Consider the following 110,938-nt stretch of genomic DNA (forward strand, 5'->3'; position numbering starts at 1 on the left):
CAGGCGCTGGCGCCGATCGTCATTGCGCTGTTGCTGGTGGGGTTCGGCATCGGCTTCGGCTGGCCGCACCTGCTGACGCGCATTTTGCAGGTGGCGCCCGAAGCGGACAAAGATATCGCCGGCGCTTCGATTACCACGGTGCAGCTGTTCGCCACCGCATTCGGTGCGGCGCTGGCCGGGATGATCGCCAATCTGGCGGGGCTGAACGATCCGGGCGGCGCGGCGGGCGCGGCGTCGGCGGCGCGCTGGCTGTTCCTGGCGTTCGCGCTGGCGCCGCTGCTGGCGGTATTCAGCGCCTGGCGCTGCGCGGCGATCGCGCCGCCGGGCGCCGAGACGGGCAATCTTGTACAAAACCCGCCCTCGCGCGAGTGCTAGAACGCTCCTCCTTCTTCGATGTGTTTGCGGTGATAGTGGCGTTCTTGCTGCGCAGTATGCTGGCGGTGGTGTTGCTGAGCATGCTGATATTCATCGCGCTGCGCGGCATTTTTTAAAATCCGCTTGCCATATCTCTAATTTGAGATTATTTCTCTTATATGGGATTTCAAGGCGGAGTGTGAGCGATGGATAACGGTTTGGAGACTGCCGACCTGAGGTTGGCGCAGCGGCTGGCGGATTTGCGCCAGCAGCAGGGGTGGTCGCTGGAGGAGCTGGCGCAGCGCACCGGTCTCAGCCGGGCGACGCTCTCGCGCGTGGAGCGCGCCGAAACCAGCCCGACGGCGTCGCTGCTGAACCGGCTGTGCGCCGCCTACGGGTTGACCATGTCGCGCCTGTTGAGCGAAATCGAAGACGAACCGCCGGAGCTGTTGCGGCCGCCGCAACAGCCGGTATGGGTCGATCGAGCCAGCGGTTTCCACCGTCGCTCCGTTTCTCCTCCCGCCGCGCTGTATAAGGCCGAGTTTATCGAAGCCCGGCTCGATGCCGGCGCGCAGATTGATTACGACCTGCCGTCGATTCCGGCGCTGGAGCATCACCTCTGGCTGCTGTCCGGGCAACTGGAGCTGACGTTGGAAGGGCGCGTTTTCCGGCTGTCGCCCGGCGATTGCCTGCGCTACCGCCTGTTCGGCGCGTCCCGTTTCCATGTCCCCGGCGATGAGCCGGCCCATTACACGCTCGTTATCTGCAGGCCATAGCCATGATTGAATTGCAACAGTGGGGCGCCGACGCGGCGCAAAACGCCATGGACGACTTGGCCGAGATGCTGCACGCCAGCGTGGCGCACGGCGCCAGCATCGGTTTTGTCATGCCGTTTACAGTGGAGCAGGCGCGGGCATTTTGGCAGGGGCTGCTGCCGGCCCTGGCGCGGGGAGAGCGTGCGATGCTGGTGGCGCTGGCGAACGGTCGGCCGGTCGGCACCGTGCAGCTGCTGTTGGCGATGCCGGACAACGGCCGCCACCGGGCGGAAGTGGCCAAGCTGATGGTGCACCCGCAGGCGCGGCGGCAGGGCGTCGCCCGGCAGTTGATGCAGGAAGTGCAGGCGCTGGCGGCGCGTCATCGCCGCAGCCTGTTGGTGCTGGACACCCTGAGCGGCAGCGCGGCGCAGGGGTTGTACCGCCAATTGGGGTTCGAGGCGGCGGGCGACATTCCGCATTACGCCCGCGCCAGCGACGGCGGGGCGTTGGAAGCCACCTGCTATATGTACAAACTGCTGTGAGGCTTAGCGCCCGCGCCAGGCTTTGATCGCCTGTTGGCGCACCTGCAGCTTCTGCTGCGGCGTCAGCTTGTTGTAGTCGCGGGCCAGCCCGCTTTCCCAATCGCCGTACAGCGGGTTGGGCAGCACGATGAATTCGGTGCCGAACTTGTTCTGGTTCTCGCTGACGAACGCCCGGCGCTGCGCGTTGTCCTGGTGGTAAGTCGCGGCGCCGAAGTCGTTCAGGTTGTCGCCCGCGTACACCACGATATCGTAGCCGGCTTGTTTGATGGCGTCGAAGCGCGCCTGCTTATTGGAGGTATCGGTGCTGAGCAGCACGGTCTTTTCCGACATGCCGGTGAAACCGAGCTTCTGCATGTTGGCCACCGTGGCGGCGTATTCACTCTGCTTGCGGTTCGACACGTAGAACATCGTGCCCTGATGGGCGTTGACGTAGCGGGCGAACGACACCGCGCCCGGCACCGCGCCGGCCTGTTCGGCCTGCGTCCATTTGGCCCAGGTGGCGCCGTCGTATGGCTGGCCCTGCTGCGCCTGCCAGCCGGAGTAGGCGCTGTTGTCCAGCATGGTTTCATCCAGATCGACCACCACCGCCTTTTTACGGCCCGGCGCGGCCCTGGCCTGATCGAAGGCGCGCTGCGCACTGTTGAACGCCTGATGCGCCAGCGCGCGGTATTCGCCGGACTGTTGGAACCAGTTCACCGCCAGCACCGACTGATCCGCCAGCCGCTGCTGGGCCTGCGCGTCGGTGTGCGGCGGCTGCGCGCAACCGGCCAGCGTCAGCAGCGCGACGCCAATCGCCGCGCCGAGGGTGAGTGTCCTTGCCTGTTTTCCTGCCATCGTTATCTCTCTCGGTTTTATTCTTGTGGGCTGTCCAGCAGCATATCCATCTCGAACTGGCGCAGGGGATCCTGCCGCCAGCCAAGATGCGTAAAGAAGGGGGCGGCCACCTCGGGCACAACGACGTTGGCAGTCAGCGGCAAAGGGGCGAACCGTGTTTGCAGGGCGGCCAGCAAGGCGCGCGCATGCCCCTGGCCGCGGTGCTGCGGCGGCACGTAGATCAGGCGCAGCCAGCAGTGCTCGGCGCCGGGCATCACCACGGCGTAGGCCTGGCGATTGAGCGTATAGGCTTGTGGTTTGCCCGGCAGCTTGAACAGCGATTCGGGGGCGATCAGCCAGGGCAGATCGGTGGCGCCTTCCGCCGTCAGGCGATGGCTGACGGTCAGCGGATCGACCGCCTGCAGTTCCGCCGTGCCTGGCGGCGCTTCCGCCGGCGCCTGATGGCCGGTCAGGGTGCGCACGATGCGCAGCCCGGCGCGGTGGTACAGCGCCAGCGCGGCGTCGTTGCCTTCGATCACTTCCAGCGACAGCCGCCGGTCGCCGCGGTGGCGGGCGTCTGCCACCAGCCGCTGCATCAGCGCCTTGCCCAGGCCCTGGCCGCGCATCTCCGGGCGCACGGAAAAGGCCGCGACCCGGCTGTGCCGGCCGCGGCGGGCGATCAGCGCCACCGCCACCGGTTCATGGCGGTGGGTGACGATCAGGCTGTCGTTCAGGCTGAGATCTTCGGCGCCGAAACGGGCGGCGAAGGTCGGCCCGTCGACAACGAAGCGCACGATGTAGTTTTCAAAGCAGTGGCTGAGGATGTTCGCCAGTTCGTCGCTGCTGTAGCGCAGGGCGTTGTGGAAGTCGAAGCGTCCGTCGTTATGCATGGCTGATTTCGCTCGGGGAGAAAGCTATACATGTAGACCCGTTTTTTTTGCAAGGCAAGCGGGGGGATTGGACAGGGGGAAAATAAAAACAAAAAAGCCGGACGCAGCCGCCCGGCGAAATAAAACTCTGGGTATCAAGTGACGCTAAAGTTTGCAGTGGTGGTTATTCATTCATCACATCAGAACTGGTAGGTCAGGGCGACAACAACCACGTCGTCGTTTTTCAGACCCAGCTTGTTGTCGTCATCGAGCTGGTTGATTTTATATTCGACATAAGTGGACATGTTTTTGTTGAAGTAATAGGTTGCCGCTACGTCGAAATATTTCACCAGATCGACGTCGCCGATGCCTTCAATATCTTTGCCTTTCTGCTGAACGTAACCCAGCGATGGGCGCAGACCGAAGTCGAACTGATATTGCGCGACCAATTCAATCCCTTCCGCTTTATTGGCGAAGCCGCTAACGGAAGTGGCATTGTTATTGATGGTGGCGGTGCCGGAAATAGGCGCGATATTGCGGCTCTGCGAATAAGTCGCGGCCAGGTAGACGTTGTTGTTGTCGTATTTCAGACCACCGGCCCAGATATCGGCCTTGTCGCCTTTACCGAAGGTGCCCGCTTTTTGCGTGGTGGTGCGGTTGGAAGAGGCATAGGCGGCGCCCACGCTCAGGCCGTCGATGATTTCGTAGCTGGAGGAGAGGCCCCAGCCGTCGCCGTTCGCCTTGCTGGCGGAGCGGCCGTCGTTTTCGTTCTTGCCCTGGTACTGCACGGCAAATTTCAGGCCGTCGACCAGTCCGAAGAAGTTGTTATTACGGTAGGTGGCGACGCCGTTGGTACGGCCGTTCATAAAGTTGTCGGTCTTGATATAAGCATCGTCGCCGAATTCAGGGATCATATCCGTCCAGGCGCCGACGTCGTAAATGATGCCGTAGTTGCGGCCGTAATCGAAGGAACCGAGATCCTTATATTTCAGACCGGCGAAGCCCAGACGCGTTTTGGTGTCTTTAGTGCCGTCGGATTCCGTGTGGTTGGCGGCGATCTGATATTCCCACTGGCCGTAGCCGGTCAGCATATCGTTAATCTGAGTCGCGCCTTTAAAGCCGATACGCACGTAGGTTTTATCACCGTCGTTGCCGGCATCATCGGAGAAATAATGCAGGGCCTTTACACGACCGTAAAAATCGAGTTTGTTGCCGTCTTTATTGTAGATTTCTGCTGCCTGTGCCGCTTGCGCAAGTAAAAGTGCCGGAATAATAACGGCCAGAAGATTACGTTTCATGGGTTACCCTGCTTTATTCGATTGAAAGACGCTTATCATCAGTTGCATTGCTGTTTTACTGTGCCGCCTGATTGTTGGCGGCGGAGAATTTTTACCGTAGTAATGTGATCTATTTATGACAAAAAATTCATTTTCATGTCGAACGATTAAAAAAGTCGCGTAAAGAGTGAATTTTTTCTTCGGCCGACGGTCGGCGGCTGGTCTACAGTTATCGATACCTTGTTCCGCTGCGGGAGGAATCATGCACGATACTTATACTTTGTTCGGCACGCAGGGCTGCGGCTCGACGATCGTGGCCGCCGCGTTGGTGTTGACCGCTTTCCCCTGGGGCTATGAGGAGGTGGACTACACGCAGGACGGCCCGGAGCGCGATCGCCTGCTGGCGCTGAACCCGTTGGGCCAGGTGCCCACCTTAGTGTTGCCCAATGACGAAGTGATGACGGAGAGTGCGGCGATCATTCTGTTGCTGCACGATCGCGCGCCGCACGCCGAACTGGCGCCGCCCGGCGGCTCGCCGCTGTTGCCGCGTTTTCTGCGCTGGCTGCTGTTCATCAACGCGGAGATTTACCCCACCTTCACCTATGCCGACCATCCGCAGCGCTGGCAGCCGCAGGCGGCGGGGGCGGAACAGCTGAAAAACGCGGTAATGGATTATCGCGAGCGCTTATTGCGGCAGCTGAACGCCGCCGCCGGCGCTGCGGGCCCGTGGTTTCTCGGCAAGAGCTTCAGCGCGTTGGATCTGTACGTGGCGGTGATGTGCAACTGGCGGCCGGGCCGCGCGTGGTTCCGGCAACACTGCCCGCGGCTGTACGCCATCGCAGAGCGGGTGGAACAGCGGCCGGAGCTGAATGCGTTGCTGAGCGCCCATTTCGACGGTGTTGCCCCGCTGGAATCGTGATGCCTCCCCGCCGCCCGGCGGGGAACCCTCCCGTTTTTCTGAACCGAGACTGCTGAAAATCCCGATTTTCACTCGCTGCGGCGGCGGGTAGCGTAAGGCTATCCGCAACTGACAGGAGAGTGTGATGCCATCAGAATCCCAGGCCGGGCAGCAGGCGTTCGGCGATATTGCCCCCAAGCTGGCGCAGCTCAGCGACAGCGTCTTGTTTGACGATATTTGGCAGCGGCCGGCGCTGAGCCCGCGCGAGCGCAGCCTGATTACCGTCGCCGCGCTGGTGGCGCTCAACCGCGTGGAACAGCTGCCGTTTCACCTGCAGCTGGCGCAGCGCAACGGCGTGACGCGCCAGCAGCTGGCCGAGCTCATCACCCATCTGGCGTTCTACGCCGGCTGGCCCGCGGCGGCGTCGGCCGTGGCGCGCCTGCGCGAACTGGAACAGGAGGACAACCATGCCGTTTAGCCGCATCGCCCTGCATCAGGGCAAGTCCGCCGACTATCTGCAAACCTTGTCCGACAGCCTGCATCAGGCGCTGGTGGAGGCCTTCGAGGTGCCGCCGACGGATAAATTTCAGGTGATCGATCAATACCGACCCGGTGAGCTTATCTACGATCGCGACTATCTCGGCGGGCCGCGCAGCGCGGATTTCGTGCTGTTTTACATCACCGCCGGGCGGCCGCGCGACACCGACACCAAGCGGCGCTTCTACGGGCGGCTGGCGGCGCTGCTGGCGGAAAACCTGCGGCTGCGCCCCGAGGATGTGATGGTGGTGATCACCACCACCCAGTTGGACGAGTGGTCGTTCAGCGCCGGGCGCGCCTCGATGATCGATCCGCAGGCGTAACTCGGGCTGACGCCGCGGGCGGTCTGTGGGACAATAGCGCCATCATTTCGTTTAGATAAGAGTTGAATGGCGCTCTCCTCCGCAGTTAAAGATCAGATTGGCCAGTGGTACAAAGCCCTGCAGCAGCAAATACCGGATTTCATTTCCCGTGCGCCCCAGCGCCAGATGATCGCCGAGGTGGCGAAGACGCTGGCCGGCGACTACCCGCGCCATCTGGCGATCGAGGCGCCGACCGGCGTCGGCAAAACGCTGTCTTACCTGATCCCGGGCATCGCCGTCGGGCGGGCGGAGAGCAAACCGCTGGTGGTCAGCACCGCCAACGTGGCGCTGCAGGACCAGATCTACAGCAAGGATTTGCCGCTGCTGAAGAAGATTATCCCCGATCTGAAATTTACCGGCGCCTTTGGCCGCGGGCGTTACGTGTGCCCGCGCAATCTGGCGGCGATGAGCACCGACGTTAGCCAACAGGGCGATCTGACGCTGTTCCTCGACGACGAGCTGGCGCCGTCCAGCGGCGAAGAGCAGGCGCTGTGCCAGAAGCTGACCAAGGCGCTGGCCCGCTTCGAGTGGGACGGGCTGCGCGATCACTATCAACAGAGCATCGACGATCCTTTGTGGGCCAAGCTGAGCACCGACAAGGCCAACTGCCTGGGGCGCAACTGCCACTATATTCGCGAATGCCCGTTCTATATCGCCCGCAAAGAGATCGAGAGCGCCGACGTGGTGGTGGCCAATCACGCGCTGGTGATGGCGGCGCTGGAGACGGAATCGGTGTTGCCGAACCCGAAAGAGCTGCTGCTGGTGCTGGACGAAGGCCACCATTTGCCGGAGGTGGCGCGCGACGCGCTGGAGATCGACGGGGAAATCACCGCGCTGTCGACCAACCTGCAGCTGGACATGATCGTGCGCCAGGTCGAGCAGTGCATGACGCAGTACCGGCCGAAGAATCCGCCGGGGCTGGCCAACAGCGAGCGGCTGAAAAACCATTGCGAGGAGCTGCGCGAGCTGGTGCAGATCTTCGAGCATCAGGTCAGCGCCTATCTGCCCGGCGACAGCGTGGCGGCCGAGCACCGTTTTGAAATGGGCGAGCTGCCGGCGGAGATGGTGGAGAGCTGCGCGCGGTTGTTCAAACTGACCGACGCGCTGCGCGGGCTGGCGGAGTTCGTGCTTAACGATCTCACCGAGCAGACCGGCAAGCATGACATCGTGCGCCTGCACCGGTCGATCATTCAGATGAGCCGCACGCTGGGTTATCTGGAGGCGATGAGCAAGCTGTGGCGGCTGGCGGCGCTCGACAAATCGTCCAACGCGCCGATCTCCAAATGGGTCACACGCGAGCTGCGCGATAACGTCACTCATCTTTACCTGCACTGCGTCGGCATCCGCGTCAGCGACCAGCTGGAGAAGCTGCTGTGGCGCAAGGTACCGCACGTGGTGGTCACCTCGGCCACGCTGCGTTCGCTGAACAGCTTCGCGCGTTTGCAGGAGATGAGCGGGTTGAGCGAGAAGGCCGGCGATCGTTTCGAAACGCTCTCTTCGCCGTTCAATCACGTCGAACAGGGCAAGATTGTCATTCCGCAGATGCGCTACGAACCGGCGCTCGCCAACGAGGCGGAACACCTCGAGGAGATGGCGCGATGTTTCCGCGCCGAGCAGGCGAGCGGCAAACACAAAGGCATGCTGATCCTGTTCAGCAGCCACCGGGCGATGCAGACTTTCCTCAGCTACGTGACCGATCTGCGGCTGATGCTGCTGGTGCAGGGCGACCAGCCGCGCTACCGGCTGGTGGAAGAGCACCGCAAGCGGGTGGAGAAGGGCGTCGCCAGCGTGCTGGTGGGGCTGCAATCGTTCGCCGAAGGGCTGGATCTGAAAGGCGAGCTGCTGACCCAGGTACACATTCACAAAATTGCGTTCCCGCCGATCGACAGCCCGGTGATCATTACCGAAGGCGAGTGGCTGAAATCGCTGAAGCGCTATCCGTTCGAAGTGCAGAGCCTGCCGAGCGCCTCGTTCAACCTGATCCAGCAGGTCGGCCGCCTGATCCGCAGCAACCAATGCTACGGCGAGATCGTGATCTACGATCGCCGGCTGTTGACCAAAAACTACGGTTCGCGGCTGTTGGCGTCGCTGCCGGTGTTCCCGATCGAACAGCGCGCGGTGCCGGAGGCCGACAAGGCGCATCTGGCGGCGCTGAAATCCGCCGCCGACGCGGCCAAAAAAGAGAAGAAGCGCGGCAACCCGTTCGCCCGCAAGCGGCGGCGTTAATCAGAGCAGCGGCGGCAGGCGGCGCTTGACCGGCGTGGTTTTCACGATCGAGGTGTTGCTCTGCGCCTGCTCGGCCAGCCGATCGAGGGTGTGGTCGAGCTGCGCCATCGAGTGCGCCACCAGCCGCACGATAAAGCAGTCTTCGCCGGTCACCTTATCGCATTCGACCACTTCCGGGATCGCCTGAATCAGCTGCTCGACCTTCTTCAGCATGCCCGGCAGCGGCTTGATGCGCACCAGCGACTCGAAGGCGTAGCCTACCGCCTGCAGATTGACGTTCAGGGTATAACCCTGGATCACGCCGCTTTCCTCCAGCCGCCGCAGCCTTTCCGACGTGCTCGGCGACGACAGCCCGACCTGCGCGCTCAGCGTCTTCAACGACGCGCGCGCGTCCTGTGCCAAAAGAGTCAGGATCTGGCGATCGATATCATCCATAACGCCTCCGTTAGGTATTTTCTTTATTATAGCTACGAGAAAAAGGCAGTTAAGCATATCTGCCTTTTTTATGCTATGGAAAGCCGCCCGGCGAAGCCGCAAGCTATGCCTCTGGGCAAGTTTGGAGGAACGCAGAATGAATGCAGAGATAAAACGCGGCTCGCTGGAGATGACGGCGGCGATGCTGATTTCCGGCTCCATCGGCTGGTTTGTGCTGATGTCCGGCCAGCCGGTGGTCAACGTGGTGTTTTGGCGCTGCGCGGTGGGGGCGCTGGTGCTGCTGGCGGTGTGCGGCGCGCTGGGGCAGCTGCGGCGCGATGTGCTGACGCGCGCCACGCTGCTGCTGGCGATCGCCGGTGGGGTGGCGCTGGTGATCAACTGGCTGCTGCTGTTTGCCGCCTATTCCTATGCCTCTATCTCCATCGCCACGGCGGTGTACAACACCCAGCCGTTTATGCTGGTGGGGCTGGGGGCGCTGTTTCTGGGGGAGCGGCTGACCGCCCGCAAGCTGCTGTGGCTGGGGCTGGCGTTCGGCGGCATGATGCTGGTGGTGCTGGCGCAGCCGCGGCGGGCGGGGGAACAGAGTCATTATTTGGCGGGCATTGCGCTGGCGCTCGGCGCGGCGTTTTTCTATGCCCTGATGGCGCTGGCGGCCAAGCGGCTGAAGGGCACGCCGCCGCATCTTATTGCGCTGATCCAGGTGGCGGTAGGGGCGGTGATGCTGTTGCCGCTGGTGGATTTCCACGTTTCGGCCAGCGCTGGGCAGTGGGGCATGCTGGCGACGCTCGGCGTGCTGCACACCGGCCTGATGTACGTGCTGATGTACGGCGCGCTGCAGAAGCTGCCGACCAACCTGATCGGCTCGCTGTCGTTCATCTACCCGATCGCCGCCATGCTGGTGGATCGCCTGGCGTTTGGCCACCGGCTGTCGGCCTGGCAGCTGTTGGGCGCGGCGATCATCCTGCTGGCGGCGGCAGGCATGAACTTGCTGGGCGAGCGGCGAGCGCGGCTGCTGCCGGCCTCGGACGGCCGGCGCGCCGGCTGATGCTCAGTTCGCTTTTTTCAGCCGGCGCCATAAGGTGGTGCGGCTGATCCCGAGCAACCGGGCGGCGGCGGCGTGGTCGCCCCCGCACCGCGCCAGCGCTTCGTGGGCGGAGACGGGCGCTGGTGGTGTCTCGGGGGGCGTGCCCGCCGCCAGCTCCGGCAGCAGCCAGCGCAGCGTCTCGCCGCTCGGCGCGGTGCCGGTGCTCAGCATCAGCGCCACCCGCTCCATCATGTTGCGCAGTTCGCGCAGGTTGCCGGGCCAGGCGTAATGACTCAGCGCGGCGTAACAGCCGGCCAGGGCGGCGCGCAGCGGCTCCGTCAGCGGCACGTCGAGCGCCGCCAGCGACCGCTTCAGAAAGTGTTCCGCCAGCATCGCGATATCGTCGCCGCGCGCCCGCAATGGCGGCAGCTGCAGCCGCAGGGCGCTCAGGCGGTAGAACAGATCGGCGCGAAAGCCGCCCCGTTGAATCGCCTGCTCCAGGTGGTTGTGGGTGGCGCTGATGACGCGAAAGTCGACCGCCACCGGCTGCTGCCCGCCGACCCGGGTGACGGCCTTCTCTTCCAGCGCGCGCAACAGCCGGGTTTGCAGGTGCAGCGGCATTTCGCCGATCTCATCCAGAAACAGAGTGCCGCCGTTGGCGGTTTCCAGCAGTCCGCGTCGGCCGCCGCGCCGTGAGCCGGTAAAGGCGCCTTCCTCATAGCCGAACAGCTCCGCCTCCAGCAGCGATTCGGCGATGGCGCCGCAGTTGATGGCGACGAACGGCGGCGTCGCGCCCCTGGCCGGTGCGCCGCGCCGGGAAAAGTATTCCCGGTGGATCGCCTGCGCCGCCAGCTCCTTGCCGGTGCCGGTTTCTCCTTCAATTAATACCGCCGCCGGCGAGCGGGCGTACAGCATGATGGTGCGCCGCGTCTGCTCCATCTGCGGAGAGTCGCCTTGCAAATCGCTCAGCCCGTAGCGCGGCTGCAGGGTATTGCGCGCGGCGTAATCGCCGCCGCGTTTGCCGCCGCCCAGCATCAGGCGCGTCACGTCCAGCGCATCGCTGAAGGCGGCGCGCAGGGTGGCGGCGGAATAGAGAAAAATGGCGGTGAGCCCGGCCTCTTCCGCCAACTCGCTGATGAGGCCCGCCCCAACCACGGCCTGAATGCCGGCGGCTTTCAGCTCGGCGATCTGGCCGCGCGCATCCTCTTCGGTGACGTAGCTGCGCTGCTCCAGCGGCAGATCGAAGGTCTGCTGGAACTCCAGCAGCGCGGGCAGAGGGGTTTTATAGGTGATGACGCCGATCCGATCGGCGGTCCTGCGCGCCTTGCTCAGCGCCTGCAGCAGATCGAATCCGCCGGGCTTGACCAGGATGACCGGCACCGACAGGCGGCTTTTCAGGTAGGCGCCGTTGGAGCCGGCGGCGATGATGGCGTCGCAAGGCTCGGTCGCCAGGCGGGCGCGGATGTGCTGCACCGCCTCCTCAAAGCCGAGGCGGATCGGGATGATGGTTGCCAGATGGTCGAACTCGAGGCTGATGTCTCGGAACAGATCGAACAGGCGGGTGATGGAGACGGTCCAGATCACCGGTTTGTCCGGCGTGACGTGATCGCTCATGGTGGGTTACCGAATGGAAGTGGCTGCATTAGGTGTAGCCCGGTTTCAGTTATGTTTCAAATTTTCTGCGTGAAACAGCGATTGAAACGTTATCTGAAACGTTTTTTACCTCTTTGTCTGGCCAATGGCGCTGCAGATGTTGTAACTCGCTTATTTTTATCGATTTTAATTTTTCCCCTCACCGAAGTGCAACCTGGCCCGCCCCTTGCTCTGTCTGTTTCATCTGGCTAATCGGAGAAAACGTCATGACGCTGCGCTCACCCGGGCTCGCCTTTCGTCAGGCCCTGAGTAAAGAAAAACCCCTGCAAATCGCCGGCGCGATCAACGCCAACCATGCGCTGCTGGCCCAGCGGGCCGGATTCCAGGCCATCTACCTTTCCGGCGGCGGCGTGGCGGCCGGTTCGCTGGGGCTGCCGGATCTGGGCATTTCGACCCTGGACGATGTGCTGACCGACATTCGGCGCATCACCGACGTTTGCCCGCTGCCGCTGCTGGTGGATGTCGACAGCGGTTTCGGCGCTTCGGCGTTCAACGTCGCCCGCACGGTGCGATCGGTGAGCAAGGCCGGGGCGGCGGCGCTGCATATCGAAGATCAGGTCGGCGCCAAGCGCTGCGGCCATCGCCCCAATAAGGCCATCGTCTCCACCGAAGAGATGGTGGATCGCATCAAGGCGGCGGTGGATGCGCGCAGCGATCCAGACTTCGTGATCATGGCGCGCACCGATGCGCTGGCGGTGGAGGGGCTGGAGGCGGCCATCGAACGCGCTCAGGCTTACGTGGCGGCCGGGGCCGACATGCTGTTTCCGGAAGCGATCACCGAGCTGGGCATGTACCGCCGCTTTGCTGAGGCGACGCAGGTGCCGATCCTGGCCAATATCACCGAGTTCGGCGCAACGCCGCTGTTTACCACCGACGAGCTGCGCAGCGCCCAGGTGGATATGGCGCTGTATCCGCTGTCGGCCTTCCGGGCGATGAACCGGGCGGCGGAGCGGGTGTACCGCGCTTTGCGCGAGGAGGGCACGCAGAAAAGCGTCATCGACACCATGCAGACCCGCAACGAGCTGTATGAAAGCATCAACTATTATTTGTTCGAAGAGAAACTCGACGCCCTGTTCGCTCGCCAGCGCGACGAATAGGCGCCATTCACGCACAAGCCAAACGAGGACGGTATGAGCCAAGCGATCCCCCCGCAAAGCCCGACTGGCGTTAAGCCGAAAAAATCCGTGGCGTTATCCGGCGTGCCCGCCGGGAATACCGCGCTGTGCTCCGTAGGGCGCAGCGGCAACGATCTGCACTATCGCGGTTACGACATTCTCGATCTCGCGCGCCACTGCGAGTTTGAAGAGGTCGCCCACCTGCTGATCCACGGCAAGTTGCCCAACCGCGATGAGCTACAGGCCTACAAACACCGTCTCAAAGCGCTGCGCGGCCTGCCCGCCAGCGTGCGCACGGTGCTCGAGGCGTTGCCTGCGGCGTCTCATCCGATGGACGTGATGCGTACCGGCGTCTCGGCCCTTGGCTGCACGCTGCCGGAAAAAGAGCAGCACGGCGCGGCCGGCGCGCGCGACATCGCCGACCGGCTGCTGGCGTCGCTGGGATCGATGCTGCTGTATTGGTATCACTACAGCCACAACGGCGAGCGCATTCAGCCGGAGACCGACGACGACTCCATCGGCGGCCACTTCCTGCACCTGCTGCACGGCGAAGCGCCTTCCGCCAGTTGGGAGCAGGCGATGCACGCGTCATTGATCCTGTACGCCGAGCATGAGTTCAACGCCTCGACCTTCGCCGGCCGGGTGATCGCCGGCACCGGATCCGACGTCTATTCGGCGATCGTCGGCGCCATTGGCGCGCTGCGTGGGCCGAAGCACGGCGGCGCCAACGAGGTGTCGCTGGAGATCCAGCAACGCTATGAAACGCCGGACGAAGCGGAGGCCGACATTCGCCGCCGCATCGACAACAAAGAGGTGGTGATTGGCTTCGGGCACCCGGTGTATACCGTCTCCGATCCGCGCCATCAGGTGATCAAAGAGATCGCGCTGCGCCTGTCGCGGGAGGCGGGGGCGATGAAGCTGTATGACATCGCCGATCGGCTGGAAAGCGTAATGCGCGACACCAAAAAGATGTTCCCCAACCTCGACTGGTTCTCGGCGGTGTCTTATCACCAGCTGGGGGTGCCCACCGAAATGTTCACGCCGCTGTTTGTCATGGCGCGGGTGAGCGGCTGGTCGGCGCACATCATCGAGCAACGGCAGGACAACAAAATCATTCGCCCGTCCGCCAACTATACCGGGCCGGAAGCGCGGGCGTTCGTACCGCTGGATCAGCGCTGAGCGCTGAGCGCCGATCGCTATCGTGTCGTTTTCACTATGGAGCCTTTGGGAATCATGATGCTTGAGTCTGCCAACACCCGCCGTCCGCCGTTCGATCGCGAAATGGTCGATATCGTCGATTATGTGATGAAAGAGGCCGTCGATACCCCGGCGGCGTACCGCACCGCCCACTATTGCCTGCTCGATACCCTCGGCTGCGGGCTGGAGGCGCTGAGCTATCCGGCCTGCAAGAAACTGATGGGGCCGGTGGTGCCGGGCGCCGAGGTGCTGAACGGCAGCCGGGTGCCGGGCACCCGCTTCCAGCTGGATCCGGTGCAGGCGGCGTTCAATATCGGCGCCATGATCCGCTGGCTCGACTTCAACGACACCTGGCTGGCGGCGGAGTGGGGGCACCCGTCGGACAACCTGGGCGGGATCCTGGCGGTGGCCGACTGGCTCTCGCGCCAGGCGGTGGCGGCGGGCAAAGCGCCGCTGACCATGCGGCAGGTGTTGATCGCCATGATCAAGGCGCATGAGATCCAGGGCTGTCTGGCGCTGGAAAACGCCTTTAACCGGGTGGGGTTGGATCACGTGCTGCTGGTGAAGGTGGCGTCCACCGCGGTGGTGGCGCAGCTGCTCGGCCTGAGCCGGGCGGAGATCCTGAACGCGGTGTCGCTGGCGTGGGTGGACGGGCAGTCGCTGCGTACCTATCGCCACGCGCCGAACGCCGGCACCCGCAAATCCTGGGCGGCGGGGGATGCGACCGCCCGCGCGGTGCGGCTGGCGCTGATGGCCGCCACCGGCGAGATGGGCTATCCCTCGGCGCTGACGGCGCCGACCTGGGGGTTCTACGACGTCTCTTTCAACGGCAAGCCTTTCCGCTTCCAGCGGCCGTACGGCGCGTACGTGATGGAGAACGTGCTGTTTAAAATTTCGTTCCCGGCGGAGTTCCATGCCCAGACCGCCGTGGAAGCGGCCATGACGCTGCACCGCCAGATGCAGGCCGCCGGTAAAACCGCCGCCGACATCGCCAGGGTGAGCATCCGCACCCACGAGGCCTGCCTGCGCATTATCGACAAGCAGGGGCCGCTGGATAACCCGGCGGATCGCGATCACTGCATTCAGTATATGGTGGCGATCCCGCTGCTGTTCGGCCGGCTGACGGCCGCGGACTACGAGGATCGGGTGGCCGAGGATCCGCGCATCGATGCGTTGCGCGGCAAGATCCGCTGCCATGAAGATCCCGCCTTCACCCGCGATTATCACGATCCGGAAAAACGATCGATCGCCAATGCGCTGACGGTGGAGTTTACCGACGGCAGCCGTCTGGATGAGGTGGCGGTGGAGTATCCTATCGGCCATGCGCGGCGGCGTGAAGAGGGCATCCCGCTGCTGGTCGAGAAGTTCAAAACCAACCTGGCGCGCCAGTTCCCGGCTCTGCAGCAGCAGCGCATTCTCGAGGTGTCGCTGGACCGGCAGCGGCTGGCGCAGATGCCGGTCAACGAGTATCTCGATCTGTGGGTGATCTGACGCGAGCGGCGCTGACAAGCCACGTCGGCGCCGCTATGATGGACGCTCCATTCCCGTCCGTCTTCTTATCAGGTGATTCATGATTGATGCCGCAACGCTGTTGTTGTTTTCCGGTGCCTGCGTGGCGCTGGCGCTGACCCCCGGCCCGGATATGCTGCTGATCGCTTCGCGCAGCGTCAGCCAGGGGCGGCGCGCCGGTTTCGCTTCGCTGGCGGGCATTCAGCTCGGCACGTATTGTCACGCGCTGGCGGCGGCGCTGGGGTTGTCGCAACTGTTCGTCGCGGTGCCGCTGGCTTACGACGCGGTGAGAATGCTGGGTGCCGCCTATCTGCTCTATCTGGCGTGGAAAACGCTGCGATCCGGCAGCAGTTTGCAGGCTTCCGCCGGGTTGCAGGCGGTGCCGACGGCGCGCATCTTCCGCCAGGGGCTGTTCACCAATATCCTCAACCCGAAAATGGCGCTGTTCGTGCTGGCGCTGTTTCCGCAGTTTATCGATCCGCGTTCAGGCTCGGTGGTGGTGCAGATGCTGGCGCTGGCGACGGTGCTGAATCTGGTGGGCTTGCTGATTAACGGCGGGGTGATCCTGGCGGTCAGCGGCATGAAAAGCCGCTTTGCCGGCCGCCGCTTCAGCGCCCGCTGGCCGAACTACCTGCTGAGCGGGGTGTTCGCCGGGCTGGCCTGCAAGCTCATTTTCGACAGCCGCCGCTAACCCTCACGCAGCAGCGCTTCAAACGCCGCGCTGGCCGGTTCGTCCGGCAGCGCGCTGTACATCACCAGCCGCAGGTGATTCTCTTCGTCGACGATGAAAGAGGCGTGGTCAAAGGTGACCGGGCCGATTTCCGGGATGGCGAAGCTGCGCCGTCCCTGGCAGCGCCCGTGAATGTCGTGCTGCCGCCAGAGCTGGCGGAACTGCGGCGACACCCGCTCCAGCGCCTGTACCCGTTGGCGCATCACCTCATCCTCCGGCGCGCGAGCGTAGTCGCGGCGGAAGCTGGCCAGGATTTGCGGCGCCTGCGCCCGCCACTCCAGCAGGCGCGCATTGAGCTGCGGATCGGCAAACAGCATCCACAACATGTTGCGCTCTTCCGGCGGGCGTTCGGCGATGGCGAACAGCCGCTGAGCCGCCGGGTTCCAGGCGATGATGTCCCAACTCAGGTTCATGACGTAGGCCGGCCGCAGCGCCAAATCGTCCAGCAGCCGCCGCACCAGCGGCGAGACCTGGCACCACTGATGGCCGACCGGCACCGGCGGCCGCTGATGCGCCAATAAAAACAGGTGGTAGCGGCCGGCGGCGTCGAGCTGCAGCACCCGCGCCAGGTTTTCCAAAAACGCCACCGACGCATTGATTTCCCTGCCTTGTTCCAGCCAGGTGTACCAGGTGAGGCCGACGCCGGCCAGCGCCGCGACCTCCTCGCGCCGCAATCCCGGCGTGCGGCGGCGGCTGCCGCTCGGCAAACCGACCGCCTGCGGCGACAGCTGTTCTCGCTTTTGACGCAGAAAATCCGCCAGTTCGTGGCGAGTGCGCTCGAGGGTGCGTGGGGGCATGGCGGTCGTCCTGTTGCTGTCAGTAATAGTATAAGTGGCTATATAGTAACAGTTTAAAACATGTTTCATACTGCGGCCATCATAATCTCTGGAGGTGGTATGGAACATTCATTATCTCGTGAACGGCGAGGGTTGGCCTGCCTGCCGGTGCTGCTGTTGGGCGGTTTTGTCACGGTGTTCGATCTGTTTGTGGTCAACGTGGCGGCGCCGGTGATCCAGCGAGAATTCGCCGCCGATTTTGCCGGCGTCGGGTTGATCGTCGCCGGTTATGAACTGGCGTTCGGGGTGCTGCTGATCGCCGGCGGGCGTCTGGGCGATCGCTTCGGACGTCGGCGTCTGTTCAGCCTCGGCATGCTGGGATTCACGCTGACTTCATTGCTGTGCGGGTTGGCGGGATCGCTCAGCCTGCTGATCGCCGCGCGTATTCTGCAGGGGGCGGCGGCGGCGCTGCTGTTTCCGCAAATTTACGCCTTGATGCGGGTGCTGTACGAGCCGCAACAGCGGCGGCGCGCCTTCGCCTGGCTGGGCATGACGCTGGGGCTGGCGGCAATCTTCGGCCAGATCCTCGGTGGTTTTATCATCGAGGCCAACCTGTTCGGCAGCGGCTGGCGCATGATCTTTCTGATTAATCTGCCGATCGGCGCGCTGGCGCTGTGGGTGGCGCGGCGCATTCCCGAATCGCGGGTGGCGCAGGCGCAGCGGCTGGATGGCGTTGGCCTGGGGCTTGCGGCGACCGGCCTGTCGCTGTTGCTGCTGCCGCTGCTGGAAGGGCCGGCGCGCGGCTGGCCGTGGTGGATCGCGCCGATGTTGGCGCTGGCAATGCTGACGCTGTGGGGCTTCCTGCGTTGGGAGCGCCGTCTGGCGCAGCGCGGCGACGATGCGGTGCTCGATCCGGCGTTGTTCCGCCAGGCGGGCTTCGCGCCGGGTATGGCGGTGGTGCTGGCGATTTATGCCACCGCTTCCTCGTTTTTTTTATGTTTCGCGCTGCTGCTGCAGGCGGGGGCGGGGCTGACGCCTTTTGAGGCGGGCAGCCTGTTCGCCCCGGCCAGCGCGGCCTTTATGCTGGCGTCGATGCTGGCGCCCCGGCTGGCGCTGCGTTGGGGCAACCGTGCGCTGAGCGCGGGCGTGGCGATTTACGCCGCCGGGCTGGCACTGCTGATGGCGCAGGCGCTGTGGGGCGCGGCGCTGGCGCATCCGCTGCGGCTGCTGCCGGGGTTGGTGGTGCTGGGATTCGGCCAGGCGCTGAGCATGACGCCGCTGCTGAATCTGGTGCTCGGTTTGGCGCACGAGCGGCAGGCGGGCATGGCGGCGGGGCTGGTTGCCACCGTGCAGCAGGTGGGGGGCGCGCTGGGCATCGTGGTCAGCGGCGTCGGTTTCGTGCCGCTGCTGGCGCACGGCGGCGTGGCGGAGCGCTATGCCGAGGCCTTTGCCGGCGCCATGGTATTTAATCTGTTGGCGATGGGCGTCGCCCTGATCTTGTTAAACCGGATCACGCGAAATAGTCAGAAAGCGGATCTTAAGTAGGCCGCCGGCGGGTGCTTTACTGTCGTCATGATGAGAGAGCGTAAGGAGCCACACTGATGTTTCAACCCGCCGCATTTCGTGAAGACGATCTGGATGCCCAACTGGCGCTGGTGCGCGCCCACCCGTTGGGGCTGCTGGTCAGCCACGGTGAGCAGGGATTGACGGCCGATCCGCTGCCGTTTTTGGCCGATGTCGAACAGGGGCAGATCCGGCTGCGGGCGCACCTGGCGCGCGCCAACGAGCACTGGCGGCGGCTGCAGCACGCGGCGGAATGCCTGGTGATTTTTCAGGGGTTGGAGGGCTATGTATCGCCCGGCTGGTATCCGAGCAAGCGCCAGACCGGCAAAGTGGTGCCGACCTGGAATTACAGCGTGGTGCAGCTGTATGGCGTACCGACGGTGACGGACGACCCGGCCTGGCTGCGGCGCCAACTGATCGATCTGACCGCGCAGCAGGAAGGAGGGCGCCCGGCGCCCTGGCGGCTCGACGACGCGCCGGCCAACTACATCACCGCGCAGCTTAAAGGCATCGTCGGTATCGAGATCGCCGTCACCCGGCGCGAAGGCAAATGGAAGATGAGCCAAAACCGCAGCGCCGACGATGCCGATGGGGTGATCGCCGGGCTGCGCGACGGCGATGAAACGCAGCGGCGGCTGGCGGAGGAGGTTGAGCGGCGGCGCGGATAGGGTATGCTAACCGAAGAGTGAGCAAGGGGAACCTTCGGATGGATTACACCAAAATTATCAAAGAAATAGGCCGCGGCAAAAACCATGCGCGCGACCTGGACCGGCAGACCGCCTTTGAGCTGTATCAGGCGATGCTGGCCGGGGCGGTCCCCGAGCTGGAGCTGGGCGGCATTCTGATCGCGCTGCGCATCAAGGGTGAGGCCGAAGAGGAGATGCTGGGCTTCTACCAGGCGATGCAGCAGCAGGTGTTGCCGCTGCAGGCGCCGCAGGGGCGGCCGCTGCCGGTGGTGCTGCCGAGCTACAACGGCGCGCGCAAGCAGGCCAACCTGACGCCGCTGCTGGCGCTGCTGCTCGCGAAAGTGGGCCTGCCGGTGGTGGTGCATGGCGTGCTGGACGACAGCACCCGCGTGACCAGCGCCGAGATTTTCCGCGCCCTGGGGCTGCCGTGGTCGGAACAGGCCGTTCACGCCCAGCAGCGTCTCGATAACGGCGAGGCAGTGTTCATGCCGGTTTCCACGCTGTCGGCGCCGCTGGCGCGGCAGCTCGGGCTGCGTTGGCGCATGGGGGTGCGCAACAGCGCGCATACGCTGGCCAAGCTGGCGACGCCGTTCGGCGAACAGGATGCGCTGCGCCTCGCCAGCGTCTCACACCCGGAGTATGTCGGCCGGGTGGCGTCGTTTTTCCGCCAGATCGGCGCCCGCGGGCTGTTGATGCACGGCACCGAAGGCGAAGCCTACGCCAACCCGCTGCGCTGCCCGCAGATTCACTATATTGCCGGCGGCGAACAGCGCGTGTTGCTGGAGCGCACCTTGCAGGATGAAACGCCGACGTTGCCGGCGGCGAAAGACGCGGAAACCACCGCGCGCTGGATCGAGCGCTGCCTGGCGGGCGAGGTGGCGATCCCGCAGGCCATCCAGCGGCAGGTCGCCTGTTGCCTGGTGGCCGCCGGCGAGAGCGAAACGCTGGAACAGGGGCTGCAGCGCCTGCGTCAGGCCTGAGCGCGACTATACTGGGATATTTCCTCATCGGCAGAGAAGGACGGTTATGCAACAGGCTCTCGATTACTTCAATCAATTGAACCAGGATTACCTCGACGTTCACCGCGCCAAAGAAGAGCTGTTCTGGCAAAACTACATGGGCACCGGCGGTGAAGAGGTGTCGGCGCGCTTTGCCGCCGCGGAAAGCGCCTATAAGCGCTTTATCGCCGAACCGCGCCGGCTGGCGGAGATCCGCAATCTGCTGGCCGGATTGGAAACGCTGCCGCAGACGGCGCAGCGCGAGGCGCTGATCCACGGCCTGCAAGGTTGGCTGCGCTTCTTCGACTGCAACGCCATTGAAGATCCGCAGGCGCAGGCGCTGTTGGATCGGATCATCCACGCCGAGTCCGATCTCTACGCGCGCCGCAAGGGTTATCAGGTGACGCACCTGAACGCCGAGGGCCAGCGGGTGGCGGCCTCGCTCGGCGAGCTGTTGACCAACCAGGCGACCAACCCGAACGAAGACTACCGCCGCAGCTCGCAGCAGGCGCTGCGCGATCTGGAGCAATGGCTGCTGCATAACGGCTTGCCGGAACTGATTGGCTTGCGCAACCGCTTTGCGCGCCAGATGGGCTATCGCAACTATTTCGACTACAAGGTGAACAAAACCGAGCGCATGACGCCGGAGCAGCTGTTCGCCATTCTGGATCGCTTCGAGCGGGAAACCCGCGAGGCCAACGCGCGCAGCCTGCAGCAACTGGCGGCCGACAAGGGCAGCCAGGCGCTGGAGCCGTGGAACGTGCGCTTCGCCAGCGCCGGCGACGTCACCCGCCAACTGGATCCTTACTTCCCGTTTTCTCGTTCGCTGGAGCGCTGGGTCGACAGCTTCAAACGCCTGCACATCGGCTTTGGCGGCGCCGAGATGAACCTCGATCTGCTGGTGCGCAAAGGCAAGTATGAGAACGGCTTTATGCACGGCCCGGTGCCGCCGTTTGTGCGCCAAGGGGAATGGGTGCCGGCGCGCATCAACTTCACCAGCCTGGCGCAGCCGGGGCAGGTGGGCAGCGGCGCTTACGGGCTCAACACCCTGTTCCACGAGGGCGGCCACGCGGCGCATTTCGCCAACATTCGCCAGAATGCGCCGTGCTTCTCGCAGGAATTCCCGCCGACCTCGATGGCCTATGCCGAAACCCAGTCGATGTTCTGCGACAGCCTGCTGGACGACGCCGACTGGTTGAAACGCTATGCGAAAAACGCCGCCGGCGAAGCGGTGCCCGATGCGCTGATCGAAGCCGGCATCGCGGCGCGCCAGCCGATGCGCGCGTTCAACGAACGCCATATCCTGCTGGTGCCGTACTTCGAGTGGGCGCTGTATCAGTGGGATGACGAGCAGCGCACGCCGGAAGCCATCACCGCGCTGGCGCGCGAGGTCGAGCAGAAGATCCTCGGCATCAGCGGCAGCCCGCGCCCGACGCTGGCGATCCCGCACCTGCTGTCGCTGGAGTCCGCCTGCTCTTATCAGGGTTATCTGCTGGCGATGATGGCGGTGGAACAAACCCGCCAGTTCTTCCTGCAGCGCGACGGTTACCTGACGGACAACCCGGCCATCGGCCCGGATCTGGCGCAACACTATTGGTTGCCGGGCAACAGCGTCAGCCATGATGACACGCTGCGCAGCCTGACCGGCGAAGGGTTCAACCCGGACTATCTGGCGCAGGCCTGTAACCAGACGGTGGCGCAGGCGTGGCGCGAGGCGCAGCAGACGATGGCCGCCGCCGCCGCGCGCCCGCAGCCGCCGGCGGATTTCGATTTGGAGGCGCATATTCGGGTGGTGGACGGCGAGACGGTATTGGCGGACAACGCCGACGGCGACGAACGGATGTGTCGCGATTTCGCCGCGGCGATAGAGGCGCGTTTGGTTTAAGGCTGACAATAAAAAAATCCACGCGGCAGCGTGGATTTTATTTAATGATAAAATCTGGGCGTTATTTTATTCGAAATAGACGTCGGGATTATCGGCCAGGGAAACGAAGCTCTTGGTGTTTCTGTCCAGCGTACGAATTTCGCCGCTTTCGATGTCGTACACCCAGCCGTGCAGGCGCAGCCCGCTGTTGCGCAGACCCACCGCAACGGAAGGGTGGGTTTTGATATTATTTAGCTGGGCGATAACGTTCTCTTCCACCATAGCGTTAACTTTGTCTGTTTCGCTATTCCAGGTTTTCTTCTCGACCACCGCTTTGGCCGCATCCGCGTAGTGCAGCCAGTGGGCTACCGCAGGCATGGGATCGAGGCACTGACAGGATGCGATAGCCTTCATGGCGCCGCAGTTCGAGTGGCCACAAATCACGATATCAGTGACGCCCAGCGCCACTACCGCGTATTCGATGGTCGCAGAAACCCCACCCGGCTCCGGGCCGAAGGAAGGGACGATGTTGCCGGCGTTGCGGATAACGAACAGTTGCCCAGGCTCTTGCTGCGTCACCAGCTCCGGCACCAGACGGCTGTCAGAACAGGAGATAAACAGCGCTTTGGGATTTTGGCTGGAGGCCAGGCTGCGAAAGAGTTCCTTACGCTGCGGGAAAATCTCTTTCTGGAAACTGAGGAAACCTTCAATGATATGTTGCATACAACGCTCTCTGCATCTGTAGTCTGCGTAATATGATAATCATCCTCTTCCGTTAGTCCAGCAATGGCACGGTAAAAAAATGTGTGTACATACCCCCCTGTAAACCCCATTAAATACGGGGTTTAAACCCGTTTCCGGCAGCATTGTCCGGTTCGTGTACGGGTGGGTTGCTGATAAAGCGGGCGGTAAAAAACTGGCTGTCGTGCCCATGCCGCGCTGACGCACGCGAAGATAAAAAAAGCCCGCCGGGGTGATATCCGGCGGGCTTTTTGACGTCTGGGGCGGTGATTATTTGTAGATAACCGCGGTGGCGTGCATCAGGTTGTTACCGCTGGTGGAAGTGATGGTGAAGGCCTTGGCGCCTGCGGCATCGGCTTTGGCGGCCAGTTGAGACTTCAGGCTGCTCAGGTCGGTTGCGCCGCTGGCGACGATCACGCCGGCTTTTTCGAATTGGGCGGCATCCTGGGCGCTGACGTGTTCAGCGGCGAAAGTGGTGAAAGAAACGGTGGCCAGGGCGATAGCGGCAGCAAAAGTTTTGATGGTTTTCATGTTCGTCATTCCTGTCAAAGTGAATTAGGGAGAAAGGGGTTTGCCTTTCGATGGGAAGATTATTGCGCAGTGACAGGTGGGATGAAATCGGAGAGTGTTGACGGTTTTATTCAGATTTTTTGATTATTAATCCCCCCCGTTTATCTTCTGCCTAAACGGGGGAGACGATCAGCGCGTCGGGCGCGCCAAATCGAAACGGTGCTGTTCGGAAATGCCGTAGTAGGCGGTCGGGCCGCCGGCGCGCAGGATAGGTTCGGCAGCGGCGGTCTGGTAGACGCCGTGTTCATCCAGCAGCGCCGGATCGAGGTGCACCGCCACCACCTCGCCCAATACCAGCCAGGTTTCCACCTGTTCGCCGGCGGCGGTTTGCAGCTGAATGCACTGGGTCAGCCGGCATTCGAAGTTCACCGGGCTTTCGGCCACGCGCTCGGCTTTGACCCGGCGCCCGGGCAGCGGCGTGACGCCGGCGAAGGCGAATTCATCCTCGCCGCGCGGCAGGGGGATGGAACTGTTGTTCATCGCTTCCGCCAGCGGGCGTGTCGCCAGGTTCCAGACGAATTCGCCGGTTTCTACGATATTCGCCACGCTGTCTTTCCAGCCGGTGCTGGCGAAACCGACGATCGGCGGACGGTAGTTGAAGCAGTTGAAAAAGCTGTAGGGCGCCAGATTGCGCAAGCCGGCGGCGCTGCGGGAAGAGATCCAGCCGATGGGGCGTGGGCCGACGATGGCGTTCAGCGGATCGTGCGGCAGGCCGTGGCCGGCGGCGGGTTCATAATAATAACGAGATTCACGGCTCATGGGGGATCCTGTGGTAATCGATGAGGTTTTCATTGTGCCGGGTTTCCCGCTGCTGCGCCATTGCGGGCGGGATGTGTTATCTTACGCGCCGGAAATACCTTCAAGAGAGCCCGTCACGGTGGAAAAAAAGAAAACCTTCCCGCAGCAGAAAAGCGGCCTGCATCCGCGCAACCGTCATCGTTCACGCTATGACTTCCCGGCGCTGATCGCCAGCTGCCCAGCGTTGGCGCCGTTCGTAAAACCGAACGCCTGGGGCGATGTTTCGGTGGACTTCGCCGATCCGGCGGCGGTGAAAATGCTCAACCGTGCGTTGCTGCAGCACTTTTACGGCATCGAACACTGGGATATTCCGGCGGACTACCTGTGCCCGCCGATCCCCGGCCGCGCCGATTATCTGCACCACCTGGCGGATCTGCTGGCGACCAGCAACGGTGGCGAGATCCCGCGCGGCAAGGGCGTGGCGATCCTCGACGTCGGCGTCGGCGCCAACTGCATTTACCCGATCGTCGGCCTGCGCGAATACGGCTGGCGTTTCACCGGGTCTGAAATCGATTCGGTGTCGCTCAACGCGGCCAAAATGATCGTTGAGATGAACCCGACGCTGCGTAACAGCGTGCGTCTGCGGTTGCAAAAACAGCCTGAGCTGATTTTTAGCGGCATCATCGGCGCGGCCGAGAAATTTGACGCCACCCTGTGCAACCCGCCGTTCCACGCATCCGAGCAGGAAGCGCGCGCCAGCACCCGCCGCAAGCTGCATAAATTGGGCAAAGGGGAAGTGGCCGACAAGCCGGTACAAAACTTCGGCGGCAAGAACAACGAGCTGTGGTGCGAAGGCGGCGAAGAGGCCTTCGTGAGCAAGATGGTGGAAGAGAGCGTCGGCAAGGCCAACAACTGCCTGTGGTTCACTTCGCTCATCTCGAAAAACACCACGCTGCCGGCCATTTACCATGCGCTGAAGGTGGCAGGCGCGGCCGAGGTGCGCACCATCGAGATGGCGCAAGGGCAGAAGATCAGCCGCTTTGTCGCCTGGACCTTCCACGACGCCGAGCAACAGGCCGCCTGGGCAGCCGAACGCTGGCGCTAATCCTTCCGGCGCTGGTTATCCTGCCGGCGCCGACAAAAATCTGCATTTTACCTTTCAATCTTCATCACTTACGTTATTCTCAATACGGAATTAATAATAAAAATCTTAGGCTGTTGGTTTATTTAAATTCGAATAATTACTTTACTGAATAAATAAATTTAATCCGGTTAATAGCAATAACCAGAAGGAACGGCGCTGCCCGTTCCTTCCGCGATGGCACGTCTGCGTGTGGGCGCGGCATGTGGCCAGGCAAAAATAAGAAAAGCGCCATCATCTGCCACAAGGACTACACCTTATGCTGTTACGATTCAGTCAGTTAACTACCCACAAAGGCGCCGAACTGAGCGCGATAGAACACGCCGTTCCGATGATCGTATTCTCGCCCGACGGCACGGTATTGCGCGCCAACGATCTTTTCCTCAGCACGCTGGGATTTCAACGCGATGACGTGATTGGCCGCCATCACCGTATTTTCTGCGATCCGAACTATGTCGCCAGCCCGCAGTACCGCAAACATTGGGAGACGCTGAATAAGGGCCAACCCATCACGGACACCATAAAACGCATCGCGAAAAACGGCGAGGCGGTATGGCTGCAGGGCACCTACGCGCCGGTGCTGAATAAACAGGGTAAGGTGGTGGAAATCGTCAAGATCGCCAGCGAAGTGACCGAGCGAGTGACCCAGGCGCAGGAGCATCGCAGCCTGCTGGCGGCGCTGAATCGATCGATGGCGATGATCGCTTTCACGCCGCAGGGCACCATCGTCAGCGCCAACGACAATATGCTGGCGCTGATGGGCTATCGGCTGGAAGAGGCGTGCGGGCAGTCGCATGCGGTGCTGTGCCCGCCGGAGTTCGCCAATTCCGACGATTATCGGCGGCATTGGCAGCGCCTGGCGCGCGGCGAGTTCATCACCGGGCGTTTTGAGCGCCTCAACCGGCGCGGCGAACGGGTATGGCTGGAGGCCAGTTACAACCCGATCCTCGACAACGAAGGCCAGGTGGTGAAGGTGGTGAAGATTGCCCAGGACATCACCCGGCTGATGCAACAGCAGCAGCATGAAGAAGAGATGGTGCGCAACGCGCATCATCTGTCGCTCGATACCGACCGGCAGGCGGCGCAGGGCGCGATCATCGTGCAGCAGGCGGTGAAAGGCATGCAGCAGGTCGAAGCGGCGGCGCGCGAAACCTCGGACGTGGTCACCGAGCTGGGCAAGTGTTCTCAGCAGATCGGCACCATTGTCGAAGCCATTCGTAAAATCGCTTCCCAAACCAACCTGCTGGCGATTAACGCCTCGATCGAAGCCGCCCACGCCGGCGAGCACGGGCGCGGTTTTGCGGTGGTGGCCAACGAAGTGCGCACGCTGGCGGAACAGTCGCGCAAGGCGGCGACCGAGATCGAACGCATGACCAAGTCTATCCAGCAAGGCGTGGCGGCGGCGATTGCCGGCATGGCAACCTGCGTGGAGCAGGCCGGCGGCGGCGTGGCGCTGACCCACGATGCCGGTGAAGTGATCAACCAGGTCAACATCGGCATGCACGACGTGGTGAAGCTGATGCAGGCGTTTGCATCGGTGAAGCAGAGCGACGCGCTGCACTGACTTTTCATCGCGCCGCCCGCCGAAAACGGGGGCGGCGTTTTTATCTTCCCGCCGATTCGCACGCCGTTGAGCCGTGGTTCAATTTTTCCGGCCTATGCTATCCTTAAATATGAACGAACGTTCGTTCATATTCACTCGATGGCGCCAGGCGCCCCCTTCACCGTTTCGGGAGCTGCCGATGGGAAACCGAGAAAAGATTGTCGAGGCCGCGCTGCACAGTTTTACCCATAGGGGATTTCACCAGACCAGCATGCGGGATATCGCGCAGGCGGCGGGCGTCAGCGTCGGCAACCTCTATAACCACTTTACCGGCAAGGAAGCGTTGATCGGCGAGATCGCGCTGCTGGAAAACGGCGTATTCGCCGAGTTTGCCGCCGGGCTGCGGGCCGACAGAACGCGGCCGAAGCAGGCGCTGTCGGCCTTTTTCACCGCCTATCACGCCTTTGTCGCCGAGCCGGCCAATGTGCAGCTGTCGGCTGAGATCGTGGCGGAGGTGGCGCGCAACCCGGCGTTGGCCGAGCCGTTCAGCGCCAACCAGCGGCAGCTGATTGAGGCGCTGGCGACGGTTATCGCCGAGGCTCAGCAAACCGGTGAGATCGCACCGGCGATAGCGCCGTTGCCGCTCGCGCAGCTGGTGCTGGACGCGATCGAAAGTCAGGCCTGGCGGCAGGCGATCTTTACGTCGCCTGCGCCGGAGGAGACCACGCCGGTGCGGCTGTTGGAACAGCTGCTCTACCGGCATCCCTAGTCGAGGTGGATATGCTGCACATTGAGCCGTACCGCGATGCTGACCGCCTGCAAACGGCGGCGCTGATCTACGCCGCGTTCTGCGACAAGTTTCAGCGCGCGCGCCGTCTGAGCGCCCGCCTTCAGTGGCGTTTGTTCTATCGGCTATGGAGTTGGAAGCAAGGCGGTAGCCGGGAGCGCAGCTTTGTGGTGAAGCAGGATGAACAGGTGGTGGCGGCCTTTGCCCTCAATGCGGCCGCTGGCGAGAACAGCGCCGGGCGGTGTCCGCGCACCTTGCCGATTTGGCGGCTGTGCCGCCGCTATGGCTGGCTGAACGTTTGGCGCATGTATCTGCAAATGGCGGTGTTGCGGCACACCCCGGCGGCCGATGAACTGTATCTCTCTTACCTGGCGGTGGCCGAGAGTCAGCGTGGCAAAGGGGTGGGCAAGCGGCTGCTGCAGTGGATGAACGACTACGCTGCCGGGCAAGGCGCGGGCCGACGCCTGAGCCTGCACGTCAGCCGGCGCAACGTGGATGCGCTGCGCCTGTATCGGCGCTGCGGTTTTCAGGTGCGGCGAGAAGAGCATTACGCTGCGTTGGGATGGCTGTTCGGCCAGGCCTACTGGGTGTTGATGGAGAGACGCTGCGGGGAGGCGACGTGCGCAAAATAGGATTGTGCAGCGTGGCGCTGCTCCTGCTGGCGCTCGGCTGGGTCATTTACGTCAACGACTTTCGTTTTGTCACTGAACCGGTCACGGTGACCGCCGGCGGCAACCGGCTGACCGGCACGCTGGTGTTGCCGCAGCATGCGCCGGTCAAGCCCGGCGTCGTGGTGTTCGTACACGGTGATGGGCCGGCTAACGCCAGCCGCGACGAAGGCTATTACGGCATTTGGGAGGCGATGGCGCAGCAGGGCTACGCGGTTTTATCCTTCGATAAGCCGGGCGTTGGCGGCTCCGGCGGCAACTGGCTGCATCAGACCATGGCGGATCGCGCGCGGGAAACCGCCGATATCATCGACTGGGCCCGGCGGGACGGGCGCTTCGATGCGCGCTGCGTGGGGCTGTGGGGCACCAGCCAGGCGGGGTGGGTGATGCCGGCGGTGGCGCGTTTGCGCCCCGACATCGCCTTCACGCTGGCGCTGGCGCCGGCGATCAACTGGCTGCGGCAAGGGCGTTATAACACCCGGGCGGCGATGGCGGCGGCAGGGGATGATGAAGCGCTGATCCAGGCGCGCGAGGCGCATTGGCGCCACATTCAGACGCTGCTCGAACAGCCGGACGGCTACGCGCAGTACCGCCGCGAGTATGGCGCCGCCGCTGCATTGAGCGCCGACCGCTGGCGCTTTATCCGCGCTAACATGGCCAGCGACGCGACGGCGGAATTGCGGCATTTCACCACGCCGGTGCACCTGATCCTGGGCGGGCGCGACGTCAACGTGGACGCGGACGAAACCGAGCGCGTGTATCGGCAAACGATCCCGGCCTCGCTGCTGACGGTGACGCGCATCGACGAGGCCGATCATGTGATGATCAAACCGCTGTTCGCCCGCCATCCATGGCTGATCAACGTGGTTGGCCTGTTTGCGCCGCGCTCGGTGCAATACGACGCCTACCGACAGGACGTGGCGGCCTTTCTGGCCGCTCAGCCCTGCGGGCGCTAACCGCCGGGGACCGAGGGCGGCGCCTGTTCTTCGTGCAGCTGCGGCGCGCGGGAGATCTGCATCGCCTGCTGCGGCATGCCGATGCCGGCCCGATCGAAATGGATTTTCACCAGCCGATCGAGGGCGTATTGCACCACCCACTGTTTCAGCGCCTGCGTGCGCACCGTTACGCGGGTGGTGAACGAGCGGTCGCCCAGCGCCACCACGCCGTTGAAGACCGGCTCGCCAATCAGGAAATGCTTCACCTGTTCATCCTGCTTCAGCGCCGCGACGGCCTGATGCAGCACCTCATTGACCCGATCGATGTCCTCGTCGCGGCTGACGGTGTAGTTGGCGCGGTATACCCCGAATTCGCGCGCATAGTTGGCCAGCGTGGTGATCGAGGAGTACGGCACGATGTGGTAGACGCCGTAGTCGTCGCGCAGGCCGATCGAGCGGATGGTCATGCGCTCCACGGTGCCGGTGATGCCGCTGACGGTGACATATTCGCCGGTGTTCATGCCGTTTTCGAACTGGATGAACACGCCGGTGATCACGTCTTTCACCAGCGTCTGGGCACCGAAGCTGATGGCCAGCCCCAGCGCGCCGGCGCCCGCCAGCAGCGGCGCGATGTTCAGCCCGACCTGCGACAGCACGATCATCACGGTAATGGTGCTGATAACGATGGCCAGCACGTTGCGAAACAGCGTCAGCAGCGTGCGTTCGCGCGCGCTCGGCCGCACGCCGTTGCTCAGTTCCAGCGCCAGGCGGTGCTCGATGATGCTGGCCATCAGCGTCCAGCTGAAGACGGCGATCAGCAGGATCAGCAGGATATGCACCAGCCCGCCGAGCGTTCGCTGGCCATTTTCGCTGCCCGCCCACTGGTACAGGTTGATCAGGTGCCAGGCATCGAGTAGGAACAGCGTCACTGCCAGCACCACCATCACCCGCAGTATCTTCAGCCCGTTGGGGATGTAGGAGTTGATGCGCCGCTCGAGCATCGGATAGCGCAGATTAACGTCGGTCGGCAGCGAAATGCGGCGGAAAATCCAGCGGGTCAGCATGCCGGACAGCAGAGCGCCGACGCCGACCACCAGCAGGCTTTTCACCGTGGCGCTCATCATAAAGCGCAGGCTGTTGCCGATGTCGAACTGGGACAGCACGAACAACACCAGAAAATAGGCGATCGCCAGCAGATGCCAGATATGCCCCAGGCCGCGCAGGATCGCGCTGAAAAACGCCATCGACCGTTCGGCCAGCAGGTTGATCTGTTGCTGTATCGGCTTGCGGTTGTGCAGGATCAGCCAGATGGCGTACAGCGTCAGCGCCAGCATCACCACCAGGTTGACGGCGGCGGCGGCCGGGTAGCTGATCTGCACCGCCACCACCGGCACCACCACCATCAGGCCGTAGCCGATCAGGCCGCTGAGCCAGGCGAGGCGCGTGTTCCAGTAGCGCGCGCTCTGGTCGCTGAAGGGGAAGGGGCGCAGGTAGTCGAAATTGGGGGCGAAAATCAGCCGCAGCACCGCTTTGAAAAATTCAATCACCGCGAAGGCGCTGAGAAACAGGGTCTGCAGCCGCAGAATGGTGGCGCTGTCGGCGTGGACGTGGCGGGCGAACAGGTTGCCCGCCGCCAGCGCCAGCAGCAGCACCAGCAGATCGACGGCGAAAGCGCCGAGAATGGCGGCGGGGCGCTTATACCACGGGCCGCGCTGTAGCCGCGCGTTGTGCCCCCAGCTGCCCATGCGTTTGTACAGCGGCGCGATCAGCCGCCGGATCAGGTGGAACAGCGCAAAGGTGACCGCCACCGTCAGCAGAAAGTAACCCAGCGCGCGGAAAAAGCCGGCGGGATTGAAAACGCGCTTCGGGCCGGAGTCGATCAGCTTTTGCAGCGCGCCGAGCTTCTGGTTAAAGGTGCCGATGCCTTCCTGCGCCAGCGAGTTCAGGCTGTCGCTCAGCGTGGCCGGCGTTGATTCCTCCGGCGTTGTTGGGGCGGTGGCGGGGGCGTCGCCGGCGGCCTGTTTCAGGTGGTTGATGAGTGCCGCGCGCGCTTTGTCGTCTTGCAGCAGATCGGCCAGCGCGGCGTAGGCGGCCTTCTGCTGCTCGCTCTTGTCGGCGGGCGCGGGCGGCGCGTTTTGCGCCAGCGCCGGTGGCGCGAAGACGTTCAGGGTCAGCAACAGCAGCAGGAAAAGCAGGTGTTCTCGCAGATGAGAACCTCGTCGGGAGTCTGCGTTTGGCGGCATTGTTCCTCTCTTAGCGTTCTGTGATCGGCGGATGTCAGAGCAATACGATGAAAAACAATGAATATAGTAGGAAAGGTGGCGCGATGTGGCGTGGGAACGCGTGCGGAATGAAAGCGGCGGGCGCGTGGCGCGCCCGCCGTGAAACCGCCAGGATCAGGATACGTGCTGCAGGAACTCCTGCAGACGCGGGCTTGGCGGATGGTTGATCAGGTCGTGCGGGTTGCCGTCTTCGGCAATCCGGCCCTTATCGATAAAGATCAGGCGCGACGCCACTTTTTCGGCAAAGCCGACTTCGTGGGTGACGATGACCATCGTCATGCCTTCCTCGGCCAGATCCTGCATCACCTTCAGCACTTCGTGGCGCAATTCCGGATCGAGCGCGGAGGTCGGCTCGTCGAACAGCATCATTTTCGGCTTCACCGCCAGCGCGCGCGCAATCGCCACGCGCTGCTGCTGCCCGCCCGACAGTTCGGACGGATAGTGGTGGGCACGCTCCGCCAGACCAACCTTGGCCAGCAGCTCGCGCGCCAGCTTTTCCGCATCGGACTTCTTCGCGCCGCGCACGCGGATCGGGCCGAAGGCGACGTTTTCCAGCGCCGTCAGGTGCGGGAACAGGTAGAACTGCTGGAACACCATGCCGGCTTCCTGGCGGATCAACCGATCGTCCACTTTCGGATCGTTGGCTTTCAGGCCGTCGACGATCAGATCGCCGCTGGTGACCTCTTCCAGCTTGTTGATGCAGCGCAGCAGGGTGGATTTGCCGGAGCCGGACGGCCCGATGATCACCACCACTTCGCCTTTGTCGATCTTCAAATCGATGTTATGCAGCACCTGGGTTTGGCCAAAATGCTTGGAGACGTTTTTAAATTCAATCACAGGATTTTCATCCTTCTTTCCAGACGACGCAGCACGAAGCTCAGCACCAGGGTAATAATCAGATAGATAACCGCCACGGCGCTCCAGATTTCCAGCGCGCGGAAGTTACCGGCAATAATTTCCTGACCCTGACGGGTCAGCTCCGCCACGCCGATCACGATGAACAGCGAGGTGTCTTTGATGCTGATGATCCACTGGTTGCCCAGCGGCGGCAGCATGCGGCGCAGCGCCAGCGGCATAATGACGTAGCGGATGGTTTCGCGGCGCGACAGGCCGAGCGCCAGGCCGGCCTCGCGGAAACCGTTATGAATCGACAGCACCGCGCCGCGGGTGATTTCCGCAATGTAGGCGCCGGAGTTGATCATGATGGTCACCACCGCCGCGGTGAACGGATCGATGCGCAAATCGGTGAACGCCATCGGCAGGGCGAAGTAGATGAACATCACCTGCACCACGATCGGCGTGCCGCGGATCACTTCGATAAACACCAACGCGATGTGGTTGGCGATCCAACCGCCGTAGGTGCGGGCAAAGCCGGCGACGAGGCCGATGATCAGGCCGCCAATCAGACCGAGGACCGAAATCCACAGGGTCATTTTGGCGCCCTCTAACAAGATAGGAATGGCGGGCCAGATGGCGCTCCAGTCGAACTGCATGATATTTCTCCCGGTGATCCCGAACGTGGGTATCAGATACAACGAAGCGCAGGGGGTAAGCGCCCCCTGTGCTTAAGTTAATAGCTTGCCAAATTCACAGCTTACTTAGGTTCGGTGCCGAACCACTTCTTGTAGATCTCGTTATAGGTGCCGTTCTCACGCAGGGTCTTCAGCGCGCCGTTCACCTTCTCGCGCAGCTCGTCGCTGCCTTTAGGGAAGGCGATGCCATACTGCTGTGCTTCCAGCGAATCGCCCACGGTTTTGAACTTGCCGGCGCCGGCCGTCTTGATGAAGTACAGGATGTTTGGCGTGTCGTGCAGCACCGCATCGGCGCGCTTGGTGCCCAGCTCCATGTAGGCGTTGTCAATGTTAGGGAACTGACGCAGATCCTTGGTTTTGATGTGCTGCTTGGCGTAATCCACCGAGCCGGTGCCGCTCTTCACCGCCACCACTTTGCCGTTCAGATCGTCGATGCTTTTCACGCTGTTGTTGTCGGCGTTGACCATCACCAGCAGGCCGCTCTTGTAGTAGCCGTCGGAGAAGTCGATGGCTTTTTTGCGCTCATCGGTGATGGTGATGCCGGCCAGCGCCAGGTCGACGTTTTTGGTCTGCAGCGCCGGAATGATGCCGCCGAAGTCCATCGGTTTCAGGGTGTAGTCCAGCTTCAGCTCTTTGGCGACGGCGGCCCACAGGTCGATGTCGAAGCCGACGTATTTGTCGCCTTGTTTGAACTCAAAAGGAACGAAAGCGGTGTCGGTGGCGACCACCAGTTTGTCTGCTGCGTAGGAACTTACGGCAAAGGCCAGAGAGAGTGCGGCCAGGGAGACTTTAAAAATCGACTTCATGAGAGGAATTCCTGTACAGGTTGCGGATTACCCATTTTTTATATTGCAGTTGGTGCCATGAAAAAATCGTGCCATGTTTTCAACTACTATAAAAACAAAGAGTTAGTGCGTGATGTTGTGCCGGAAAGGCGAATTGTTATGGTTGTGCACCAAGGTGAGGCACCAAAATGGTGCGTAAGAATTATCTTGGTGCACGGGGCTATCATTAACCAAACTTTGGCTGTGAAACAACCGTTCTTTAACGTTTTTGCTTCAATATTGATAACTAACTCTAACTTTCATGATGCACTGACGGTGCAAGCGGAGCCGCGAGCGGCGAAAAGGGGGGGGGCAGATAATGCTAGCGCAACTGGCTGTCTTTGCTGCCGCGCCGGTTATACAGGCTGGCGGCCGCGTGTTTTTTGTCTTGTTCGGTCTGGCAGGCGAGGCAAAAACGCACGCCGGTTAACGCCTTGCGGCGCGCCTCGGGGATCGGTTCTCCGCATTCCTGGCAATAGCGCTCGCTCTCGCCGTGCCCGAGCGCTTCACGCGCGCGCTGCACCGCATCGTCGACGGTGGAATCAATCTGATCTTGTACGGCGCCGTCCGCCGCCCAGCCGCTGGCCATCATTACCTCCTGACAAAGGAACCTTATCGTTTAATATGGGCCGTTTTTTGTACAATGCAACGGCCGCGCAAAAGAAAACAGGCCGGGCGAAGCCCAGCCTGTTCTGCCCGGAACGACGGGCGCTCTGCAACTTTTTAGCGTTATTCGATGTTGGATTCGATGAACCACAGGAACTTGTCCAGATCGCGCGAGGCGGCGGTGAACATGTCGGCGGTATCTTCGTCTTCCACTTCGGTAATGGCTTTACGGATGTCATTCGCGACCGCGCCGTAGCGATCGGCCAGCGCTTTCAGGTGCTCCTGCACGCTGTGGATATTGGTCGGATAGCTTTTCAGCGGCGTCCGATCGTTAACCACCTGTACGGTGCCCAGTGCCACGCCGCCCAGTTGCACCACGCGTTCGGCGAAGGTGTCCTGATGCTCGATGATGGCGGTGCGGAAGCCGTCCAGCATTTCATGAACCGCGATGAAGTTTGCGCCGCGCATGTTCCAGTGCGCCTGCTTGGTGATCAACGAAAGATCGATGAATTGCACGACCTGATGGTTCAGCGCCTTGATGGCGGCCAGTTTGACTTTTTCGTCCAGATCGTTACGGGTATACAGCAGATCAGAAGATTTCGTTTTCACCAGTTTAGCGGTACTCATATCAGATATCCTCTTGATTAGTCGTTGTCCTATTTCGTTACGGGATCAATTATAGCAGGGGTATTTATTTTTGCCGCACGAAAATGGCTATTGCACAAATAGGAATGGCCGAATGGCACTATTTTTATTTGTTTTTTGTTTTTATGTAACTTTATGAAAGTTATTGTTATTTCAATTTAAGGTATTATTTATGTCAGTGAAGATTTACCCCTGTTATTTTATTTTCTGCCGGCATGCGGGTTCGGCTAAATATCTGCTTTGTTATCGTGGTGTTAATTTCAAGCCTATTCAGATTGATAGCCGTAATTGATGCGGATAAAGTAAGGGAATTAACCCCGGACTTTATTGGCGAATGATGAAAATTAACGTCGTCGGCACCAGCGGCAGCGGTAAAAGCACCCTGGCGCGTCAACTGGCGGAACGGCTTGACGTTCCCTATATCGAGATGGACAGGCTCTATTGGCGGCCCGAATGGCAGGGGACGCCCGATGAGGCGTTCCTGGCGCGGCTTGAGCAGACGCTGGCCGAAGCGGGAGGAGGTTGGGTGCTGGACGGCAACTACAGCCGCACGCAGGCGATCAAGTGGCGCGAGGTCGATTATATCCTGTGGCTGGACTACGGCTTCTGCCGCACGCTGTGGCAGGCCGTGCGCCGCGCGTGCCAGCGCGCGGCCAGCAAACGCGAGCTGTGGCCGGGCACCGGCAATCGGGAAAGTTTCCGCCGTTCTTTCTTCAGCCGCGAGTCGATCGTGCTGTGGACGATCCGCACTTACTCGAAGAACCGGCGAAAATACCTGGCGGAGATGGCCCGTACCGATGCAGGGCGCCGTTTCAAGCGCTTGCGCTCTCCCCGCCAGGCCGCCGATTTTCTACGGACGCTGCCGCAGGTTCACAGCAGCAGGCGGTGATGGATCCTCACCACCGCTTTCTTGATGTGCTGCGGCCGCTGCCACAGGCAGCCGGTTTTGTGCGCTTCCATCTGGAAAAAGATCGCGAACATGCCGTGCGTCATGTGCAGCGTTTGCGGGTGGCGTTTGATGTCCAGCAGCAGAAGGTCGCTATTTTCCGCGTGGGGATGTTCGCGGTGCCAGTCGCCCGCCAGGCCGTATTCGATGCGTTCTTCGCCGCTGATCAGCAGATGCAGCGCGATGTACTCCTGATGCATTTCGGCGCGCTTTTCCGCCGCCGGCACGGTGGTCAGCGTCATCACGTCCATAAAGATGTTGTCGCCGTCGATCGGGTGATGGCCCAGCGCCAGTTCGGGCAGGTCGCATCGGCGTAACTCGGTCAGGGTTGAAACCAGCGCCGGCGCGAGTCCGCGGCCGAAGCGGGGGTTGAACAGGCTGTTGTGAATCACTGTTATTCTCCATGTGAGCGAAAGTCCAAAGAGCCTGCGATACAGGCTAAGGGGAAGTATGCCGATTTGTCACGAGGAAAACAGTTAACCCGCCTGCATTCCGACGTTGCGGTCGGCAGGCGAGTCAGGCGATCAGGAAAGGCTTTCGAGGCGCGGCTTGGGGCGAATGGTCAGGGCGGAGCCCATGGAGGCGGCGATAATCGCCGCCAGCGCCAGCCATTGCACGCCGCTCAGGTGTTCGCCGAGGAACAGCATGCCGGACAGCGCCGCCATCGCCGGTTCGAGGCTCATTAAGGTGCCGAAGGTGCGCGCCGGAATTTTGGGCAGCGCGATGATCTCCAGCGAATATGGCAGCGCGGTGGAGAGGATCGCCACCGCCAGCGCCACCGGCAGAATATCGAGATTGAACAGCACGCTGCCGGTTTGCCAGGCGCCGATCGGGCAGAACACCAGCGCGGCGATCAAGGAGCCGAGCGCCACCGTACCGGGGCCGTGATCGCCGCCGGCCTTCTGGCCGAAGATGATATAGACCGCCCAGCAGGCACCGGCGCCGAGCGCACAGGCGGCACCGAACGGATCGATCCCGCCCACGCCGTGGCCGAGCGGCAACAGGAACCACAACCCGGCGATCGCCAGCGCCACCCAAAGAAAGTCGATCGGCCGGCGCGACGAGAACATGGCCACCGCCAACGGGCCGGTAAACTCCAGCGCCACGGCGATGCCGAGCGGCACGGTGCGCAGCGACAGGTAGAACAGGTAGTTCATCGCGCCGAGCGACAGGCCGTAAATCAGCAGTGGCAAGCGGCTGCCGGCGACGATGCGCATACGCCACGGGCGGAAGATAATGAACAGAATCAGGGTGCCGATGAAAAGGCGCAGCGTCGTAATGCCTTCGGCGCCCACGATCGGGAACAGGCTTTTGGCCAACGAGGCGCCGCTCTGGATAGACACCATGGCGATGATTAACAGACAGATGGGCAGCAGCGCGGAGGGCGCTCTGCCGGAAGTAGATAACGACATCCTTAACGAGCCTTTTTTGCGCCGTTCCTCAGCCTTGAGAAAACGGTCGAAACGGGGATGCGAGCAGTGTAAATGAAATGGCGAAAATCTGTCTGAGAAAAGCGCGCATCGCGGTGAAATCCGCCGATCCTCGGATGAGATGTGGCGGATTTGGTCAAAAAGTGCGCTTTTTCTTAAGAATTATCTGGATATTAAATTGGTGATTTTTGTCACAGAAAGCCGTAGAATACGGCCGAAAATAGAGCGAAAAGAAGCAGATACACTGTTCTTGAAATCTTCTGTTACACGATATAAAGCTTTAGACACTCATTTCAAGGCAGAGTTTCACGCTAATTTTTGTTATATTTTCAAAGCATGAACAAATGGATGTACTTAATAATAAAACGCGTTTGAGGTGGTTATGAAAAAAATTGCATGTCTTTCCGCAGTAGCAGCTTGCGTATTAGCAGTTAGCGCAGGTACCGCATTCGCTGGTCAGAGCACCGTATCCGCTGGCTATGCGCAGGGTGATCTCCAAGGCGTTGCTAACAAGGCCGACGGTTTCAACCTGAAATACCGTTACGAGTTCGACAACAACCCACTGGGTGTGATCGGCTCCTTCACCCACCTGGAAAAAAATCGTTCTGAAAACGGTTTCTACAAGAAATCTCAGTACGATTCCATCACCGCAGGTCCAGCTTACCGCTTCAACGACTGGGCGAGCATCTACGGTGTGATCGGTGTTGGCTACGGCAAAAACATCGACAACGCCCAGGCTGGTGGTAACAAAGGTGGCAACAGCGACTACGGCTTCACCTACGGTGCCGGTCTGCAGTTCAACCCAATCGAAAACGTTGCCCTGGACGTTGGCTACGAGCAGAGCCGCATCCGCAGCGTGGACGTTGGCAGCTGGAACGTTGGCGTAGGCTACCGCTTCTAAGATTTCTTCATGCCTGCGGGCGTGAATGCGCGGCACTGGTTGCCGCGCGGATAAAAAATCCGCCTTCGGGCGGATTTTTTTTATCTGTCATTGGCCGCCGCGCCCCGTCGGCTGCGTCGAAAAGCGCGCGCTGCGGGCATCGCGCTCATAGCCTTGCGGTTCGGTCAGTAAACCGTACAGCTCGGGGCGGCGTCCGTAAATCCAGCGGCGGCCGGTGCTGAGCGGGATCAGCGTCAGATCGAGATCGGCGCTGACCATCCGGTCTTCCGCCGCCCAGGTCTCCGCCACGATGCGGCCGTAGGGATCGAGGATCATCGCATTGCCGGTGCGTACCTCATCGTCATCGCGGCCCACGCCGTTGCTGAACAGCAAAAACAGCCCGTTGTCGTGAGCGCGCGAGGGCAGCCAGCGCATCAGCCAGCCGCGGCCGTGTTCGCCGCGAAAGGCGGCTTCTATCGCCTGCGGATCTTCCGCCCGCCGCTGCCACAGCGCCTGTGGGATCGGCTTCATGCCGTGCGGGCTGCGCGAATGGGTGCCGCCGGTCTGGTGCGGGGCCATCAACACCTCCGCGCCCAGCAGCGCCGTTGCGCGCACATTCTCCACCAGATTATTGTCCCAGCAGATCAATACGCCCACGCGCACGCCCCAGGGGGTGTCGAATACGGTATAGCGATCGCCGCTGGCGATAGCCGGGTGTTCGAAGGCGTGCAGTTTACGGTGCACATGCAGCGCGCCGTCCGGCAGGCATACGGCGTAGGCGTTGTAGCAACGGCCGTCGTCGCCCAGCTCGATCAGCCCGACGCCGACCGCCATGTTGTATCGCTCCGCCAGCGGGCGAATGCGCGCCAGCGAAGGGCTGGCGGCGATCGGTTCCGCCAGCGCCCGCACTTCGACGTCGGACAGATGGCGCACGTGCCAATAGCCGGTGATGCACATTTCCGGGAAGGCCAGCAGCTGTACCTGCTGCTCGGCCGCCTGAGCGATAAAGTGCTCAATGATCGACAGGTTGTAATTCTTATCGTTGGCGCGATGCTGGAACTGCACCGTGGCGGCGCGCAATGAGATGGTCATGGTGTCTCTCCGGTTAGGGTCTGCGTTGATTACAGCAGGTAGATTGATTACTGTATAATCAATTAAATTCCCTATTTGATAACCTGATGGAATGGACATAAAACAACTGCGCGCCCTGGTGGCGCTGGCCGAGCAGGGCAACTATCGACAGGCGGCGAGCCGGCTGTGCATCAGCCAGCCGGCGCTGAGCAAGCAGATTCAGGCGCTGGAAACCCAGCTCGGCGTTCGATTGTTTGAGCGTGGCCGACAGGGCGCGGTGCTCACCGCCGGCGGGCAGCGGCTCTACCCGGAGGCGCAGGCGCTGGTGGAACAGTACCAGCAGTTTCAGCGGCGCGCCCGGCGGGTGGCGCTCGGGGAAGCGGGGCGGCTGGCGCTGGGATTTGGCCTCTCCAGCTTTCATCTGGCGCCGCAGCTGGTGGCGGCTTTTCGCCAACGGTTTCCCGAGGTGGCGATCGGCCTGGAGGACATCCCGTCGGAGCGGCAGTATCAGTTGCTGTTACAGGGGGAGTTGCAAGCGGGGTTCGTGCGTTTGCCGGTCAATACGCCGCTGTGCGGCGTGGCAATGCTGAGTGACCGGTTGGTGCTGGCCGCGCCGGGCGCGCTGGCGCTGCGCGCCGACGATCTGATGGCGCGTTTCAATCAGCTGCCGCTGTTGCAGTTGACTCCGAAGCGCGGGCGCGGGCTGAGCGATCAGTCGCTGCGGTTTATCGCCGCTCACCGCTTGACGCCTAACGTGGTGCAGCAGGCCGGCGATATTCAGACGCTGTTGGCGCTGGTCGCCGCCGGCGTCGGCGTTGCGCTGCTGCCGCACAGCATCACGCATATCGCGCCGGCCGGCATCGATATTTTACCGCTGGGCGGCGAGGAAACGGAGTGGCAGGTCGGTATCGCCTGGGACCCGCAGCGCGCCGACGCGCTGCGGGACAACTTTGTTCAGACGGCGTTGGCGATGCAACGCGGTTAGGTTTTAGAGCGGGCAATGCATCACGACGATCGGGCTTTGGTGATACTCGCTGCGGCGGCTTTCGCTAAAGCCGACTTTTTTCGCCAGCGCCAGCGAAGCCTGGTTTTCCGGCGAGATGATGCAGACGGTTTTCTCCCCCGGCAGGTGCGTTTTACCCCAGGCCAGCGCCGCCCGCAGTGCCTCGGTGGCGTAGCCTTTGCCGTGCGCCGAACTCACCAGCGTCCAGCCCATTTCCGGCGCGTCGAGCGCCGGGGTGATATCGCGCAGGCCGTCGAAGAAGCCGATGCTGCCGAGGTACTCGCCGCTCTGTTTGTCACGCACCGCCCAATTTCCATACCCCAACAGCGCCCAGTGGCCGGCGTAGCGCATCAGGCGCCCCCAGGAGTCTTCCCGATCGCGCGGCGTGCCGCCGATATAGCGTACCACCAGCGGATCGGCCCACAATGCGGCCAGCGATTCGAAGTCGTCCAGCCTGTGCGCGTCCAGCCGCAGGCGTTCGGTGACAAGCGTTGGCGCGGTGTTGATTACGGTCATGTTGCTGCTCCTGCACAGGGTGAAAGGCGATGAAAAACAACGGCGTTCAGTATGCCAGAGAAATCACACCGCCAGCCACAACAGCCAGGTGAACAGAAAGCCGCTCAGGCCGAGCAGGGTGGTCAGCACCGTCCAGGTTTTCAGGCCGTCGGCCACCGACAGCCCCAGATAGCGCGTGACGATCCAAAAACCGGAGTCGTTGACGTGGGAAAGCCCCAGCCCGCCGAAACAGGTCGCCAGCGTCACCAGCACCAGCTGCAGCTGATTCAAGCCGCTGACCGCCTCCGACAACAGGCCGCCGGTGGTCAGGATCGCCACGGTGGCGGATCCCTGCGAAGCGCGCAGCGCCAGCGAAATGATAAAGGCGGCGGGCACCAGCGGCAGGCCGATGGCCGTCAGCACCTCCGCCAGCGCCTTGCCGACGCCGGATTCCACCAGCACCTTGCCGAACACGCCGCCCGCGCCGGTCACCAGGATCACCACCGCGGCGGTCGGCAGCGCAGCGCCCATCACATCGCTGGCGTGTTGCAGGCTCCAGCCGCGGCGCAGCGCCAGGAAGTAGAAGGCCAGCAGCAGGGCGATCATCAGCGCCACCGCCGGCGAGCCCAGCAGCGACAGCGTATCGCGCAGCGCCGAGCCGGCAGGCAACAGCGTGGCGGAGACGGTGCCGAGCATGATGATGGCGATCGGGATGACGATCAGCGCTGCCACCAGCCCGGCGCCGGGCGGGTTGATGCGATCGCTGAGCGGCGCTTGCCCTTCCGGACGCGGTTCCGGCGCCGCCAGCTGCAGCTGTTCCAGCACCTCTATCGATAACGGATAGGTTTTGCGGTTGAGGTAGTTGGCGGCGAAATAGCCGATCGCGCCGACCGGAATACAGATCGCGAGGCCGATGATAGTCAGCCAACCGATGTCGGCGTTGAGCAAACCGGCGGCGGCCACCGGGCCGGGGTGCGGCGGCAGCGCGACGTGAACCGTCAACATCACGCCGGCCATCGGCAGGCCGAACTTCAGCGGCGACACTTTGGCGACCTTGGCGAAGCCGTAGATAATCGGCGCCAGAATGATAAAGCCGACGTCGAAGAACACCGGAATGCCGAGGATAAACGCGGCGAGGGTCAGCGCGGCGACGGTGCGTTTCGGCCCCAGCCCCTGGCTGAAGCGCTGCGCCAGCGACTCGGCGCCGCCCGAGTGTTCGATCATGCGGCCAAGCATCGCCCCCAGGCCGATGATGATGGTCACCGAGCCGAGCACGCCGCCCATCCCGGCGGTCATCACTTTCATCACTTCACCGGTCGGAATGCCGCTGGCCAACGCCACCAGCAGACTGACCACCAACAGCGCGACAAAGGGTTGCACCTTCGCCTTGATGACCATCAATAACAGCAGCACCACGCCGAGAACGGCAATCAGCAACAGCAGAGAGGTAGACATGAAAAAAGCCTTTCGTTGGGTAAGCGTTGGGCACCGCGATCGCCGCGTGGCGATACGGGTGCGTTTCATTGTTATAAAATCGATTTCCTGGTGTCGGCGGCGGCGTTAGCGGTAAGGTTTCAGCCAGCCGAGCCCGGCGGCGGTGTCGCCGCGCGGCCGGTATTCGCAACCTACCCAGCCCTGATAACCGAGCGCATCCAGCCTGTCGAACAGCCACGGGTAATTCAGTTCGCCGTCATCCGGCTCATGGCGATCCGGCACCGAGGCTATCTGGATATGTGCGTAGCGCCCGGCCAGTGTTTCCAGCAGCCCGCTGATATTGCCGTCCACTAACTGCGCGTGGAAAAAGTCGAACTGAATGAACACGTTCGGTCTCTCGATAGCCGCCACCGCCTCCGCCGCATGATGTTGACTGGCGAACAGGTAGTCGGGCTTGACCGGTGGGCTGAGCGCTTCGATCAGCACCTTGACGCCGTGCGGGGCGAAGGCGTCGGCGGCATAGCGCGCATTGGCGATAAAGGTGTCGAGATAACGCTGCCGGTCCGCGCCCGCGGGCACCACGCCGGCCATCAGGTGCACGCAGGGGCAGGCGAGGGCGATGGCGTAGGCCAGCGCGCGATCGATATCGGCGCGCGCATCCTGCTCGCGGCCCGGCAGCGCCGCCAGCCCCCATTCGCCGGCGGCGACATCGCCGGGCGCGGTGTTGAACAGCACCTGTTGCAGGCCGTGTTCGCGCAGTTTTTCCGCCAACAGCTCGGCGGGATGCTCGTAAGGAAACAGGAACTCCACCGCGTTGAAGCCTTGTTCGGCAGCGGCGGCGAAGCGCTCGAGGAACGGCACTTCGTTAAACATCATCGATAAATTGGCGGCAAATTTAGGCATGGGTCAGCTCCGTAATTCGGCAATTTCATCATCGGTCAAATAGCGGATCGGACGATCGCCGAGGGTGAAGATCAGCCGCGCCGCATCTTCCATCTCTTCGGTATTGTCCGCCGCCGCTCGCAGGTCTTTACCCGTCACCACCGGCCCGTGGTTGGCCAGCAAAAAGGCGCGGTGGGTGGGCGCCAGGCGGGCCAGATCCTGCGCCAGCCTTTCGTCGCCGGGGCGATAGTAGGGCACCACCGGCACCTTGCCGACGCGCATCACCACATAGGGGGTGAACGGTTTGATGGCGTTGTCGACGTCCAGCTCCTGCAGGCAAGAGAGCGCCGTGAGGTAGGTGCAATGCAGGTGCACCACCGCTTTGCATTCCGGGTTGTTCAGATACAGCGCGCGGTGAAAGCTGATCTCTTTCGACGGCTTGTCGCCGGACAGCCAGTCGCCGTTCAGGCTCACTTTAGACAGGCGATCGGCCTGCAGCTCGCCGAGACAGGAGCCGGTCGGCGTCGCCAGCAGCGCGCCGTCCGGCAGCAACAGCGAGAGGTTGCCGGCTGAGCCGGTGGCGTAACCGCGTTGGAAAAACGAGGCGCCCAGGCGCACCATCTCTTCTCGTGCCTGCTGTTCGATGGTCGTGGTCATACTGGAAACTCCGTTTGCGCGCGCGCGAAGAAGGCTTCATCGCCAAAATTGCCTGATTTCAATGCCAGGGAAATGGCCCGATCGCTGGCGCGCACCCAGGGAACGCCGGGGGAAATGCTGGGGCCGATATGGAAGCCGCGAATGCCCAGCGCCTGCGTGACCACGCCGGAGGTTTCGCCGCCGGCGACGATAAAGCGGCTGAATCCCAACTGGCGCAGTTGCACTACCAGCTCGGCGAACAACGCCTCCACCGCCTCGCTGGCGGCGCTACCGTACTGCCGTTGCGTTTGCTGCAGCGCTTCCGGCGCTGCGGTGGCGTAGATCAGCGGGGCAAGCGCCTCCCCGGCGTGACGCTGCGCCCAATGCGCCAGCTCGGCGGCGTAGGCGGCGCGCGCCTGCGGATCGAGACAGCGGCCGATATCGATGGCCTGCGCCGCCGCGCGTTCGCGGTAGTGCGCCACCTGCCGGTTAGTCATGACGGAGCAAGAACCGGACAGCACCGCCGCTTTCTCGCCCTGCGGCGCGCCGGCCGCCTCTGCCGAACGCTCGCCGTTCTGCGCCCACTGCCGCGCCAGGCCGATCGCCAGGCCCGAACCGCCGGTCACCAGCTTCATCGTTTTCAACGCTTCGCCCTGGCTGAGCAGATGCCGTTCGTTGAGCGTATCCAGCACCGCGTAGCGCACGCCTTCCTGCGCCAATTGCCGCAGTTTCTCGCTGACCGCCCCGGCGCCGCGATCCATTTCCGCCGCCGTCACCAGCCCGCAGCGCCCGGTGGCCTGGGATTCCATCAGGCGCAGCAGGTTGCTGTCGGTCATCGGCGTGACCGGGTGATGACGCATGCCGGATTCGGACAGCAACTGTTCCCCGACGAACAGGTGGCCCTGATAGACCGTGCGGCCGTTTATCGGCAACGCCGGAGATACCACAGTGAAACTTTCCCCCAGCGCGGCGAGCAGGGCGTCGGTCACCGGGCCGATATTGCCCTGCGCGGTGCTGTCGAAAGTGGAGCAGTATTTGAAGTAGAACTGGCGGCAGCCCTGTTTTTGCAGCCAGGCCAGCGCCTGCAACGACAGTTCGACCGCCTGCTCTGCCGGGCAGGAGCGCGATTTCAGGCTGATGACCGCCGCCTGCGCGCTGACCGGCGTTTCGTCTTGCGGCACGCCGTTCAACTGCACCGTCGGCAGGCCGTTTTGCACCAGAAAACTGGCGATATCGGTCGCGCCGGTAAAATCATCCGCGATTACGCCGAGCAGCATCAGATTGCCTCCTTTTTCTGCGGCAAATCGATGCCGGCAAAGATTTTGATTACCGCACTGTCGTCTTCTTTACCGTAACCGGCGTTGCTGGCGGCGGTAAACATGGTGAAGGCGGTGGAGGCCAGCGGCAGCGGGAAGTGCAGCGCCTTGGCGGTATCGGCCACCAGCCCCAGATCCTTGACGAAGATATCCACCGCAGATTTGGGCGCATAGTCGCCGTCGACCACGTGGCGCATGCGGTTTTCGAACATCCAGGAGTTGCCGGCGGCGTGGGTGACCACGTCGTACATCACGTCCAGCGGGATGCCGGCGCGGGCGGCCAGCGCCATGGCTTCCGCTCCGGCGGCGATGTGCACCCCGGCCAACAGCTGGTGGATGATTTTAACCGTCGCGCCCAGGCCGATCGCCTCGCCGATGCGGTAAACCTTGCCGGCGATGGCGTCCAGCACGGGTTGCAGGCGCTCGAAGGTGGCGTCGGCGCCGGCGGCCATCACCGTCATCTGGCCTTCCTCCGCCTTGGCCGCTCCGCCGGAAACCGGCGCATCCAGCATCGGCAGCCCGTAGTCCAGCAGCCGTTGCTCGATCTGTTTGGCGTCATCGGCGGAAATGGTCGAAGAGACCATCACCGCGGTGCCCGGCTTGAGCTTTGGCGCCAGGCCTTGTTCGCCGAACAGGATCTGCTTCACCTGGGCGGCGTTCACCACCAGCAGCAGCACGGCGTCCAGTTCGGCGGCGAAATCGCGCGCGCTGGTAGACGCGTGTTTTGCGCCTGCCTGTTGCAGCGCCGCCAGCGCCTGCGGATTCAGGTCCGCCCCGTAGGTGGTCAATCCGGCGCGGAGGCACGAGCGCGCCGCGCCCATGCCCATCGCGCCCAGCCCAATGACGCAGACGGCATAATTCCCTGGGTGTGTCATACTGCACTCCTGTTAATTTTAGTGATAATTTGTTTTGTTGTGTTAAATGTAAGCGCTTGACGGCCGTTTATCCGCGATCGATATCACAATAATTAACAATGTGTGAGACGAATTCTTCGTACGGTTTCTGGCCTGTATCAACATTATTGTTATGTTTTTAAATAAGTTTATGTTTTTCTGGCGTCACTGCGCGCGCCGTCACGCCGCGAAAAATTAGGGCTATCGGCGAACGAAAATTGACGTAAAATCACAATTATTATCACCGCAGCAACGAGAGGGAACCGTGATACCTGTAGAACGCCATCAACAAATTCTTGCGCTGGTATCCGAACGCGGCGTCGTCAGCATTGCCGAGCTGACCGAACGGCTGGGGGTGTCGCATATGACGATCCGCCGCGATTTGCAAAAGCTGGAGGAACAGGGCGCGGTGCAGTCGGTCTCGGGCGGCGTGCAGGCACCCGAGCGGGTGGCGAGCGAACCTTCGCACCAGGCCAAAGAGGGGATGTTCAGCCGGCAGAAAATCGCCATCGGCCGGCTGGCGGCGCGGCAAATTCCCGCCAATAGCTGTATTTATCTGGATGCCGGCACCACCACGCTGGCGCTGGCGAAGCAGATCGATGAGCGTGACGATTTGACGGTGGTGACCAACGACTTTGTCATCGCCGGCTTTCTGATCGAACACAGCCAATGCAGAATCATCCACACCGGCGGCACCGTGTGCCGGGAAAACCGCTCCTGCGTCGGCGAAGCGGCGGCGCAGGCGCTGCGCGGTCTGTTTATCGATCTGGCGTTTATCTCCGCCTCTTCGTGGAGCATGCGCGGTCTGTCGACGCCGAACGAAGACAAGGTGATGGTAAAGAAGGCCATCGTCGAGGCCAGCCGCCGCTGCATTCTGCTCAGCGACACCTCGAAATACGGCAAGATCGCGACCTACCTGGCGCTGCCGATCGCCGCCTTTGACGCCGTCATTACCGACGAGGGGCTACCCGCCGCCGCGCGGGAGGCAATCGAGCAAGCTGGGCTTGCGTTGCTGACGGCAGGGGAAGAAGAGTAAGAACGAACCGGAGTCAGGATGAAAGTTCGGTATCGATGCCACGTGCGGGCGGTTCACTTGCTTCAACGCCGCCGCGTTCACGCCATTCGCGGCGCCTTTGTTCCGCCCATTCTTCGTGGAAAGCTTGCATCTCTTTTTGGTGCCGTTCCTTCATGCTCATAGGGGTTGGGTGGGATTCTGCCGTTAACAGGCGGGATTTCGATGACATATAATCCGTCCTCAATAAGCTCCTGGTTGTACAAATAATGTACGCGATGCGCGTGTTTTTTCAAGAGCGAGTCATAAATTCTGGCTAATGCCGGCCTGAGCGGTACGCTGAAAACCAATCTCGCTTGGTATTGCGCAACAAAGGTGACGATCGCCAGACCAATGCCATTAATGAAGAGTTGTTCTCGTTCATATCGGCTGTACGCCATCCTGGTATAGGTATCAAATAAGGATCTGGCTACTTCGGCGCGGACTTCCAATGCTTTTACATCATACAGTTCCATGGCATACGCATTGTCCAATATTTCCGAGGTGGGATAAGCCCCAATAAGCCATTGACGCATCCTTAACGTCGCTTTTTTAAAATCAAGGTAATACGCAGCAGCAGCGCCTGCATTTTTATAAACCGTTATTCGGTATCTATACTCTGTGGCCGGTCGCGCATTGATCTCCCTCACATCAATCTCCATGATGAAATCCTTTTTACTATTATTTTTCCTATAGTTATCCCCTTTGTGACGAACCGATTATTAACTGCGGCGGAGAAGATCCTCCAGCCGCCGATGGAGCTTATGCGCAGCGCCGCGCAAAACTAAATGCCGCTGAACCAGTTGTAGCCCTGATCTTCCCAATAGCCGCCCGGATTGACGTCGCTGACGAAGATGGCGGCGATATGTTTGGCGTTTTTGAACCCCAGCTTGGTGGGCACCCGCAGCCGCAGCGGGTAGCCATAGTCCGCCGGCAGCGCCTTGCCGCCGAAATCCAGCGCCAGAATGGTCTGCGGATGCAGCGCGGTGGCCATGTCGAGGCTGGAGTAGTAGCGATCGGCGCATTTGAAGCCGACGTAACCGGCATTCAGGTCCGCCCCGACATGCTGCAGAAAGGTGCGCAGCGGCACGCCGCCCCATTGGCCGATGGCGCTCCAGCCCTCAATGCAGATCAGACGCGTGATCTGGCTTTGCTGCGGCAGCCGCTGCAGCTGTTCCAGCGTCCAGGGCGCTTTTTTTTCCACTTTCCCCGCGACCTCTAGCCGGTAGCCGGCTAGATCGATCTCGGGGACGTTGTATTCCGGGTAAAACGCGTTGAAGGGGAAAGGCTGGGTAATCTGATCGGGCCGGTAAGTTTGCGCCAGCCGCTGGCCGCTGAACAGCCAGGCCTGCACCCGGTCGTTCCAGCGCGACATGGCCCACAGCACCTTATCCACCCGATCGCCGTCTTGCAGGTTGCAACCGGTGAGCATGGCGATGCCGCCCAGCGTCAGGCCGGAGCGCAGCATCAGGCGGCGCTGCAGATTGACCAGCTGCTTTTTTTGGTCCGGTTCCAGTTTTGGCGCGGTTGCCCGCGGCTTTTTCTCATTCATGTTTGCCACCCGTTATCATCGCCCACAGCGTTTTGGGCACGACGATCACCATAAAGACGTGGATCGCCACGAACAGGCCAATGCCGACCATGGCGAAGAAATGCACGTAGCGCGCGAAATCGAAGCCGCCAAACAGGGCGACCAATCCCTGCAGCTGAACCGGCTTCCAAATCGCCAGGCCGGACAGCACCAGCAATAGGCCCAGCGCCAGCACGCCGAGATACATCAGCTTTTGAATGGCGTTGTAGTGGCCATGCCGGTGGCGCAGGCGCAGCGTCAACGCCAGCCAGATATCCTGCCGCAGCGCGCCGACGCGAAGCGGCAACAGATCGCGGCGAAAATGGCCGCTGAACAGGCTCCACAGCAGATAGCAGGCGGCGTTGAGCGCCATTAGCCACATCACCGCCAAATGCCAACCAATCGCGCCGCCCAGCCAACCGCCCAGCGTCATCTGCGGCGGAAAGCGGAAATCGAACAGCGGCGAGGCGTTATAGATCTCCCAGCCGCTCATAAACATGCACACCATGGCGAACAGGTTGATCCAATGAGTGATTCGAACCGGCCAGCGATGCAGCGGCCGCGACGCGTTGGTTTTCATGGCTTTCTCCGGTTACATCGGCGGTACGGTGCCGTCTTTGCCGGCGGATATGCGGGTGGCGACGCGCTCGCCCTTATCGTTGACGGCGGAGAACAGCACGATGTGCACGCCCGGCTTCAGCAGGCTCAGATCGCCCGGATCCAGCGTCACGATTGGCACGTCTTCCGGCACGACGACGGTTTTCTGCTGGTTGCCGTAGGTGACGGTCAGGGTGCGGCCGTTGGATTTCACCAGTTTGCCGACGGTGCCGTTGGTCATGGTGTCCACTTTGCCGTCGGCGGATTCCCAGGCCGAGTGCCCTTCGCCGGTGCCGCGCAGGCTGGCGGCGAACACGTGCACCTCCAGCGCTTTGAGCGTGCCGTCCGGCTGCGGCACGGCGGCGGTGCCGATAAAGCTGTCCGGTTTGATGTCGTCCAGCGTGGCCTTGGACACGCTGAGCACTTTGGTCTGATCGTTCAGCTTGACGCTGAGCGTCTCACCCTTGCGATCGGTCAGCTGCAGATTGCCGTCGGCCACCTGGCTGATGGTGCCGCGCAGCGGCGCGATAACCTTGCCCGGCGTTTGGGCGGCGGCGGCCAGGCCGCTGGACAGCAGCAAAGTGGACAACAGTAAACCGGCTATACGATGACGGGTAATCATAACGTTCTCCTGAAATGAGTTTGCCGGGTAAGCATGGTTGAGCCATTGGGTCAGCGCCATGGCCGTTTGATGACATTAATGTCATCAAGTTTGTCCGCTGAAGCTGCTAGTATTTTTGCAGACGTAACGAGGTGGCGAGCATGCGAATACTGGTAGTTGAAGACGATATCGGCACAGGGGATTACCTGAAGAAAGGGCTGAGCGAGGCGGGGTACGGCGTCGATTTGGCGCGCACCGGCACCGACGGGTTGTTTCGCGCGTTGGAGCAGGATTACGATGCGATCGTGCTCGACGTGATGCTGCCGGGGCTGGACGGTTGGCAGATCATCGAGGTGCTGCGCAAGAAAAGCGACGTGCCGATTCTGTTTCTCACCGCTCGCGACGGCGTGCAGGATCGCATCCACGGTCTGGAGCTGGGCGCGGACGATTATCTGATTAAACCGTTTTCGTTCACCGAACTGGTGCTGCGTTTACGCACCTTGCTGCGCCGTGGGCCGGCGCGCGAAGCCGATCATTATGCCATCGCCGATCTGCAGCTGGACGTGCTGCGCCGCCGGGCGGTGCGTCAGGAACAGGTGATCCCGTTGACCAACAAGGAGTTCATGCTGCTGCACCTGCTGGTGCGGCGCGAGGGCGAAGTGCTGTCGCGCACGCAGATCGCCTCTCAGGTGTGGGACATGAATTTTGACAGCGATACCAATGTGGTTGACGTGGCGATCAAACGCCTGCGCGCCAAAATAGACCGGCCGTTCGACGTCAAGCTGATCCACAGCGTGCGCGGCATCGGCTATGTCTGCGAGCCGCGCTCGTGAACGGGCGCACTTCACGTCGGCCGGTATCGCTGACGCTGCGCACCGCCACGCTGTTCGCGCTGGTGGCCGCTTTGGTGGTGAGCGGGACGGGCGGGTATCTGTACAGCGCCATGCGCCAGGAAATGACGCTGCGCAGCGATCTGCAGGTGACCGGGCGCGTAGAGTATTTCCGCCATTTGCTGGGACAGCGCTTTCCTTTGGCGCGCCTGACCGCCAATAACGGCCTGTTTGAAAACATGCTGGGCAATGAACAGGACGTGCTGATTTTCCAAATTCCGGGGCAAAAACCGCTCATCAACGTGAACCCGGCCGGGGTGGCATTGCCGCCGATCGCGCCGACGCCGGCCGGCCAGGCGCAGACGTTGGCCGCCGTGCGCGGCGGGGAAACGGCGCAGGGGGTGCCGCTGCGCGCGGCGTCGGCGATGGTGCGCCTGGAAGACGGCAGCCTGTTGCAGATCTCCGCCGCGCACGTGATGGTCAACGAACAGAAGATGCTGGCGCGTTACCTGTGGCGCATCGTCGCGGCGGTGGCGGTGGCTTTCCTGCTGATTGCGCTGCTGGGGTATGGGGTTATGCGCCGGGGATTGAAGCCGTTATGGCGCATGGCGGCGCAGGCGTCGCAGATTGCGCCCAATACGCTGTCGACGCGCCTCAGCGAGCAGGGAGCGCCGAAGGAGTTGCAGCAGTTGACCCGTTCGTTCAATGCGATGCTCGATCGGTTGAATGAAGGCTATCAGCGCCTGACGCAGTTTTCCGCCGATCTGGCCCATGAGATCCGCACCCCGATAGGGGCGCTGATGGGCCAGTGCCAGGTGGCGCTTTACCAGCCCCGCAGCGTGGAGGAGTACGAAACCCTGCTGTCGAACAATATGGATGAGCTGGAGCGCATTTCCCGCATGGTGGAAAACATCCTGTTCCTGGCGCGCGCCGGGGAGGCGCAGTCTGCGCTGAACTACGGCCGTCTGGATGTGGCGCTGGAACTGCGGCGGGTGGCGGATTACTTCGAAGGGCTGGCGGAAGAACGCGGCATCGCGCTGAGCTGCGAAGGGGAAGGCGAGTTGAAGGCGGACGCGATGTTGTTCCAGCGGGCGCTGAGCAACCTGGTGGCCAACGCGGTGCGCTATGCCGATGAAAACAGCCTGATCGCGTTGCGGGCTGAACGGCGCGCCGATGCCTGGTGGGTGCAGGTTATCAATCAGGGGCCGCCGATCGCGCCGGCACAGCTGGAAAAACTGTTCGATCGTTTCTACCGCGCCGATCCCGCGCGCAGCGCCGGCAATCATGCCAGTGGGCTGGGGCTGTCTATCGTGCGCGCCATCATGACGCTGCACGGCGGTGAGGTGCGCGCGCAGTGTTCCGCTGGCCAGGATGCTGCTTGCTTGACCTTTAGCCTGATATTCCCTTCATCAGTTCAATGAACTGCGCGAATGTTTTCGCCTGTTGCGAATAATGCGACAGGCGTCATTCGTAAGCTTTTCCTTTCATTATTATTTCCCCAGCGCCTTGGCTGAACCTAAATTTTAACATTTGCGTCGCGGCAAGCGTGTTAATTCATCAGGCTAATGCGTATGCTGGCTATATGTGATTGCACTCAACATTCACGTGTTATTATTTTTTTATTAAAATTTAGTTCTGCGACCATTTTTTGAGATGATTTTCCTTAAAGTTTGTAATTTGCGATATAAAAAACTAACTTTGTGGTTTTTGTCACGTCAATATATCAATGGGCGTGGTGATTGGTTAACCTTTGGTTATGGTTTGCAAGAAAAATCCTATATAACGGTGGTGAGGTGAAAAAGCGTATTTCGTGGCGTTGATTGCGTGGTTTTTCTTGCCTGCATTTGGATGTTTTTGCGAATTAACCCGATTTAATATTTCATTAACATTTGACGCCAAACTATAAATTATCGCTATAGTGAAAACATGTGAATAAAATGAAATATAGATTTAATGACCATATTCTCTTTGACGCAGACACCAGAACCCTTAGCCCAACTGATTTTTCTGACGATCCCATATCCATATCCAGTCCTTCCAAGCGGTTGTTGCTGCTGCTGATTGCCCACCATGGCGAGGCCGTGGGGCGTGAATTGATATTCAAGAAGGTCTGGGACGATTACGGCATGGTTTCCAGCAATAATAATCTTAATCAGTGCGTCAGCAAATTACGCCGGGTGATTAAAAATCTGGGCGTCGAAGAAGAGGTTATTGTCACTGTCCCTAAAGTGGGTTTTATGCTGCGTGATGAGATTACCATCGAGTCTTATGAGGAAGCGGAAGATAGACACGATGCAGAACCCGCCGCCTCTTTGCCGGAGCCTGCGCCCGAAGCGGCGATAAACCCGCCATCCGCAACCGTCATCAACCGGGCCACCTCTTTTTTCGGTGATTCCCGCCGCGGCTGGCTGATGATCTGTGCATTGGTCCTGGGGGGGATCCTCATGGCCATTGCTGTCACCGCCTATTTCAGCGGCTCGGAGGCCCGGCAGGAGAGCTACCTGGGAAAGTCCGGCAATTGTAAGGTTTTCATGTCCTTGCCTGCCGCCTCAGCGTCGGTCAACGCCAGCCTGAATCGGGACATTCTGGCTTACGCCGCTCACCAAACGGGGGAATGCAGCGGCGATGAGTTTTTGCTGGTGGTGCGCAGCAATCAGGTCAGGGCTTACATTTCCGGCATTTCCCGCTTATTCCTGCTGCGCTGCAAGATTTTGCGTGAACATAAAATGGAGATCTGTTCCGGTTTGGAAAGCGACAATGCCGAGTTTATTAATTGACCATCGATAGCCGTCGGCCCAACGCGATTGAAAGGACGGTGGATATGACAAAAATATTACAGCATTGAAATTGAACGTTTGATTTTCATTTGGCGGGGTGCCGTGTGGCGTTTATCGAGAGGTATTTCCCTTTCTCTACCGCTTTCTACCTCATTATGGTGATTATGTATGGTTAAAGCCGATCTCGGTGATGCGCTGCTATTTTTTGAACCCAGCTATTTAGTGAGAACAGGAATGGAAGCATTTCTCGTTACCCGATCAAGTGACAGGTATTTTATCGATACCTTGAGCGAGCTGGAGGGAGCATTGAAAGGGGGGAAGCCGCGCGCGCTTATTATGGAGTTATATCATCAGAACGAATATTTGTATGATGTATTGCGGTTCGTTCTGACGGCAAAAAATGTCTGGCCGGAAATTCCCTTGGTGATTTTCACCGCGGTAGAACATCCCGGTATATTAGCGCTGTTAGCGACGGATGCGCGCATAGCTATAGTGGCAAAGGAGGAGCCTTTGCATTGCCTGCGTGATGCCATTGCGGCTGCGGGGGAGTTCTCCGGCTATCGTTCCCCGCATATTCGCGCCCGGTTGGCCCATTCGCCTGTCGCATTATCTGACGGTGAATGGCGAGTTTTGGCCATGATGGCTGCCGGCGCATCTCCACGAAGCATTGCCAACCTGACCCGGCGAAGTTACAAAACCATCAGCTCCCATAAACTGAATATTATGCGAAAACTGAGCCTCAATCAGGCCGGTTTTATGCGGCTTATTCTTACCCTGAGAACCCGCTATCCTTCCTGAAATGTGGCAAGAGTCACCTCTTCTCTGCAGCAGTCGATCTTCATTGGCTGCTGCTCTCCTGAGTTAATCCAATCAATCTTCTCTCCGCAACGAATGACGCGGGCTGAAATTCTGTACGGACATGGCAAGGATAAACAGGGCTGCTTTGTGGTTAAACAACAACCGCTTTGATGGGGTTAAACCACAATATGATTGTGCTTTCATCAAAGGCTTAATCCGTGTTTTAACGTGACTGGAGGTGGTTAAAACCTTAATTGTGGTATTTAAATCTAAATATTTGAACTTTAATAGTTAATGATTCTTTTTTGATCGGCTGGGGATATTCTTGTGGCGTCAAGCAGACTGGCTAAACGCAGTGATGCAAACGGCTGGCTGAGAATGGACGAAAGAAAGAAAACATATTCAACATTGAAGGGAGTTATACCATGAAGAAAATGACACTGGCTCTGGCGATCGTTTCCGCCTTTGCAGCGGTCAGCACTGCTCAAGCCGCCGACGTTACCGCTCAGGCGTTGGCAACCTGGTCTGCGACCGCCAAGAAAGACACCACCAGCAAACTGGTTGTGACGCCGATTGGCAGCCTGACCTTCAACTATGCAGAAGGCATTAAGGGTTTCAACAGTCAGAAAGGCCTGTTTGACGTCACCGTGGAAGGCGATACCACGGCCACCGCTTTCAAACTGACCTCAAAACTGGTCTCCAATACGCTGACTCAGCTGGATACTTCCGGTTCTACGCTGGAAGTCGGGGTGAACTACAACGGTGCTGCGGTAGAGAAAACGGCTGAAACCACCATGATCGACACCACCGCCGGCATTTTGGGCGGCAATCTGAGCGCCCTGTCCAACGCCTATAACCAGGCCGGCCGCACCAGCGCGCAGGATCAATTCACCTTCAGCATCATCGGCGCGACGTCAAACGGCACCACCGCCGTCACGGATTTCAGCACGTTGCCGGAAGGTATCTGGAGCGGCGACGTCAGCGTCGAGTTCAACGCGACCTGGACTTCCTAATCCCCCGAACGATCTGCACCTGGCAGGGGGGAGACCTCCTGCTATTTATCGCTCATCAACGCCAGTGGAATACCGCAATGACACGCTTTTCTCTCGCCGTCACCCTGATGTTAATGCTGCTGCGGCCGGCTTTGGCTCTCGATGTGGGTGAGATCAGCTCCTTCATGCCTGGCGACAGCGCGCGCCTGAGCAAGGAAATCAAAAACACCACCGACAGCGGCCGGCTGGTGAACATCAAGATCGAACGCATTTCCAGCCCCCTGGCCTCCGGTACGGCGATCCCGATGAGCAGCCGGGATGAAATGCTGCTGTCGCCCGCCAGCCTGATCTTGCCGGCCAACGCCAGCGACGTGATCCGCTTTTACTACAAGGGGCCGAACGATGCTCAGGAGCGCTACTACCGCATCGTTTGGTTCGATCAGGCGCTGAGCGAGGCGGGGCAAAACTCGGCTCGGCGTAATGCCATGGCCACCACGTCGGCGCGCATCGGCACCATTTTGGTGGTGGCGCCTCGGCAGGATCGCTTCGCCTATCAGTTCGCCAACGGACGGATCAAAAACACCGGCAACGCCACGTTCAAAGTGGTGGCCTACGGCAATTGCAGGAACAAGCAAGACGGCAGCGACTGCAAGGAGAACTATTTCGTGATGCCGGGCAAGGAACGCGCCTTCAGCAAGGTTGACGTCAACGATAAAAAAGGGCGCGTCGCGCTGTGGCACGGCGAACAGTTTATCCCGGTGAAGTAATGCGCGCGTTATCCACGATGGATGCAAAACAATCACGCAAGGAGTGGCATGTGAACGCTGTGCTGTTGAAAACGCTTTTGGCTGCCGGTGCGCTGGCGCTGCCGACGCTGTTACCTGGCCGTATGGCGATGGCGGCCGGTTTGACGCAGATTAACGGCGTGCTGATCCCGCACACTTTCAGCCTGGCGTTGCGCGAGGGGATGAGTATTCCGCTGTTGTTGCATTATGAAAAGAGCGATGGCGTCAAAGACGACAGCCGCATCGGCCATGCCTTTCTCTACCTGGATCAGGACAGGCTAACGATTCGTCGGGTGACGCTGGAGGATAACGACGACGGCGCCCGGCTGACGGCGGCGATAGCCGGCCAGCTGCAGGCTTTGCAGGATGCGCCATTCGATCGGCAGCAGCATATCCGGGTCGCGGACGACGCCTGGCTGGCGCTGGATTTCCGGCAGCTCAACCTGCAGCTGGTGGTGAAGGAATCCGCGCTCGGAACGGTGCTGCGCGCCCGCTCCAGCGACATCGGCGCGTCCAGCGTGGATGCCGTAAGCAGCACGCTGGATTATAACCTCGGGGTCTACGATAACCGGGCCCGCGCCAGCGAAGGCAATACCTCCAGTTATTTATCGCTCAACAGCGTTACCGCGTTGCGTGAACACCACGTGGAGTTGAACGGTTCCATCTACGGTATCGGCAGCGGCGATGAAAACGCCACGCTGTACAAAGCGATGTACGAGCGTGATTTCGCCGGCCGCCGTTTCGCCGCCGGCATGCTGGACAGCTGGAATCTGCAGTCGCTGGGGCCGGTCACCACCATCAACTCGAGCAAGATTTATGGTCTGTCCTACGGCAACCGCGCCAACTCGACGGTATTCGATAATTCCCAATCGCTGACGCCGATCGTGGTTTTTTTCCCCTCGGCCGGCGAGGTGCATTTGTCGCGCGATGGGCGGCTGCTCAGCGTGCAAAACTTCACGATGGGCAACCATGAAGTGGACACCGGCAGCCTGCCCTACGGCATTTATGACGTCGAGGTGGAGATCGTGGTCAACGGCAAAGTGGTCGATAAACGCATGCAGCGAGTGAATAAACTGTTCAGCCCCAATCGCGGCGCCAATGCGCCGCTGGCCTGGCAATTCTGGGGCGGGATGCTGCGCATGGACGACTGGCGCGGCGAACGGGAACGCCACCGCCCGGCAAAGGACTCTTATTTGCTTGGCGCTTCGGCTACCGGCAATCTGCAAACGCTTAATTGGGCGCTGTCGGGGTATTCGTTTGACGGCAACGCCGTCGGCGAGAGCCGCGTCAGCCTGCCGGTGACCGAGTCGATTCAGATCAACCTGCAAAATATGGCGGCCTCCGATCGCTCCTGGAGCCTGGTCAACAGCGTCAGCGCCGCGTTGCCCGGCGGCTTCAGCAGCGTATGGATCAATCAGGAGAAAACGCAGATTGGCGATCGTCTGTTGCAAAATGACGCCTATAACCGCGCCGTTGGCGGCAGCCTTAATCTGGGGGCGCTGTGGTCTCCGCTGGGCACCCTGAGCGCCAGCTACAACGACGATAAGAAGAACGACAGCCACTATTACAACGCCGACTATTACCAGAACATCTTTACCGGCCGCTTCGGCACGCTGGGCGTGCGTGCGGGCGTGCAACGCTACAACAACGGCAGCAGCAACGCCAATACCGGCAAGTACATCGCGCTCGATTTTTCACTGCCGATGGGCAACTGGCTAAGCGCCGGCGTTTCCAATCAAAACGGCTACACCACCGCCAACCTGGCGGCGCGCAAGGACATCAAGGACGGGCCGATCCGCACCCTGGGCGCCAACCTGTCGCGGGCGATTTCCGGTGATACCCGCGGCGACAACCGCTTCAACGGCGGTGGCTATGCGCGCTTCGACACCAAGTATTCTGCCGGCACGCTCAACGTCAGCAGCTCCGCCGACGGCTACGTTAACAGCAGCCTGACCGCGAGCGGCAGCATGGGCTGGCAAGGGCGTGATATTGCCATCAGCGGCCGCAACGAAGGCAACGCCGGGATTATCTTCAATACCGGCATTGAAAACGACGGCCTGCTGACCGCACGGGTTGACGGCCGGATGGTGAAGCTGAGCGGCAATAAGAATTACCTGCCTTTGTCGCCTTACGGTCAGTACGACGTTGAGCTGATGAACAACAAAAACTCGGCGGAGAGCTTCGACATCGTCACCAAGCGCAAGAGCAAGCTCACCCTGTATCCGGGCAACGTGGCGGTGATCTCGCCGGAGATAAAACAGATGGTGACGGTGTTCGGCCGCATCAAGGCGGAGGACGGCACGCTGCTGGCCAACGCCTATATCAAGAACCATATCGGCCGCACCCGCACCGATGAGAAAGGCGAATTTATCATGGACGTCGACAAAAAATTCCCGGTTATCGATTTTACCCACAGCGGCAATCAGACGTGCGAAGTGGATTTGGATCTCAGCAAGGCGCAAGGCGCGGTGTGGGTCGGCGACGTGATCTGCACCGGGCTGAAAACCTATGCGGGCAATCTGTCATCCGGGGAGTCTGACCATGAGAGCTAACGTTGCGCTGTTGTTGTTGGCGCTGGTCGCCCCCGCGCTGCAGGCGGCGGTCAGCCAGACCAACTGGCCGGATGCGGCGGTAATGAAATTTGTCTTCGTGGAGAACAACGCCGACGACAACTTTTTCGTTACGCCGGCCGGCGGGCTGGATCCGCGCATGACCGGCGCCAACAAGTGGACCGGGCTGAAATACGGCGGTTCCGGCACTATTTATCAGCAAAGCCTAGGGTACGTGGATAATGGCTACAACACGGTGCTGAATGCCAACTGGCGCTATGACATGTGGCTGGAAAATGCGCCGATAAAGAATCCGTTCCTCGGCTTGCGCTGCATCAACTGGTATGCCGGTTGCAATATGGATACCAGCTTGATTCTGCCGCAGACCACCGACGAAAAGGGATTTTACGGCGCCGTGGTCACGCCCGGCGGCGCAAAATGGATGCACGGCATGATGTCGCCGAGCTTCTATCAGTATCTGAAGCAGATGGCGGCGGGTGACGCTTTCAGCATGCAGATCAACGGTTGCCAAACGTCGGTGGCTTACGACGCCGCGGCCGGCGGCCGTTGCCAGGATCAGGCCAGCGGCAACTGGTACAAGCGCACCGTCACGCACAGCAAGGCCGCCCACCTGCGCTTTATCAATACCAACGCCGTATCGGAGGTGTTCGTCAACAGCGATGGGGTGCCGATCATCGGCGAGGGCAATGCCGATTGCAAGAACCAGACTATCGGCGCCCGCTCGGGCATCATGTGCAAGATGGTCAGCTATGATTTGCAGACCGACGGCAGCGTCAGCAATACCTCGATTCATGTTTTCCCGGCGATTAACCATGCGGCGCTGTCATCCGCGGTGAACGCCGCCGACCTGCAGTTCAGTCTGAACGGCAACACCTGGAAAAACACGTCGGGCACCGGCAGCTACTATACCTTTAACGAGCTGAAGAGCAGCAACGCCGTCTATGTGTTCTTCTCCAGTAATTTCTTCAAACAGATGGTTGCGCTGGGGATTTCCGACAGCGGCACCCGCGATCTGATCAATTTCCGTTTTCAGAACACCACCTCGCCGGAGTCGGGATGGTATGAGTTTTCCACCTCAAACCAGCTGATTATCAAGCCGCGCGATTTCAGCATCAGCATTATTTCCGATGATTACGACAACAGCCCACATCGTGAAGGTTATGTCGGCCCGGCGGAGCCGGCGCTGGAGTTCGGCTACCTGGTGACTACCAGCGGCAAAACCGCCGCCGATCAGGTGAGGGTGATGGCGACCGGGCCGACTCAGGCGATCAACGGGGTGAACTATTGCCTCTTTTCTTCCGCGGATAACAGTACCCAGGTGCCGTTTCCCGCCACCCTCGGCATCACCACCAGTACCAACGGCCAGCAGAGCTTCGCCGCCGGCTGCGATGGCCAGTGGCACGACATGACCAATGCGCTCTGGAGCAGCACCCCGTGGAATGATATTTCCGGCGAAGTGGGGGTGCTGAACAAGACCCGCGTGACCTTTAGCATTCCGATGAATAATCCGATCTCGCTGAGAACCGTCGACGGCAACGGTTGGTACGGCGACGTCAGCGCCGCCGGTGAAATTCATGTCGAAGCCACCTGGCGCAACATCAATTGAGGACAGTGCGTGAAACTTGTGCTGATAGGGTTGCTGTGTCTGTCCTTCCCCTTTACTGCCGCCGCGATCAATGTCGGCACCCTGACGTTTGCCATGGATCAGGATCGCTCATTCACCGCCAAGCGGGTGTTGAATAACAACCGCAGCGCGCGCCTGTATCAGGTGAGCATTCGCGCCATCGATCGGCCGGGAGAGCGCGAGGTGCGCAGCCGGCCGGCGGATGGCGAGCTGCTGTTCGCGCCGCGCCAGCTGACGCTGCAGGCCGGGCAGGCGGAGTACTACAAGTTTTTCTACCGAGGGCCGCAGGATAATCGCGAGCGTTATTACCGGGTATCATTTCGCGAAGTGCCGACCCGATTGTTCGAGCCGGGGCCGCGTCGGGGCGCCGGCGTCAACCTGGAGCCGATCGTGGTGATGGACACCATTCTGGTGGTGCGCCCGCGTCAGGTAAACTTTGCCTATCGGCTCGATACCCAGCGCGGTACGCTCACCAACACCGGCAACACCTACTTCAAGTTCCTGCTCAAGCCGGGCTGCAACAGCACGGATGAAGAGGGCGTCACCGAATACCTGCGCCCCGGCGATACGCTGACCCATGCCGGTATTCGGCTGAAGGGGCAGAAATTCATTATTTATAACGACAAATTTATCAGCGTCGATCGCAGCTGCCTCGATTAACGCGGCGGAATGGCAAAGCGGAAGCAGGCGCCGCTTTGCGCTTGTTCGATCAGCTGAATATCGCTGTCGTGCAGCTGCAAAATGCGCCGCACGATCATCAACCCCAGCCCGCCGGAAGGGCGCCGGGCGCCGCTCAGGACAGACGGGCGCACGAACAGATCGGCGCGCAGCGTCTGCGGAATACCAGGGCCGCTGTCGCTGACCTGCACCATCACCCGATCATCCTGCCGCCACAGCCGCACGCCGATGTCGCCGCCGGGCGGCGTATGGCGAATGGCGTTGTCCAACAGGTTGGTCAGCACCCGCTCAATCATGCTGAGATCGGCGAACACCGGCGGAATGCCGGGGGGAATGTCGGCGTGCAGCCGCTGGTTGCGCGCCTCCGCCGCCAGCTCGAACTTTTGGAACACGTCCTGCAACAGCTCGCTGAGGGAGAAGGGCTCTTTCTGCGGTTTCACCACGCCATACTCCAGCCGCGCCAGCTCGAACAGCTCCTGCGCCAGCTTGCCCACCTTGCGGCTCTGCGCCAGCGCGATCTCCAGATAGCGCTGCCGATCGGCTTCGCTCAGGGTGGCGGCTTTGACCGACAGCGTCTCCAGATAGCCGTGCAGCGAGGTGAGCGGGGTGCGCAGATCGTGCGAGACGTTGGCGATGAACTCGCGCCGCAGCCGATCCTGCTGCGCCAGCGTTTGCCACTGTTCGGCAAGGCGCTGCGCCATGCGGTGGAAGGCCTGCTGCAGCTGGCTGACTTCGTCGCGCCCGGCCCTTACCGCCGGCAGCGCCGCGTAGGCCTGCACCGCCTCGATGCCGCCGCTGTCCAGCGCGCTGACCTGCCGGGTCAGGCGACGGATAGGGCGCGTCACCCAATAAAACGCCAAACCGCCGGCCAGCAGGCTGAACAACACCATCAGCCCGGAGGTCCACAGCGCCATCCTGACCGCCGAGTTGAACTGGGCGTTGCTGGCCAGCGCCGTGTACTCTTCGCCAAGCAGCACCACGTACAGATAGCCTTCGATCCGGCCATCAACCTTTAGCGGCGCGACGCTGAACACCTTGCGCCCGTCCGCGCTGCGCGGATCGTCGCCATACACCGGCATCGGCGCGCCACCGAGCAGCGCCTGCAGCGGCGGCAGCGCGACCCGCTGCCGCTTCAGATGCCCGGCCGGCGCGGCGTTGCCGATAATCGTGCCCTGTTTGTCGAGCAGGTAAACCTCAACGCTGGGATTCACCGCCATCAGCTGATCGAACAGGGTATGCACCGCCTGCGGATCCGGCCCGTTCACCCCCAGCAGCGGGTTGCTGTCGGCAATATGCTGCGCCAGGTTGCCGGACAGGCGCTGGATCACTGCCTGGCTGTACTGGGTGCTGCTGCGCACCTGCATCCAGCCGGAAAAGGCGCAGCCGATGACGATCAGCAGCGCGAAGATCAGCGTGAGGCGTTGCGCTAACGTAAGGTTTTTCATGGCTCACTCTTGCGGCGCGGCCGCGAATTTATAGCCCATGCCCCACACCGTGAGGATGCGCTCGGGTTCCGCCGGGTTGCGCTCGATCTTGATGCGCAGCCGGTTGATATGGGTGTTGACGGTGTGCTCATACCCCTCGTGCTGATAGCCCCAAACCTGATTCAACAGGCTCAGGCGCGAGAATACCTGGCCCGGGTGGCGGGCGAAAAAATACAGCAGGTCGAATTCGCGCGGCGTCAGCTCGACCGGCTGCTGGTGCAGGTGCACTTCGCGGGCGATGGGATCGATGGTCAGATCGTTGAAACTGAGCACGCCGGCGTCCATGCGCAGGTTGCGGCTCATCGCTTCCTGGCGGCGGAACAGCGCCTTGACCCGCGCCACCAGCTCCAGCATGGAGAAGGGCTTGGCCAGATAGTCGTCGGCGCCCAGTTCCAGCCCCAGCACGCGGTGTACCTCGCTGGAGCGCGCGCTGATGATGATGATCGGCGTGTAGCGCGTCATGGTGCGCGCCCGGCGGCAAATTTCCAATCCGTCCACGCCCGGCAGCATCAGATCGAGGATGAGGGCGTCCCAGCCGCCCTGTGCCAGCATCGCCATGCCCTGGTTGCCGTCGGCGGCGTGGCTGATGGCGTAACCTTCGTCGCGCAGATGCAGCTGCAGCAGTTCGGCGATGTCGCCGTCGTCCTCGACGATCAAAATTCGTTTTGGCTTGTCCATTCTCATTACCGCTGATTGCCCGTTTCTCTCTGAAGTCTACACAACCCCCACCGGCGGAGTTATCACATTTTATTTAACTTTGCGTGAGGTCTTGGGGAACAAATCCGAGGAATACTCGGCTCATCGCCTCATTGGTCGCCAGGAGTTCGCATGAGCCTCATTCTCACCCCGGAACAACGACAGACGGTGCATCCGCTGTGGCTGCGGTTGACGCACTGGCTGAATGCGCTGGCGATGCTGATCATGGTGACCAGCGGCTGGCGCATCTACAACGCCTCGCCGCTGTTCAACTTCAGCTTTCTCAATGAGCTGACGCTCGGCGGCTGGCTGGGCGGCGCGCTGCAGTGGCACTTCGCCGGCATGTGGCTGTTCGGCGTCAACGGGCTGTGCTACCTGCTGATCAACCTGGCCAGCGGGCGTTTCAAACGCAAATATTGGCCGCTCAGCCCACGGCAGTTTCTCGCCGATATAGGCGCCGCGCTGCGCGGCAGGCTGCAACACGCCGACCTGCGCCACTACAACATGGTGCAGCGCGTGGCCTATCTGTCGGTGATGATCCTCGGCGCGTTGAGCGCGCTGTCCGGGCTGGTGCTGTGGAAATCGGTGCAGTTTCCGCTGCTGCGCACGCTGCTCGGCGGCTATGAGGCGGCGCGCTATATCCACTTTTTCGCCATGTCGGCGCTGGTGGCCTTCGTCGCGATTCACCTGGTGATGGTGGCGCTGGTGCCCCGGACGCTGCTGGCCATGCTGCGCGGACGCTAAGGAGTGAATGATGGAAAAGGATAAACAGATCATGACGATCGATGAAGGGCAGGCGATCGTCAAAGAAGCGCAGCGGCTGTTGAGCGCGTCATCCCGCCGCCGCTTTCTGCGCAATGGCCTGACGCTGGGCGGCATCGCCATGCTCACCGGCTGCGATCTCAGCGATAACGCCAACGTTGAACAGGCGCTGAGCCGCATGTCGCGCTTCAACGATCGGGTGCAGGGCTGGCTGTTCAACGGCGATCGCCTGGCGCCGGTCTACCCGGAATCGATGATCACCCGGCCGTTCCCGTTCAACGCTTTCTACGCCGAGGAGGACGCGCCGGACATCAACGGCGACGACTACCGGCTGGAGGTGGCCGGACTGGTGCAGGACAAACGCGCCTGGAGCCTGCCGCAGCTGCACCGGATGGTGCAGGTCAGCCAGGTGACGCGCCATATCTGTGTCGAGGGCTGGAGCGCCATCGGCAAGTGGGGCGGCGTGCCGTTCGCGACCTTCCTCAAGGCGATTGGCGCGGATCTGAGCGCCCGCTACGTCAGCTTCAAATGCGCCGACGACTACTACACCAGCATCGATATGGCCACCGCGCTGCATCCGCAGACGATTATCGCGCTGACCTATGACGGCCAGATCTTGCCGCGCAAGTACGGCTACCCGATGAAGCTGCGCATGCCGACCAAGCTGGGCTACAAGAATCCGAAACACATTCAGGTGATCGAGGTCACCAACCGCTTCCCGGGCGGTTACTGGGAAGACCAGGGCTACAACTGGTTTGGCGGCAGCTGAGGCGGCCGCCGGCCATTCTCCGGCACTCCGGTGCCTTTGACATGACGGAAGGAAATACCATGAAAAAGTTATTTGCAATGATGATGTGCAGCGCGCTGATGCTGGGCGTAGCCGGCGCCAACGCCGCTGATGGCATGAGCAAAGACGCGATGAAAAAGGACGGCATGAGCCAGATGTCGCACGACGGCATGGCGAAAGATGGGATGAAGAAAGAGTGCATGGGCAAGGACTGCATGAAGAAAGACAAGATGGGCAAAGACGCCATGAAAAAGGATGGCATGGCGAAAGACGGCATGAAGAAAGACGAAATGAAGAAGGACGCGATGGGGCACTAAGCCGCCGCACTCCGCGGCCGCCAGCGGGCGATCCGCGGCGGCCGTGGGCAACATAAGGAGAGAGGATGATGCTGGCGACATGGCTGCGGCGCTTTCAACGCTCGAACGGGGACGTTATCTTTATGCGCGCGGCGCTGGTGGTGATCTTCGCCGCCTTCGGCTACGCCAAATGGTTTGATTACGAGGCGCAGGGGCTGGTGCCGCTGATCGGCAACAGCCCGCTGCTGAGCTGGATGCATCAGGCGTTCGGCATCCGCGGCGCCAGCTATGCGCTGGGCGTCGCCGAGTGGAGCTTCGGTTTGCTGCTGCTGGCGGGATTCTGGTCGCGGCGGCTGGGGTTGCTGGGGGCGATCGGTTCGACGGTGACCTACCTGACTACGCTGACGCTGATCTTTTCCACGCCGGGTGCCTGGGAGCCTTCCGCCGGCGGTTTTCCGGCCATGGCCGGCGCCACCAGCTTTTTGATCAAGGATCTGGTGTTGCTGGCCGGTTCCCTGGTGCTGCTGAAAGCCGATTTGCCGGCCGAGCAGGCATAAAAAAGGGCGTAGCCTGGCTACGCCCTCTGGTTATTGATCGACCGTCACATATCCGGGAAGGTCAGGGTGCCCCCCGGCGCTTCGCGATGAATGTGCAGGAAGTTCAGGTGCTTCTCGTACTGGTCGAGGATATCGCCAATCACCTGTTCCTTGCTGTAGTCCATCAGGTCGTTGCCCTGGGTGCCTTCCATCAGGAAGGTTTCCAGCCGGTAGTAGTGCGACTTGCCGGAGCGGGCGCGGTAGGTGAAGCCCGGCACCGAGTAGCGCATCGGCCAGATCTGATAGATGAAGTTCTGTTCCTCGCCCAGGTGCACCAGCAGCTCCAGGTGGTTCAGGCGCTCGTCTTCGGTCGGCGGCACTTCACTGAACTCCACTTTCGCGCCGCGCAACTCCAGCTCGCGCGCCACGTCCTGCATCGCCGGGCGGCAGACTTTATCCAACATTTTCTGCGTGTACTGGGTGCCCGGGTAGTTCATCACCCGCGACAGGCGCTGTTTCCAGTTGAGCACGTCGTGGCTGGAGACCGGCACCGGCGCCAGGGTGCTGAGCGCGCTGGCCTTGCGGTAGTCTTCCACCCGCAGCGATTTATACAGCCCGGCCATCACGAAGAAGATCACGAAGCTGAACGGCAGGCCCATGATCACCGTGGTTTTCTGCAGCGCCGGCACGCCGTCGGTCATCAGCATGCCGATGGTCAGCAGGCCGATGGCCACCGACCAGAAAATCCGCAGCCAGTTTGGCGCATCATTATTGATGTCGGCCAGGCGCGAGGTGAAGTTGCCCAGCACCAGCGAGCCGGAGTCCGCCGAGGTGACGTAGAACAGCAGGCCGGTGATGGTGGCCACCGAGGCGCTGAAGGTGAAGCCGGGGTATTGCGCCAGCAGGCTGTAGAAGCCGCGCTCCGGGAACTGCATCACTTCCTGCGCAAACTCGGCGTTGCCGTGAATGATCTGGTACAGCGCGCTGTTGCCGAAGATTGACAGCCACAGCAGGGTGAACACGAACGGAATGATCAGCGTGCCGACCACGAACTGGCGAATAGTGCGCCCGCGCGAGATGCGCGCCAGGAACAGGCCGACGAACGGCGACCACGCCACCCACCAGGCCCAGAAGAACAGCGTCCAGTTGTTCATCCACTCCACCGGCCGATCGAAGGCGAAGCTGTTGAGCGTCATGCCCATAAAGCGGTTGATGTAATCGCCGACGTTGAGCACCAGCGCATTGAGCAGGAACTCGGTATCGCCGAAGAACAGCACGAACAGGATCAGGCCCAGCGCCAGCAGCACGTTCAGCTCGGACAGGATGCGGATGCCCTTGTTGACGCCCGAGGTGACCGAGATGGTGGCCATGATCACCGACAGCAGGATCAGCGAGCCCTGCACCGTCAGGTTTTCCGGGATCTCGAACAGCACCTTGAGGCCGTAGTTGAGCTGCACCACGCCGATGCCCAGCGTGGTGGCGATGCCGAAGATGGTGCCGAGCACCGCGGCGATGTCCACGCTGTGGCCGATCGGGCCATTGATGCGCTTACCGAAGATCGGGTACAGCGCCGAGCGGATGGTCAGCGGCAGATTGTAGCGATAGCTGAAGTAGCCGAGGGCGATGCCCATCAGCGCATACATCGACCAGCCGGTCAGGCCGTAGTGGAACAGCGTCCAGACCATCGCCTGGCGCGCGGCCTCCAGCGTTTGCGCGTTGCCTTCCGGCGGCATCATGTACTGGGTCACCGGCTCGGCGACCGAGAAGAACATCAGGTCGATGCCGATGCCGGCGGCGAACAGCATCGCCGCCCAGCTCATCAGGCTGAACTCCGGCTTGGACTGCTCCGGCCCGAGCTTGATCGAGCCGAAGCGCGAAGCGGCGATAAACACCACGAACACGATGTACAGCGTCGCCGCCAGCAGGTAGTACCAACCGAAGGTGGTCGACACCCAATTCAGCGTGCGGGTGATCCACTGCCCGGAGAAGTCGGTGAAAAAGATGGTCATCAGCGAGAAGGCCAGGATCAGCCCCGCCGAGGTGAAGAAAACCACAGGGTTGAGGCGGTCCTGCTGCGGTTTGGAGGAGGTTTCGTGGGTTGTCATCGTCATCCTCTGAACTGAGTAAAATCGTGCCGCTCCGCATTTCGGGGCGCGTTGGCGCCGCCGGAAAACGGGCGAATGAAGGCGGCGGCCACCCCATCAGGAGGGCCTGAGTGACGCCGCTTTCGCCTGTTAACGAAGCGCCGGCGCGCTTCGCGGCGGGAACCGCTTACAGCCACTGATTTTGGTCAGATTCGTTAATTACCTCACAAAAATCAGCCAGTTCCACAACCAGATAGTACAAATTTTTAACCAGGCGGCAATAAAATATATGCAATTTTTATTGAACGTTCAATCAAAAAAAAGTTTAATAGTCCCCATGATGACCTGAATCACGGGCGAAACGGCAGTGAAATTTGCCCGCTGAGATAAGGCCGAATTCGGTTTTGTGAGAGTCGAAATATGCCAAAGGTAGGAATGCAGCCAATCAGAAGGCAGCAGTTGATTGATGCCACGCTCGCCGCGGTAAACGAAGTGGGAATGCATGACGCCACCATCGCGCAGATCGCGCGGCGGGCCGGCGTTTCCAACGGCATCATCAGCCATTATTTCAAGGACAAGAACGGCCTGCTGGAAGCCACGATGCGCTATCTGATCAGCCATCTGGGCGAGGCGGTGAAGCTGCGTTTGCAGGCGCTGACCGATAACAGCCCGGCGGCGCGGCTGCAGGCGATCGTCGCCGGCAACTTCGACGACAGCCAGATCAACAGCGCGGCGATGAAGACCTGGCTGGCCTTTTGGGCCAGCAGTCTGCACCAACCGCAGCTCAACCGGCTGCAGCAGGTGAACGGCCGCCGGCTCTATTCCAACCTGTGCGCCGAGTTTCGCCGCGTCATGCCGCAGCCGCAGGCGCGGTTGGCGGCCAAGGGGCTGGCGGCGCTGATCGACGGACTGTGGCTGCGCAGCGCGCTGCGCGGCTCGGCGTTCAATCAGGCGCAGGCGCTGGCGCTCACGACCGAATACATCACGTTCCAACTCCGGGGGCAGACGCCGCCCGGAGGATAACTCAAGGAGATCCTATGTCCCGTTTTGGCTTGCAGAAGCTCTATATTCATGGCGCCTATGTAGACAGCACCGCTGGAAAAACCTTCAACGCCATTAACCCGGCGAACGGCGAAGTTCTGGCGGAAGTCCAGGCCGCCGGCGCTGAAGACGTCGATCGTGCGGTGGCCAGCGCGGCCAGCGGGCAGAAAGTGTGGGCGGCGATGACGGCGATGGCGCGTTCGCGCATCCTGCGCCGCGCGGTGGATATTCTGCGCGAGCGCAACGATGAGCTGGCGGCGTTGGAAACGCTGGATACCGGCAAAGCGATGTCGGAAACCACCGCGGTAGACATCGTCACCGGCGCCGACGTGCTGGAGTATTACGCCGGCCTGATCCCGGCCATTGAAGGCGAACAGATCCCGCTGCGCGAAACCTCATTCGTCTACACCCGCCGCGAACCGCTGGGCGTGGTGGCCGGCATCGGCGCCTGGAACTACCCGATTCAAATCGCGCTGTGGAAGTCCGCGCCGGCGCTGGCGGCGGGCAACGCGATGATCTTCAAACCGAGCGAAGTCACCTCGTTGACGGCGCTGAAGCTGGCGGAAATTTACACCGAAGCCGGCCTGCCGGACGGCGTCTTCAACGTGGTGACCGGCAGCGGCGCGGAAGTGGGGCAGTACCTGACCGACCATCCGGGCATCGCCAAAGTCTCTTTCACCGGCGGGGTGAAAACCGGCAAGAAGGTGATGGCCAACGCGTCGGGGTCGACGCTGAAAGAAGTCACCATGGAACTGGGCGGCAAGTCGCCGCTGATTATCTTCGACGACGCCGATCTGGATCGCGCCGCCGATATCGCCATGATGGCCAACTTCTACAGCTCCGGCCAGGTGTGCACCAACGGCACCCGCGTCTTCGTGCCGGCGGCGCTGCAGGCGCAGTTTGAGGCGAAAATCCTCGAGCGGGTGAAGCGCATTCGCCTCGGCGATCCGACCGATCCGCAGACCAACTTCGGGCCGCTGGTCAGCTTCGCGCACATGGAATCGGTGCTGCGCTTTATCGAAAGCGGCAAGAACAGCGGCGCGCGCCTGCTGTGCGGCGGCGAACGCGTCACCCACGGCGAATTCGGCAAGGGCGCTTACGTGGCGCCGACGGTATTCAGCGACTGCCGCGACGACATGGAAATCGTGCGCGAGGAGATCTTCGGGCCGGTGATGAGCATTCTCAGCTACCAGAGCGAAGAGGAAGTGGTGCGCCGCGCCAACGATACCACCTTCGGCCTGGCCGCGGGCGTGGTGACCAACGATCTGGCGCGCGCACACCGTGTGATCCACCAGCTGGAAGCCGGCATTTGCTGGATCAACACCTGGGGCGAGTCGGCGGCGGAAATGCCGGTCGGCGGCTACAAGCAGTCCGGCGTTGGCCGCGAGAACGGCCTGACGACGCTGGAACACTACACCCAGATCAAATCGGTGCAGGTTGAGCTGGGCGAATACGCCTCGGTATTCTGATCTTCCCATCGTCTTTCGGGCCGCAGCCGCGTTGGCTGCGGCCGACAATCTCTAGAGAGCCAAAATACACCGCCTGTTGCGGAGCCGCGCCTCGCGTTTTCGCATCGTGCAGGCCTATAAAAGTAAGGAGATAATGAATGGAATTTGACTACATCATTATCGGTGCCGGTTCCGCCGGCAACGTGTTAGCCACCCGATTGACCGAAGACGCCGACGTCAGCGTCTTGCTGCTGGAAGCCGGCGGCCCGGATTACCGGATGGATTTCCGTACCCAGATGCCGGCCGCGTTGGCGTTTCCGCTGCAGGGCCGCCGCTATAACTGGGCGTATGAGACCGATCCTGAGCCGTACATGAACAATCGCCGAATGGAATGCGGCCGCGGCAAAGGGCTGGGCGGTTCGTCCCTGATCAACGGTATGTGTTACATTCGCGGCAACGCGATGGACTTCGATAACTGGGCCAAGGCGCCGGGTCTGGAAGACTGGACCTATCTGGACTGCCTGCCGTATTTCCGCAAGGCGGAAACCCGCGATATCGGCCCGAACGACTATCACGGCGGCGAGGGCCCGGTGAGCGTCACCACGCCGAAAGCCGGTAACAACGAATTGTTCCACGCCATGGTGGAAGCCGGCGTGCAGGCGGGTTACCCGCGCACCGACGATCTGAACGGTTACCAACAAGAAGGCTTCGGCCCGATGGATCGCACCGTGACGCCGAAAGGGCGCCGCGCCAGCACCGCCCGCGGCTATCTGGATCAGGCGCGTTCGCGGCCGAACCTGAAGATCGTCACCCATGCGCTGACCGACCACATTGTGTTCGACGGCAAGCGTGCGGTGGGCGTCAACTATTTGCAGGGCGGCAGCAATCAGCTGACCCACGCCAAAGCGCGGCGCGAAGTGTTGCTGTGCGCCGGCGCCATCGCCTCGCCGCAGATCCTGCAGCGTTCGGGCGTCGGCCCGGCGGCGCTGCTGAACAGCCTGGATATCAAGGTGGTGCACGATCTGCCGGGCGTCGGGGAAAACCTGCAGGATCACCTGGAGATGTACCTGCAGTACGCCTGTAAGAAACCGGTGTCGCTGTACCCGGCGCTGCAATGGTTCAACCAGCCGAAGATCGGCGCGGAATGGCTGTTCAACGGTACCGGCGTTGGCGCCAGCAACCAGTTCGAGGCCGGCGGCTTCATCCGCAGCCGCGCAGAATTCGCCTGGCCGAACATTCAGTATCACTTCCTGCCGGTGGCGATTAACTACAACGGCAGCAACGCGGTGAAAGAGCACGGCTTCCAGGCGCACGTCGGCTCGATGCGTTCGCCGAGCCGCGGCCGGGTGCAGGTGAAGTCGAAAGATCCGCGCCAGCACCCGAGCATTCTGTTCAACTATATGGCGACCGAACAGGATTGGCAGGAGTTCCGCGACGCTATTCGCATCACGCGCGAGATCATGGCGCAGCCAGCTTTGGACGAATACCGCGGCCGCGAGATAAGCCCGGGGCCGGAGGTGCAGACCGACGAGCAGCTGGACGCCTTCGTGCGCGAGCACGCCGAAACCGCCTTCCACCCGTCCTGCTCGTGCAAGATGGGCGAGGATGAGATGGCGGTGGTCGATGGGCAGGGCCGGGTGCACGGCATGGAAGGATTGCGGGTGGTGGATGCGTCAATCATGCCGCTGATCATCACCGGCAACCTGAACGCCACCACCATCATGATCGCCGAGAAGTTAGCCGATCGCATTCGCCAGCGCGCGCCGCTGCCGCGCAGCACCGCCGACTATTACGTCGCCGGCGATGCGCCGGTGCGCAAACAGTAACCGACACGCCCTCTCGCCGTTGAGGGGGAGGGCCGCCGTAGCAAGCAACCCCTCTCCATATGCTCTTCCCCAAGGCGAGGGGGCAACTCTCTTTATTCCTTATCCCATCATGCCGCCGGCAGCGAGATCGCCTGATCGAAACTGGTGGGCGTCGCCATGCGCCACATGCGGGCGTAGAACTCGCTTTTGATCTCCGGCTGCAGCAGTGCGCCCGGCTCCAGGTAGTAATAGATATCGGCGTACACCTTGATCTCGGTCGGCGTGATGCGGCGCAGCATATGGTGCGAGGTCAGCTGCTCCGGGCGGCTGACGCCGGCCGCCGCCAACATGTCCGCCAGCGCTTTCACCGTATTTTGATGGAAGTGGTAGACGCGTTCCGCCTTGTTCGGCACCACCAGCGCCTTTTGCCGCAGCGGATCTTGCGTCGCTACGCCGGTCGGGCAGTGGTTGGTGTGGCAGCTTTGCGACTGGATGCAGCCGACGGCGAACATAAAGCCGCGCGCCGAGTTCACCCAATCGGCGCCGAGCACCAGCACGCTGGCGATGTCGAACGCGCTGATGATCTTGCCGCTGGCGCCTATCTTGATTTGGTCTCGCAGGCCGCAGCCTACCAGCGTGTTATGCACGAACAGCAGCCCTTCGCGCAGCGGCATGCCCATATAGTTGGAAAGCTCGAGCGGCGCGGCGCCGGTGCCGCCTTCCTTGCCGTCCACCACGATGAAATCCGGCAGGATGCGGGTGTGCAGCATCGCCTTGACGATGGCGACGAACTCCCACGGGTGGCCGATGCACAGCTTGAAACCGACCGGCTTGCCGCCTGACAGCTCGCGCAGCTGTTGGATGAAATGCATCATTTCCAGCGGGGTGGTGAAGGCGCTGTGCGAGGCCGGCGAGATGCAATCGACCCCTTCCGGCACGCCGCGAGTGGCGGCGATTTCCGCATCCACCTTCTTCGCCGGCAGAATGCCGCCGTGGCCGGGTTTGGCGCCCTGGCTGAGCTTGATTTCAATCATTTTCACCTGCGGGCTTTGCGCCTGTTCGGCAAAGCGCCGTGGATCGAAATGGCCGTCGGCGGTGCGGCAGCCGAAATAGCCGCTGCCCAGCTCCCACACCAGATCGCCGTTGTTTTCACGGTGATAGCGGCTGATGCTGCCCTCACCGGTGTCGTGGTAGAAGTTACCCTTGGCCGCGCCGAGGTTGAGCGCGCGAATGGCGTTGGCGGAGAGCGCGCCGAAGCTCATGGCCGAAATGTTGAAGATCGACGCGGAGTAGGGCTGGCGGCAGTCGGCGCCGCCGATGGTGATGCGGAAACTGGTCGGGTCGGCGGCTTCCACCGGCCGCATGGAGTGGCCGATGCACTCATAGCCGGTTTGGTAGACGTCCAGCAGGGTGCCGAACGGTTTGTCGCCCATCTCGTTTTTCGCCCGGCGATACACCAGCGTGCGCTGGGTGCGCGAAAACGGGATCTCTTCATTATCCTGCTCGAGGAAATACTGGCGCAGTTCCGGGCGGATGAACTCGAAGAAGAAGCGCATGCGGCCGATGATCGGGTAGTTGCGGCAGATGGCGTGGCGCTGCTGGGTGAGATCGTAGATACCCAACACCATCAGGCAACCGCAGGCCAGGGCCGGCAGCCAGAACCACGGATAGTTGTGCATCATGATCAAGAAAGCCAGGGTGAGCAAGATGCTCAGTACAAAGCAGGTATAGCGGCTGAATAAGGACGACTTCATAACATCTCCTGATGTTTATTTTAATCCACACGACATGACTCACGGATAATCCGTGTGCGAATCGTAGCCAACAGGAGGAGATGTTGTGTGTCTGTTGCTGCTTTGTCGCCGGTTGTTACATTAATTTAACGTGGCGGCAGGGGAGACGGGTTGCCGCGCGGCGTACCGCGCAACAAGCCAGGATGTTTATTTGCCGGCGACGAAGATGGTGCTCATGCTGCGCAGCCGCAGCTTTTTCATCGCGCTGTATTTTTGCGAGAAGATGGTTTTCGGGTGCGTGCCGCGCTTTTCCGCAATGTGCAGCAGGCTGTCGCCGCGCAGCAGATTGAAGATCACGTCGCTTTCCGCCGGGCTGAGCTCGCGGGTTTTCTGCACTCTGATGCCGCCTGGCTCCTTGCTTTCCAGCAGCCGCTGGATTTTTTCCTGCAGCGAATAAAGCGGAATGCGGGTAGAGACCAACTCAACGGAAATCCCCAGGATCGACAACAGCTTCACCACGCGCTCGTCGTCATAAAACACCAGAAGACGCGTCTTGCTGTTGTACTGCTGGTGCAGGGACACCAGGCTTTCGATCACGTTAACGCTCTGTTCGAGGTTTTGCGAGGTGAAAATCAGCGCGATATCGTGCTTGGTGATCTTCTCTGCTTTGGCGCCGCCGTGCATGAAATCGGAAAACAGGCGGATATCGTATGCGCCGTAGTGTTTCTTCAGCAGCACCGACAGGCCAACATAGCTGTACTTACACTCACTAATCACAAGAACGTTGTTTTTAGACATAGGGCAAACACCAATACCGAGTTAAAAGTATTCAGCTGTAAGAAGCGAGTTCAAATCCTTGATGCTGGATTCCTTCCACAGCTTTCCCTGCAGTGCGTAATATGGCATTTCATCCAGCCATTTCTTGTGTTCGGGAGTTTCAACTCCTTCGATAATTACCTTGTAATGATTAAGGTAAAAGAAGCGCAGTAACGCGCGCATCAAGCCCTCGCCGCCGGACTTTTTCATGAAGTCCCAAAGCAGAAACCGGTCGAGCTTAACGAAGCGGAACTGGCTGTTGTACAACGCGGAAAAACCCGCATAGCCAGAACCAAAATCATCGAGCCAAAATGAATAACTATTCAATGACGGATCGCCGTGCACGCGATCTTTCACCAGCCGGGTTGAATTCTCGCTGATCTCAAAATGAATACAGCGCAGGGCATTAATTCTTTCGGCAAAGTGAGTATTCGCCAGCGATTGCAGGGAATAATCGTCAACATTCAAAGTGGCTATCACTTGGTTTTCATGAAACCAGTGTTTGTATTTATCGATCAGATTGATCTGATCCATCAAAATCTCAATCCGGGTGGCGCTGTCGGCGTGGCGAAAGAACTGTTCGGGAGAAAAATGGGCGTACTCGCTATTAAACGTAAAGCGAGACAGACATTCAACGGCCAGCAATTGTCCCGATTTCGCGAACATTGGCTGAAAAACATAATTAATGCCGTTATTTTTCTCTCTGAAAGAACTGCTCATTTCCCAATCCTTGGATTGATATTTAACTTGTTGATTTTAAATGGTTAAAAAGAAAGTTACTCCAGATTTATTGGTAAATTTCTTATTTAAAGCGTCAGGGTGGCCGAAACGTGTCGACAGACCATTTAACGCGTAATTCGTGCCGAAGTCCAAACGTTGCAATCTGTTACTAAGTGTAAATATCCGGGATAATATTCTGATTTTCAGGCCTTAATGCAAAATCTTGAACTCTGCAGCTTTCCCAAACACAGATTATTCCTATTCGTATGAATCGTCAACATCGATCGATAGGTATCCGCCGATAGTTTATTCCTATCAAGAGGGGCCTTATGAATGTTTTAAACGATTTAACATTAAGAATATGCTTAGTCTATATTTCGTCCGGCAATGGATTCATCGGGCTTCATTCCTGACAAGGAGTAGCATCGCTGAATGTACTTTATAAGCGTATTAATTCATCGAGAGTCTAAATATGAAAATCTCTAAACTGTCTGCTGTATTGGCATTGGCTGTAAGCACCGCTGCTATTTCTTCTTTCTCTGCTCAAGCTGCTGACGGTACTATTACTTTCAACGGTAAAGTGACTGACCAAACTTGTACTATCAGCACCCCAGGCGGTAAAGATTTCACCGTAACTCTGCCAACTGTTTCTGCTTCTACTCTGGCAACTCAGAGCGCAACTGCTGGCCGTACTCCGTTCGCGATCAACCTGACCAAATGCTCTAAAGGCCAGGTAGCTACTTATTTCGAACCGGGCGCTACTGTTGATTTCAATACTGGCCGTCTGAACAACCAGGCGCAGACTGATGCTGCAACTAACGTGCAGATCCAGCTGCTGGGTAGCAACAACCAATTCCTGCCTATCCTGGCTGCTGGTGCTAATGGCGCGCAGAATAACTCCCAGTGGGTTACCGTTGCTAACGAAGGCGACTCTGCTGACCTGAACTACTACGCTGAATATTACGCTACCAACGCTGCCGGCGCTGGTGATGTGACTTCTAGCGTTCAGTACACCATCATTTACCAGTAAGTAATATTTCTTTAAGTAATATTCTTATTCGGGTGGGGGAGTTATACCCCCACCGTTTTCCCTTACCGTAGCGATAAGATAATGAAGAACTCATTTAAAAAATACAGCATATTGCTGAGCGCCATGCTTTTCAGTAGCAGCGTTTTTTCCAGTGTCATTATTAACGGTACTCGTATTATTTATCCGGGAAAGCAACGGGAAGTTACCGTCCAATTATCAAATAATGGTGCTTCACCGGCACTTATTCAGTCTTGGATTGATGAAGGCGACGCAAAAACCACACCAGAAAACAGCAAAGCGCCATTTATCGTTTCACCGCCAATCAGCCGTGTTGAACCGGCTACCGGCCAAGCGCTGCGCGTTTCATTGACCACGGCGAGTTTGCCGCAAGACAAAGAATCCTTGTTTTGGTTGAACGTACTGGAGATCCCGCCAGCACCAACCGGGGCAAACAATGGCGCACCTGAAAACTTTTTACAGGTGGCATTCCGTACCCGCGTAAAACTGCTTTATCGGCCGACCGGTCTGGCGGGAGAAGCGAATGATGCGCCGGAAAAACTGCAGTGGCGCTTCAGCGCTGCGGGCGTCAGCGTGAAAAACCCAACGCCGTACTATGTGTCATTTACCGAGATTAATGCCGTCGTAAACCAAAAACGTGTGCCGTTGGCCCCGCACGGCGACATGCTGGCACCCGGACAGGAAAAGACATTGTCGTTCTCCGGCGACAGCACGCGCATTGCTGACATTGCCTACACCACTATTAATGATTTTGGCGGACGCGTGTCCCGTACTAAGAATAAGCAAAAGTAACTCTTGGAACAGAGCCTCAGGCCCAGAGCAATTTATTTCAGAGGGCGAGCTTAATTTGGTAAAGGAATGCTTTATATGAAAGAGTTACCTATCTCTGCAGCTGTTAAAATGGCGCTGTCCAATTATAAATCGATTCTGCTGTTAACCGGTAGCGCGCTCTGTCTGGCGGCCCCTGCTGCGTCCTGGGCGGAGGGGGTTGCCGATAGCAAAAAGCCGGCAGCACCGGTTGAAGCGACTTTTAACAGCAGCTTCCTGATTGGGGAAGCGCAGGGCGTGGATCTTTCACGCTTCCGTGATGGTAACCCGATCTTGGCGGGAAAATATTCGCTCGACGTGTATGTGAACGGCGAGTGGAAAGGCAAAAAAAGTATCGACTTTAAAAACGTGCCGGGGAAAAACAGCGCCGATACCTGTTTTAGCTTACTGTCGTTGGATGAGTTCGGTGTGGATACCGCCACAATGAGCGGGGATCCTGCCGTTAATACCGAGACGTGCAAAACGCTGGCTCAATGGGTGCCGGAAGCCTATTACCGCTTGGACACCAGTACGCTGCGCATGGATATCAGCATCCCTCAGGCGGCGCTGCGCCGCAGCGCTCGCGGTTATGTCGATCCGCGCTTCTGGGATCGCGGTATTACCGCCGGCAGCCTGTCGTATAACTTCAATGCGTTCAATACCCACAGCTCTGCCAACGGCAGCAACTCCGATTCAACTAATGCATATTTAACGTTGAATGCCGGGTTGAACGTGGCGGGTTGGCAGCTGCGTCACGATTCCAACGTGAACTGGCGTTCTAACGACAGCACCCATTGGCAAAACACCGCAACTTACGCGCAGCGGGCAATGCCGTCTATCCGCGGCATGCTGACGTTGGGCGACAGTTACACCAGCGGTGATTTCTTCAACTCCATCGGTTTTCGCGGCGTGCAGATCGCCACGGACGATCGCATGCTGCCTGATTCATTGAACGGGTATGCGCCGGTTGTGCGTGGCGTCGCGCAAAGCAACGCCCTGGTGGAAGTGCGTCAGAATAACCAGCTGATCTACCAAACTACCGTCGCTCCGGGCGAGTTCATCATCAACGATCTCTACCCTACGGGTTACGGCGGCGATCTGAATGTCACCATTAACGAGGCCGACGGCAGCAAACGCCAGTTCAGCGTTCCCTATGCTTCGGTAGCGCAGATGCTTCGTCCAGGTATTCAGCGTTATGCCATCACTGCGGGGCGAGTACGCGATGATAATTTAAGCAAGGAACCCGACATGTTCCAGGCGACTTATCAGCGCGGTTTTACCAACATTCTTACGGGATACACAGGCGGGATCGTCAGCGATGGCTATGGCGCAGTGCTGGTGGGCAGCGCGGTCGCGACACCGGTTGGCGCATTTGCGCTGGACGTCACGCAGTCCAATACCCGCTTGAAGCAGGGCGACCAATCAGGCCAGAGCTATAAGCTCAGCTATAGCAAGTTGATGACCGAAACCAACACCAACTTCACGATCGCCGCTTATCGCTATTCGACTTCCGGCTACCTCTCTTTGCAGGATGCCGTCTACTCCCGTGACAATGAGCGCAAGGGTTTGAGCGCAGATGCGGTTAACCGCCAGCGTAGCGAATACCAACTGACGCTGAACCAAGGGCTGGGCGACAATTACGGTTCCTTGTACATCACCGGTTCGGTACGCGATTACTGGAACCGTGGCGGGAGCACCAAGCAGTACCAGGTGGGCTATAACAACTATTATGGTCGCGTGACCTATGGCCTTTCCGCCATGCGTACCTCGGATATGTATAACCGAGATGAGACTCGTTATTACCTGACACTGTCGATCCCATTCAGCGTCGGTTCGCAAACCCTGAGTCTGAACAGTTCACTGGGCTACACCGACAACGGTTACGACAGCAGCCGTGTGGGCATGAATGGTTCAACCGGCGAAGACAACAACATCAGCTATAGCGCTACGTTAGCCAACGATCGCTCTGGCGGCACCAACAGCAGCGTGAGCGGTGAATACCGTAGCCGTTTCGCCACGATGAACGGGTCCTACAGCTATGGTAAAGATTACCGTCAGTCGTCGATCGGCGCATCGGGCAGCGTGGTTGCCCATAGCGGCGGCGTCACGCTGACACCGCAACGCGGACAGACCATGGTGCTGGTGGAAGCGCCAGACGCCGCCGGCGCGATTGTGACCAACTCGCCAGGCGTTCGTATCGATGACAACGGTTATGCTGTGGTTCCTTATGTTGCACCATATCGCATGACGAGCGTAACGCTCGATCCGAGCGGCATGTCGCGCGATGTTGAATTGGAAAGTAGCAGCCAACAGGTTGCGCCATATGCCGGCGCGGTTGCCCGGCTGGAATTCAAAACAACGAAAGGCCAAGCATTGATCATTCATGCGCTCGGCCCTGATGGCAACGCGCTGCCGTTTGGTGCTGAAGTGCTGGATACCCGTAATCAGGTGGTCGGCATTGTTGGGCAGGGCAGTCGTATCTACTTGCGTACCGAAGCTAAGAAAGGTTTGTTGCAGATTAAGTGGGGCACACAGCCAACGCAGCAGTGCTCTGTCAGCTATAGCGCCAAGGCGCAAAGCAATAATCCTGACTACGAAATTATTGAAGCGAGTTGCAAATGATAAAGTTTACGCGTGTTCCACCGCTGAATAAAGCGTCAGCGAAATGCCTGATGCTGCTCGGACTGCTGATGGCGGGCGGCCAGAGCGCTTACGCCGCCTGTTACGTTAATAATGGCTACAAGGCGCAGGTGATCAACATGAAGCTTGGGCGCGTGCTGGTTACGCCAAGCAGCCAGGTTGGAGACACCTTGGTCACCGGTCAGTTCGCGATTAACCCGGTCTCCGGTTATGGTCGTTGTTATAACGGCGGTAGCGCGATTGGGCAGATCCTCCAGGGCAGCCGGACCAGCTTCAGCAATGTCTGGAGCACCAATATTCCAGGTATCGGGATTCGTTTATACCGTGAAGCGGGGACAATAAGTACTTATTATCCCCACACGTTGGCATTACGGGGTAATACAACCGTCAACCTGAATGGCGGTTACTTTAAGATCGACATTGTGAAAACCGCCGCGCAAACCGGCACTGGCCAACTGGTCCCAGGCAAGTACACGACTTACTATATGGATGGTTCCGGTCAGGGGTTGCCGATGCTGGAATCGATCGTCGACGCCAACAGCCTGACGATCGTGACGTCGACTTGCAACGTGGACAGCGGTTCTAAGAACAAGGTGGTTAATCTGGATACCGTCACTGCAGCTTCGTTTGGCGGCGTAGGTTCAACACAGGGTGAAAAAGCATTTGATATCAATATCAATTGCGTTGGCGGCGTTGGCGAGGATCTGTTGCCAGGCAGTGCGGGACAAGGGATCGTCAATGTGCGTTTTGACTATACGCAGGATGCTTCCAATGCACCTGGGGTGATCAAATCCGAGCCTGGCGCCAACACAGCATCCGGTGTTGCCGTCCAGCTGTTGACCGGCAATACGACCCAGCCGATCAAGAATGGCGATGCGGTCAATGCCGGACGTACAATTCCCAACCAGGCCAATACCTTAACGCTGCCGCTGAAGGCACGCTACTATCGTACCGGTTCGACGATTAAAGGCGGCAATATCAAGTCGACCGCCACCTTTACCATCGAGTACAACTAAGTCGCGTTCCGACGAAAAAGCCAATGGGGTTTATCCATTGGCTTTTTTGCGTTATCGCTTAACGCAGTCCCATCCAGGTGGTGCAGACGCCTTCCGGCGGCTTGCCTGCATACCAACGGGGCAGCGTAGGGGCATCGTGGCGTGGCTCGGCCTCCAGCTCTACCGGCTGCGCCGGCCATTCCGCCACGTCCCAGCGGGTGGTGCGGCGATACACCGCCGGGGTTTTGCCGAACTGTTTCTTGAAGGCGCGTGAGAACGAAGGCTGAGAATCGAAATGGTATTGCAGGGCGATATCCAGGATCGGGCGCGGGGTGGAGCGCAGCGCCTGCGCCGCCTGCGACAGGCGCCGCTCGCGGATATAGCTGCCGAGCGCGTGGCCGGTGGTGCTGCGGAACATGCGCTGCAGGTGCCATTTGGAGTAGCCCGACTTGGCGGCGACGTTATCCAGCAGCAGCGGCTGGTCCAGATGAGTTTCAATCCAGTCTAGTAAATCGTGAATGATATTGACGCGATCCATGGTTTTAGTTCTCCCGCAAAAACGACATTCAGGTCACAGTGACTTAGCTTAATTATCCAAGAATATACTTTGATAATAGGCGCGAGTGCGCCGTTACGCAAGGGTAAACCGGGGGGAAAAAGGTGACCAAAAATGCTCTTTGAATCGCAGGGGGATAAAAGAAAGGCCGCATAAAGCGGCCTTTCCAGCAGGAAACGAGTGGAAAATCAGTTGGTTTCCGGTTTCACTTCAATGTAGTTCAGACCCAGCACGCTGCTGGTGTAGCCGCGGATCTTGTTGGTCATCTCGATATCGCCGTTCAGCTTGTGGCCGTAGGACGGGATGATCTCTTTCAGTTTGCTCTGCCATTCCGGCGTCGCCACTTTGTCTTTGAACACGGTTTCCATCAGGTGCAGCATGATCGGTGCCGCGGTGGAAGCGCCCGGTGACGCGCCCAGCAGAGCGGCGATGCTGCCGTCTTCAGAGCTGACGACTTCGGTGCCGAACTGCAGCACGCCGCCTTTATCCGCGTCTTTCTTGATGATCTGCACGCGCTGGCCTGCGGTCCACAGCTTCCAGTCTTCCTGCTTGGCGTCCGGGAAGTACTCTTTCAGCGCGGCGAAGCGATCGTCGTCGTTCATCATCAGCTGGCCGACCAGGTATTTCACCAGATCGAAGTTATCCAGACCGACGTGGGTCATCGGCATCAGGTTCGAGGTGCTCAGCGAGTGCAGCAGATCGAACAGCGAACCGTTCTTCAGGAACTTGCTGGAGAAGGTGGCGAATGGCCCGAACAGCAGCACGCGCTTGCCGTCCAGCATGCGGGTATCCAGGTGCGGCACGGACATCGGCGGCGAACCTACGCTGGCCAGGCCATACACTTTGGCCAGGTGCTGGTTGGCGATCTCCGGGTTGGTGGTGACCAGGAACTGGCCGCCGACCGGGAAGCCGCCGTAGCCGTCGGCTTCAGGGATGCCGGATTTCTGCAGCAGGGTCAGGGAGGCGCCGCCTGCGCCGATGAATACGAACTTGGCGTTAACGGTGGTTTCTTTACCGTCGCGGTTCAGATCGGCAACGGTCACGCTCCAGGTCTGATCGGCGTTGCGCTTGATGTCGCGCACTTCGTGGCTCAGGTTCAGCTTGAACTTGTCGCTGGTGCTCAGCGCGTCAACCAGCTGATGGGTGATCACGCCGAAGTTGACGTCGGTACCCAGCGGCATGCGGGTCGCGGCGATTTTCTGCGCCGGATCGCGGCCGTTCATCACCAGCGGCGCCCACTGTTTGATTTGCGCAGGATCTTCGGAGTATTCCATGCCGCGGAACAGGGTGCTGTGCTGCAGCGCCGCGTAGCGTTTACGCAGGAAGTTGACGTTGTCGTCGCCCCACACGAAGCTCATGTGCGGCACGCTGTTAATGAAGGATTTCGGATCTTTCAGGACATTATTTTTCACCTGATAAGACCAGAACTGGCGAGAGATTTCGAAAGACTCGTTGACCTTCACCGCCTTGCTGATGTCGATGGTGCCATCGGCTTTTTCCGGCGTGTAGTTCATTTCGCTGAAGGCGGAGTGGCCGGTGCCGGCGTTGTTCCAGCCGTTGGAGCTCTCTTCCGCCACGCCGTTCATGCGCTCGTACATGTCGATGGTCCAGGTCGGCTCCAGCTCATGCAGATAGGTGCCCAAGGTGGCGCTCATGATGCCGCCGCCGATCAACACCACGTCGACGGTTTTATTCTTCTCTTCAGCCGCCGCCTGCTGCGTAACGCTAAACAGGCTGAGACTGAAAATCAGGACGAGTAATTTTCTCATTGAATTAAATCTCTTGTGTGTAAATTCTACTCATTGCAGGTGAAAGAATTTAGCGGGAGTTACCCTGGAAAATAGTGAAGCCGACCGCCCGGCGTGTGCCGATAGGCAGCGATAATGCCTTTTTGTTAATAGGGTTTTTAACGAAAAGTGAACTATTGCAGGCCGTCCGGATGCAAATTGATCGGTTCACGTTACTGGCGGGGTATTATTGTTTGCGAGAATGTTAAAAACTACTTTTGTAACTAAAAAAAATGAATATAAGCAAAAATAGGCCGGTTCCTGTCGCAGGAATAAACAGAGAGGGGAGTAAGGCCATATAACCGCGTTATTTTCAGGGGTTAATTGTCGCGTAATTAAACGTTATTTCGTTATCACACAATAATTGCGGTTAAATTACAAATACGCATCGGTAACCAATAATAAACGGCCGCCGTTGCGGGCGGCCAGGATTCACAAGGCGGTTACTTGATGCCCATCGCATCGCGCATGGTGAAGAACAGATCGGTCTGATCGGTCAACCCCACCACGTTGGCGGCGTGCGGGCCGTAGGCCGCGACGCGCAGCTGGGTGCCGGTGTGCCCCTGCGATTCCTCTTCCGAGTTGCCGTAGCTGAGGGTCATCGGCGCGCCGTCTTTGGTGGTCAGTGTCTGGGTCAGGCCCGGCGCTTTGGCGTCGGCGGCGACGATCTGGCTGGAGTGCGCGTGGTCGGCGGTGACGATCACCAGCGTGTTGCCGTCGGCGCGGGCGAAGGCCAGCGCTTTTTGCACCGCCTCGTCCAGATCGACGGTCTCACCAATCTGCCCGCACGGGTTGGCGGCGTGATCCTGCTTATCGATCGACGCGCCCTCTACCTGCAGGAAGAAGCCGTTCGGGTTGTCTTTCAGCAGCGCGATCGCTTTTTCGGTCATCGCCGCCAGCGTTGGCGTGGCCGCGGTGCGCGCCGGGTTGTTTTCGCAGGTCACTGCCGGTTTGTCGAGGTTGCCGTGATAGCTGGCTTTCGGCCCCAGCCAGCGCACCGGCATGTTGCCGTCGGCGAATAGGCCCAGCAGCGGTTTTTGCTGATTGGCCAGGGTAACGGCCTGCAGTTCATCCGCGTTGCTCACCCACTGATAACCTTGCGCCGCCGCTTGATCTTTCAGCGATTTTCCTTGCCATTCGCCGCTTTTCGCCAGTTGGTTGAAGGATTTCGCGCCGCCGCCCAGCGTGACGTCGGCACGGGTTTTCAGCAACTGCTCGGTGATGGAACCGCGGCCGCCGTTTTCCAGCGCGTTAGCGGCGCATTTCTCGCTGGTTTCCTCCGGGCCGTAGCATTTGCGCGAGGTAACGTGCGACACCAGCGCCGCCGGCGTGGCGTCCTGCAGTTCGGCGGTGGAGACGTTGCCGGTGGCCTTGCCGGCCGCCTTGGCGATCTCCAGCAGCGTCGGCTGGTCTTTGCCGTTCACGTCCACGCCGAGCGCGCCGTTATAGGTTTTCACCCCGGTGGCCCAGGCGGTGGCGGAGGCGGCGGAGTCGGTTACGTAATCCGGTTTGTGGGTTTTCTTGTCCAGCGAGTAGTGGGTGTATTGCCCGGTCAGCGGCAGGGCGTCGATGCCCTTGAAGTAACCGCCTGCGCCCTCGGCATAGTTACGCGCGGCGGTGATCTCGGAATCTCCCATGCCGTCGCCAATCAGCAGGATCACGTTTTTCACCGTTTTGTCCGACAGCGACGCCTTCAGCGCGGCGGTCTGATCGCCGGCCAGACGACGGGCGCCGCCCGGTTCGGTGAGGGTGCCGCGCGCGGCGCGCTCGGTCAGGCCATCGGCATTGGCCGAGGTTTCCGCCGCGATGGCGGAGGAACAGAGCAGGGCGGACAGCACGGCGCCGGCGATCAGGGATACAGCAGGTTGCATGGGGCAAGCTCCTTGTCGTAATACAACAATGTAAATAACATCAAATTGTTACGTAAGGAGAGTAGAGCAGAGGGATGACAATTTTATGACAGCGGAAGGCGGGACGGCCCGGCGGCCATCCCGTTTGACGATCAGGCCGCGCGCGCCGGTATAGTGAGCCCACGCTGCACCGCCGGCCGCGCCAGACCGCGCTCCAGCCACTGCGCGACGCGGGGGAAACTGTCGAACTCCACCAGCTCGCGCGCCTCATAGAAACCGATCAGGTTGCGCACCCAGCCCAGCAGCGAGATATCGGCGATGGTGTAGTCCGCGCCCATGATCCAGTCGCGGCCTTCCAGGCGCGTTTCCAGCACGCCGAGCAGGCGTTTCGATTCGTTTTTGTAGCGCTCCAGCGGCCGCTTATCTTCATACTCGCGCCCGGCGAATTTGTGGAAGAAACCGAGCTGGCCGAACATCGGGCCGACGGCGGCCATCTGGAAGAACACCCACTGAATGGTTTCGTAACGCTGCGCCGGATCCTGCGGCAGGAAACGGCCGCTCTTTTCCGCCAGGTAGAGCAGAATGGCGCCGGATTCGAACAGCGGCAGCGGCCGGCCGCCGGGGCCGTCGGGATCGATGATCGACGGGATCTTGCCGTTCGGGTTCAGCGCCAGGAATTCCGGCGTCCAGGTTTCGTTGTTGCCGATGTCGATCAGGTGCGCCTCATAGGGCAGGCCGATCTCTTCCAGCATGATGGACACTTTGACGCCGTTCGGCGTCGGCAGGGAATAGAGCTGCAGCCTTTCAGGATGCTGAGCCGGCCAGCGTTTGACGATCGGGAATTGGGTGGAATCGAGCATGGAAACTCCTCGGGTTGGCGGGGTGGCTTAAGCGTACCCCGTGAGTATTGCAGTAAAACTACCCCGCCGCCGGGTTACACCGTGAGTTCAAAATGTGCTGCCAGCGCTTTTTTACCGGCAGGGGTCAGCTGCAACTCGCGGCTGTCGAGCCGGCGGACGATCCAGCCGCGGTGGATAAAGGCGGCCAACAGCGCGGCGCCCAGTGCGCCACCGAGGTGAGAGCGGCGTTCGCTCCAGTCCAGGCAGCCGCAGGCGAAGCGGCGGCGGGTGGGGGCGGGGGAGCAATCGACGCCCAGCCGCGCCAGCGCGGCCTGACCGGCGTCGCTTAAGCGGTAGTCTTCCTCACCGCTCAGCCAGTTCAGCGCATGCAGCCGATCGTGCAGTTTCACCGCCACCTCGCCCGCCATATGGTCGTAGCAGGTGCGGGCATATTGCAGCGTGGTGGGCGTGCTGCTTTTCACCGACGGGCGCGGTACGCCTGCCAGCGCCATCAGGCCTTCCAGCGCTTCGGCCACCGGCTGACCGGCCAGCCGAAAATAGCGGTAGCGCCCCTGTTTGACGCAGGCGATCAGCCGCTGCTCCAGCAGTTTCGCCAGATGTGCGCTGGCGGTGGACGGGGCGACCTCGACCGCAGCGCTGAGCTCGGTGGCGGTGTAGGCGCGCCCATCCATCAACAGGCACAGCATGCGCGCCCGGGTGCGGTCGGCGATGGCGGCGCTCAGCGCCGCCAAACGATCTTCTAGGTCGATGTTATGCATACTTCGAGGTTAGACGAAGTATGACTGCGCGTCCATTGCTAACCTGTGGCTGTCGCATTCTGGTGCTGTGCGTCTGTGTTCGCTGGATATTGATGAGCGGGCGTTGAAATCGATGCAGTGGCGCCCTTCCTACAATCAATGCGCGCGTACCTGAGTTTTACCGTTGAGAGGAGACGATAATGATCGCCGTGATTTTTGAACTGCAGGCCGCCGACGGGCAGCGTGATACCTATCTGGCGTTGGCGGCGGAGCTGAAGCCGCTGCTGGCGCAGATCGACGGATTCATCTCCATCGAGCGCTTTCAAAGCCTGGCCGATCCTGCGCGCCTGCTGTCGCTCTCCTTCTGGCGCGACGAGGCGGCGGTGCAGCATTGGCGCAATCTCGAGCAGCACCGGGCGGCGCAGGCGCGCGGACGTGGCGAGGTGCTGGCGCACTATCGGCTGCGGGTGGCGGAGGTGGTGCGGGACTACGGGCTGGAGAGACGCGAACAGGCGCCGCAAGATAGCCGTTGTTATCACCGCACCTGAAGAAAGCCCGCCGGCGGCGGGCTTTCGTCCGTTATTTCGCTTCGCTGCCCACCTTCATTGCCCCGGCGTAGCTGGCGCCCATCCCCCAGGCGGCGCCGTGGTCGCGGGCGATCTGCAATACGCCTCCCGCCGTGGCTTTGCGGCTCCAGTCCTGCTGCCATTCCAGCATCAACGCCACCCAGTTGATGGGCGTGGCGCCCGCCTGTACCAAACGCTGCATGGCGTTGTTTTGGCTGTCTGGCGTAATGTCGCCGGTGACGTCCGACAGGATATAAACCTCATAACCCTCGCCCAGGGCGGACAGCGCCGGCAGCATCACGCAGCTGGCGGTCCACAGCCCGCCGATGATGATTTTCTTGCGGCCGGATTGTTTGATCAGATCCACCACGCGCCGGTCCTGCCAGACGTTGATGGCGGTGCGATCGTACACCTGCAGGTCCGGGCGTGCCTGCGTCACCTGCTGGAATACCGGCCCGGCGAAGCTTTTGGCGTTGGCCGAGGCCAGAATGGTCGGCACGTTGAACACCTTGGCGGCCTTGGCGATGCCGGCGGCGTTATTGACCAGGTTGGTTTGATCGATAGAGGAAATGGTCATGCCGAACATGTCCTGCAGATCGACCAACAGCAACAGGCTGTTCTCGGCGGTCAGCGGCTGCACATAACCCGCCTGGCGGCTGTCGGCGGCGGGGGATTGCGCCAGCGCGGCGACGGGGGCGGCGGCGGCGCTCAGGCCGAGCATCAGGGCGAACAGGGTCTTTTTCATTATTAACTCCATGATTATCAGTAGATTAAATTCACCTCTCACTCAGGGAGGCGGTTGAATAAAGTCTACTGAGGTTGTTGAAGTTAATAATCTGTGTTTTATTGAATTTATAATTAATCATCAGGACATAATATGGACGTGCTACTGACGATGCGCGCCTTTCGTCGCGTGGTTGAGCGCAACAGTTTTTATAAGGCGGCGGAGGATCTGGCGATCACGCCGGCGGCGTTGAGCAAGCAGATTAAGCAGTTGGAAAACCGGTTGGGGACGCTGTTGCTGGTGCGCACCACCCGTAGCATGAGCCTGACCGAAGCCGGGCAGCTCTATTACCAGGAAGCCTGTCGGTTGCTCGGCGAGTTCGACGCGCTGGAGCAGACGGTTGCCGCCAGCGCGCAGCAGGTCTCCGGCACGCTGCGGGTCAATGCGCCGCTTTCGTTCGGCCTGACGGTGTTGTCGCCACTGCTGCCGCCGTTTATGCAACGTTACCCGCAGCTGCAGGTGGAGCTGACGTTGGACGACAGGGTATTGGACGTGGTGGCGGCCGGTTTCGATATTTCCTTGCGCATTCGCCGACGGCTGCCGGATTCTTCCCTCAGCGCCCGGGCGCTGGGTGAAGTGCACCAGCGAATTTGCGCCGCGCCCGGCTATTTGGCGCAGCACGGCGTGCCGCAAACGCCGAATGAATTGCAGCGACACAGCTGTCTGGCCTATTCCCTGGCGGAAAGGCCGGGGCAGTGGCAGTTCACCGCCGGCGAGGAGAGCCTGAGCGTGACGTTCACTCCCCGGTTGATCGCCAACAACAGCCTGATGCTGCGGGATATGCTGGTGGCGGGACTGGGCATCGGTTCGCTGCCGTCGTTCGTGGCGGATCCCGAAATCGCCGCCGGCAGGCTGGTGCGGCTGTTCCCTGAACAGATTGCCGACGTGCATCAGGTTTTCGCGGTTTACCCGACGCGCCGGCATGTGCAGCAGAAAGTGAGTTTATTCACCGAATTTGTGCGAGAACAGGGATTGATGACGGCGAATTGACAACGGCGCACGATTGTCATATTCATTAGCTATGAAAAAATCCTACCGCCCATTCGCGCAAATTATTATCACCCTTCTCCAAAGGGTGGGATAGCGCGTGTGTCGCCAATAAAAACCCGCCGGCAGGCGGGTTTTTTTATCCCCTTCCGGCAACGACCGGAGAACGTCATGAAAACCTACCCTGCAGTTTTACACCTGATGTGTGGCAAGGCCGGCGCAGGCAAATCGACGCTGGCGCAGCGTTTGGCGCAGCAACCGCAAACGCTGTTGCTGGTCGAAGATGCGTGGCTGGCGACGCTGTATGAGCAGGAGATGACCAGCCTGCAAGACTATGCGCGCTGTTCCGACCGGTTGCGGCGGGCACTGGGTGGGCACCTCGTTCAGCTGCTGCGCGGCGGCTGGTCCGTGGCGCTCGATTTCCCGATGAATACGCCGGACAGGCGGCGCTGGGCCAAAGCGTTGGCGGAGGAGGCCGGCGTCGCGCACTGCCTGCATTTTCTCGACGTCAGCCATGCGCAGTGCCTGAGCCGGATAACGCTGAGAAACGCGCGCGGCGAGCACCCGTTTACACTGAGCGAAGCGGAGTTTGAGCGCCTGGCGCAGTACTTTGTTCCCCCGGCGGAAGAGGAAGGGATGGCAGTCTTGCGTTATGGCGAACAGGACTGAAAACCGGCGCCATGACGGCGCCGGCAACAGGGCTAGGCTCGCGTTGTGGAAGGCGACTTCCGCGCACGGCAGCGCGGCCTGGAAGGCGATGGCGCGAAAGTAGATTAGAAAGGCTTGGTCGGCAGGTATTTGCCGTCCAGGGTGATCACCGCGCGTTCGCCGCCTTCCGGATCGGCCACCTTCTTGATATCCAGCTTGAAGTTGATGGCGCTGATGATGCCGTCGCCGAACTGCTCGTGCACCAGCGCTTTCAGCGTGGAGCCGTAAACCTGCAGCATTTCATAGAAGCGATAAATGGTCGGATCGGTCGGCACGCCGCCGGGAATGCTGCCGCGCAACGGGATGGTTTGCAGCAGCTGTACCGCCTCTTCGTCCAGCCCGAGCTTGGCCGCCACGGTGCGTGCCGCTTGTTCCGGCAACGCATGCTGCCCCAGCAGCGCGGCGGTGACGAACGCCAGGCTGAGTCCGGTGCCCTCAGCCAGCGCGTCGAAAGTCAGGTTATGGCGGATCTTGGCGGCCATGATGGTGTCGGTGAGCGCTGCGCGCGGGGCGGCGTTGTGCAAAGAGTGTGTCATGTTAGCTCCTTTTGTTGACTTAAAAACGGGCGATCGCCGGGGTGGCGGTTACCTCGGGATGGGTGGTGAGCGGCACGAAACGGCGGGTTTCGCCGTCCAGCGCGTCGATAGCGCCGCTGGCGATGTCATAGACCCAACCGTGCAGCGTCAGGCATCCCTGATCCAGCGCCAGGGCGACGGAAGGGTGCGTTTTGATGTTGTTGAGCTGGGCGATGACGTTTTCGCGCACCATCGATGCGACCCGCGCCTCGTCCGAGGCGTGCGGATAAGCCTGATTGACCGCCTTCGCTGAATCGGCGTAACGCAGCCAGCCGGCGACCGTCGGCAGGTGATCCAGACACTGGCAGGTGGCGATGGCGGTCATTGCGCCGCAGTCGGAATGGCCGCAGATCACGATATCTTCCACGCCCAGCGCTGCGACGGCGTACTCGACCGAGGCGGTAACCCCGCCGGGTTCGGGGCCGAAAGAAGGCACGATGTTGCCGGCATTGCGGATCACGAACAGATCGCCCGGCTCGCGCTGGGTGACCAGCTCCGGCACCAGGCGGCTGTCGGAACATGAGATAAACAGGGTGCGCGGGTTTTGGCGGGTCGCCAACTGCTGAAACAGCGCCGTGCGTTCAACAAAGGCTTCGCGCTGGAACTTCAGGAAGCCTTCAATCACCTCTTTCATCCGTTTCTCCATTGGGTGTCGTTATGCGATGGCGGCATGATGAACGCTTCTGGCTATAGGGTCTAAGACCCATTTATAATGCCAGTTATAGGTTTTACTAATAGCTGGGGCGTTATGCTGCTGCGACACATCCGTTATTTTCTGGCCGTTGCCGAACAGGGCAACTTCACCCGCGCCGCCGAAGCGCTGCACGTGTCGCAACCGACGCTGTCGCAACAGATCAAGCAGCTGGAAGACACATTGGGAGCGCCGCTGTTCGATCGCAGCGGCAGAGCCGTGCGTCTGACCGACGCCGGTGAGGCGTGGATGCGCTATGCGCGCTTGGCGCTGCAGGATCTGGATGCCGGCGCGCGGGCGATCCATGACGTGGCGACGCTGGCGCGCGGCCATTTGCGGCTGGCGATGACCCCCACGTTCACCGCCTATCTGGTGGGGCCGGCGGTCGATGCCTTCTACCGCCGCTATCCGGGGATTACGCTGAGCATTGAAGAGATGGCGCAAGAGCGAATGGAGGCGCTGCTGGCGCAGGATAGGCTGGATCTGGGCATTGCCTTCGAGATGGCGCAGTCGGCGGAGGTGGAAGCGGAGCCGTTGTTCAGCGAGACGCTGGAGCTGATGGTCGGCACCGATCATCCCCTGGCGTCTCATCGCCGGCCGCTGACGCTGGCGGAGTGGCAACATTTGCCGCTGGCCTTGCTGAGCGGCGACTTCGCCACGCGTCAGTTTATCGATCGCTACTGCACGCAGCTGGGTTTCCGGCCGCAGGTGGCGGTGGAGGCCAATGCGCTGGGCGCCATCGTCGAGATCGTGCGGCGCGGGCAGCTCGCCACGCTGCTGCCGGCCGCCATTGCGCGCGAGAACCGGCAGTTGAAAAAAGTGGCTTTGGCCAACGCCATGCCGGTGCGGCAGGCGGTATGGCTGCAGCGCAAAGGCGTTTACCGCAGCGCCGCCGCGCAGGCGTTTATCGCCCTCTTGCAGGAACAGGGCATTACGCCGGCGCCGGGCAGCCGATAGCCGCACGGCCCGGCAGCAGGCGCTATTCTTTATGACGTTCGCGGAACAGCAGAGTGGCGATCAGGCTGACGGTCAACATGCCGGTGACGTACCACGCCGGCGCCATCGGATTGCCGCTGACGTCCAGCAGCCAGGTGACGACCAACTGCGCCGAGCCGCCAAACAGCGTCACGCCAAAGGCGTAAATCATCGAGGTGCCGGTGGCGCGCACGTGGCGCGGCAGCGCCGAAACGATCAGCATGGTGCTGGCCAGCATGTTGATGCCCAGCGCGCCGATCAGCAGGATGCGGAAAACGATCGCCAGCCACAGGGTTTGCGTGGCGCTGAGGAACCAGAAGGTCGGGTAAATCAGGATCAACGCCGCAAAAATGGAGAACAGCAGCGGCCTTTTGTAGTTCTGCACCCGATCGACGTAACGGCCTGCGCAATAGACCGCGATGATCTGTACCACAGAGGCGATACAGCTGAACAGGTAGGCGGTCGGGCCGGCGATGTGATAGGTCTGCATCATGTAGGTCGGCATATACAGCAGCACCACGTAGACCATCACGGTGCCGGACATGATGATCAATACGCCCAGCAACAGATCTTTGGCATGATTGCTCACCAGATCCCATACCGGATTCAGCGGTGGCCGCGCGTGAGCCGGCGCCTCTCCACTGTAGGTCTCTTCCAGATGTTTGCGAATATAGATGCCGACGGGAATGATCAACAAACCGATGATGAACGGCACGCGCCAGCCCCAGGCATACAGTGCCTGCTCCGGCAGAAAATAGGTGAGCGCCAGGCCTAAAGAGGCGCCAAGCAGGGCGCTGATGCCCTGGCTTATCGCCTGCCAGCTGACGAAGAAGCCGCGTTGGTTGGCCCCTGCCGACTCCAGCAGCAGCGTGGTGGCCGAGCCCACTTCACCGCCGGCGGCAAACCCCTGAATCAGGCGGCCAACCACGATCAGCACCGGCGCCAGAACGCCGATTTGCGCATGGGTGGGCGCGAAGGCGATCAGCGCGGTGCCGACGCCCATCAGCACGATGGTCATCAGCATGGCGGCCTTGCGGCCGACCCGATCGGCATAGGCACCCAGCACCATGCTGCCCAGCGGGCGCATGATAAAGCCGACGCCGAACACCGCCACCGACATCAACAAGGAGCCGTAGGCGTTGTCGCTGGGAAAATAGAGTTTGCCGATAATGGCGGCAAAGAAGCTGTATACGGTGAAGTCGAAAATCTCCAGGCCGTTGCCCAGGCTGGCGCCGACAATGACTTTGTAATTTACCGCGCCCTTCTCCGCCGTTTGGCTTTTGGGCAATGCGTTTTCAGCAGTGTTCATCGTTGTCTCTCGCGATAGGTGGACGGTGTGTTGTTATTATTTTCTGGCCGGGGTGGTGTTATCCGGGGCGGCGATAATCGAGCCCCGAAACGCCAACAAACCGGCAACGTCACGTTTACATATACTTGTATGTACAATCATATGCAATATGAGAGTAGTTAGCGCGATAACGGTGATTTGATTTTTACATCTTCCTGTATTTAATTGTTTTTATTTAGTTTTTCCTGTTATCTGAACGAATGTGCCATGTCGGTTTAGTGAGCTGTAACGCATTAATCCTCTAAAAAACCTTGGTATTTAAGAAGGCGGTCACAAAATGTCGCGTATAGCAGAATGTGTGGCGATAGTCGGAAAAAACTAGAATTAAATAGAGACGTGTTGGCTGTATTAATGATTTTCATAAGATGAACAGATACGATTTATTCGTGCCTGGGGCGGTGTCTGGGGAGAATAAATGTCATTTTTAAGTTTAATTAATATATTTGACGAATTGGTTTCAAATATTGTACGGCTTGCTGCGTGAAATCTCGCCGTGAATTTTATCGGTGTTATTTAACCCAGCTATGACTCATCCGTCGTCACCGCTCAAAATGTCACCAAAACTTCCCGCGATCTCTTAACCCCGTTGTGGCATAATGCGCGCCAAATCACATTCCCTATGTATAAAGAGCGAGCGCTGTGTTAAGCACCAACAACATCACCATGCAGTTCGGCAGCAAGCCGTTGTTTGAAAACATCTCTGTTAAATTCGGCGGCGGCAACCGTTATGGCCTGATCGGCGCCAACGGCTGCGGCAAGTCCACCTTTATGAAAATCCTCGGCGGCGATTTGGCGCCGACCGGCGGCAACGTGTTCCTCGATCCGAACGAGCGCCTGGGTAAACTGCGTCAGGATCAGTTCGCCTTCGAACAGTACAGCGTGCTGGACACCGTGATCATGGGCCACACCGAGCTGTGGGCGGTGAAGGAAGAGCGCGACCGCATCTACGCCATGGCGGAGATGAGCGAAGAAGACGGCTATAAAGTGGCCGATCTGGAAGTCGCCTACGGCGAGATGGACGGTTACACCGCCGAAGCGCGCGCCGGCGAACTGCTGCTTGGCGTCGGCATTCCGGTGGAACAGCACTATGGCCCGATGAGCGAAATCGCGCCGGGCTGGAAGTTGCGCGTGCTGCTGGCGCAGGCGCTGTTCTCCGATCCGGAAATCCTGCTGCTCGACGAACCGACCAACAACCTGGACATCGATACCATTCGCTGGCTGGAGCAGGTGCTGAACGAACGCAACAGCACCATGATCATCATCTCGCACGACCGTCACTTCCTGAACATGGTCTGCACCCACATGGCGGATCTGGACTACGGCGAACTGCGCGTTTATCCGGGCAACTACGACGAATACATGACCGCCGCCACCCAGGCGCGTGAACGTCTGCTGGCCGACAACGCCAAGAAGAAGGCGCAGATCAACGAACTGCAATCGTTCGTCAGCCGTTTCAGCGCCAACGCCTCCAAATCCAAGCAGGCCACCTCGCGCGCCCGCCAGATCGACAAGATCCAGTTGGAAGAAGTGAAGGCCTCTAGCCGCCAGAACCCGTTCATCCGTTTCGATCAGGACAAGAAGCTGTTCCGTAACGCGCTGGAAGTGGAAGCGCTCACCAAGGGCTTCGACAACGGCCCGCTGTTCAGCAAGCTGAACCTGATGGTGGAAGTGGGTGAGAAGGTTGCGGTGCTGGGCGCCAACGGCATCGGTAAAACCACCCTGCTGAAAACGCTGGTGGGCGACGCGCAGCCGGACAGCGGCACCGTGAAGTGGTCGGAAAACGCCCGTATCGGTTACTACGCGCAGGATCACGAATACGAGTTTGACGATACCCTGACCGTGTTCGACTGGATGAGCCAGTGGAAGCAGGAAAAAGACGACGAGCAGGCGGTGCGCAGCGTGCTGGGCCGTTTACTGTTCAGCCAGGACGACATCAAGAAGAAAGTGAAGGTGCTGTCCGGCGGTGAGAAGGGCCGCATGTTGTTCGGCAAGCTGATGATGCAGCGCCCGAATATTCTGGTGATGGACGAACCGACCAACCACCTGGATATGGAATCCATTGAATCGCTGAACATGGCGCTGGAGATGTACGAAGGCACGCTGATCTTCGTCTCCCACGACCGTGAGTTCGTCAGCTCGCTGGCGACGCGCATTCTGGAAATCACCCCGAACAAGGTGATCGACTTTACCGGCAACTACGAAGACTATCTGCGCAGCCAGGGCATCGTGTAACCCTCGCGGCAACGCATCAGGGCGGGAATTATCCCGCCCTTTTTTTATCCGTCATTCCCCGCCGCACACCTCGCAGTGCGGATCCTTCGGCAGTTTCATCTCCCGGAACTGCATGCTCATCGCATCGAACATCAACAGCTTGCCGCGCAGCGGCTGACCATAGTCGGCCAGCAGCTTGATGGCTTCCATCGCCTGCAGGGTGCCGATAGTGCCGACCAGCGGCGCCATCACGCCCGCTTCGACGCAGGTGAGGGCGCTGTCGCCGAACAGCCGGCTCAGGCAGCGGTAGCAGGGCTCGCCCGGCTGATAGGTGAACACGCTGAGCTGGCCTTCCATGCGGATCGCCGCACCGGAAACCAGCGGCCTCTGCTGCGCGTGGCACAGGCGATTCAGGGCGTCGCGCGCCGCCACGTTGTCGGTGCAGTCCAGCACCAGATCGCAGGCGGCGATCTCTGCCGCGACCGTGTCATCTTCCAAACGGCCGTCGATCGCGTCGATGCGGATATGCGGGTTGATGGCGCTCAGTTCCTGCCTGGCGGAGGCGACCTTGCTCTGGCCGATGCGATCGTCGCGGTGCAGGATCTGGCGCTGCAGGTTGGAGAGCGAGACGGTGTCGAAATCCACCAGCACCAGATGGCCGACGCCGGCCGCTGCCAGATATGGCGCGGCGGCGCAGCCCAGCCCGCCCAGCCCGGCGATCAGTACGCGGGCGGCCTTCAGCTTCTCCTGGCCGTCGAAGTCAAAGCCGCGCAGCACGATCTGGCGGTTGTAGCGCAGCGCTTCGGCGTCGGTCAATTCCGGCAGCATGCTCAGCTCCTCAGTAGGGCGTTGAACGGCTCTATATCAACCGTTTCGCCTACCGCCACCGAACCGCGTTCGCGCTCCAGCACGATGAAGCAGTTGCCCTGGCTGTAAGAGCTGAAGACGTGCGAGCCCTGGTGGCCGGTGGTGCTGACCTCCAGTTCGCCCGCGGCGTTGCTGCTGAACACGCCGCGCTGGAAATCGAGGCGGCCCGGCGATTTCTTCAGCGGGGTCAGCGCCCGTGCGCGCAGGCGCGGCGGCAGGCGCCAGTCGCTGTGGCCGGCCAGCTTCGCCAGCAGCGGTTGCACCAGTTGGTAGAAGGTCAGGGCGGCGGAAACCGGGTTGCCCGGCAGGCCGCAGAACCAGGCGTGGCCCAGTTTGCCGAAGGCGAAGGGTTTGCCGGGTTTGATCGCCAGCTTCCAGAAGCTGACCTGGCCCAGTTCGTCGAGCATTTGTTTGGTGTAGTCGGCTTCGCCGACCGAAACGCCGCCGCTGCTGATGACCACGTCGGCCTGGCTGCCTGCCTGTGTGAAGGCGTCGCGCAGTGCATCGCGATCGTCGCGGATAATGCCGAGATCGAGCACTTCACAGCCCATCTGCTCCAGCATCAGGCGCACCGCGAAGCGGTTGGTGTCGTAGATTTGGCCCGCCTGCAGCGGCTGGCCGACCGGCTGCAGTTCGTCGCCGGTGGAGAACACCGCCACCTTCAGCTTACGCATCACCTGCACCTCGGCGACGCCAAGCGAAGCCAGCAGCGGCAGCTGCGCGGCGCCCAGCTTCACGCCGGCCGGCAACACGCTCGCGCCGCGGCGAATGTCTTCACCCGCCAGACGGATATTCTGGCTGGCTTCAACCGGCGCGGAAAAACGCACGCCCTGGTCGCTCACCTCGGCCTGCTCCTGCATCACTACCGCGTCCGCCCCGGCCGGGATCGGCGCGCCGGTCATGATGCGCACGCAGCTGTTGGCCGGCCATTGGCCGTCGAACGGCGCACCGGCGAAGGCCTTACCGGCGACCGGCAGCGGCGCATTGGCCGCCAGATCGGCGAGGCGCACAGCATAGCCGTCCATCGCCGAGTTGGCGAACGGCGGCACGTCGAGCGGTGAGACCACCGGCGCGGCGGTGATGCGGCCGGCGGCGGCGGTCAGCGCGATGGATTCGGTCTGCTGCAGCGGGGCGATCTGCCCGAGCATTTTTTCCAGCGCTTGCTCCAGGGAAATGAGATCGGAAGTATGGCAATGATCCATAAAGGGAACTCCGTAATCAGGGTGCGCTAAAATAGCGACAAAGTGCGGGTATTATGGCAGAGAACGCCGGGGGGGAGAACGGGTTATGCCCGTCATCTTTCGCACTGCGGCGCTGGGGCGATCGGGTATAAACTGCGTAAAACAGAGGAGAATCATGATGCATAAACAGGTTATCGACTTCTGGTTCGACGAGATCGAACCGATCATGTGGTTCAAAAAGGACGACGATTTCGATCGTCTGCTGCACAGCCGTTTCGGCGAAATCTGGCGCGCGGCGGCGGCGGGGGAGTTGGCGCACTGGCGCGACACCATCGAGGGGCGGCTGGCGGAGGTGATCGTGCTCGATCAGTTCAGCCGCAACCTGTTCCGCGGCACACCGCAGTCGTTCGCCTGCGACGGCATGGCGTTGATCCTGGCGCAGGAGGCGATCCGCAGCGGCGAGTGCGAGCGGCTGAGTCGCGAGCAGCGCGGTTTCCTTTATCTGCCGTTCATGCATTCGGAATCGCCGCTAATCCACCAGCAGGCGCTGGTGCTGTACACCGAGCTCAATAACGGCGACCAGCTGGAGTTCGAGCTTCGGCACAAGGCGATCATCGATCGTTTCGGCCGCTACCCGCATCGCAATGCGATATTGGGGCGCACCAGCACGCCGGAAGAAGAGGCTTTTTTACAGCAGCCCGGATCGGGTTTTTAATCTCGGATCATCTGCGCCCGGCCGGGGAAAAAACAGCAGGCCGGGCGCCGCAATAAGCGTTATTCAGCGCGAACGTTTATTTCCTTACGCCATGCCGCTATTTCCGCACGCGGAATTACCAATAATCTCGGCCGTACGATCGGCGGTTTACGGCTTTTTATAACCTGCTGTTTTTATTCCAATAAGCTATTTCAAGGTGCGAAACGGTCTAAGCGGACTACGCTAAAAGCGGGACGTGGACGTTATGCTGTACTTCCACTGTAGGACTAAATAGAGTCGAAAAAGACTGAATAATAATGATACCGCGCTCAGCTTATTCGCTGCGCAACGGCGGGATTAACACAGGGTGTCAGGCAAATGAGCAAACCAGTGATTGCCATTCATGGCGGCGCGGGCGCAATTACCCGGGCGGCGCTGAGTGCGGAAAAAGAACGGCAGTATATCCAGGCGCTGTCCGAGATCGTGACCGCCGGGCAGGCGATACTGGCCCAGGGCGGCAGCGCGCTGGACGCGGTGACCGAAGCGGTGCGGCTGCTCGAAGAGTGCCCGCTGTTCAACGCCGGCAAAGGCTCGGTGTTTACCCATCAGGGCACTCACGAACTGGACGCCTGCGTGATGGACGGCCGCACCTGCGATGCCGGCGCCGTCGCCGGCGTCAGCCGCATCCGCAACCCGGTGCTGGCGGCGCGCGCGGTGCTGGAAAACAGCGAACACGTGCTGTTTGCCGCCGAAGGCGCCGAGAAGTTTGCCGCCGCCCACGGCCTGGAAATGGTTACCCCTGACTTCTTCTTTACCCAAGAACGTTTCGATCAGCTGCACCGCGCCCAGGCGGAGCAGGGCCGGGTATTGCTCGATCACGACGGCGCGGCGCAGGCCGGCGATCCGCTCGATCCCGATCGCAAATTCGGCACCGTCGGCGCGGTGGCGCTGGATGCGCTGGGCAACCTCGCCGCCGCGACTTCGACCGGTGGCATGACCAACAAGCAGGCCGGGCGGGTAGGCGACACGCCGATTATCGGCGCCGGCTGCTATGCCAACAACGCCACCGTGGCGGTTTCCAGCACCGGCACCGGCGAAATCTTCATGCGCGGCGTGGCGGCCTATGATGTTTCCGCCCTGATCGAATACGGCGATCTGAGCCTGCAGGCGGCCAGCGATCGGGTGGTGATGGAGAAGCTGCCTGCACTGGGCGGCAGCGGCGGCATGATCGCCGTTGATCGCCACGGCAATATCGCGCTGCCGTTCAACTGCGAGGGGATGTATCGCGGTTTTGGCTATGTCGGCGATGCGCCGTCCGTCGGGATTTACCGCTAAGCGTTCACCGGGAGGGTGCATGACCGACGTTTTACTTCGACCCGCAGCCAGCGGCGGGCCGTCATTGCCGCCGCAGCGGGTGCTGACGGTGCGCGATCTGAGCATCAGCTTTCCTCAACCGGACGGCGCCGTAGAAGCGGTGCGCAACCTGTCGTTCGATCTCGATCGCGGCGAGACGCTGGCGATCGTCGGCGAGTCTGGCTCCGGCAAATCGGTCACTTCGCTGGGGCTGATGCGGTTGGTGGAGCAGGGCGGCGGGCGCATCGTCAGCGGCGCCATGACGCTGCGCCGGCGCGACGGCGCGCTGCTCGATCTGGCGCAGGCCTCGCAGAGCACGCTGCGCACGGTGCGCGGCGCCGACATGGCGATGATCTTCCAGGAGCCGATGACTTCGCTCAACCCGGTATTTCCGGTCGGCGAGCAGATCGCCGAATCGCTGCGCCTGCATCAGGGCATGGATCGCCGCAGCGCGCGCCAAGAGGCGCTGCGCATGCTCGATCTGGTGCGTATTCCGGAGGCCAAAGAGGTGCTGGGGCGCTACCCGCACCAGCTTTCCGGCGGCATGCGCCAGCGGGTGATGATCGCCATGGCGCTCTCCTGCAAGCCGGCGCTGCTGATCGCCGATGAACCCACCACCGCCCTCGACGTCACCATTCAGGCGCAGATCCTGCAGCTGATCCGCGTGCTGCAACGGGAGATGCAGATGGGGGTGATCTTCATCACTCATGACATGGGCGTGGTGGCGGAGATAGCCGACCGGGTGCTGGTGATGCGCCGCGGCGAGCAGGTGGAACAAAATCGGGTGCGCGAGCTGTTCGCCGCGCCGCAGCAGGCCTATACCCGGGCGCTGTTGGCGGCGGTGCCGAAGCTGGGGGCGATGGCCGATCGGCCGCTGCCGGCGAAGTTTCCGTTGCCGGGCGGCGAGGGGGATACGGCGCCGCAGGATACCGTGCCGCCAGACGCCGCGCCGATCCTGCAGGTGGAGCATCTGGTCACGCGTTTTGATCTGCGCGGCGGGTTGTTCAATCGGGTTACTCGCCGGGTGCACGCGGTGGAAAACGTCAGTTTCGATCTTTACCCCGGCGAGACGCTGGGGCTGGTGGGCGAGTCCGGCTGCGGCAAGTCCACCACCGGGCGCTCTTTGCTGAAGCTGGTGGACAGCCAGAGCGGCACCATCACCTTCGCCGGGCGGCGGATAGATCAGTTGAAGGGGCCGGCGCTGCAGCACCTGCGGCGCGATATTCAGTTCATCTTTCAGGATCCATACGCTTCGCTTGATCCGCGCCTGACGGTCGGTTTTTCCATCATGGAGCCGCTGCTGGTGCATAACGTGATGCGCGGCCGCGAGGCGGAGCAACGGGTGGCCTGGCTGCTGGAGCGCGTCGGCCTGCTGCCGGAGCATGCGCGCCGCTACCCGCACGAATTTTCCGGCGGCCAGCGCCAGCGCATCTGCATCGCGCGCGCGCTGGCGCTGAACCCGAAAGTGGTGATCGCCGACGAGGCGGTGTCGGCGCTGGACGTGTCGATTCAGGCGCAGATCGTCAATCTGCTGCTCGACCTGCAGCGCGAGTTCGGCATCGCTTTTCTGTTCATTTCACACGACATGGCGGTGGTGGAACGCATCAGCCACCGGGTGGCGGTGATGTACCTCGGGCAGATCGTCGAGATCGGCCCGCGGCAGGCGGTGTTCGACAACCCGCAGCACCCTTACACCCGCAAACTGATGACGGCGGTGCCGGTGGCCGATCCCGCTCATGCCCACAAACGGCAGCCACTGCCGGCCGATGAGATCCCGAGCCCGGTGCGCGCGCTGGGCGATGAACCCGTTACCGCACCGCTGGTGCAGGTTGGCGCCGAGCACTTTGTCGCCCGCCACCCGATCGCCGGTGCTTTTTAAAGACCTCAGGAGAGACAAGCGACATGAAGCACACATTCAAACGCAATGCGCTGTTGGCCGCCGTACTGCTGGCGGCGGGAGCCGGCCCGGTCTGGGCGGCGAAGGACGCGGTGATCGCCGTGGCCTCCAACTTCACCATCCTCGATCCTTACGACGCCAACGATACGCTGTCGCAGGCGGTGGCCAAGTCTTTCTATCAGGGGCTGTTCGGCTTCGACAAGGACATGAAGCTGGTGAACGTGCTGGCGGACAGCTATGAGGTCAGCAAAGACGGCCTGACCTACACCGTCAAACTGCGCCAGGGGATTAAATTCCACGACGGTACCGCGTTCAACGCCGAGGCGGTGAAGGTAAACCTCGATCGCGCCAGCAACCCGGACAGCCACCTCAAGCGCTACAACCTGTTCAAGATGATCGACAAAACCGAAGCGGTGGACGCCAATACGGTGAAGATCGTGCTGAAAGCGCCGTTCTCGGCGTTCGTCAACAACCTGGCGCACCCGGCGGCGGCGATCATCTCGCCGGCGGCGCTGAAGCAATACGGCAAGGAGATCGGTTTCCACCCGGTCGGCACCGGGCCGTATCAATTCGTCACCTGGAACCAGACCGATTTCGTCAAGGTGAAGAAGTTCGACGGCTACTGGCAGCCGGGGCTGCCGAAGCTCGACAGCATCACCTGGCGCCCGGTGGTGGATAACAACACCCGCGCGGCGATGCTGCAAACCGGCGAGGCGACCTTCGCCTTCCCGATCCCTTACGAGCAGGCCAAGGTGCTGGAAGGCAACGCCAAGCTGGACGTGGTGGCCGCGCCGTCGATCCTGCAGCGTTACATCAGCATGAACGTCACTCAGAAGCCGTTCGACAACCCGAAGGTGCGCCAGGCGCTGAACTATGCCATCAACAAGGACGCGCTGATCAAAGTGGCGTTCGCCGGGTACGCGGTGCCGGCGGAAGGGCCGGTGCCGCCGGCCATTGACTTCGCCGCCCGCTATAAGCCGTGGCCGTACGATCCGGCCAAGGCGCGCGAGCTGCTGAAAGAGGCCGGCTACCCGAACGGCTTCACCACCACGCTGTGGTCTTCCCACAACCACAGCACCGCGCAGAAGGTGCTGCAGTTCACCCAGCAGCAGCTGGCGCAGGTGGGGGTGAAAGTGACGGTGACGGCGATGGATGCCGGGCAGCGTGCGGCGCAGGTGGAGAGCGTCGGGGTGAAAGACACCGGCGTGCGGCTGTTCTACACCGGCTGGTCGGCCTCGACCGGGGAAGCGGACTGGGCGCTGTCGCCGCTGTTCTCCACCCAGGCGGCGCCGCCGAAGCAGTTCAACACCGCGTTCTACAGCAACCCTCAGGTGGATAAGGATCTGACCGACGCGCTGGCGACCACCGATCGCGCCGAGAAGCAGAAGCTGTATCAGGACGCGCAGGATCGCATTTGGGCCGATGCGCCCTGGATCTTCCTGGCGACCGAACGTCTGTTGTCGGCCAACAGCAAACAGCTGAGCGGTTTCTACGTGATGCCGGATACCTCGTTCAACTTTGATAACGCCGATCTGAAATAAGGCGCCCATCCCCGCCTGCGGCCAAGCGGCGGCGGGCGGGGGAAGGAATGAGATGCTCAATTATTTTCTGAAACGACTGCTGGGCCTGATCCCGACGCTGCTGATCGTGGCGGTGCTGGTGTTCCTGTTCGTCCACCTGCTGCCGGGCGATCCGGCGCGGCTGGCGGCGGGGCCGGAGGCCGACGAGGCGGTGGTGCAGCTGGTGCGCAAGGATTTGGGGCTGGATCAGCCGCTGCCGCAGCAGTTCGCACACTTCTTCGTCAACGCGCTGCGGGGCGACTTCGGCATCTCGATGGTGTCCAAGCGCCCGGTGAGCGAAGAGATCGCCTCGCGCTTTATGCCGACCTTTTGGCTGACCGTCACCAGCATGCTGTGGGCGGTGGCGTTCGGCCTGGCGATCGGCGTGGTGTCGGCGGTGTGGCGCAACCGTTGGCCGGATCGCCTCGGCATGACGCTGGCGGTGTCGGGGATCTCGTTCCCGGCCTTTGCGCTCGGCATGCTGCTGATGCAGGTGTTCTCGGTCGAACTGGGGTGGCTGCCGACGGTGGGCGCCGACAGCTGGCAACACTACATTCTGCCTTCGATCACCCTGGGGGCGGCGGTGGCGGCGGTGATGGCGCGTTTCACCCGCGCTTCGTTCGTCGAGGTGCTGCAGGAAGACTACATGCGCACCGCGCGCGCCAAGGGCGTGCGGGAAAGCGTGGTGGTGATGAAACACGGCCTGCGCAACGCGATGATCCCGGTGGTGACCATGATGGGGCTGCAGTTCGGCTTCCTGCTCGGCGGTTCGATCGTGGTGGAGAAGGTGTTCAACTGGCCGGGGTTGGGGCGGTTGCTGGTGGACTCGGTGGAGATGCGCGATTATCCGGTGATCCAGGCCGAGGTGCTGCTGTTCTCGCTGGAATTCATTCTGATCAACCTGCTGGTGGATATGCTGTACGCGGCGATTAACCCGGCGATTCGTTATCAATGAGGACGCGGCATGATTAAGCATTGGCGGCGCAACGCCGCACTGAAGGCGATGCCGCTTATCGATCCCAACGCGGTACGCACGCCGTGGAGCGAGTTTTGGCGGCGTTTTCGCCGCCAGCGGGCGGCGCTGGTCGCCGGTCTGTTGGTGCTGCTGCTGATTGCGGCGGCGCTGCTGGCGCCTTATCTGGCACCGTTCGATGCGGAAAACTATTTCGATTACGATCGGCTGAACGAGGGGCCTTCGCTGATGCACTGGCTGGGCGTGGATTCTCTCGGGCGCGATATCTTCAGCCGCATCCTGATGGGCACGCGCATTTCGCTGGCGGCCGGGGTGTTCTCGGTGCTGGCGGGCGGGGCGATCGGCACCCTGCTGGGGCTGCTGGCCGGCTACTATGAGGGCTGGTGGGATCGCCTCACCATGCGCGTCTGCGATGTGCTGTTCGCGTTTCCCGGCATTCTGCTGGCGATCGGCGTGGTGGCGATCATGGGCAGCGGCATGGCCAACGTGATCGTCGCGGTGGCGATCTTCAGCATTCCGGCCTTCGCCCGCCTGGTGCGCGGCAATACGCTGGTGCTGAAGCACCTGACCTATATCGAATCGGCGCGCAGCATCGGCGCCTCGGACTGGACCATCATCCTGCGGCACATTCTGCCGGGCACTCTGTCTTCGATCGTGGTCTATTTTACCCTGCGCATCGGCACCTCGATCATCACCGCCGCCAGCCTGTCGTTTCTGGGCCTGGGCGCCCAGCCGCCGACGCCGGAGTGGGGGGCGATGCTCAACGAAGCGCGCGCCGATATGGTGATCGCGCCGCACGTGGCGATCTTCCCCAGTCTGGCGATATTCATTACCGTGCTGGCGTTCAACCTGTTGGGCGACGGATTGCGCGACGCGCTGGATCCTAAGCTGAAGGGATGATGCTTTAACGTATGGCGCATATTTGAACGGGCTCAAATGACGTCTCAATGCTACTATCGTTCAATAAACCGTGTTGTTTGCACGAAAATGAGTGAGAGAGGTGCCGATGCCAGTAAAACAACGAACGACGCAAAGTGTGACCATGACGCTGGAACGCAGTTTGTTGAGCCGTGCGCGTGAGGCGGGGATTAATCTCAGCGCGACGCTAACTGCTGCTTTAGATGCTGAGTTACGTCAGCATGAGAGGATAAAATGGCAGGAAGAAAACCGAGAGGCGCTTGAAGCGCTTAACCGATTTAATGATGAGCATGGTTGCTTTAGCGACGAATACAGGACGTTTTAGCGATGCAATTTACGGTGTATGCGAATAGGGGGAACAGCGCGGTTTATCCCCTGCTGCTTGATGTGACGAGCGATATCATTGGGCAATTAAATCGTCGAGTTGTGATCCCTTTGTTGCCCGTTGAAAAATACCCGGGGAGTACGCGACCGGAACGCTTGATCCCGTTGATCAGATTGATTGATGACAACGAGTACGCCGTGATGACATATGAAATGGCCAGCATCCCGGTTCGGGCTTTGGGGGCCGAGTTTTGTGATGTTTCCCAGTATCGGACCAGGATAAAAGCCGCCATCGACTTTCTTCTTGACGGTATTTGAAGAAATCCGGGCGCTTTAATAACCGCCCGGATTTTTTTATCAGCGGAACAGGTGCTCGGCGTGGAAGCGCAGGTGATCTTCCACGAAGGTGGCGATGGTGAAGTAGCTGTGATCGTACCCCGGCTGAATGCGCAGCGTCAGCGGCCAGTCGCGCTGGCGCGCCAGCTCGGCTAACCGCGCCGGCTGCAGCTGATCGGCCAGGAACTGGTCGTCGTCGCCCTGGTCGATAAGGACCGGCATTTTTTCCGCGCCGCTGGCCAGCAGATGGCAGCTGTCGTACTGCAGCCACTGGCTTTCGTCGCTGCCCAGATAGGCGGTGAACGCCTTGCGACCCCACGGCACCTGGCACGGGTTAACGATCGGCGCGAACGCCGATACCGAGCGGAAGCGCTGCGGATTGCGAAACGCCATCATCAGCGCGCCGTGGCCGCCCATCGAGTGGCCGAAGATCGACTGACGATCGCTGACGCTGAAGTGCTGTTCGATCAGCGCCGGCAGTTCGGCGCTGATGTAGTCGTACATGCGGAAATGGCGATCCCACGGCGCCTGGGTGGCGTTCAGGTAGAACCCGGCGCCCTGGCCCAGATCGTAGCCTTCGTCGTTCGGCACTTCGTCGCCACGCGGGCTGGTGTCCGGCATCACCAGCACCAGACCCAGCTCGGCGGCGATGCGCTGCGCGCCGGCTTTCAACGTGAAGTTCTCGTCGTTGCAGGTCAGCCCCGACAGCCAGTACAGCACCGGCGGCGGGTTGTCATCGCGCGGCGGCGGCAGGTAGATGCTGAATGTCATGTTGCAATTCAGGCTCTGCGCCGCGTGGCGATAGCGCTGCTGCCAGCCGCCGAACATGCGGTGCTCTTCGAGAAGTTCCAATGACAACGTCATCTCTGCCTCCTGGCTTATTGGTCGAAGTGGATGACGGAACGGATCGATTTGCCTTCGTGCATCAAATCGAACGCTTCGTTGATCTGCTCCAGCCCCATGGTATGGGTGATAAAGTCGTTCAGCGCGAATTCGCCGCCCAGATAGCGCTCGACGATGCCCGGCAGCTGCGAACGGCCCTTGACGCCGCCGAACGCCGAACCGCGCCAGACGCGGCCGGTGACCAGTTGGAACGGACGGGTCGAGATCTCTTCGCCCGCGCCCGCGACGCCGATGATCACCGATTCACCCCAGCCCTTGTGGCAGCACTCCAGCGCGGAACGCATCACGTTGACGTTGCCGATGCACTCGAAGGAGAAGTCGACGCCGCCGTCGGTCAGCTCGACGATCACGTCCTGAATCGGCTTGTCATAGTCTTTCGGGTTGATCAGATCGGTAGCGCCCAGCTTGCGCGCCAGATCGAACTTGCTGGTGTTGATGTCGATGCCGATGATGCGGCCCGCGCCGGCCATCTGCGCGCCGATAATCGCCGACAGGCCGATGCCGCCCAGACCGAAGATCGCCACGGTGTCGCCCGGCTGCACTTTGGCGGTGTTCATCACCGCACCCATGCCGGTGGTGACGCCACAGCCCAGCAGGCACACTTCTTCCAGCGGCGCTTCCTTGTTGATTTTCGCCAGTGAAATCTCCGGCACCACGGTGTATTCGGAGAAGGTGGAGGTGCCCATGTAGTGGAAGATCGGCTTGCCATCTTTGAAGAAGCGGGTGGTGCCGTCCGGCATCAGCCCTTTGCCCTGGGTGGCGCGGATCGCTTGGCACAGGTTGGTCTTGCCGGATTTACAGAATTTGCACTCGCCGCACTCCGGGGTGTAGAGCGGGATCACGTGATCGCCGACCGCCACGCTGGTGACGCCTTCACCGACCGCTTCCACCACGCCGCCGCCCTCGTGGCCGAGGATCGCCGGGAACACGCCTTCCGGATCTTTGCCGGACAGGGTGTAGGCGTCAGTGTGACAAACGCCGGTGGCGACGATCCGCACCAGCACTTCGCCTTTTTGCGGTGGCATCAGCTCGACTTCTTCGATCTTCAGCGGCTGGTTCGGGCCCCAGGCAACGGCGGCGCGGGTTTTGATCATCTCCATCATAGTCTCCTCAGTGGTTTTCTTTTTAAATCAGGCGATATCGACAACGTCTGATAAATCGTTGGGGGTGCTTTCATCAACAGCGGCGGTTTCCGTCTGTTCAATAATCAACTCTTTCAGCGCGCGCACGTTCGGCCCGAACGCGTCGCGGCGCCACAGCAACCAGGTGGCGGTGTCGGCCACGTCCGGCGGCAGGGGGTGAACCCGGACCCGCTCATGGCCCGGCAGCAGGCTCAGCACCGAATGCGGGATCATCGCCAGCCCGGCGCCGCTGGCGACGCAGGCCAGCATGGCGTGATAGGACTGGATTTCCATAATTTGCCCCGGCCGCGCGCCTTCGCGCTTGAACCAGGCCTCCAGCCGTAGGCGGTAGGAGCAGCTGGCGCGAAAGGCGAACAGCGTTTCGCCGTTGGCGTCTTTGGCGCTGTGGATCGGCGCGTGATCGAGACAGGAGATCACCACCATATGTTCAGGATAGGCGATACAGCCGTTCAACTCGTCATAAGGTACCGGGCCGTCGACCAGCGCCGCGGCCAGCGTGCCGGCGCGCACCCGATCGGCGATTTCGCCGGAGGTGCCGGTGGTCAGCGACAGCGAAACCTGCGAGAAGCGCTGGTGGTAAGCCGCCAGCAGCGAGGGCAGGCGGGTAGCGGCGGTGCTCTCCATCGAGCCGAGGGCGAAGTTGCCCGCCGGTTCGCCGGCGTGGGTGATGCTCATCGCCTCGTCGCTCAGCGCCAGGATGCGGTTGGCGTAGCACAGAAAGTTATGGCCCATCGGCGACAGGCGCAGGCGCTGTTTTTCGCGGATAAACAGATCGGCGCCCAGCTCCTGTTCGAGCTGGCGCAGCCGGGTGGTCAAATTCGACGGCACGCGGTGCAACTGCTCGGCGGCGCGGGCGACCGAGCCGGTTTCCGCCACGCAGCAGAACATGCGAAGCTGGGTCAGATCCATAATATTCTCGTTTCGTGATGAACTTGATAACTATTATTCAGTTTTTGTGAGTTTAATACTGCGGCATGATACTGGCAACTTTCTTTTAACCTTTTGGATACCGATATGGCTTTACGTATTGCCTTGAGCGGTTTTGCCGCACTGATCGTCGCGATGGGCATTGGCCGCTTCGCTTTCACTCCCCAGGTGCCGCTGATGATCGCGGAACACCAGTTCAGCCTGACCGGCGCCGGGCTGGTGGCGGCGATCAACTATTTGGGCTACCTGTGCGGCGCCTACGACGCGATGCGCGCCACGCGCCACGTCGAGCGGCGCCTGTGGCTTGGCGTGTGGGGCGCGGTGGCGCTGACGCTGCTGTCGGCGCTGGCGCAGGATGAATGGACGCACGGCGCGCTGCGCTTCGTCATCGGCTGGGCCAGCGGCTGGGCGATGGTGCTGGTGGCGGCCTGGACCAATGAGCGGTTGGCGCACTACGGCCGGCCGGCGCTGAGCGCGGCGGTGTTCGCCGGGCCGGGCGCCGGTATCTTCCTCAGCGGCATGCTGGCGGTGGGCATCAACACGCTGGGGCTGACGGCGGCGCAGGCCTGGCTGGTGTATGGCGTGCCGGCGCTGGCGTTGGTGGGGGCGATTAGCGCCTTTCTGCCGCGCAGCGGCGAGCTGCATCGCCCGGACGTGGCCCCGGAGCCGCTGCTGCTGACGCCGGCGCTCAAACGCCTGGTGTGGAGCTACAGCCTGGCCGGGTTCGGCTACATCCTGCCGGCGACGTTCTTGTCGCAGATGGCGGCGGCGCGTTTTCCCGGCAGCCTGTTCGCGCAGTTCGTCTGGCCGGTGTTCGGCGGCGCGGCGGTGCTGGGGATCGTTATCGGCATTTTGACCCGCCATCGGCTCACTACCCAGACCCGGTTGGCGATCACGCTGTGGATACAGGCGCTGGGCGTGCTGAGCGCCGAAGTGGTGCCGGGCGTGGCCGGCCTGGCGTTGGGGGCGTTGCTGACCGGCGGCGGCTTCCTCTGCGTGGTGCAGCTCGCCCTTCAGCACGGCCGTGAACTGGCGCCGCGCCATGCGCGTTACATGGCCGGATTGCTGACCACCGGTTATGCGATCGGCCAACTGGTCGGGCCGATGCTGTCGGCGCTGTCGACCGCCTTGACCCATCGGCTGGAACCGGCGCTGTACGTGGCGGTGGCGGCGCTGTTGGTGGCCGGTGCGCTGGTGGTGAATACCCCGGCGCGGCGGTTGGCGCAAAAAACGGCGATGCGGTGATTGAAATCCATACAAAAAGCGTGGAATCCCGCAGCCGGCCTGATTGTGCTAAATGCGAATATTTCACCTGCGGATGAAGCACTATCACTGGATAATCGCCGCGCTCTCATCTACAGTGGGGGCAAAATCTTGACCGGGTTCACGTTATCCACCACGAAAACTCTGCCGTCACGAGAGCAAGCAATTCGCCGGCCGCACGCCCTACCAGGCCGCCGGCGGGTTCCGTCCGCAGGAGAACAAATACATGACATCATTAAGTAAAGAAGCCGCGCTGGTGCATGCGGCGCTGGAAGAGCGTGGTCTGGAGACGCCGCTGCGCGGGGAAGTGCTGGATCGCGAAACGCGCAAGCGCCGCATCAAAGAGCACATGACCGAAATCATGCAGCTGCTGAACCTCGATCTGTCTGATGACAGCCTGGCGGAGACGCCACATCGCATCGCCAAAATGTATGTCGACGAGATCTTCTCCGGGCTGGACTACGCCAACTTCCCGAAAATCACCGTTATCGAGAACAAGATGAAGGTGGATGAGATGGTGACGGTGCGCGATATCACGCTGACCAGCACCTGCGAACACCACTTCGTGACCATCGACGGCAAGGCCACCGTGGCCTATATCCCGAAAGACTCGGTGATCGGCCTGTCGAAGATTAACCGCATCGTGCAGTTCTTCTCCCAGCGTCCGCAGGTGCAAGAGCGCCTGACCCAGCAGATCCTGGTGGCGTTGCAGACCCTGCTCGGCACCAATAACGTGGCGGTATCGATCGATGCGGTCCATTATTGTGTCAAGGCGCGCGGCATCCGCGACGCGACCAGCGCCACCACCACCACTTCGTTGGGGGGGCTGTTCAAGTCCAGCCAGAATACCCGCCAGGAGTTCCTGCGCGCGGTGCGTCATCACCAGGGGTGATGGCGTTGCGGGGCGACCCGCACGACGACAACAGGCGCCTGCGGGCGCCTTTTTCATGAGCGGAAGACAGCGATAAAAAATGAACAGTCATCCTCTGCCGCGCATCGCCACGCTGGACTGCGTGCGCGGCATCGCCATCCTCGGCATTTTATTGCTGAACATCAGCGCCTTCGGCTTGCCGAAGGCCGCCTACCTCAACCCGGCCTATTTGGGCATGCCGTCGTCGCGCGACGCCTGGACCTGGGCGCTGCTCGATCTGTTCGCCCAGGCCAAGTTCCTGGCGATGTTCGCGCTGCTGTTCGGCGCCGGGCTGCAAATGCTG

The 110,938-nt window shown here is 60.9% G+C and carries 110 protein-coding genes (2 of these 110 running past the window's edge); 62 read left to right on the forward strand and 48 right to left on the reverse strand.

Going from position 1 to position 110,938, the window contains the following annotated elements; genetic code table 11:
- The 4 genes from ACJ8IN_RS07915 to ACJ8IN_RS07930 all read left to right on the forward strand — a co-directional run.
- Positions 1–375 carry the 3' end of an MFS transporter gene (locus ACJ8IN_RS07915; protein WP_060421402.1) on the forward strand. Its footprint begins 1,080 nt before the window's first position, so only the last 375 of its 1,455 coding nucleotides appear in the window; the start codon falls outside the window, past its left edge; its stop codon occupies positions 373–375.
- Positions 369–491, forward strand: a complete 123-nt coding sequence (locus ACJ8IN_RS07920) for a hypothetical protein (protein WP_263283608.1) — start codon at positions 369–371, stop codon at positions 489–491. The genes ACJ8IN_RS07915 and ACJ8IN_RS07920 overlap by 7 nt, the downstream gene beginning before the upstream one ends.
- Positions 492–560: 69 nt before the next feature.
- Positions 561–1,130: a helix-turn-helix domain-containing protein gene (locus ACJ8IN_RS07925; RefSeq protein WP_033646915.1), complete on the forward strand. Its 570-nt coding sequence runs from the start codon at positions 561–563 to the stop codon at positions 1,128–1,130.
- Between the two features lie 2 nt (positions 1,131–1,132).
- The gene (locus tag ACJ8IN_RS07930; RefSeq protein WP_103829709.1) at positions 1,133–1,651 is read left to right on the forward strand and encodes a GNAT family N-acetyltransferase; all 519 of its coding nucleotides are present in this window, start codon (positions 1,133–1,135) and stop codon (positions 1,649–1,651) included.
- A 3-nt stretch (positions 1,652–1,654) separates the two neighbouring features.
- On the opposite strand, the gene ACJ8IN_RS07935 is transcribed toward ACJ8IN_RS07930, so the two are convergent.
- The 3 genes from ACJ8IN_RS07935 to ompC form a co-directional block, all read right to left on the reverse strand.
- Positions 1,655–2,485, reverse strand: a complete 831-nt coding sequence (locus ACJ8IN_RS07935) for a 5'-nucleotidase, lipoprotein e(P4) family (protein ID WP_049233841.1) — start codon at positions 2,483–2,485, stop codon at positions 1,655–1,657.
- A 17-nt stretch (positions 2,486–2,502) separates the two neighbouring features.
- Positions 2,503–3,354, reverse strand: coding sequence for a GNAT family N-acetyltransferase (locus ACJ8IN_RS07940; protein WP_043146974.1), 852 nt, complete (start codon positions 3,352–3,354; stop codon positions 2,503–2,505).
- A 179-nt stretch (positions 3,355–3,533) separates the two neighbouring features.
- A complete protein-coding gene (gene ompC, locus ACJ8IN_RS07945; RefSeq protein WP_033646909.1) occupies positions 3,534–4,631 on the reverse strand; it encodes a porin OmpC in 1,098 nt (365 codons plus the stop codon).
- A gap of 241 nt (positions 4,632–4,872) precedes the next feature.
- Between ompC and ACJ8IN_RS07950 the strand changes: the two genes are divergently transcribed.
- From ACJ8IN_RS07950 to dinG, 4 genes are all read left to right on the forward strand, one after another.
- Entirely contained in the window at positions 4,873–5,529 is a 657-nt protein-coding gene (locus tag ACJ8IN_RS07950; protein WP_041034091.1) for a glutathione S-transferase family protein, read from the forward strand.
- A 124-nt stretch (positions 5,530–5,653) separates the two neighbouring features.
- Positions 5,654–5,986, forward strand: a complete 333-nt coding sequence (locus ACJ8IN_RS07955) for a carboxymuconolactone decarboxylase family protein (protein ID WP_033653414.1) — start codon at positions 5,654–5,656, stop codon at positions 5,984–5,986.
- Positions 5,976–6,368, forward strand: a complete 393-nt coding sequence (locus ACJ8IN_RS07960) for a tautomerase family protein (RefSeq protein ID WP_033646903.1) — start codon at positions 5,976–5,978, stop codon at positions 6,366–6,368. The genes ACJ8IN_RS07955 and ACJ8IN_RS07960 overlap by 11 nt, the downstream gene beginning before the upstream one ends.
- A gap of 66 nt (positions 6,369–6,434) precedes the next feature.
- A complete protein-coding gene (gene dinG / locus ACJ8IN_RS07965; RefSeq protein ID WP_033637643.1) occupies positions 6,435–8,633 on the forward strand; it encodes an ATP-dependent DNA helicase DinG in 2,199 nt (732 codons plus the stop codon).
- Here the strand turns inward: dinG and ACJ8IN_RS07970 are convergent, their stop codons facing one another.
- Positions 8,634–9,068: an Lrp/AsnC family transcriptional regulator gene (locus ACJ8IN_RS07970; RefSeq protein ID WP_033637644.1), complete on the reverse strand. Its 435-nt coding sequence runs from the start codon at positions 9,066–9,068 to the stop codon at positions 8,634–8,636.
- Between the two features lie 136 nt (positions 9,069–9,204).
- Here ACJ8IN_RS07970 and ACJ8IN_RS07975 point away from each other — a divergent pair, with 136 nt between their 5' ends.
- Positions 9,205–10,113 carry a DMT family transporter gene (locus tag ACJ8IN_RS07975; protein WP_060429004.1) on the forward strand — a complete coding sequence of 303 codons (909 nt, stop codon included), beginning with the start codon at positions 9,205–9,207 and terminating at the stop codon, positions 10,111–10,113.
- Positions 10,114–10,116: 3 nt separating this feature from the next.
- Here ACJ8IN_RS07975 and prpR read toward each other — a convergent pair whose 3' ends face one another.
- Positions 10,117–11,706: a propionate catabolism operon regulatory protein PrpR gene (gene prpR, locus ACJ8IN_RS07980; RefSeq protein WP_308325543.1), complete on the reverse strand. Its 1,590-nt coding sequence runs from the start codon at positions 11,704–11,706 to the stop codon at positions 10,117–10,119.
- A gap of 245 nt (positions 11,707–11,951) precedes the next feature.
- On the opposite strand from prpR, the gene prpB reads away from it, so the two are divergent.
- The 4 genes from prpB (at position 11,952) to ACJ8IN_RS08000 (ending at position 16,257) form a co-directional block, all read left to right on the forward strand.
- On the forward strand, positions 11,952–12,842 hold the full coding sequence (gene prpB, locus ACJ8IN_RS07985) for a methylisocitrate lyase (RefSeq protein ID WP_049200934.1): 891 nt from the start codon (positions 11,952–11,954) through the stop codon (positions 12,840–12,842).
- Positions 12,843–12,875: 33 nt separating this feature from the next.
- A complete protein-coding gene (prpC, locus tag ACJ8IN_RS07990; protein WP_033646891.1) occupies positions 12,876–14,039 on the forward strand; it encodes a bifunctional 2-methylcitrate synthase/citrate synthase in 1,164 nt (387 codons plus the stop codon).
- Positions 14,040–14,096: 57 nt separating this feature from the next.
- The gene (locus ACJ8IN_RS07995) at positions 14,097–15,548 is read left to right on the forward strand and encodes a bifunctional 2-methylcitrate dehydratase/aconitate hydratase (RefSeq protein ID WP_047571670.1); all 1,452 of its coding nucleotides are present in this window, start codon (positions 14,097–14,099) and stop codon (positions 15,546–15,548) included.
- 79 nt (positions 15,549–15,627) lie between these two features.
- The gene (locus ACJ8IN_RS08000) at positions 15,628–16,257 is read left to right on the forward strand and encodes a LysE family translocator (protein ID WP_048321374.1); all 630 of its coding nucleotides are present in this window, start codon (positions 15,628–15,630) and stop codon (positions 16,255–16,257) included.
- Here ACJ8IN_RS08000 and ACJ8IN_RS08005 read toward each other — a convergent pair.
- Positions 16,254–17,093 (reverse strand): helix-turn-helix transcriptional regulator, encoded by an 840-nt coding sequence (locus ACJ8IN_RS08005; protein ID WP_033637650.1) that lies wholly within the window; start codon positions 17,091–17,093, stop codon positions 16,254–16,256. The two genes, ACJ8IN_RS08000 and ACJ8IN_RS08005, sit on opposite strands and share 4 nt — an antisense overlap.
- Before the next feature lie 99 nt (positions 17,094–17,192).
- Between ACJ8IN_RS08005 and ACJ8IN_RS08010 the strand changes: the two genes are divergently transcribed.
- The 4 genes from ACJ8IN_RS08010 to ACJ8IN_RS08025 are packed head-to-tail and all read left to right on the forward strand — an operon-like array spanning position 17,193 to position 22,204.
- Entirely contained in the window at positions 17,193–18,617 is a 1,425-nt protein-coding gene (locus ACJ8IN_RS08010; RefSeq protein WP_308325544.1) for an MFS transporter, read from the forward strand.
- A 56-nt stretch (positions 18,618–18,673) separates the two neighbouring features.
- The gene (locus ACJ8IN_RS08015; RefSeq protein ID WP_060429008.1) at positions 18,674–19,303 is read left to right on the forward strand and encodes an FMN-binding negative transcriptional regulator; all 630 of its coding nucleotides are present in this window, start codon (positions 18,674–18,676) and stop codon (positions 19,301–19,303) included.
- A 38-nt stretch (positions 19,304–19,341) separates the two neighbouring features.
- Positions 19,342–20,301 carry a DNA-binding protein YbiB gene (gene ybiB / locus ACJ8IN_RS08020; protein ID WP_060419970.1) on the forward strand — a complete coding sequence of 320 codons (960 nt, stop codon included), beginning with the start codon at positions 19,342–19,344 and terminating at the stop codon, positions 20,299–20,301.
- Between the two features lie 46 nt (positions 20,302–20,347).
- Positions 20,348–22,204: a M3 family metallopeptidase gene (locus ACJ8IN_RS08025; RefSeq protein ID WP_060429010.1), complete on the forward strand. Its 1,857-nt coding sequence runs from the start codon at positions 20,348–20,350 to the stop codon at positions 22,202–22,204.
- A gap of 66 nt (positions 22,205–22,270) precedes the next feature.
- Here the strand turns inward: ACJ8IN_RS08025 and ACJ8IN_RS08030 are convergent, their stop codons facing one another.
- From ACJ8IN_RS08030 to ACJ8IN_RS08040, 3 genes are all read right to left on the reverse strand, one after another.
- A complete protein-coding gene (locus ACJ8IN_RS08030) occupies positions 22,271–22,906 on the reverse strand; it encodes a carbonic anhydrase (RefSeq protein ID WP_004939270.1) in 636 nt (211 codons plus the stop codon).
- Positions 22,907–23,194: 288 nt separating this feature from the next.
- On the reverse strand, positions 23,195–23,455 hold the full coding sequence (gene bhsA, locus ACJ8IN_RS08035; protein WP_015377148.1) for a multiple stress resistance protein BhsA: 261 nt from the start codon (positions 23,453–23,455) through the stop codon (positions 23,195–23,197).
- 168 nt (positions 23,456–23,623) lie between these two features.
- Positions 23,624–24,253, reverse strand: a complete 630-nt coding sequence (locus ACJ8IN_RS08040; protein ID WP_033646882.1) for a flavin reductase family protein — start codon at positions 24,251–24,253, stop codon at positions 23,624–23,626.
- A 118-nt stretch (positions 24,254–24,371) separates the two neighbouring features.
- Here ACJ8IN_RS08040 and rlmF point away from each other — a divergent pair, with 118 nt between their 5' ends.
- The 5 genes from rlmF (at position 24,372) to ACJ8IN_RS08065 (ending at position 29,327) form a co-directional block, all read left to right on the forward strand.
- On the forward strand, positions 24,372–25,337 hold the full coding sequence (gene rlmF, locus ACJ8IN_RS08045) for a 23S rRNA (adenine(1618)-N(6))-methyltransferase RlmF (protein WP_165790341.1): 966 nt from the start codon (positions 24,372–24,374) through the stop codon (positions 25,335–25,337).
- A gap of 295 nt (positions 25,338–25,632) precedes the next feature.
- Entirely contained in the window at positions 25,633–26,937 is a 1,305-nt protein-coding gene (locus ACJ8IN_RS08050) for a methyl-accepting chemotaxis protein (RefSeq protein WP_308325545.1), read from the forward strand.
- A 178-nt stretch (positions 26,938–27,115) separates the two neighbouring features.
- Complete coding sequence (locus tag ACJ8IN_RS08055; RefSeq protein WP_033653404.1) at positions 27,116–27,685, forward strand: TetR/AcrR family transcriptional regulator; 570 nt, start codon at positions 27,116–27,118, stop codon at positions 27,683–27,685.
- An 11-nt stretch (positions 27,686–27,696) separates the two neighbouring features.
- Positions 27,697–28,335 carry a GNAT family N-acetyltransferase gene (locus ACJ8IN_RS08060; protein ID WP_308325546.1) on the forward strand — a complete coding sequence of 213 codons (639 nt, stop codon included), beginning with the start codon at positions 27,697–27,699 and terminating at the stop codon, positions 28,333–28,335.
- The gene (locus ACJ8IN_RS08065; protein ID WP_033653401.1) at positions 28,323–29,327 is read left to right on the forward strand and encodes an alpha/beta hydrolase family protein; all 1,005 of its coding nucleotides are present in this window, start codon (positions 28,323–28,325) and stop codon (positions 29,325–29,327) included. Before ACJ8IN_RS08060 ends, ACJ8IN_RS08065 begins: the two co-directional genes overlap by 13 nt.
- Here the strand turns inward: ACJ8IN_RS08065 and ybiO are convergent.
- The 6 genes from ybiO to dps all read right to left on the reverse strand — a co-directional run bounded on the left by ybiO (position 29,324) and on the right by dps (position 35,177).
- Complete coding sequence (gene ybiO / locus ACJ8IN_RS08070; RefSeq protein ID WP_308325547.1) at positions 29,324–31,549, reverse strand: mechanosensitive channel protein; 2,226 nt, start codon at positions 31,547–31,549, stop codon at positions 29,324–29,326. The two genes, ACJ8IN_RS08065 and ybiO, sit on opposite strands and share 4 nt — an antisense overlap.
- A 153-nt stretch (positions 31,550–31,702) precedes the next feature.
- Positions 31,703–32,425, reverse strand: a complete 723-nt coding sequence (gene glnQ / locus ACJ8IN_RS08075; protein ID WP_004939230.1) for a glutamine ABC transporter ATP-binding protein GlnQ — start codon at positions 32,423–32,425, stop codon at positions 31,703–31,705.
- On the reverse strand, positions 32,422–33,081 hold the full coding sequence (gene glnP, locus ACJ8IN_RS08080) for a glutamine ABC transporter permease GlnP (RefSeq protein WP_004939229.1): 660 nt from the start codon (positions 33,079–33,081) through the stop codon (positions 32,422–32,424). Before glnP ends, glnQ begins: the two co-directional genes overlap by 4 nt.
- Before the next feature lie 101 nt (positions 33,082–33,182).
- Positions 33,183–33,926 (reverse strand): glutamine ABC transporter substrate-binding protein GlnH, encoded by a 744-nt coding sequence (gene glnH, locus ACJ8IN_RS08085; RefSeq protein WP_308325548.1) that lies wholly within the window; start codon positions 33,924–33,926, stop codon positions 33,183–33,185.
- Between the two features lie 340 nt (positions 33,927–34,266).
- Positions 34,267–34,533, reverse strand: a complete 267-nt coding sequence (locus ACJ8IN_RS08090; RefSeq protein ID WP_033637659.1) for a DksA/TraR family C4-type zinc finger protein — start codon at positions 34,531–34,533, stop codon at positions 34,267–34,269.
- 140 nt (positions 34,534–34,673) lie between these two features.
- Entirely contained in the window at positions 34,674–35,177 is a 504-nt protein-coding gene (gene dps, locus ACJ8IN_RS08095; protein WP_004939215.1) for a DNA starvation/stationary phase protection protein Dps, read from the reverse strand.
- A gap of 355 nt (positions 35,178–35,532) precedes the next feature.
- On the opposite strand from dps, the gene ACJ8IN_RS08100 reads away from it, so the two are divergent.
- Positions 35,533–36,084, forward strand: a complete 552-nt coding sequence (locus ACJ8IN_RS08100) for an AAA family ATPase (RefSeq protein WP_041037929.1) — start codon at positions 35,533–35,535, stop codon at positions 36,082–36,084.
- Here ACJ8IN_RS08100 and ACJ8IN_RS08105 read toward each other — a convergent pair.
- Positions 36,066–36,533, reverse strand: a complete 468-nt coding sequence (locus ACJ8IN_RS08105; RefSeq protein WP_033646871.1) for a YhcH/YjgK/YiaL family protein — start codon at positions 36,531–36,533, stop codon at positions 36,066–36,068. The two genes, ACJ8IN_RS08100 and ACJ8IN_RS08105, sit on opposite strands and share 19 nt — an antisense overlap.
- A gap of 132 nt (positions 36,534–36,665) precedes the next feature.
- A complete protein-coding gene (gene rhtA / locus ACJ8IN_RS08110; protein ID WP_004939202.1) occupies positions 36,666–37,553 on the reverse strand; it encodes a threonine/homoserine exporter RhtA in 888 nt (295 codons plus the stop codon).
- 400 nt (positions 37,554–37,953) lie between these two features.
- Between rhtA and ompX the strand changes: the two genes are divergently transcribed.
- Complete coding sequence (gene ompX, locus ACJ8IN_RS08115) at positions 37,954–38,472, forward strand: outer membrane protein OmpX (protein WP_033637662.1); 519 nt, start codon at positions 37,954–37,956, stop codon at positions 38,470–38,472.
- A gap of 87 nt (positions 38,473–38,559) precedes the next feature.
- Here the strand turns inward: ompX and ACJ8IN_RS08120 are convergent, their stop codons facing one another.
- Entirely contained in the window at positions 38,560–39,543 is a 984-nt protein-coding gene (locus ACJ8IN_RS08120) for a nitrilase family protein (protein ID WP_308325549.1), read from the reverse strand.
- A gap of 91 nt (positions 39,544–39,634) precedes the next feature.
- Here ACJ8IN_RS08120 and ACJ8IN_RS08125 point away from each other — a divergent pair, with 91 nt between their 5' ends.
- The gene (locus ACJ8IN_RS08125; protein ID WP_060421448.1) at positions 39,635–40,507 is read left to right on the forward strand and encodes a LysR family transcriptional regulator; all 873 of its coding nucleotides are present in this window, start codon (positions 39,635–39,637) and stop codon (positions 40,505–40,507) included.
- 3 nt (positions 40,508–40,510) lie between these two features.
- Here the strand turns inward: ACJ8IN_RS08125 and ACJ8IN_RS08130 are convergent, their stop codons facing one another.
- From ACJ8IN_RS08130 to ltnD, 6 genes are all read right to left on the reverse strand, one after another.
- Positions 40,511–41,041: a GNAT family N-acetyltransferase gene (locus ACJ8IN_RS08130; RefSeq protein ID WP_033637665.1), complete on the reverse strand. Its 531-nt coding sequence runs from the start codon at positions 41,039–41,041 to the stop codon at positions 40,511–40,513.
- Between the two features lie 63 nt (positions 41,042–41,104).
- On the reverse strand, positions 41,105–42,475 hold the full coding sequence (locus tag ACJ8IN_RS08135; protein ID WP_033646865.1) for a GntP family transporter: 1,371 nt from the start codon (positions 42,473–42,475) through the stop codon (positions 41,105–41,107).
- Positions 42,476–42,580: 105 nt separating this feature from the next.
- A complete protein-coding gene (otnI, locus tag ACJ8IN_RS08140) occupies positions 42,581–43,357 on the reverse strand; it encodes a 2-oxo-tetronate isomerase (protein ID WP_060425558.1) in 777 nt (258 codons plus the stop codon).
- A 3-nt stretch (positions 43,358–43,360) separates the two neighbouring features.
- Complete coding sequence (gene otnC / locus ACJ8IN_RS08145) at positions 43,361–43,993, reverse strand: 3-oxo-tetronate 4-phosphate decarboxylase (RefSeq protein WP_193169048.1); 633 nt, start codon at positions 43,991–43,993, stop codon at positions 43,361–43,363.
- Positions 43,990–45,249: a 3-oxo-tetronate kinase gene (gene otnK, locus ACJ8IN_RS08150; protein WP_080289896.1), complete on the reverse strand. Its 1,260-nt coding sequence runs from the start codon at positions 45,247–45,249 to the stop codon at positions 43,990–43,992. Before otnK ends, otnC begins: the two co-directional genes overlap by 4 nt.
- Entirely contained in the window at positions 45,249–46,163 is a 915-nt protein-coding gene (ltnD, locus tag ACJ8IN_RS08155; protein WP_033646860.1) for an L-threonate dehydrogenase, read from the reverse strand. The genes otnK and ltnD overlap by 1 nt, the downstream gene beginning before the upstream one ends.
- Positions 46,164–46,446: 283 nt before the next feature.
- On the opposite strand from ltnD, the gene ygbI reads away from it, so the two are divergent.
- Entirely contained in the window at positions 46,447–47,217 is a 771-nt protein-coding gene (gene ygbI / locus ACJ8IN_RS08160) for a DNA-binding transcriptional repressor YgbI (RefSeq protein WP_033653394.1), read from the forward strand.
- A gap of 77 nt (positions 47,218–47,294) precedes the next feature.
- On the opposite strand, the gene ACJ8IN_RS08165 is transcribed toward ygbI, so the two are convergent.
- The 4 genes from ACJ8IN_RS08165 to ACJ8IN_RS08180 all read right to left on the reverse strand — a co-directional run bounded on the left by ACJ8IN_RS08165 (position 47,295) and on the right by ACJ8IN_RS08180 (position 50,021).
- On the reverse strand, positions 47,295–47,894 hold the full coding sequence (locus tag ACJ8IN_RS08165; protein ID WP_060421454.1) for a hypothetical protein: 600 nt from the start codon (positions 47,892–47,894) through the stop codon (positions 47,295–47,297).
- Positions 47,895–48,016: 122 nt separating this feature from the next.
- Positions 48,017–48,784, reverse strand: coding sequence for a molybdopterin-dependent oxidoreductase (locus tag ACJ8IN_RS08170; RefSeq protein ID WP_033637672.1), 768 nt, complete (start codon positions 48,782–48,784; stop codon positions 48,017–48,019).
- Positions 48,777–49,382 carry a cytochrome b/b6 domain-containing protein gene (locus ACJ8IN_RS08175; protein WP_308325552.1) on the reverse strand — a complete coding sequence of 202 codons (606 nt, stop codon included), beginning with the start codon at positions 49,380–49,382 and terminating at the stop codon, positions 48,777–48,779. Before ACJ8IN_RS08175 ends, ACJ8IN_RS08170 begins: the two co-directional genes overlap by 8 nt.
- 12 nt (positions 49,383–49,394) lie before the next feature.
- A complete protein-coding gene (locus ACJ8IN_RS08180) occupies positions 49,395–50,021 on the reverse strand; it encodes a hypothetical protein (RefSeq protein ID WP_033653393.1) in 627 nt (208 codons plus the stop codon).
- 140 nt (positions 50,022–50,161) lie between these two features.
- Here ACJ8IN_RS08180 and ACJ8IN_RS08185 point away from each other — a divergent pair, with 140 nt between their 5' ends.
- The 9 genes from ACJ8IN_RS08185 (at position 50,162) to ACJ8IN_RS08225 (ending at position 61,036) form a co-directional block, all read left to right on the forward strand.
- A complete protein-coding gene (locus ACJ8IN_RS08185) occupies positions 50,162–50,833 on the forward strand; it encodes a heavy metal response regulator transcription factor (protein ID WP_033637675.1) in 672 nt (223 codons plus the stop codon).
- Positions 50,830–52,251, forward strand: coding sequence for a heavy metal sensor histidine kinase (locus tag ACJ8IN_RS08190; protein WP_060438940.1), 1,422 nt, complete (start codon positions 50,830–50,832; stop codon positions 52,249–52,251). Before ACJ8IN_RS08185 ends, ACJ8IN_RS08190 begins: the two co-directional genes overlap by 4 nt.
- Before the next feature lie 516 nt (positions 52,252–52,767).
- Positions 52,768–53,607 carry a winged helix-turn-helix domain-containing protein gene (locus tag ACJ8IN_RS08195; RefSeq protein WP_033646852.1) on the forward strand — a complete coding sequence of 280 codons (840 nt, stop codon included), beginning with the start codon at positions 52,768–52,770 and terminating at the stop codon, positions 53,605–53,607.
- A gap of 168 nt (positions 53,608–53,775) precedes the next feature.
- Entirely contained in the window at positions 53,776–54,405 is a 630-nt protein-coding gene (locus ACJ8IN_RS08200; protein ID WP_041034132.1) for a helix-turn-helix transcriptional regulator, read from the forward strand.
- A gap of 425 nt (positions 54,406–54,830) precedes the next feature.
- Positions 54,831–55,418 (forward strand): common pilus major fimbrillin subunit EcpA, encoded by a 588-nt coding sequence (gene ecpA / locus ACJ8IN_RS08205; RefSeq protein ID WP_033646847.1) that lies wholly within the window; start codon positions 54,831–54,833, stop codon positions 55,416–55,418.
- A gap of 77 nt (positions 55,419–55,495) precedes the next feature.
- Complete coding sequence (locus ACJ8IN_RS08210; RefSeq protein ID WP_060438939.1) at positions 55,496–56,164, forward strand: hypothetical protein; 669 nt, start codon at positions 55,496–55,498, stop codon at positions 56,162–56,164.
- A 17-nt stretch (positions 56,165–56,181) separates the two neighbouring features.
- Positions 56,182–58,734, forward strand: coding sequence for a fimbrial biogenesis outer membrane usher protein (locus ACJ8IN_RS08215; RefSeq protein ID WP_308326139.1), 2,553 nt, complete (start codon positions 56,182–56,184; stop codon positions 58,732–58,734).
- The gene (gene ecpD, locus ACJ8IN_RS08220) at positions 58,724–60,358 is read left to right on the forward strand and encodes a fimbrial adhesin EcpD (RefSeq protein ID WP_308325553.1); all 1,635 of its coding nucleotides are present in this window, start codon (positions 58,724–58,726) and stop codon (positions 60,356–60,358) included. The genes ACJ8IN_RS08215 and ecpD overlap by 11 nt, the downstream gene beginning before the upstream one ends.
- A gap of 9 nt (positions 60,359–60,367) precedes the next feature.
- Entirely contained in the window at positions 60,368–61,036 is a 669-nt protein-coding gene (locus ACJ8IN_RS08225) for a fimbria/pilus periplasmic chaperone (protein WP_060438937.1), read from the forward strand.
- On the opposite strand, the gene ACJ8IN_RS08230 is transcribed toward ACJ8IN_RS08225, so the two are convergent.
- A complete protein-coding gene (locus ACJ8IN_RS08230) occupies positions 61,033–62,499 on the reverse strand; it encodes a sensor histidine kinase (RefSeq protein WP_164097626.1) in 1,467 nt (488 codons plus the stop codon). The genes ACJ8IN_RS08225 and ACJ8IN_RS08230 overlap by 4 nt on opposite strands.
- Before the next feature lie 3 nt (positions 62,500–62,502).
- Complete coding sequence (locus ACJ8IN_RS08235) at positions 62,503–63,216, reverse strand: response regulator transcription factor (RefSeq protein ID WP_060429772.1); 714 nt, start codon at positions 63,214–63,216, stop codon at positions 62,503–62,505.
- 150 nt (positions 63,217–63,366) lie between these two features.
- Between ACJ8IN_RS08235 and ACJ8IN_RS08240 the strand changes: the two genes are divergently transcribed.
- The 4 genes from ACJ8IN_RS08240 (at position 63,367) to ACJ8IN_RS08255 (ending at position 65,636) form a co-directional block, all read left to right on the forward strand.
- Positions 63,367–63,978: a cytochrome b/b6 domain-containing protein gene (locus ACJ8IN_RS08240; RefSeq protein ID WP_197772414.1), complete on the forward strand. Its 612-nt coding sequence runs from the start codon at positions 63,367–63,369 to the stop codon at positions 63,976–63,978.
- A 10-nt stretch (positions 63,979–63,988) separates the two neighbouring features.
- Positions 63,989–64,765, forward strand: a complete 777-nt coding sequence (locus ACJ8IN_RS08245) for a molybdopterin-dependent oxidoreductase (RefSeq protein ID WP_060421476.1) — start codon at positions 63,989–63,991, stop codon at positions 64,763–64,765.
- A gap of 59 nt (positions 64,766–64,824) precedes the next feature.
- Positions 64,825–65,100 (forward strand): pentapeptide MXKDX repeat protein, encoded by a 276-nt coding sequence (locus ACJ8IN_RS08250; protein WP_073529618.1) that lies wholly within the window; start codon positions 64,825–64,827, stop codon positions 65,098–65,100.
- A gap of 65 nt (positions 65,101–65,165) precedes the next feature.
- A complete protein-coding gene (locus ACJ8IN_RS08255; protein ID WP_033637683.1) occupies positions 65,166–65,636 on the forward strand; it encodes a YkgB family protein in 471 nt (156 codons plus the stop codon).
- A 44-nt stretch (positions 65,637–65,680) separates the two neighbouring features.
- On the opposite strand, the gene ACJ8IN_RS08260 is transcribed toward ACJ8IN_RS08255, so the two are convergent.
- Positions 65,681–67,720, reverse strand: a complete 2,040-nt coding sequence (locus ACJ8IN_RS08260; protein ID WP_060427989.1) for a choline transporter — start codon at positions 67,718–67,720, stop codon at positions 65,681–65,683.
- Positions 67,721–68,119: 399 nt separating this feature from the next.
- Between ACJ8IN_RS08260 and betI the strand changes: the two genes are divergently transcribed.
- The 3 genes from betI (at position 68,120) to betA (ending at position 72,014) form a co-directional block, all read left to right on the forward strand.
- Entirely contained in the window at positions 68,120–68,722 is a 603-nt protein-coding gene (gene betI, locus ACJ8IN_RS08265; protein WP_004939107.1) for a transcriptional regulator BetI, read from the forward strand.
- Between the two features lie 14 nt (positions 68,723–68,736).
- Positions 68,737–70,209: a betaine-aldehyde dehydrogenase gene (gene betB / locus ACJ8IN_RS08270; RefSeq protein WP_033653381.1), complete on the forward strand. Its 1,473-nt coding sequence runs from the start codon at positions 68,737–68,739 to the stop codon at positions 70,207–70,209.
- Between the two features lie 137 nt (positions 70,210–70,346).
- The gene (gene betA, locus ACJ8IN_RS08275) at positions 70,347–72,014 is read left to right on the forward strand and encodes a choline dehydrogenase (protein ID WP_047568565.1); all 1,668 of its coding nucleotides are present in this window, start codon (positions 70,347–70,349) and stop codon (positions 72,012–72,014) included.
- Between the two features lie 107 nt (positions 72,015–72,121).
- Here betA and ACJ8IN_RS08280 read toward each other — a convergent pair whose 3' ends face one another.
- From ACJ8IN_RS08280 to ACJ8IN_RS08290, 3 genes are all read right to left on the reverse strand, one after another.
- Positions 72,122–73,747, reverse strand: coding sequence for an FMN-binding glutamate synthase family protein (locus ACJ8IN_RS08280; RefSeq protein WP_049196260.1), 1,626 nt, complete (start codon positions 73,745–73,747; stop codon positions 72,122–72,124).
- A 186-nt stretch (positions 73,748–73,933) separates the two neighbouring features.
- Positions 73,934–74,524, reverse strand: coding sequence for a LuxR family transcriptional regulator (locus tag ACJ8IN_RS08285; protein WP_004939094.1), 591 nt, complete (start codon positions 74,522–74,524; stop codon positions 73,934–73,936).
- Positions 74,525–74,545: 21 nt separating this feature from the next.
- The gene (locus ACJ8IN_RS08290; protein WP_047568560.1) at positions 74,546–75,262 is read right to left on the reverse strand and encodes an EAL domain-containing protein; all 717 of its coding nucleotides are present in this window, start codon (positions 75,260–75,262) and stop codon (positions 74,546–74,548) included.
- Positions 75,263–75,734: 472 nt separating this feature from the next.
- Here ACJ8IN_RS08290 and ACJ8IN_RS08295 point away from each other — a divergent pair, with 472 nt between their 5' ends.
- The 4 genes from ACJ8IN_RS08295 to ACJ8IN_RS08310 all read left to right on the forward strand — a co-directional run bounded on the left by ACJ8IN_RS08295 (position 75,735) and on the right by ACJ8IN_RS08310 (position 80,773).
- Positions 75,735–76,292, forward strand: coding sequence for a fimbrial protein (locus tag ACJ8IN_RS08295; protein ID WP_041034152.1), 558 nt, complete (start codon positions 75,735–75,737; stop codon positions 76,290–76,292).
- Between the two features lie 81 nt (positions 76,293–76,373).
- On the forward strand, positions 76,374–77,102 hold the full coding sequence (locus ACJ8IN_RS08300) for a fimbrial biogenesis chaperone (protein ID WP_041037933.1): 729 nt from the start codon (positions 76,374–76,376) through the stop codon (positions 77,100–77,102).
- Positions 77,103–77,177: 75 nt separating this feature from the next.
- On the forward strand, positions 77,178–79,739 hold the full coding sequence (locus ACJ8IN_RS08305; RefSeq protein WP_308325555.1) for a fimbria/pilus outer membrane usher protein: 2,562 nt from the start codon (positions 77,178–77,180) through the stop codon (positions 79,737–79,739).
- The gene (locus ACJ8IN_RS08310; RefSeq protein ID WP_047568552.1) at positions 79,736–80,773 is read left to right on the forward strand and encodes a fimbrial protein; all 1,038 of its coding nucleotides are present in this window, start codon (positions 79,736–79,738) and stop codon (positions 80,771–80,773) included. Before ACJ8IN_RS08305 ends, ACJ8IN_RS08310 begins: the two co-directional genes overlap by 4 nt.
- A gap of 58 nt (positions 80,774–80,831) precedes the next feature.
- Here the strand turns inward: ACJ8IN_RS08310 and ACJ8IN_RS08315 are convergent, their stop codons facing one another.
- The 5 genes from ACJ8IN_RS08315 to ACJ8IN_RS08335 form a co-directional block, all read right to left on the reverse strand.
- Positions 80,832–81,290 carry a helix-turn-helix domain-containing protein gene (locus tag ACJ8IN_RS08315; RefSeq protein ID WP_107227424.1) on the reverse strand — a complete coding sequence of 153 codons (459 nt, stop codon included), beginning with the start codon at positions 81,288–81,290 and terminating at the stop codon, positions 80,832–80,834.
- Positions 81,291–81,496: 206 nt separating this feature from the next.
- Positions 81,497–83,077, reverse strand: a complete 1,581-nt coding sequence (locus ACJ8IN_RS08320; protein ID WP_308325556.1) for a malate:quinone oxidoreductase — start codon at positions 83,075–83,077, stop codon at positions 81,497–81,499.
- A gap of 461 nt (positions 83,078–83,538) precedes the next feature.
- On the reverse strand, positions 83,539–84,966 hold the full coding sequence (gene phoA, locus ACJ8IN_RS08325; RefSeq protein ID WP_033646822.1) for an alkaline phosphatase: 1,428 nt from the start codon (positions 84,964–84,966) through the stop codon (positions 83,539–83,541).
- Positions 84,967–85,097: 131 nt separating this feature from the next.
- Positions 85,098–85,805: a glutathione S-transferase N-terminal domain-containing protein gene (locus tag ACJ8IN_RS08330; RefSeq protein ID WP_033637695.1), complete on the reverse strand. Its 708-nt coding sequence runs from the start codon at positions 85,803–85,805 to the stop codon at positions 85,098–85,100.
- A gap of 74 nt (positions 85,806–85,879) precedes the next feature.
- A complete protein-coding gene (locus tag ACJ8IN_RS08335; protein ID WP_049213458.1) occupies positions 85,880–86,563 on the reverse strand; it encodes an ArsR/SmtB family transcription factor in 684 nt (227 codons plus the stop codon).
- 179 nt (positions 86,564–86,742) lie between these two features.
- Here ACJ8IN_RS08335 and ACJ8IN_RS08340 point away from each other — a divergent pair, with 179 nt between their 5' ends.
- Positions 86,743–87,090 carry an antibiotic biosynthesis monooxygenase family protein gene (locus ACJ8IN_RS08340; protein WP_060421482.1) on the forward strand — a complete coding sequence of 116 codons (348 nt, stop codon included), beginning with the start codon at positions 86,743–86,745 and terminating at the stop codon, positions 87,088–87,090.
- A 31-nt stretch (positions 87,091–87,121) separates the two neighbouring features.
- Here ACJ8IN_RS08340 and ACJ8IN_RS08345 read toward each other — a convergent pair whose 3' ends face one another.
- Positions 87,122–87,853 (reverse strand): isochorismatase family protein, encoded by a 732-nt coding sequence (locus ACJ8IN_RS08345; RefSeq protein WP_033637699.1) that lies wholly within the window; start codon positions 87,851–87,853, stop codon positions 87,122–87,124.
- 132 nt (positions 87,854–87,985) lie between these two features.
- Here ACJ8IN_RS08345 and ACJ8IN_RS08350 point away from each other — a divergent pair, with 132 nt between their 5' ends.
- On the forward strand, positions 87,986–88,882 hold the full coding sequence (locus tag ACJ8IN_RS08350) for a LysR family transcriptional regulator (RefSeq protein ID WP_033637701.1): 897 nt from the start codon (positions 87,986–87,988) through the stop codon (positions 88,880–88,882).
- A gap of 168 nt (positions 88,883–89,050) precedes the next feature.
- Positions 89,051–89,548: an AAA family ATPase gene (locus ACJ8IN_RS08355; RefSeq protein ID WP_060427979.1), complete on the forward strand. Its 498-nt coding sequence runs from the start codon at positions 89,051–89,053 to the stop codon at positions 89,546–89,548.
- A gap of 104 nt (positions 89,549–89,652) precedes the next feature.
- Here the strand turns inward: ACJ8IN_RS08355 and cynS are convergent, their stop codons facing one another.
- Entirely contained in the window at positions 89,653–90,123 is a 471-nt protein-coding gene (cynS, locus tag ACJ8IN_RS08360) for a cyanase (RefSeq protein WP_033637703.1), read from the reverse strand.
- A gap of 19 nt (positions 90,124–90,142) precedes the next feature.
- Positions 90,143–90,796 (reverse strand): carbonic anhydrase, encoded by a 654-nt coding sequence (locus ACJ8IN_RS08365; protein WP_060427977.1) that lies wholly within the window; start codon positions 90,794–90,796, stop codon positions 90,143–90,145.
- Between the two features lie 114 nt (positions 90,797–90,910).
- On the opposite strand from ACJ8IN_RS08365, the gene cynR reads away from it, so the two are divergent.
- Complete coding sequence (cynR, locus tag ACJ8IN_RS08370; RefSeq protein WP_308325557.1) at positions 90,911–91,810, forward strand: transcriptional regulator CynR; 900 nt, start codon at positions 90,911–90,913, stop codon at positions 91,808–91,810.
- A gap of 22 nt (positions 91,811–91,832) precedes the next feature.
- On the opposite strand, the gene ACJ8IN_RS08375 is transcribed toward cynR, so the two are convergent.
- Complete coding sequence (locus ACJ8IN_RS08375) at positions 91,833–93,137, reverse strand: MFS transporter (RefSeq protein ID WP_060427973.1); 1,305 nt, start codon at positions 93,135–93,137, stop codon at positions 91,833–91,835.
- 678 nt (positions 93,138–93,815) lie between these two features.
- On the opposite strand from ACJ8IN_RS08375, the gene ACJ8IN_RS08380 reads away from it, so the two are divergent.
- Positions 93,816–95,408 carry an ABC-F family ATPase gene (locus ACJ8IN_RS08380; RefSeq protein WP_033637709.1) on the forward strand — a complete coding sequence of 531 codons (1,593 nt, stop codon included), beginning with the start codon at positions 93,816–93,818 and terminating at the stop codon, positions 95,406–95,408.
- A 51-nt stretch (positions 95,409–95,459) separates the two neighbouring features.
- On the opposite strand, the gene moeB is transcribed toward ACJ8IN_RS08380, so the two are convergent.
- Both moeB and moeA read right to left on the reverse strand, forming a co-directional pair.
- A complete protein-coding gene (gene moeB / locus ACJ8IN_RS08385) occupies positions 95,460–96,215 on the reverse strand; it encodes a molybdopterin-synthase adenylyltransferase MoeB (protein ID WP_047568531.1) in 756 nt (251 codons plus the stop codon).
- Between the two features lie 2 nt (positions 96,216–96,217).
- Positions 96,218–97,456, reverse strand: a complete 1,239-nt coding sequence (gene moeA / locus ACJ8IN_RS08390) for a molybdopterin molybdotransferase MoeA (RefSeq protein WP_308325558.1) — start codon at positions 97,454–97,456, stop codon at positions 96,218–96,220.
- Between the two features lie 157 nt (positions 97,457–97,613).
- Between moeA and ACJ8IN_RS08395 the strand changes: the two genes are divergently transcribed.
- The 8 genes from ACJ8IN_RS08395 (at position 97,614) to ACJ8IN_RS08430 (ending at position 105,471) form a co-directional block, all read left to right on the forward strand.
- Entirely contained in the window at positions 97,614–98,150 is a 537-nt protein-coding gene (locus tag ACJ8IN_RS08395; protein ID WP_033646798.1) for a DUF924 family protein, read from the forward strand.
- Between the two features lie 357 nt (positions 98,151–98,507).
- Positions 98,508–99,464 carry an isoaspartyl peptidase/L-asparaginase family protein gene (locus tag ACJ8IN_RS08400; protein WP_033654974.1) on the forward strand — a complete coding sequence of 319 codons (957 nt, stop codon included), beginning with the start codon at positions 98,508–98,510 and terminating at the stop codon, positions 99,462–99,464.
- A gap of 19 nt (positions 99,465–99,483) precedes the next feature.
- On the forward strand, positions 99,484–101,361 hold the full coding sequence (locus tag ACJ8IN_RS08405; RefSeq protein WP_161764241.1) for a dipeptide ABC transporter ATP-binding protein: 1,878 nt from the start codon (positions 99,484–99,486) through the stop codon (positions 101,359–101,361).
- Between the two features lie 23 nt (positions 101,362–101,384).
- Positions 101,385–102,920, forward strand: coding sequence for a glutathione ABC transporter substrate-binding protein GsiB (gsiB, locus tag ACJ8IN_RS08410; protein ID WP_308325560.1), 1,536 nt, complete (start codon positions 101,385–101,387; stop codon positions 102,918–102,920).
- Positions 102,921–102,972: 52 nt separating this feature from the next.
- Positions 102,973–103,893, forward strand: coding sequence for a glutathione ABC transporter permease GsiC (gsiC, locus tag ACJ8IN_RS08415; protein WP_060427963.1), 921 nt, complete (start codon positions 102,973–102,975; stop codon positions 103,891–103,893).
- 9 nt (positions 103,894–103,902) lie between these two features.
- On the forward strand, positions 103,903–104,811 hold the full coding sequence (gene gsiD / locus ACJ8IN_RS08420; RefSeq protein WP_049233469.1) for a glutathione ABC transporter permease GsiD: 909 nt from the start codon (positions 103,903–103,905) through the stop codon (positions 104,809–104,811).
- Between the two features lie 106 nt (positions 104,812–104,917).
- Positions 104,918–105,154 carry a type II toxin-antitoxin system CcdA family antitoxin gene (locus tag ACJ8IN_RS08425; RefSeq protein ID WP_029988820.1) on the forward strand — a complete coding sequence of 79 codons (237 nt, stop codon included), beginning with the start codon at positions 104,918–104,920 and terminating at the stop codon, positions 105,152–105,154.
- Between the two features lie 2 nt (positions 105,155–105,156).
- Positions 105,157–105,471: a CcdB family protein gene (locus tag ACJ8IN_RS08430; protein ID WP_019454426.1), complete on the forward strand. Its 315-nt coding sequence runs from the start codon at positions 105,157–105,159 to the stop codon at positions 105,469–105,471.
- 39 nt (positions 105,472–105,510) lie between these two features.
- Here ACJ8IN_RS08430 and fghA read toward each other — a convergent pair whose 3' ends face one another.
- From fghA to ptrR, 3 genes are read right to left on the reverse strand one after another with little or no spacing between them, the layout of a single operon-like run.
- Entirely contained in the window at positions 105,511–106,353 is an 843-nt protein-coding gene (gene fghA / locus ACJ8IN_RS08435; RefSeq protein WP_015377214.1) for an S-formylglutathione hydrolase, read from the reverse strand.
- 14 nt (positions 106,354–106,367) lie between these two features.
- Positions 106,368–107,492 (reverse strand): S-(hydroxymethyl)glutathione dehydrogenase/class III alcohol dehydrogenase, encoded by a 1,125-nt coding sequence (locus tag ACJ8IN_RS08440; RefSeq protein WP_060421497.1) that lies wholly within the window; start codon positions 107,490–107,492, stop codon positions 106,368–106,370.
- A gap of 30 nt (positions 107,493–107,522) precedes the next feature.
- Positions 107,523–108,443: a putrescine utilization regulator PtrR gene (ptrR, locus tag ACJ8IN_RS08445; protein WP_033654969.1), complete on the reverse strand. Its 921-nt coding sequence runs from the start codon at positions 108,441–108,443 to the stop codon at positions 107,523–107,525.
- 105 nt (positions 108,444–108,548) lie between these two features.
- Between ptrR and ACJ8IN_RS08450 the strand changes: the two genes are divergently transcribed.
- The 3 genes from ACJ8IN_RS08450 to yeiB form a co-directional block, all read left to right on the forward strand.
- Complete coding sequence (locus tag ACJ8IN_RS08450) at positions 108,549–109,706, forward strand: YbfB/YjiJ family MFS transporter (protein ID WP_060421500.1); 1,158 nt, start codon at positions 108,549–108,551, stop codon at positions 109,704–109,706.
- Positions 109,707–109,950: 244 nt separating this feature from the next.
- Positions 109,951–110,616 (forward strand): GTP cyclohydrolase I FolE, encoded by a 666-nt coding sequence (gene folE, locus ACJ8IN_RS08455; RefSeq protein WP_004938969.1) that lies wholly within the window; start codon positions 109,951–109,953, stop codon positions 110,614–110,616.
- Between the two features lie 79 nt (positions 110,617–110,695).
- Positions 110,696–110,938, forward strand: partial view of a DUF418 domain-containing protein YeiB gene (yeiB, locus tag ACJ8IN_RS08460; RefSeq protein WP_103772489.1) — the beginning only. It continues 930 nt past the right edge of the window; only the first 243 of its 1,173 coding nucleotides appear in the window; its start codon is at positions 110,696–110,698; its stop codon lies off the right edge, out of view.

Source organism: Serratia sp. CY31944 (assembly GCF_052169175.1).
GTDB lineage: Bacteria > Pseudomonadota > Gammaproteobacteria > Enterobacterales > Enterobacteriaceae > Serratia > Serratia sarumanii.

What these genes read in the sequence shown, in the direction of transcription:
- ACJ8IN_RS07925 (WP_033646915.1), top strand. Translation starts at nt 561, where the DNA reads ATGGATAACGGTTTGGAGACTGCCGACCTGAGGTTGGCGCAGCGGCTG.
- ACJ8IN_RS07930 (WP_103829709.1), top strand. Translation starts at nt 1,133, where the DNA reads ATGATTGAATTGCAACAGTGGGGCGCCGACGCGGCGCAAAACGCCATG.
- ACJ8IN_RS07935 (WP_049233841.1), bottom strand. Translation starts at nt 2,485, where the DNA reads ATGGCAGGAAAACAGGCAAGGACACTCACCCTCGGCGCGGCGATTGGC.
- ACJ8IN_RS07940 (WP_043146974.1), bottom strand. Translation starts at nt 3,354, where the DNA reads ATGCATAACGACGGACGCTTCGACTTCCACAACGCCCTGCGCTACAGC.
- ompC (WP_033646909.1), bottom strand. Translation starts at nt 4,631, where the DNA reads ATGAAACGTAATCTTCTGGCCGTTATTATTCCGGCACTTTTACTTGCG.
- ACJ8IN_RS07950 (WP_041034091.1), top strand. Translation starts at nt 4,873, where the DNA reads ATGCACGATACTTATACTTTGTTCGGCACGCAGGGCTGCGGCTCGACG.
- ACJ8IN_RS07955 (WP_033653414.1), top strand. Translation starts at nt 5,654, where the DNA reads ATGCCATCAGAATCCCAGGCCGGGCAGCAGGCGTTCGGCGATATTGCC.
- ACJ8IN_RS07960 (WP_033646903.1), top strand. Translation starts at nt 5,976, where the DNA reads ATGCCGTTTAGCCGCATCGCCCTGCATCAGGGCAAGTCCGCCGACTAT.
- dinG (WP_033637643.1), top strand. Translation starts at nt 6,435, where the DNA reads ATGGCGCTCTCCTCCGCAGTTAAAGATCAGATTGGCCAGTGGTACAAA.
- ACJ8IN_RS07970 (WP_033637644.1), bottom strand. Translation starts at nt 9,068, where the DNA reads ATGGATGATATCGATCGCCAGATCCTGACTCTTTTGGCACAGGACGCG.
- ACJ8IN_RS07975 (WP_060429004.1), top strand. Translation starts at nt 9,205, where the DNA reads ATGAATGCAGAGATAAAACGCGGCTCGCTGGAGATGACGGCGGCGATG.
- prpR (WP_308325543.1), bottom strand. Translation starts at nt 11,706, where the DNA reads ATGAGCGATCACGTCACGCCGGACAAACCGGTGATCTGGACCGTCTCC.
- prpB (WP_049200934.1), top strand. Translation starts at nt 11,952, where the DNA reads ATGACGCTGCGCTCACCCGGGCTCGCCTTTCGTCAGGCCCTGAGTAAA.
- prpC (WP_033646891.1), top strand. Translation starts at nt 12,876, where the DNA reads ATGAGCCAAGCGATCCCCCCGCAAAGCCCGACTGGCGTTAAGCCGAAA.
- ACJ8IN_RS07995 (WP_047571670.1), top strand. Translation starts at nt 14,097, where the DNA reads ATGCTTGAGTCTGCCAACACCCGCCGTCCGCCGTTCGATCGCGAAATG.
- ACJ8IN_RS08000 (WP_048321374.1), top strand. Translation starts at nt 15,628, where the DNA reads ATGATTGATGCCGCAACGCTGTTGTTGTTTTCCGGTGCCTGCGTGGCG.
- ACJ8IN_RS08005 (WP_033637650.1), bottom strand. Translation starts at nt 17,093, where the DNA reads ATGCCCCCACGCACCCTCGAGCGCACTCGCCACGAACTGGCGGATTTT.
- ACJ8IN_RS08010 (WP_308325544.1), top strand. Translation starts at nt 17,193, where the DNA reads ATGGAACATTCATTATCTCGTGAACGGCGAGGGTTGGCCTGCCTGCCG.
- ACJ8IN_RS08015 (WP_060429008.1), top strand. Translation starts at nt 18,674, where the DNA reads ATGTTTCAACCCGCCGCATTTCGTGAAGACGATCTGGATGCCCAACTG.
- ybiB (WP_060419970.1), top strand. Translation starts at nt 19,342, where the DNA reads ATGGATTACACCAAAATTATCAAAGAAATAGGCCGCGGCAAAAACCAT.
- ACJ8IN_RS08025 (WP_060429010.1), top strand. Translation starts at nt 20,348, where the DNA reads ATGCAACAGGCTCTCGATTACTTCAATCAATTGAACCAGGATTACCTC.
- ACJ8IN_RS08030 (WP_004939270.1), bottom strand. Translation starts at nt 22,906, where the DNA reads ATGCAACATATCATTGAAGGTTTCCTCAGTTTCCAGAAAGAGATTTTC.
- bhsA (WP_015377148.1), bottom strand. Translation starts at nt 23,455, where the DNA reads ATGAAAACCATCAAAACTTTTGCTGCCGCTATCGCCCTGGCCACCGTT.
- ACJ8IN_RS08040 (WP_033646882.1), bottom strand. Translation starts at nt 24,253, where the DNA reads ATGAGCCGTGAATCTCGTTATTATTATGAACCCGCCGCCGGCCACGGC.
- ACJ8IN_RS08050 (WP_308325545.1), top strand. Translation starts at nt 25,633, where the DNA reads ATGCTGTTACGATTCAGTCAGTTAACTACCCACAAAGGCGCCGAACTG.
- ACJ8IN_RS08055 (WP_033653404.1), top strand. Translation starts at nt 27,116, where the DNA reads ATGGGAAACCGAGAAAAGATTGTCGAGGCCGCGCTGCACAGTTTTACC.
- ACJ8IN_RS08060 (WP_308325546.1), top strand. Translation starts at nt 27,697, where the DNA reads ATGCTGCACATTGAGCCGTACCGCGATGCTGACCGCCTGCAAACGGCG.
- ybiO (WP_308325547.1), bottom strand. Translation starts at nt 31,549, where the DNA reads ATGCCGCCAAACGCAGACTCCCGACGAGGTTCTCATCTGCGAGAACAC.
- glnP (WP_004939229.1), bottom strand. Translation starts at nt 33,081, where the DNA reads ATGCAGTTCGACTGGAGCGCCATCTGGCCCGCCATTCCTATCTTGTTA.
- glnH (WP_308325548.1), bottom strand. Translation starts at nt 33,926, where the DNA reads ATGAAGTCGATTTTTAAAGTCTCCCTGGCCGCACTCTCTCTGGCCTTT.
- ACJ8IN_RS08090 (WP_033637659.1), bottom strand. Translation starts at nt 34,533, where the DNA reads ATGGCCAGCGGCTGGGCGGCGGACGGCGCCGTACAAGATCAGATTGAT.
- dps (WP_004939215.1), bottom strand. Translation starts at nt 35,177, where the DNA reads ATGAGTACCGCTAAACTGGTGAAAACGAAATCTTCTGATCTGCTGTAT.
- ACJ8IN_RS08100 (WP_041037929.1), top strand. Translation starts at nt 35,533, where the DNA reads ATGAAAATTAACGTCGTCGGCACCAGCGGCAGCGGTAAAAGCACCCTG.
- rhtA (WP_004939202.1), bottom strand. Translation starts at nt 37,553, where the DNA reads ATGTCGTTATCTACTTCCGGCAGAGCGCCCTCCGCGCTGCTGCCCATC.
- ompX (WP_033637662.1), top strand. Translation starts at nt 37,954, where the DNA reads ATGAAAAAAATTGCATGTCTTTCCGCAGTAGCAGCTTGCGTATTAGCA.
- ACJ8IN_RS08120 (WP_308325549.1), bottom strand. Translation starts at nt 39,543, where the DNA reads ATGACCATCTCATTGCGCGCCGCCACGGTGCAGTTCCAGCATCGCGCC.
- ACJ8IN_RS08125 (WP_060421448.1), top strand. Translation starts at nt 39,635, where the DNA reads ATGGACATAAAACAACTGCGCGCCCTGGTGGCGCTGGCCGAGCAGGGC.
- ACJ8IN_RS08130 (WP_033637665.1), bottom strand. Translation starts at nt 41,041, where the DNA reads ATGACCGTAATCAACACCGCGCCAACGCTTGTCACCGAACGCCTGCGG.
- ACJ8IN_RS08135 (WP_033646865.1), bottom strand. Translation starts at nt 42,475, where the DNA reads ATGTCTACCTCTCTGCTGTTGCTGATTGCCGTTCTCGGCGTGGTGCTG.
- otnI (WP_060425558.1), bottom strand. Translation starts at nt 43,357, where the DNA reads ATGCCTAAATTTGCCGCCAATTTATCGATGATGTTTAACGAAGTGCCG.
- otnC (WP_193169048.1), bottom strand. Translation starts at nt 43,993, where the DNA reads ATGACCACGACCATCGAACAGCAGGCACGAGAAGAGATGGTGCGCCTG.
- otnK (WP_080289896.1), bottom strand. Translation starts at nt 45,249, where the DNA reads ATGCTGCTCGGCGTAATCGCGGATGATTTTACCGGCGCGACCGATATC.
- ltnD (WP_033646860.1), bottom strand. Translation starts at nt 46,163, where the DNA reads ATGACACACCCAGGGAATTATGCCGTCTGCGTCATTGGGCTGGGCGCG.
- ACJ8IN_RS08165 (WP_060421454.1), bottom strand. Translation starts at nt 47,894, where the DNA reads ATGGAGATTGATGTGAGGGAGATCAATGCGCGACCGGCCACAGAGTAT.
- ACJ8IN_RS08170 (WP_033637672.1), bottom strand. Translation starts at nt 48,784, where the DNA reads ATGAATGAGAAAAAGCCGCGGGCAACCGCGCCAAAACTGGAACCGGAC.
- ACJ8IN_RS08175 (WP_308325552.1), bottom strand. Translation starts at nt 49,382, where the DNA reads ATGAAAACCAACGCGTCGCGGCCGCTGCATCGCTGGCCGGTTCGAATC.
- ACJ8IN_RS08180 (WP_033653393.1), bottom strand. Translation starts at nt 50,021, where the DNA reads ATGATTACCCGTCATCGTATAGCCGGTTTACTGTTGTCCACTTTGCTG.
- ACJ8IN_RS08185 (WP_033637675.1), top strand. Translation starts at nt 50,162, where the DNA reads ATGCGAATACTGGTAGTTGAAGACGATATCGGCACAGGGGATTACCTG.
- ACJ8IN_RS08195 (WP_033646852.1), top strand. Translation starts at nt 52,768, where the DNA reads ATGAAATATAGATTTAATGACCATATTCTCTTTGACGCAGACACCAGA.
- ACJ8IN_RS08200 (WP_041034132.1), top strand. Translation starts at nt 53,776, where the DNA reads ATGGTTAAAGCCGATCTCGGTGATGCGCTGCTATTTTTTGAACCCAGC.
- ecpA (WP_033646847.1), top strand. Translation starts at nt 54,831, where the DNA reads ATGAAGAAAATGACACTGGCTCTGGCGATCGTTTCCGCCTTTGCAGCG.
- ACJ8IN_RS08210 (WP_060438939.1), top strand. Translation starts at nt 55,496, where the DNA reads ATGACACGCTTTTCTCTCGCCGTCACCCTGATGTTAATGCTGCTGCGG.
- ACJ8IN_RS08215 (WP_308326139.1), top strand. Translation starts at nt 56,182, where the DNA reads ATGGATGCAAAACAATCACGCAAGGAGTGGCATGTGAACGCTGTGCTG.
- ecpD (WP_308325553.1), top strand. Translation starts at nt 58,724, where the DNA reads ATGAGAGCTAACGTTGCGCTGTTGTTGTTGGCGCTGGTCGCCCCCGCG.
- ACJ8IN_RS08230 (WP_164097626.1), bottom strand. Translation starts at nt 62,499, where the DNA reads ATGAAAAACCTTACGTTAGCGCAACGCCTCACGCTGATCTTCGCGCTG.
- ACJ8IN_RS08235 (WP_060429772.1), bottom strand. Translation starts at nt 63,216, where the DNA reads ATGGACAAGCCAAAACGAATTTTGATCGTCGAGGACGACGGCGACATC.
- ACJ8IN_RS08240 (WP_197772414.1), top strand. Translation starts at nt 63,367, where the DNA reads ATGAGCCTCATTCTCACCCCGGAACAACGACAGACGGTGCATCCGCTG.
- ACJ8IN_RS08245 (WP_060421476.1), top strand. Translation starts at nt 63,989, where the DNA reads ATGGAAAAGGATAAACAGATCATGACGATCGATGAAGGGCAGGCGATC.
- ACJ8IN_RS08250 (WP_073529618.1), top strand. Translation starts at nt 64,825, where the DNA reads ATGAAAAAGTTATTTGCAATGATGATGTGCAGCGCGCTGATGCTGGGC.
- ACJ8IN_RS08255 (WP_033637683.1), top strand. Translation starts at nt 65,166, where the DNA reads ATGATGCTGGCGACATGGCTGCGGCGCTTTCAACGCTCGAACGGGGAC.
- ACJ8IN_RS08260 (WP_060427989.1), bottom strand. Translation starts at nt 67,720, where the DNA reads ATGACAACCCACGAAACCTCCTCCAAACCGCAGCAGGACCGCCTCAAC.
- betI (WP_004939107.1), top strand. Translation starts at nt 68,120, where the DNA reads ATGCCAAAGGTAGGAATGCAGCCAATCAGAAGGCAGCAGTTGATTGAT.
- betB (WP_033653381.1), top strand. Translation starts at nt 68,737, where the DNA reads ATGTCCCGTTTTGGCTTGCAGAAGCTCTATATTCATGGCGCCTATGTA.
- betA (WP_047568565.1), top strand. Translation starts at nt 70,347, where the DNA reads ATGGAATTTGACTACATCATTATCGGTGCCGGTTCCGCCGGCAACGTG.
- ACJ8IN_RS08280 (WP_049196260.1), bottom strand. Translation starts at nt 73,747, where the DNA reads ATGAAGTCGTCCTTATTCAGCCGCTATACCTGCTTTGTACTGAGCATC.
- ACJ8IN_RS08285 (WP_004939094.1), bottom strand. Translation starts at nt 74,524, where the DNA reads ATGTCTAAAAACAACGTTCTTGTGATTAGTGAGTGTAAGTACAGCTAT.
- ACJ8IN_RS08290 (WP_047568560.1), bottom strand. Translation starts at nt 75,262, where the DNA reads ATGAGCAGTTCTTTCAGAGAGAAAAATAACGGCATTAATTATGTTTTT.
- ACJ8IN_RS08295 (WP_041034152.1), top strand. Translation starts at nt 75,735, where the DNA reads ATGAAAATCTCTAAACTGTCTGCTGTATTGGCATTGGCTGTAAGCACC.
- ACJ8IN_RS08300 (WP_041037933.1), top strand. Translation starts at nt 76,374, where the DNA reads ATGAAGAACTCATTTAAAAAATACAGCATATTGCTGAGCGCCATGCTT.
- ACJ8IN_RS08305 (WP_308325555.1), top strand. Translation starts at nt 77,178, where the DNA reads ATGAAAGAGTTACCTATCTCTGCAGCTGTTAAAATGGCGCTGTCCAAT.
- ACJ8IN_RS08310 (WP_047568552.1), top strand. Translation starts at nt 79,736, where the DNA reads ATGATAAAGTTTACGCGTGTTCCACCGCTGAATAAAGCGTCAGCGAAA.
- ACJ8IN_RS08315 (WP_107227424.1), bottom strand. Translation starts at nt 81,290, where the DNA reads ATGGATCGCGTCAATATCATTCACGATTTACTAGACTGGATTGAAACT.
- ACJ8IN_RS08320 (WP_308325556.1), bottom strand. Translation starts at nt 83,077, where the DNA reads ATGAGAAAATTACTCGTCCTGATTTTCAGTCTCAGCCTGTTTAGCGTT.
- phoA (WP_033646822.1), bottom strand. Translation starts at nt 84,966, where the DNA reads ATGCAACCTGCTGTATCCCTGATCGCCGGCGCCGTGCTGTCCGCCCTG.
- ACJ8IN_RS08330 (WP_033637695.1), bottom strand. Translation starts at nt 85,805, where the DNA reads ATGCTCGATTCCACCCAATTCCCGATCGTCAAACGCTGGCCGGCTCAG.
- ACJ8IN_RS08335 (WP_049213458.1), bottom strand. Translation starts at nt 86,563, where the DNA reads ATGCATAACATCGACCTAGAAGATCGTTTGGCGGCGCTGAGCGCCGCC.
- ACJ8IN_RS08340 (WP_060421482.1), top strand. Translation starts at nt 86,743, where the DNA reads ATGATCGCCGTGATTTTTGAACTGCAGGCCGCCGACGGGCAGCGTGAT.
- ACJ8IN_RS08345 (WP_033637699.1), bottom strand. Translation starts at nt 87,853, where the DNA reads ATGAAAAAGACCCTGTTCGCCCTGATGCTCGGCCTGAGCGCCGCCGCC.
- ACJ8IN_RS08350 (WP_033637701.1), top strand. Translation starts at nt 87,986, where the DNA reads ATGGACGTGCTACTGACGATGCGCGCCTTTCGTCGCGTGGTTGAGCGC.
- ACJ8IN_RS08355 (WP_060427979.1), top strand. Translation starts at nt 89,051, where the DNA reads ATGAAAACCTACCCTGCAGTTTTACACCTGATGTGTGGCAAGGCCGGC.
- cynS (WP_033637703.1), bottom strand. Translation starts at nt 90,123, where the DNA reads ATGACACACTCTTTGCACAACGCCGCCCCGCGCGCAGCGCTCACCGAC.
- ACJ8IN_RS08365 (WP_060427977.1), bottom strand. Translation starts at nt 90,796, where the DNA reads ATGAAAGAGGTGATTGAAGGCTTCCTGAAGTTCCAGCGCGAAGCCTTT.
- cynR (WP_308325557.1), top strand. Translation starts at nt 90,911, where the DNA reads ATGCTGCTGCGACACATCCGTTATTTTCTGGCCGTTGCCGAACAGGGC.
- ACJ8IN_RS08375 (WP_060427973.1), bottom strand. Translation starts at nt 93,137, where the DNA reads ATGAACACTGCTGAAAACGCATTGCCCAAAAGCCAAACGGCGGAGAAG.
- moeB (WP_047568531.1), bottom strand. Translation starts at nt 96,215, where the DNA reads ATGCTGCCGGAATTGACCGACGCCGAAGCGCTGCGCTACAACCGCCAG.
- moeA (WP_308325558.1), bottom strand. Translation starts at nt 97,456, where the DNA reads ATGGATCATTGCCATACTTCCGATCTCATTTCCCTGGAGCAAGCGCTG.
- ACJ8IN_RS08395 (WP_033646798.1), top strand. Translation starts at nt 97,614, where the DNA reads ATGCATAAACAGGTTATCGACTTCTGGTTCGACGAGATCGAACCGATC.
- ACJ8IN_RS08400 (WP_033654974.1), top strand. Translation starts at nt 98,508, where the DNA reads ATGAGCAAACCAGTGATTGCCATTCATGGCGGCGCGGGCGCAATTACC.
- ACJ8IN_RS08405 (WP_161764241.1), top strand. Translation starts at nt 99,484, where the DNA reads ATGACCGACGTTTTACTTCGACCCGCAGCCAGCGGCGGGCCGTCATTG.
- gsiB (WP_308325560.1), top strand. Translation starts at nt 101,385, where the DNA reads ATGAAGCACACATTCAAACGCAATGCGCTGTTGGCCGCCGTACTGCTG.
- gsiC (WP_060427963.1), top strand. Translation starts at nt 102,973, where the DNA reads ATGCTCAATTATTTTCTGAAACGACTGCTGGGCCTGATCCCGACGCTG.
- gsiD (WP_049233469.1), top strand. Translation starts at nt 103,903, where the DNA reads ATGATTAAGCATTGGCGGCGCAACGCCGCACTGAAGGCGATGCCGCTT.
- ACJ8IN_RS08425 (WP_029988820.1), top strand. Translation starts at nt 104,918, where the DNA reads ATGCCAGTAAAACAACGAACGACGCAAAGTGTGACCATGACGCTGGAA.
- ACJ8IN_RS08430 (WP_019454426.1), top strand. Translation starts at nt 105,157, where the DNA reads ATGCAATTTACGGTGTATGCGAATAGGGGGAACAGCGCGGTTTATCCC.
- fghA (WP_015377214.1), bottom strand. Translation starts at nt 106,353, where the DNA reads ATGACGTTGTCATTGGAACTTCTCGAAGAGCACCGCATGTTCGGCGGC.
- ACJ8IN_RS08440 (WP_060421497.1), bottom strand. Translation starts at nt 107,492, where the DNA reads ATGGAGATGATCAAAACCCGCGCCGCCGTTGCCTGGGGCCCGAACCAG.
- ptrR (WP_033654969.1), bottom strand. Translation starts at nt 108,443, where the DNA reads ATGGATCTGACCCAGCTTCGCATGTTCTGCTGCGTGGCGGAAACCGGC.
- ACJ8IN_RS08450 (WP_060421500.1), top strand. Translation starts at nt 108,549, where the DNA reads ATGGCTTTACGTATTGCCTTGAGCGGTTTTGCCGCACTGATCGTCGCG.
- folE (WP_004938969.1), top strand. Translation starts at nt 109,951, where the DNA reads ATGACATCATTAAGTAAAGAAGCCGCGCTGGTGCATGCGGCGCTGGAA.